The organism is Micromonospora sp. WMMA1923 (assembly GCF_049179195.1).
In the GTDB taxonomy this organism is placed as follows: Bacteria; Actinomycetota; Actinomycetes; order Mycobacteriales; family Micromonosporaceae; genus Micromonospora; species Micromonospora yangpuensis.
Map to the genome: position 1 here is coordinate 2969974 of NZ_JBMHLZ010000001.1, position 115343 is coordinate 3085316.

Annotated in this window: 97 protein-coding genes and 2 pseudogenes (1 of these 99 running past the window's edge); 44 read left to right on the forward strand and 55 right to left on the reverse strand. The window is 71.9% G+C overall.

What is annotated here, in order from left to right:
• Nucleotides 1–133: 133 nt before the first annotated feature.
• The 6 genes and pseudogenes from ACN28G_RS13380 to ACN28G_RS13405 all read right to left on the reverse strand — a co-directional run.
• Nucleotides 134–268, reverse strand: a pseudogene (locus ACN28G_RS13380) (TilS substrate-binding domain-containing protein); the annotation flags it as partial.
• A gap of 683 nt (nucleotides 269–951) precedes the next feature.
• A complete protein-coding gene (locus ACN28G_RS13385; protein ID WP_421479250.1) occupies nucleotides 952–2301 on the reverse strand; it encodes an endo-1,4-beta-xylanase in 1350 nt (449 codons plus the stop codon).
• Between the two features lie 423 nt (nucleotides 2302–2724).
• Complete coding sequence (locus ACN28G_RS13390; protein WP_421479251.1) at nucleotides 2725–3585, reverse strand: DedA family protein; 861 nt, start codon at nucleotides 3583–3585, stop codon at nucleotides 2725–2727.
• A 109-nt stretch (nucleotides 3586–3694) separates the two neighbouring features.
• The gene (locus ACN28G_RS13395) at nucleotides 3695–5155 is read right to left on the reverse strand and encodes a serine/threonine-protein kinase (RefSeq protein WP_091439456.1); all 1461 of its coding nucleotides are present in this window, start codon (nucleotides 5153–5155) and stop codon (nucleotides 3695–3697) included.
• A gap of 50 nt (nucleotides 5156–5205) precedes the next feature.
• Nucleotides 5206–6084: a helix-turn-helix domain-containing protein gene (locus ACN28G_RS13400; protein ID WP_373868413.1), complete on the reverse strand. Its 879-nt coding sequence runs from the start codon at nucleotides 6082–6084 to the stop codon at nucleotides 5206–5208.
• A gap of 132 nt (nucleotides 6085–6216) precedes the next feature.
• A complete protein-coding gene (locus ACN28G_RS13405; protein WP_091439461.1) occupies nucleotides 6217–6456 on the reverse strand; it encodes a DUF397 domain-containing protein in 240 nt (79 codons plus the stop codon).
• A gap of 263 nt (nucleotides 6457–6719) precedes the next feature.
• On the opposite strand from ACN28G_RS13405, the gene ACN28G_RS13410 reads away from it, so the two are divergent.
• The gene (locus ACN28G_RS13410; RefSeq protein ID WP_091439462.1) at nucleotides 6720–7352 is read left to right on the forward strand and encodes a GGDEF domain-containing protein; all 633 of its coding nucleotides are present in this window, start codon (nucleotides 6720–6722) and stop codon (nucleotides 7350–7352) included.
• A gap of 25 nt (nucleotides 7353–7377) precedes the next feature.
• Here the strand turns inward: ACN28G_RS13410 and ACN28G_RS13415 are convergent, their stop codons facing one another.
• From ACN28G_RS13415 to ACN28G_RS13430, 4 genes are read right to left on the reverse strand one after another with little or no spacing between them, the layout of a single operon-like run.
• On the reverse strand, nucleotides 7378–7869 hold the full coding sequence (locus ACN28G_RS13415) for a type II toxin-antitoxin system PemK/MazF family toxin (protein ID WP_091439465.1): 492 nt from the start codon (nucleotides 7867–7869) through the stop codon (nucleotides 7378–7380).
• An 11-nt stretch (nucleotides 7870–7880) separates the two neighbouring features.
• On the reverse strand, nucleotides 7881–9218 hold the full coding sequence (locus ACN28G_RS13420; protein WP_421480900.1) for an MGH1-like glycoside hydrolase domain-containing protein: 1338 nt from the start codon (nucleotides 9216–9218) through the stop codon (nucleotides 7881–7883).
• A gap of 14 nt (nucleotides 9219–9232) precedes the next feature.
• Nucleotides 9233–10051 (reverse strand): sugar phosphate isomerase/epimerase family protein, encoded by an 819-nt coding sequence (locus ACN28G_RS13425; protein ID WP_091439468.1) that lies wholly within the window; start codon nucleotides 10049–10051, stop codon nucleotides 9233–9235.
• Complete coding sequence (locus tag ACN28G_RS13430; protein ID WP_421479252.1) at nucleotides 10048–11091, reverse strand: zinc-dependent alcohol dehydrogenase; 1044 nt, start codon at nucleotides 11089–11091, stop codon at nucleotides 10048–10050. The genes ACN28G_RS13425 and ACN28G_RS13430 overlap by 4 nt, the downstream gene beginning before the upstream one ends.
• 117 nt (nucleotides 11092–11208) lie before the next feature.
• On the opposite strand from ACN28G_RS13430, the gene ACN28G_RS13435 reads away from it, so the two are divergent.
• Genes ACN28G_RS13435 through ACN28G_RS13445 form a run of 3 tightly spaced genes read left to right on the forward strand, consistent with a single transcriptional unit; the run spans nucleotide 11209 to nucleotide 14410 of the window.
• Nucleotides 11209–12603, forward strand: a complete 1395-nt coding sequence (locus ACN28G_RS13435) for an ABC transporter substrate-binding protein (RefSeq protein ID WP_091439481.1) — start codon at nucleotides 11209–11211, stop codon at nucleotides 12601–12603.
• A complete protein-coding gene (locus tag ACN28G_RS13440; protein WP_421479253.1) occupies nucleotides 12600–13544 on the forward strand; it encodes a carbohydrate ABC transporter permease in 945 nt (314 codons plus the stop codon). The genes ACN28G_RS13435 and ACN28G_RS13440 overlap by 4 nt, the downstream gene beginning before the upstream one ends.
• Nucleotides 13544–14410, forward strand: coding sequence for a carbohydrate ABC transporter permease (locus ACN28G_RS13445; protein ID WP_421479254.1), 867 nt, complete (start codon nucleotides 13544–13546; stop codon nucleotides 14408–14410). Before ACN28G_RS13440 ends, ACN28G_RS13445 begins: the two co-directional genes overlap by 1 nt.
• 52 nt (nucleotides 14411–14462) lie before the next feature.
• Here ACN28G_RS13445 and rfbB read toward each other — a convergent pair whose 3' ends face one another.
• Nucleotides 14463–15419, reverse strand: coding sequence for a dTDP-glucose 4,6-dehydratase (gene rfbB, locus ACN28G_RS13450; RefSeq protein ID WP_421479255.1), 957 nt, complete (start codon nucleotides 15417–15419; stop codon nucleotides 14463–14465).
• 689 nt (nucleotides 15420–16108) lie between these two features.
• On the opposite strand from rfbB, the gene ACN28G_RS13455 reads away from it, so the two are divergent.
• A complete protein-coding gene (locus ACN28G_RS13455; protein WP_421479256.1) occupies nucleotides 16109–16714 on the forward strand; it encodes a class I SAM-dependent methyltransferase in 606 nt (201 codons plus the stop codon).
• Nucleotides 16715–16930: 216 nt separating this feature from the next.
• On the opposite strand, the gene eccB is transcribed toward ACN28G_RS13455, so the two are convergent.
• Complete coding sequence (eccB, locus tag ACN28G_RS13460; RefSeq protein WP_421479257.1) at nucleotides 16931–18322, reverse strand: type VII secretion protein EccB; 1392 nt, start codon at nucleotides 18320–18322, stop codon at nucleotides 16931–16933.
• A 128-nt stretch (nucleotides 18323–18450) separates the two neighbouring features.
• Between eccB and ACN28G_RS13465 the strand changes: the two genes are divergently transcribed.
• Complete coding sequence (locus ACN28G_RS13465) at nucleotides 18451–19164, forward strand: spermidine synthase (protein WP_091439498.1); 714 nt, start codon at nucleotides 18451–18453, stop codon at nucleotides 19162–19164.
• 154 nt (nucleotides 19165–19318) lie between these two features.
• Nucleotides 19319–19471 (forward strand): hypothetical protein, encoded by a 153-nt coding sequence (locus ACN28G_RS13470; protein ID WP_175440381.1) that lies wholly within the window; start codon nucleotides 19319–19321, stop codon nucleotides 19469–19471.
• Between the two features lie 142 nt (nucleotides 19472–19613).
• Here ACN28G_RS13470 and ACN28G_RS13475 read toward each other — a convergent pair.
• Nucleotides 19614–19988, reverse strand: a pseudogene (locus ACN28G_RS13475) (fatty acid desaturase family protein); the annotation flags it as partial.
• A gap of 45 nt (nucleotides 19989–20033) precedes the next feature.
• Between ACN28G_RS13475 and ACN28G_RS13480 the strand changes: the two are divergent.
• From ACN28G_RS13480 to ACN28G_RS13495, 4 genes are all read left to right on the forward strand, one after another.
• Entirely contained in the window at nucleotides 20034–20330 is a 297-nt protein-coding gene (locus ACN28G_RS13480; protein WP_091446604.1) for a transposase, read from the forward strand.
• A gap of 163 nt (nucleotides 20331–20493) precedes the next feature.
• On the forward strand, nucleotides 20494–21705 hold the full coding sequence (locus ACN28G_RS13485; protein ID WP_421479258.1) for a hypothetical protein: 1212 nt from the start codon (nucleotides 20494–20496) through the stop codon (nucleotides 21703–21705).
• A gap of 55 nt (nucleotides 21706–21760) precedes the next feature.
• On the forward strand, nucleotides 21761–22702 hold the full coding sequence (locus ACN28G_RS13490; RefSeq protein WP_421479259.1) for a hypothetical protein: 942 nt from the start codon (nucleotides 21761–21763) through the stop codon (nucleotides 22700–22702).
• A gap of 213 nt (nucleotides 22703–22915) precedes the next feature.
• A complete protein-coding gene (locus tag ACN28G_RS13495) occupies nucleotides 22916–23080 on the forward strand; it encodes a hypothetical protein (protein WP_421481002.1) in 165 nt (54 codons plus the stop codon).
• A 170-nt stretch (nucleotides 23081–23250) separates the two neighbouring features.
• On the opposite strand, the gene ACN28G_RS13500 is transcribed toward ACN28G_RS13495, so the two are convergent.
• The gene (locus ACN28G_RS13500) at nucleotides 23251–24417 is read right to left on the reverse strand and encodes a fatty acid desaturase family protein (RefSeq protein WP_229688573.1); all 1167 of its coding nucleotides are present in this window, start codon (nucleotides 24415–24417) and stop codon (nucleotides 23251–23253) included.
• Between the two features lie 15 nt (nucleotides 24418–24432).
• Entirely contained in the window at nucleotides 24433–25524 is a 1092-nt protein-coding gene (locus ACN28G_RS13505; protein WP_421479260.1) for a ferredoxin reductase, read from the reverse strand.
• 99 nt (nucleotides 25525–25623) lie between these two features.
• On the opposite strand from ACN28G_RS13505, the gene ACN28G_RS13510 reads away from it, so the two are divergent.
• Nucleotides 25624–26874: a PucR family transcriptional regulator gene (locus ACN28G_RS13510; protein ID WP_091439505.1), complete on the forward strand. Its 1251-nt coding sequence runs from the start codon at nucleotides 25624–25626 to the stop codon at nucleotides 26872–26874.
• Between the two features lie 3 nt (nucleotides 26875–26877).
• On the opposite strand, the gene ACN28G_RS13515 is transcribed toward ACN28G_RS13510, so the two are convergent.
• The 13 genes from ACN28G_RS13515 to ACN28G_RS13575 form a co-directional block, all read right to left on the reverse strand.
• Complete coding sequence (locus tag ACN28G_RS13515; RefSeq protein WP_421479261.1) at nucleotides 26878–27726, reverse strand: DMT family transporter; 849 nt, start codon at nucleotides 27724–27726, stop codon at nucleotides 26878–26880.
• 9 nt (nucleotides 27727–27735) lie between these two features.
• The gene (locus ACN28G_RS13520; protein WP_421479262.1) at nucleotides 27736–28866 is read right to left on the reverse strand and encodes an MGDG synthase family glycosyltransferase; all 1131 of its coding nucleotides are present in this window, start codon (nucleotides 28864–28866) and stop codon (nucleotides 27736–27738) included.
• A gap of 32 nt (nucleotides 28867–28898) precedes the next feature.
• Nucleotides 28899–29669 carry a polysaccharide deacetylase family protein gene (locus tag ACN28G_RS13525; protein WP_421479263.1) on the reverse strand — a complete coding sequence of 257 codons (771 nt, stop codon included), beginning with the start codon at nucleotides 29667–29669 and terminating at the stop codon, nucleotides 28899–28901.
• 133 nt (nucleotides 29670–29802) lie between these two features.
• Nucleotides 29803–30756, reverse strand: a complete 954-nt coding sequence (locus tag ACN28G_RS13530) for an amidohydrolase family protein (protein ID WP_421479264.1) — start codon at nucleotides 30754–30756, stop codon at nucleotides 29803–29805.
• Nucleotides 30757–30824: 68 nt separating this feature from the next.
• Complete coding sequence (locus ACN28G_RS13535; protein WP_421479265.1) at nucleotides 30825–31703, reverse strand: fumarylacetoacetate hydrolase family protein; 879 nt, start codon at nucleotides 31701–31703, stop codon at nucleotides 30825–30827.
• Complete coding sequence (locus ACN28G_RS13540; protein ID WP_091439521.1) at nucleotides 31700–32107, reverse strand: RidA family protein; 408 nt, start codon at nucleotides 32105–32107, stop codon at nucleotides 31700–31702. The genes ACN28G_RS13535 and ACN28G_RS13540 overlap by 4 nt, the downstream gene beginning before the upstream one ends.
• A 10-nt stretch (nucleotides 32108–32117) precedes the next feature.
• Nucleotides 32118–32600, reverse strand: coding sequence for a cupin domain-containing protein (locus ACN28G_RS13545; protein WP_421479266.1), 483 nt, complete (start codon nucleotides 32598–32600; stop codon nucleotides 32118–32120).
• Nucleotides 32600–33712 (reverse strand): Ldh family oxidoreductase, encoded by a 1113-nt coding sequence (locus ACN28G_RS13550; RefSeq protein WP_217628835.1) that lies wholly within the window; start codon nucleotides 33710–33712, stop codon nucleotides 32600–32602. The genes ACN28G_RS13545 and ACN28G_RS13550 overlap by 1 nt, the downstream gene beginning before the upstream one ends.
• A gap of 308 nt (nucleotides 33713–34020) precedes the next feature.
• On the reverse strand, nucleotides 34021–34617 hold the full coding sequence (locus ACN28G_RS13555) for a DM13 domain-containing protein (protein ID WP_421479267.1): 597 nt from the start codon (nucleotides 34615–34617) through the stop codon (nucleotides 34021–34023).
• An 84-nt stretch (nucleotides 34618–34701) separates the two neighbouring features.
• A complete protein-coding gene (locus ACN28G_RS13560; RefSeq protein ID WP_421479268.1) occupies nucleotides 34702–35601 on the reverse strand; it encodes a siderophore-interacting protein in 900 nt (299 codons plus the stop codon).
• Between the two features lie 39 nt (nucleotides 35602–35640).
• Nucleotides 35641–37740 carry an iron ABC transporter permease gene (locus ACN28G_RS13565; protein WP_421480901.1) on the reverse strand — a complete coding sequence of 700 codons (2100 nt, stop codon included), beginning with the start codon at nucleotides 37738–37740 and terminating at the stop codon, nucleotides 35641–35643.
• Between the two features lie 5 nt (nucleotides 37741–37745).
• The gene (locus ACN28G_RS13570) at nucleotides 37746–38729 is read right to left on the reverse strand and encodes an ABC transporter substrate-binding protein (RefSeq protein WP_091439589.1); all 984 of its coding nucleotides are present in this window, start codon (nucleotides 38727–38729) and stop codon (nucleotides 37746–37748) included.
• 35 nt (nucleotides 38730–38764) lie between these two features.
• Nucleotides 38765–39598, reverse strand: coding sequence for an ABC transporter ATP-binding protein (locus ACN28G_RS13575; protein ID WP_091439593.1), 834 nt, complete (start codon nucleotides 39596–39598; stop codon nucleotides 38765–38767).
• A gap of 146 nt (nucleotides 39599–39744) precedes the next feature.
• Here ACN28G_RS13575 and sepF point away from each other — a divergent pair, with 146 nt between their 5' ends.
• The 5 genes from sepF (at nucleotide 39745) to ACN28G_RS13600 (ending at nucleotide 43595) form a co-directional block, all read left to right on the forward strand.
• Nucleotides 39745–40002 carry a cell division protein SepF gene (gene sepF, locus ACN28G_RS13580; RefSeq protein ID WP_091439596.1) on the forward strand — a complete coding sequence of 86 codons (258 nt, stop codon included), beginning with the start codon at nucleotides 39745–39747 and terminating at the stop codon, nucleotides 40000–40002.
• 418 nt (nucleotides 40003–40420) lie between these two features.
• The gene (locus ACN28G_RS13585) at nucleotides 40421–40927 is read left to right on the forward strand and encodes a hypothetical protein (protein ID WP_091439599.1); all 507 of its coding nucleotides are present in this window, start codon (nucleotides 40421–40423) and stop codon (nucleotides 40925–40927) included.
• Nucleotides 40928–40939: 12 nt separating this feature from the next.
• A complete protein-coding gene (locus ACN28G_RS13590) occupies nucleotides 40940–41512 on the forward strand; it encodes a hypothetical protein (protein ID WP_229688570.1) in 573 nt (190 codons plus the stop codon).
• 5 nt (nucleotides 41513–41517) lie between these two features.
• The gene (locus tag ACN28G_RS13595) at nucleotides 41518–42741 is read left to right on the forward strand and encodes an MAB_1171c family putative transporter (RefSeq protein WP_421480902.1); all 1224 of its coding nucleotides are present in this window, start codon (nucleotides 41518–41520) and stop codon (nucleotides 42739–42741) included.
• Nucleotides 42738–43595 carry an oxygenase MpaB family protein gene (locus ACN28G_RS13600; RefSeq protein ID WP_421479269.1) on the forward strand — a complete coding sequence of 286 codons (858 nt, stop codon included), beginning with the start codon at nucleotides 42738–42740 and terminating at the stop codon, nucleotides 43593–43595. Before ACN28G_RS13595 ends, ACN28G_RS13600 begins: the two co-directional genes overlap by 4 nt.
• 21 nt (nucleotides 43596–43616) lie before the next feature.
• On the opposite strand, the gene abc-f is transcribed toward ACN28G_RS13600, so the two are convergent.
• Entirely contained in the window at nucleotides 43617–45254 is a 1638-nt protein-coding gene (gene abc-f, locus ACN28G_RS13605) for a ribosomal protection-like ABC-F family protein (protein ID WP_421479270.1), read from the reverse strand.
• Nucleotides 45255–45614: 360 nt separating this feature from the next.
• On the opposite strand from abc-f, the gene ACN28G_RS13610 reads away from it, so the two are divergent.
• Nucleotides 45615–45944 carry a hypothetical protein gene (locus tag ACN28G_RS13610; RefSeq protein ID WP_139135703.1) on the forward strand — a complete coding sequence of 110 codons (330 nt, stop codon included), beginning with the start codon at nucleotides 45615–45617 and terminating at the stop codon, nucleotides 45942–45944.
• 47 nt (nucleotides 45945–45991) lie between these two features.
• Here the strand turns inward: ACN28G_RS13610 and ACN28G_RS13615 are convergent, their stop codons facing one another.
• The 4 genes from ACN28G_RS13615 to ACN28G_RS13630 all read right to left on the reverse strand — a co-directional run bounded on the left by ACN28G_RS13615 (nucleotide 45992) and on the right by ACN28G_RS13630 (nucleotide 50253).
• On the reverse strand, nucleotides 45992–46978 hold the full coding sequence (locus ACN28G_RS13615) for a LacI family DNA-binding transcriptional regulator (RefSeq protein WP_421480903.1): 987 nt from the start codon (nucleotides 46976–46978) through the stop codon (nucleotides 45992–45994).
• 98 nt (nucleotides 46979–47076) lie between these two features.
• Nucleotides 47077–47916, reverse strand: coding sequence for a carbohydrate ABC transporter permease (locus ACN28G_RS13620; RefSeq protein ID WP_421479271.1), 840 nt, complete (start codon nucleotides 47914–47916; stop codon nucleotides 47077–47079).
• On the reverse strand, nucleotides 47913–48902 hold the full coding sequence (locus ACN28G_RS13625) for a carbohydrate ABC transporter permease (protein WP_421479272.1): 990 nt from the start codon (nucleotides 48900–48902) through the stop codon (nucleotides 47913–47915). The genes ACN28G_RS13620 and ACN28G_RS13625 overlap by 4 nt, the downstream gene beginning before the upstream one ends.
• A 55-nt stretch (nucleotides 48903–48957) precedes the next feature.
• Entirely contained in the window at nucleotides 48958–50253 is a 1296-nt protein-coding gene (locus ACN28G_RS13630) for an extracellular solute-binding protein (protein ID WP_091446613.1), read from the reverse strand.
• 256 nt (nucleotides 50254–50509) lie between these two features.
• Here ACN28G_RS13630 and ACN28G_RS13635 point away from each other — a divergent pair, with 256 nt between their 5' ends.
• Together ACN28G_RS13635 and ACN28G_RS13640 are read left to right on the forward strand one after the other, a co-directional pair.
• Nucleotides 50510–52135: a glycoside hydrolase family 43 protein gene (locus ACN28G_RS13635; RefSeq protein ID WP_217628836.1), complete on the forward strand. Its 1626-nt coding sequence runs from the start codon at nucleotides 50510–50512 to the stop codon at nucleotides 52133–52135.
• Nucleotides 52136–52335: 200 nt separating this feature from the next.
• Nucleotides 52336–52989, forward strand: a complete 654-nt coding sequence (locus ACN28G_RS13640; RefSeq protein WP_091439624.1) for a hypothetical protein — start codon at nucleotides 52336–52338, stop codon at nucleotides 52987–52989.
• Nucleotides 52990–53014: 25 nt separating this feature from the next.
• Here ACN28G_RS13640 and ACN28G_RS13645 read toward each other — a convergent pair whose 3' ends face one another.
• From ACN28G_RS13645 to ACN28G_RS13675, 7 genes are all read right to left on the reverse strand, one after another.
• A complete protein-coding gene (locus ACN28G_RS13645; protein WP_091439627.1) occupies nucleotides 53015–53254 on the reverse strand; it encodes a hypothetical protein in 240 nt (79 codons plus the stop codon).
• Nucleotides 53254–54441: a helix-turn-helix domain-containing protein gene (locus tag ACN28G_RS13650; protein ID WP_421479273.1), complete on the reverse strand. Its 1188-nt coding sequence runs from the start codon at nucleotides 54439–54441 to the stop codon at nucleotides 53254–53256. Before ACN28G_RS13650 ends, ACN28G_RS13645 begins: the two co-directional genes overlap by 1 nt.
• Nucleotides 54434–54598: a hypothetical protein gene (locus ACN28G_RS13655; protein WP_421479274.1), complete on the reverse strand. Its 165-nt coding sequence runs from the start codon at nucleotides 54596–54598 to the stop codon at nucleotides 54434–54436. Before ACN28G_RS13655 ends, ACN28G_RS13650 begins: the two co-directional genes overlap by 8 nt.
• 166 nt (nucleotides 54599–54764) lie before the next feature.
• Entirely contained in the window at nucleotides 54765–55913 is a 1149-nt protein-coding gene (locus ACN28G_RS13660; RefSeq protein WP_421480904.1) for a helix-turn-helix domain-containing protein, read from the reverse strand.
• A 141-nt stretch (nucleotides 55914–56054) separates the two neighbouring features.
• Nucleotides 56055–56825 (reverse strand): rRNA methyltransferase, encoded by a 771-nt coding sequence (locus ACN28G_RS13665; RefSeq protein WP_421479275.1) that lies wholly within the window; start codon nucleotides 56823–56825, stop codon nucleotides 56055–56057.
• Nucleotides 56826–56971: 146 nt separating this feature from the next.
• The gene (locus ACN28G_RS13670) at nucleotides 56972–57616 is read right to left on the reverse strand and encodes an alpha/beta fold hydrolase (RefSeq protein WP_421479276.1); all 645 of its coding nucleotides are present in this window, start codon (nucleotides 57614–57616) and stop codon (nucleotides 56972–56974) included.
• A 144-nt stretch (nucleotides 57617–57760) separates the two neighbouring features.
• Nucleotides 57761–58483: a DUF4352 domain-containing protein gene (locus ACN28G_RS13675; RefSeq protein ID WP_421479277.1), complete on the reverse strand. Its 723-nt coding sequence runs from the start codon at nucleotides 58481–58483 to the stop codon at nucleotides 57761–57763.
• Between the two features lie 307 nt (nucleotides 58484–58790).
• Here ACN28G_RS13675 and ACN28G_RS13680 point away from each other — a divergent pair, with 307 nt between their 5' ends.
• The 9 genes from ACN28G_RS13680 to mmsB all read left to right on the forward strand — a co-directional run bounded on the left by ACN28G_RS13680 (nucleotide 58791) and on the right by mmsB (nucleotide 72193).
• Nucleotides 58791–59606 (forward strand): DUF72 domain-containing protein, encoded by an 816-nt coding sequence (locus ACN28G_RS13680; protein WP_421479278.1) that lies wholly within the window; start codon nucleotides 58791–58793, stop codon nucleotides 59604–59606.
• Nucleotides 59607–59654: 48 nt separating this feature from the next.
• Nucleotides 59655–61250 carry an LLM class flavin-dependent oxidoreductase gene (locus tag ACN28G_RS13685; RefSeq protein ID WP_421479279.1) on the forward strand — a complete coding sequence of 532 codons (1596 nt, stop codon included), beginning with the start codon at nucleotides 59655–59657 and terminating at the stop codon, nucleotides 61248–61250.
• Between the two features lie 186 nt (nucleotides 61251–61436).
• The gene (locus ACN28G_RS13690; protein WP_421479280.1) at nucleotides 61437–62660 is read left to right on the forward strand and encodes a S8 family peptidase; all 1224 of its coding nucleotides are present in this window, start codon (nucleotides 61437–61439) and stop codon (nucleotides 62658–62660) included.
• 52 nt (nucleotides 62661–62712) lie between these two features.
• Nucleotides 62713–64032 carry a LacI family DNA-binding transcriptional regulator gene (locus tag ACN28G_RS13695; RefSeq protein WP_421479281.1) on the forward strand — a complete coding sequence of 440 codons (1320 nt, stop codon included), beginning with the start codon at nucleotides 62713–62715 and terminating at the stop codon, nucleotides 64030–64032.
• Nucleotides 64033–64344: 312 nt separating this feature from the next.
• Nucleotides 64345–66330: a family 43 glycosylhydrolase gene (locus ACN28G_RS13700; RefSeq protein WP_421479282.1), complete on the forward strand. Its 1986-nt coding sequence runs from the start codon at nucleotides 64345–64347 to the stop codon at nucleotides 66328–66330.
• Between the two features lie 642 nt (nucleotides 66331–66972).
• Nucleotides 66973–67980, forward strand: a complete 1008-nt coding sequence (locus ACN28G_RS13705) for a LacI family DNA-binding transcriptional regulator (RefSeq protein WP_421479283.1) — start codon at nucleotides 66973–66975, stop codon at nucleotides 67978–67980.
• A gap of 187 nt (nucleotides 67981–68167) precedes the next feature.
• Nucleotides 68168–69310: a multiple monosaccharide ABC transporter substrate-binding protein gene (chvE, locus tag ACN28G_RS13710; RefSeq protein WP_421479284.1), complete on the forward strand. Its 1143-nt coding sequence runs from the start codon at nucleotides 68168–68170 to the stop codon at nucleotides 69308–69310.
• A 115-nt stretch (nucleotides 69311–69425) separates the two neighbouring features.
• Complete coding sequence (gene mmsA / locus ACN28G_RS13715) at nucleotides 69426–70961, forward strand: multiple monosaccharide ABC transporter ATP-binding protein (RefSeq protein WP_091439664.1); 1536 nt, start codon at nucleotides 69426–69428, stop codon at nucleotides 70959–70961.
• Nucleotides 70961–72193, forward strand: coding sequence for a multiple monosaccharide ABC transporter permease (mmsB, locus tag ACN28G_RS13720; protein ID WP_421479285.1), 1233 nt, complete (start codon nucleotides 70961–70963; stop codon nucleotides 72191–72193). Before mmsA ends, mmsB begins: the two co-directional genes overlap by 1 nt.
• Nucleotides 72194–72259: 66 nt before the next feature.
• Here the strand turns inward: mmsB and ACN28G_RS13725 are convergent, their stop codons facing one another.
• The 5 genes from ACN28G_RS13725 to ACN28G_RS13745 form a co-directional block, all read right to left on the reverse strand.
• Entirely contained in the window at nucleotides 72260–73564 is a 1305-nt protein-coding gene (locus ACN28G_RS13725) for a hypothetical protein (RefSeq protein ID WP_421479286.1), read from the reverse strand.
• 119 nt (nucleotides 73565–73683) lie between these two features.
• A complete protein-coding gene (locus ACN28G_RS13730) occupies nucleotides 73684–74838 on the reverse strand; it encodes a serine hydrolase domain-containing protein (protein ID WP_421479287.1) in 1155 nt (384 codons plus the stop codon).
• 3 nt (nucleotides 74839–74841) lie between these two features.
• Nucleotides 74842–75669 (reverse strand): carbohydrate ABC transporter permease, encoded by an 828-nt coding sequence (locus ACN28G_RS13735; protein WP_091439680.1) that lies wholly within the window; start codon nucleotides 75667–75669, stop codon nucleotides 74842–74844.
• Complete coding sequence (locus ACN28G_RS13740) at nucleotides 75666–76625, reverse strand: carbohydrate ABC transporter permease (RefSeq protein ID WP_229688605.1); 960 nt, start codon at nucleotides 76623–76625, stop codon at nucleotides 75666–75668. The genes ACN28G_RS13735 and ACN28G_RS13740 overlap by 4 nt, the downstream gene beginning before the upstream one ends.
• Nucleotides 76622–77977: an ABC transporter substrate-binding protein gene (locus tag ACN28G_RS13745; RefSeq protein ID WP_091439684.1), complete on the reverse strand. Its 1356-nt coding sequence runs from the start codon at nucleotides 77975–77977 to the stop codon at nucleotides 76622–76624. The genes ACN28G_RS13740 and ACN28G_RS13745 overlap by 4 nt, the downstream gene beginning before the upstream one ends.
• A 267-nt stretch (nucleotides 77978–78244) precedes the next feature.
• On the opposite strand from ACN28G_RS13745, the gene ACN28G_RS13750 reads away from it, so the two are divergent.
• Both ACN28G_RS13750 and ACN28G_RS13755 read left to right on the forward strand, forming a co-directional pair.
• Nucleotides 78245–79399 (forward strand): LacI family DNA-binding transcriptional regulator, encoded by a 1155-nt coding sequence (locus ACN28G_RS13750; protein ID WP_091439689.1) that lies wholly within the window; start codon nucleotides 78245–78247, stop codon nucleotides 79397–79399.
• 411 nt (nucleotides 79400–79810) lie between these two features.
• Nucleotides 79811–82144 carry a beta-L-arabinofuranosidase domain-containing protein gene (locus ACN28G_RS13755; protein WP_421479288.1) on the forward strand — a complete coding sequence of 778 codons (2334 nt, stop codon included), beginning with the start codon at nucleotides 79811–79813 and terminating at the stop codon, nucleotides 82142–82144.
• Nucleotides 82145–82270: 126 nt separating this feature from the next.
• Here ACN28G_RS13755 and ACN28G_RS13760 read toward each other — a convergent pair whose 3' ends face one another.
• Nucleotides 82271–83575 carry a PHB depolymerase family esterase gene (locus ACN28G_RS13760; protein WP_091439697.1) on the reverse strand — a complete coding sequence of 435 codons (1305 nt, stop codon included), beginning with the start codon at nucleotides 83573–83575 and terminating at the stop codon, nucleotides 82271–82273.
• Between the two features lie 83 nt (nucleotides 83576–83658).
• Nucleotides 83659–85047: an endo-1,4-beta-xylanase gene (locus ACN28G_RS13765; RefSeq protein ID WP_091446624.1), complete on the reverse strand. Its 1389-nt coding sequence runs from the start codon at nucleotides 85045–85047 to the stop codon at nucleotides 83659–83661.
• Between the two features lie 286 nt (nucleotides 85048–85333).
• On the opposite strand from ACN28G_RS13765, the gene ACN28G_RS13770 reads away from it, so the two are divergent.
• From ACN28G_RS13770 to ACN28G_RS13785, 4 genes are all read left to right on the forward strand, one after another.
• A complete protein-coding gene (locus ACN28G_RS13770) occupies nucleotides 85334–85948 on the forward strand; it encodes a phosphatase PAP2 family protein (protein ID WP_091439701.1) in 615 nt (204 codons plus the stop codon).
• Between the two features lie 195 nt (nucleotides 85949–86143).
• Entirely contained in the window at nucleotides 86144–87079 is a 936-nt protein-coding gene (locus ACN28G_RS13775; RefSeq protein WP_091439704.1) for a CDP-alcohol phosphatidyltransferase family protein, read from the forward strand.
• A 38-nt stretch (nucleotides 87080–87117) separates the two neighbouring features.
• A complete protein-coding gene (locus ACN28G_RS13780; RefSeq protein WP_421479289.1) occupies nucleotides 87118–88854 on the forward strand; it encodes a sulfatase in 1737 nt (578 codons plus the stop codon).
• 43 nt (nucleotides 88855–88897) lie between these two features.
• Complete coding sequence (locus tag ACN28G_RS13785) at nucleotides 88898–89692, forward strand: FkbM family methyltransferase (RefSeq protein WP_421479290.1); 795 nt, start codon at nucleotides 88898–88900, stop codon at nucleotides 89690–89692.
• 50 nt (nucleotides 89693–89742) lie between these two features.
• Here ACN28G_RS13785 and ACN28G_RS13790 read toward each other — a convergent pair whose 3' ends face one another.
• From ACN28G_RS13790 to modA, 3 genes are read right to left on the reverse strand one after another with little or no spacing between them, the layout of a single operon-like run.
• Complete coding sequence (locus ACN28G_RS13790) at nucleotides 89743–90864, reverse strand: ABC transporter ATP-binding protein (RefSeq protein ID WP_421479291.1); 1122 nt, start codon at nucleotides 90862–90864, stop codon at nucleotides 89743–89745.
• Complete coding sequence (locus ACN28G_RS13795) at nucleotides 90861–91706, reverse strand: ABC transporter permease (protein ID WP_421479292.1); 846 nt, start codon at nucleotides 91704–91706, stop codon at nucleotides 90861–90863. The genes ACN28G_RS13790 and ACN28G_RS13795 overlap by 4 nt, the downstream gene beginning before the upstream one ends.
• An 18-nt stretch (nucleotides 91707–91724) precedes the next feature.
• A complete protein-coding gene (gene modA / locus ACN28G_RS13800; RefSeq protein WP_421479293.1) occupies nucleotides 91725–92528 on the reverse strand; it encodes a molybdate ABC transporter substrate-binding protein in 804 nt (267 codons plus the stop codon).
• Nucleotides 92529–92771: 243 nt separating this feature from the next.
• Between modA and ACN28G_RS13805 the strand changes: the two genes are divergently transcribed.
• Nucleotides 92772–94361 (forward strand): cellulase family glycosylhydrolase, encoded by a 1590-nt coding sequence (locus ACN28G_RS13805; RefSeq protein WP_229688603.1) that lies wholly within the window; start codon nucleotides 92772–92774, stop codon nucleotides 94359–94361.
• 96 nt (nucleotides 94362–94457) lie between these two features.
• Here the strand turns inward: ACN28G_RS13805 and ACN28G_RS13810 are convergent, their stop codons facing one another.
• Nucleotides 94458–95966: a DUF1996 domain-containing protein gene (locus ACN28G_RS13810; RefSeq protein WP_421479294.1), complete on the reverse strand. Its 1509-nt coding sequence runs from the start codon at nucleotides 95964–95966 to the stop codon at nucleotides 94458–94460.
• A 454-nt stretch (nucleotides 95967–96420) separates the two neighbouring features.
• Between ACN28G_RS13810 and ACN28G_RS13815 the strand changes: the two genes are divergently transcribed.
• The 4 genes from ACN28G_RS13815 (at nucleotide 96421) to ACN28G_RS13830 (ending at nucleotide 99672) form a co-directional block, all read left to right on the forward strand.
• On the forward strand, nucleotides 96421–97179 hold the full coding sequence (locus ACN28G_RS13815) for a hypothetical protein (protein ID WP_139135705.1): 759 nt from the start codon (nucleotides 96421–96423) through the stop codon (nucleotides 97177–97179).
• A gap of 10 nt (nucleotides 97180–97189) precedes the next feature.
• The gene (locus ACN28G_RS13820) at nucleotides 97190–98401 is read left to right on the forward strand and encodes a sensor histidine kinase (RefSeq protein ID WP_091439729.1); all 1212 of its coding nucleotides are present in this window, start codon (nucleotides 97190–97192) and stop codon (nucleotides 98399–98401) included.
• The gene (locus ACN28G_RS13825; protein WP_217628838.1) at nucleotides 98398–99057 is read left to right on the forward strand and encodes a response regulator; all 660 of its coding nucleotides are present in this window, start codon (nucleotides 98398–98400) and stop codon (nucleotides 99055–99057) included. Before ACN28G_RS13820 ends, ACN28G_RS13825 begins: the two co-directional genes overlap by 4 nt.
• A 111-nt stretch (nucleotides 99058–99168) precedes the next feature.
• Nucleotides 99169–99672 (forward strand): hypothetical protein, encoded by a 504-nt coding sequence (locus ACN28G_RS13830; protein ID WP_421479295.1) that lies wholly within the window; start codon nucleotides 99169–99171, stop codon nucleotides 99670–99672.
• A gap of 32 nt (nucleotides 99673–99704) precedes the next feature.
• Here the strand turns inward: ACN28G_RS13830 and ACN28G_RS13835 are convergent, their stop codons facing one another.
• Nucleotides 99705–100265, reverse strand: coding sequence for a sigma-70 family RNA polymerase sigma factor (locus ACN28G_RS13835; protein WP_139135707.1), 561 nt, complete (start codon nucleotides 100263–100265; stop codon nucleotides 99705–99707).
• Nucleotides 100266–100426: 161 nt separating this feature from the next.
• Here ACN28G_RS13835 and ACN28G_RS13840 point away from each other — a divergent pair, with 161 nt between their 5' ends.
• On the forward strand, nucleotides 100427–101539 hold the full coding sequence (locus ACN28G_RS13840; RefSeq protein WP_421479296.1) for a glycosyl hydrolase: 1113 nt from the start codon (nucleotides 100427–100429) through the stop codon (nucleotides 101537–101539).
• 78 nt (nucleotides 101540–101617) lie between these two features.
• Here the strand turns inward: ACN28G_RS13840 and ACN28G_RS13845 are convergent, their stop codons facing one another.
• The 3 genes from ACN28G_RS13845 to ACN28G_RS13855 all read right to left on the reverse strand — a co-directional run bounded on the left by ACN28G_RS13845 (nucleotide 101618) and on the right by ACN28G_RS13855 (nucleotide 112865).
• On the reverse strand, nucleotides 101618–104395 hold the full coding sequence (locus ACN28G_RS13845; protein ID WP_421479297.1) for a discoidin domain-containing protein: 2778 nt from the start codon (nucleotides 104393–104395) through the stop codon (nucleotides 101618–101620).
• 131 nt (nucleotides 104396–104526) lie between these two features.
• Nucleotides 104527–111828 carry an SDR family NAD(P)-dependent oxidoreductase gene (locus ACN28G_RS13850; protein WP_421479298.1) on the reverse strand — a complete coding sequence of 2434 codons (7302 nt, stop codon included), beginning with the start codon at nucleotides 111826–111828 and terminating at the stop codon, nucleotides 104527–104529.
• Between the two features lie 134 nt (nucleotides 111829–111962).
• Nucleotides 111963–112865: a hypothetical protein gene (locus ACN28G_RS13855; RefSeq protein WP_091439746.1), complete on the reverse strand. Its 903-nt coding sequence runs from the start codon at nucleotides 112863–112865 to the stop codon at nucleotides 111963–111965.
• A 148-nt stretch (nucleotides 112866–113013) separates the two neighbouring features.
• Here ACN28G_RS13855 and ACN28G_RS13860 point away from each other — a divergent pair, with 148 nt between their 5' ends.
• The 3 genes from ACN28G_RS13860 to ACN28G_RS13870 all read left to right on the forward strand — a co-directional run.
• Entirely contained in the window at nucleotides 113014–113868 is an 855-nt protein-coding gene (locus tag ACN28G_RS13860; RefSeq protein WP_421479299.1) for a siderophore-interacting protein, read from the forward strand.
• A 120-nt stretch (nucleotides 113869–113988) separates the two neighbouring features.
• Entirely contained in the window at nucleotides 113989–114867 is an 879-nt protein-coding gene (locus tag ACN28G_RS13865) for an ABC transporter substrate-binding protein (RefSeq protein WP_217628839.1), read from the forward strand.
• A protein-coding gene (locus ACN28G_RS13870; RefSeq protein WP_091439756.1) for a FecCD family ABC transporter permease crosses the window boundary here: on the forward strand, nucleotides 114864–115343 show its 5' portion. The gene runs 570 nt beyond the window's last position; 480 of the gene's 1050 nt are visible here — the first part of the coding sequence; the start codon lies at nucleotides 114864–114866; its stop codon lies off the right edge, out of view. The genes ACN28G_RS13865 and ACN28G_RS13870 overlap by 4 nt, the downstream gene beginning before the upstream one ends.

Here is a 115343-nt window from a genome sequence, read left to right on the forward strand (position 1 = left end):
CTCGGTCGTACGCAGGGTGTAACGACCCCCGGCCCGCACCCATTCCGGCCCCACGAACCCGACATTCGGCCCTGAATCACCCGAAGACTCCCCGGAAAACCGGACGTCGAGGTCGCCGACCGACGACCCGGAATCACCGGTCTTCGACGACGAGCCGCCCGTCACGTCGGACCACCCGCAGACCACCCGGCAGATGGACCGCCCCCTGGCCCCGCCAGGCGGTCACCAACGCGTCGAGCGCGGCGACATGCCGGTGCGACAGAGCGGCGGCGAAGTCAGCCTGGCGCTCGGCCGCCTACGGGTGCGCCAAGCCGTCCGACCCCGCGCCCGACCGGCAGACGGCAACGTCCTTGTCGTAGTGGTCTCGGACGGGTTCGCGGACGACATCCGACACTTGCCGACATGCGTGACGACCGTTTTGTCCTTGATTTGGCCGGGTGTCACGACCACCGAAAGAGAGCGGGGCCCCGGACAGGTGCCGACGCGGAGCTCGTCCAGCCGCCGCCGACGTCCCGGTGGCAACGCGCACCCACCACGCGGTCGCAACCCGCCCCGCCCGTACCGAAGCGGTAGATCTTGGACACTTACCGTCCTATTTGAACGGTAAGTGTCCAAGATCTACGAACTGCCCACCCGCTGCGAAGCGCGGCTCCGGGGGCGAGGTCGCCTGGATCACCGTTGCGCCGACGGTCCGGATCGGCCCACCGACCGGCAGGACGGACGACAGCTCAGCAACCGGCGGAATCGGGACATCGGCCCGCCGGCCGGCGGGGCAGACGACGTCCCACCGACCGGCGGGACTGAGGTCGGCCCGCCAGCCTGCGGCACGGGCGCCGCCCACCGACCGGCGAAACGGACTCGGTTGCCACGCACGGGACCGTGCCGGGCAGCCGGGGCTGCTCGGCACGGTCCGACGGTGCGGTGTCTCAGGGCGGATCGTGGGCGACCCGGTCAGCCGGCGGTGCAGGACCTGATCGTCGGGCGGGCGCTGGAGTTGCCGTTCATCATCGTGGTGAACCCGAACGTGTCGCCGCTGCCGTTGGAGCGCATCGTCATCACGTTGCCGCTGCCGTCCCAGCTGGGGCTGCCGCTCCAGGTGGAGGAGATCCTCTGCGGTGAGGTGATGGCCACGACCACCGACCAGCTACTGGCGCCGCTGACCGTCACCGACGTGTTGTACCGGTCGCCCCAGACCTGGCCGGGGGTGATCGAGGCGGTGCAGCCACCTCCGCCCGGCGGGTTGGTCGGCGGGGTGGTCGGGTTGCCGGTGCCACTGTTCAGCGCGGTGAGCACCGCGTTGTAGGCGGCCTTCTTGTTGCCGGAACCGTCGAAGAGCAGCGGGCTCTCGTTGGAGCGCCACGAGTCGGAGTCACGGATGCCCCAGACGGTGACGCCCTTGCAGCGGGCGACCGCGAGGCAGTCGTTCACCACGTTGCGGTACGCCTCGGACGGGGCGTTGCGGATGTCCAGCTCGGTGATGTGCACGTCGACGCCGAGGGCGGCGAAGCTGGACAGCGTGGTGCGGTAGTTGCTCGGGTAGTTCGAGCCGCCGGTGAAGTGCGACTGCAGGCCGACGCAGTCGATCGGCACGCCCCGGCTCTTGAAGTCCTGAACCATCCGGTAGACGGCCTGCGTCTTGGCGTCGTTCCAGTTGTCGATGTTGTAGTCGTTGTAACAGAGCGAGGCGTTCGGGTCGGCCTGGCGGGCGGCCCGGAAGGCGGCCTCGATCCAGTCGTTGCCGGTGCGCTGCAGGTTGGAGTCGCGCCGGGCGCCGCTACCACCGTCGGCGAACGCCTCGTTGACCACGTCCCACCAGGCGATCTGGCCGCGGAAGCGGGTGGCGACCGTGGTCACGTGGTTGAGCATCGCGTTGCGCAGGGTGCTGCCGGACATGTTCTGCATCCAGCCGGGCTGCTGCGAGTGCCAGGCCAGGGTGTGTCCCCGTACCTGCATGCCCCGGCTGCGGGCGTGCTGGACGATCCGGTCGGCGTTGCCGTACGAGAACTGGCCCTGCTGCGGTTGCAGCGCGTCGATCTTCATTTCGTTCTCGGCGGTGACCTGGTTGAACTCGCGATTCAGGATGGTCGTGTACGTCGAGTCGCTCAGCCGGCTCGCGGCGACGGCGGTGCCGAAGTACCGGCCGCCCTGCTCGGCGGCGGACGCGCCGAGGGTGCTCGCAGCGCTGGCGGTGCCACCGGGCAGGACCACGGCACCCACCGCGGTCAGCAGGCCGACGGCCGAGACGACGAGCGCGTTACGCAGCCGGTGGGGCCGGCGGGATTCGGCAGACTTCTTGCTCATCTGATGCCCCTTCTGCCAGGTCCGGAGGACGCCCCGAGCGGATCGACGAAGCCGGTCTGGCGGGTGGTGGTGGGCAGGATCGCGTCATGTCCGACAAGGCGGATAACATCGACCTGAATGATTGGAAGTATTACAGCGGTGTTTCCACAGCGTCAACGACTTCCGGAAACTATCGACCGCTGCCCGGCAGCGTCCCAGCCCTGCCGTGCACGTGCGGCGTCACCGTCGCCGATGAACCCACCGCCGTCGGCGACACCGCCGACGGCCGGCCGGCAACAGCTACCGGAACTCTCCGGAAGTCCCACCGGCCCACGCAGCGACCGACCCGCGCACCCACCGACCCGCGCAGCGACCGACCACGCACCCACCGACCCGCGCACCCACCGGCCCACGCACCGACCGGCGGACCGAACTGCGGACGGGTCAGTGGCCGGGCCAGCCGCCGGGTGCGTCATCGCCGGAGGCCGCCCACTGGCTGCGGTACACCGTGCCGGCGGGTGGCTGACCAGAACCGCCCCGGCGGTCCTCGGCACCGGTGCCGAACACCGGTTCGACATCCGAGCCGAGGTCCAGGCCGAGGTCGTACCCGGTGGCGGGTTGGACCCCGGCGTCGACGGCGGCGTCGTCGCCCCGGCGGGCACGGCGGATCCGGGAGACCACGAACCACCCGGCGGCACCCACGCAGGTGACGATGACAATCTTCTGGAAGACACCGGCGTACGTCTCCACCAGGTGCCAGTTCTCACCGAGGAAGTAGCCGGCGAGCACGAAGAGGGTGTTCCAGATCAGGCTGCCGGCCGTGGTGTAGAGCAGGAAGGTGCCCACCGGCATCCGTTCCACCCCGGCCGGGATGGAGATGAGGCTACGGAAGATGGGGATCATCCGGCCGAAGAAGACGGCCTTCTTTCCGTGCTTGATGAACCACGCCTCGGTCCGGTCCACATCGGAGAGTTTGATCAGGGGCAGCTTCTCGGCGATGGCCCGCATCCGGTCCCGGCCGAGCAGCGCGCCGATGTAGTACAGCGCGAGCGCGCCCACCACCGCGCCCAGCGTCGTCCAGGCGATCGCCCCGAAGAGGCTCATCCTGCCCTGGCTTGCGGTGAACCCGGCCAGCGGCAGGATGATCTCGCTCGGGATCGGCGGGAAGAGGTTCTCCAGCGCCACGGCCAGGCCGGCGCCCGGCCCGCCCAGGGTCTCCATCAGACCGACGACGTACCCGGTGATCCCACCCGACGGCGGTGCACTGCCACCGTCGGCCGCCCACGACTGCCACCCACTGATCATGAGACAACCGTATGGCTTCGAGACCCAGCACAGAAATCCACCCGGCTACCGTACGGCCCCGCGCCGCCGCGTGCCGAGGGCGGAGCGGGCCGTCGTCGGCGGCGGGGCGCTAGTCGTCGTCCTCGTCGTCGCGCAGGTCACCGTAGGCGTCCGCCAGGTCACGCAACCGTTCGGCCGTGGCCGCACCGATCTGCTGACGCTCGGCGGCCCGATCGATGCGTTCGGTGAGGTCCTCGACGCGCTTCTCCACGTCCTTGGGCCGGCTGCCGATCAGCCGGCCGGCGCGGTCCCGCAACTCGTCGGCGGTGCGGCGGTCGATGTCGCCACTGAGCTGCGCGCGCAGCAGCACCGCGACGAACTCGGCGGCCACCCCGGCGGCGGTGCGCGGAATGCCGAACGCGTCGGCGGAGGGTGCCGACCTGGACGGTGCCGGAGCCGAGGTCGCCGGGCCTGCCGGGGTCGACGGACGGGACGCCGGAGCCGGCGCCGACGGGGCGGTGCTGGGGGTCCCGGCGACCGAACGGTCCCGCTCCCCGCCCAGCCCGAACGCCCCCACGAAACCGGCCAGCACCAGCAGGGCCACCGCCGCGAGCACACCTACCAGCCGTAGCCCCGACCGGGGACGACCCGGGACACCGGCCGGGGCGGGCCGGGCGGACGGACGGGCGACCCGCTCGACCAGGGTCGGCGGTTGGCTGGCCGCCGTCGCCGGAACGACCGCGGTGGGCGCGTCGGTCGGGCCGGCGGCACCGAGCCGGGCGGCCACCCGCGCGGCACTCGGCCGGCGGGCCGGCTCCTCGGCCAGGCAGGCCATCACCAGCGCCGCCAGCTCGGTGGGCAGACCGGGGACCGCCGGCGGTGGCACCGGCGTACGCCGGGCGTGCGCCTCGATCGCGTCGGTGAAGCTGCGCACCGGCAGCGGGGTGCGGCCGGTGAGGGTGCGGTAGAGCAGCGCGCCGAGGGCGTACACGTCGCTGGCCGGGTCGGCCGGCCCCGGGGTCAGCCGCTCCGGCGCGGTGTACGCGGGGGTGCCCATGAACAGCTCACCGGAGGCGCTGGCGAGCGGATGCGGCCCGGCGAGGGCGGCGATGCCGAAGTCGAGGACCTTCGCCCCGGTCTCGGTGAGCATCACGTTGCCGGGTTTGATGTCGCGGTGCACCACCCCGACCCGGTGCGCGACGGCCAGGGCGGCGGCCACCTGACCGGCCAGCCGGGCCGCCTGCGGCCAGGGCAGTGGCCCGGTGGCGAGCCGGTCGGCGAGGTTGACCCCCTCGACGAGCTCCATCACCAGGTACGGCACGACGACGCCGCCGGCCAGCGTCGCCTCGCCGTAGTCGTACACCTGGGTGATGTGGGGGTGGGTGAGCCGGGCGGCGGTGCGGGCCTCGCGCCCGATGGTGGCCCGCAGCTGGGGGTCGACGGCGAACTGCGCCACCAGGGCCTTGACCGCGACGGGCCGGTGCAGCACCTCGTCGTCGGCCCGCCACACCTCGGACATCCCGCCCAGGCCGATACGTTCGGCCAGGACGTACCGGCCGTGCAGGCGCAGCGCGGGGGTGAACGGCGACATGATGTTCCAGTCTGCCTGGTCCGGCCCATCGCCCACCAGTGACCGACAGGTCAGCGGTAGAGCTCGTCCCGGATCCGGGTGAGGATCTCCGGCGTACGCTCCGGCGGCTCGGCCTCGACGCAGAGCCGTTCCATGGCCACCGCGTAGTAGTCCAGGTCCTCGCGCTTGTCCAGGTAGAGCGCGCTGGTCAACTGCTCGATGTAGACGATGTCCGGCAGGTCCTGGTCGCCGAAGCGCAGGATGGTGAACGCCCCGCCGGCGGCGGCGTGTCCACCGGCGTCGAAGGGGATGACCTGCAGTCGGATGTGCGCCGCCCGGGTGGCCTCGATCAGCGCGGTCAGCTGACCCCGCATCACCTCCGGCCCGCCGATGGGCCGGCGCAGCACCGCCTCGTCCACCACCGCCCACAGCTGCGGCGGCCGGGGGCGGCGGAGCAGCTGCTGGCGTTCCATCCGCAGGTCGACCCGGCGGTCCAGCTCGTCGGTGGCGGCCCGGCGGTGGCCGAGCAGCACCACCGCGCGGGCGTACTCCCGGGTCTGCAGCAGGCCGGGGACGAACTGCACCTCGTAGCTGCGAATCAGCGCGGCGGCTGCCTCCAGCCCGAGGTAGGACTGGAACCAGGTGGGCAGCACGTCGCCGTAGCGGTGCCACCAGCCAGGGTTGTTGGCGTCGCGGGCGAGCTTCAGCAGCGCCTCACGCTCCTGCTGGTCGGTGACGCCGTAGAGGGTGAGCAGGTCGGCCACGTCGCGTTCCTTGAAGCCGACCCGCCCCAGCTCCATCCGACTGATTTTGGACTCCGACGCGCGGATCTCCCAGCCGGCACCCTCCCGGGTGACCCCCCGTCCCTCGCGCAGCCGACGCAACTGGGCACCGAGCAGCATGCGTAGCACGGTGGGGCCGGTCGCCGGACCGCCCTCGACTGGAACCATCGTCACGTGCCGCCCCTCCGCCTGCCACCGCCGGTCGGGCCTGGGCCCGACCGACGTGTAAGCATGCCATGGACCGACGGTGAGGAGAACTCCCTGGGTGCCCGTGTTCTGCACGCCGGGTGAGCCGGGCGCTCAGCCGATCAGGTGGTCGAAATCCCCGTCCCGGGCGCCCAACACGAACGCGGTGATCTCGTCCACGGTGTAGATCAACGCGGGTCCCTCGGGGTGTCGGGAGTTACGCAGCGCGATGCCGGTGCCGCCGGGCAGCTCGGCGAGTTCGACACAGTTGCCGCTCGGGTTGCTGCGCCGGCTCTTCTGCCAGCTCAACGGTGGGAGCTGACTGGTGGGAACGCCGTTCGGTGGTGGCTGCATGAGGCGTCTTTCTTTCCAGAGCCTGCCGGTGCCGTGGGGAGGAGCGGAGTCGGCGAGGAAGCGTTTGAACCCGGACTCAAATGCACGTGCATCTGCTATTGCATCTGCATTGGACAGGGAGCATGATAGCCGAACGTGGGTGTAGGTGTCCGTTCACTCAGAGTGACCCCTGGACCGGTATTGACCAGGGAAAACAAGGCCCGGCCCGGTGCGTCGACCGCCGCCCGCCGAGGCCTGAGGGAGCTGCGGCGAAGGGAGGTCCCGTGCCGGATCCGTTGACCGTCGCATCCGGCGTTTCCGCCGCCGGGGCCCTGCTCTCGGCCTGGCAACTGCGTCGCCGTGCGGTCCGCGCCGAGTCGGAGATCGCCCTCCTGCAGGCCGAACTTGCCGCCGAACGCCACGCGGCCAGCCACGACCCGCTCACCGGGCTGCCCAACCGGCGGGCGTTCTACCGGCTGGCCGCGACGCTGCTCACCGACGCCGCCGGCACACCGCTGATCGCGGTGGTCCTCGACCTCGACGACTTCAAGCAGGTGAACGACCGGTACGGACACGCCGCCGGTGACCACGTGCTGATCAACGTCGCGCAACGGCTGGCCGCCTTCGCCGGGGAGAACCTGGTGGCCCGGCTCGGTGGTGACGAGTTCGCCGGGCTGCTGGTCGGCCCCACGGTGGACCGGCGGTGGCTCGACCACGCCAGCCGACGGCTCTGCGAGGCGATGGCCGCGCCGATCCAGCTCGGCACGCTGAGCCTACGGGTCACCGCGTCGGTCGGCCTGGCCCCGGTGACCGGGGCGGCGCAGCTATCCGAGGCGCTCTGTCGCGCCGACGCCGAGATGTACCGGGCCAAGAGCCTCAGCGGCACCCGGTCGGCCCGGCAGCTCGCCGACTACTGACCGGTCCCGGCCACCACGGCGGTGGTCACTGCCAGCCGTACCCGGCGCGCAGCGCCTGACCCACCCGGTCGAACCGGGCCCGGTCGAGCACCGCGCCCTCCCGCCGGATGCCGTCCTCGCGCATGGTCAGGACCCGGTCGAGGCGTACCCAGCTCGGGCGGTTGTCGCGGTCCCACTCCCCCGGGCCCAGCGCGAGCCAGTGCCGCTGGCCGTCGCGGTCCTGGCTGGAGAGCATCAACCCGAAGAGGGTACGGCTCTGCCGGCCCACCACCAGCACCGGACGGTCCTTGCCCTGCCGGGGGTCGTCCTCGTACGCCACCCAGGTCCACACCACCTCGCCGGGGTCGGCGTGCCCGTCCAACTCCGGTGCGTAGGTGAGCTGCCGGCGTTGCAGGGCCGACACCTGCCGGGGCCGGGCCACCCGGGCCGGAGTCGGCACACCCCGCTGCGCCGGCACGGCCCCACCTCGGGCCACCCGGCTGATCGTCGCCGCCACGTTCCTCAACAGACCTGCCACGACCCGGCAGCCTAGCCGGTGGCCAGGACGTCCAGCAGGAGGGCCGCGGTCCAGCCGAACCGCGGCGAACCGAGACCGGCCCCGGTGTCCGGGTGGAAGTACTCGTGGCAGCCGGCGGTGGCCACCAGAGCGGTCATCGACGCGGCCAGCCCGGCGGCCAGCTCGGGCCGGCCGTGGGTGCGCAGCCCCTGCCAGAGCAGCCACCCGAGGTTGAGCCAGCTCGGCCCGCGCCAGTACCGCAGCGGTTCGAAGTCCGGCGCGGTCCGGTCGTGGCTGGGCAACGGCCGGTCCATCCGGGCGGCCAGCCCGAAGCGTGGTGAGCGGGCCTCGGTCAGGACCGCCTCGACCTGACCGGCGGGCAGGTCCGGCAGGAGCAGCGGGACCAGGCCGAGCGCGGTGCGCGCCGGGACCAGCCGGCCGGTGCGCAGGTCACGCGGGTGGAAGGTGCCGGTGACCGGGTCGTAGAGCCGCTCGACCAGGACGGCGGTGATCCGCCCGGCCCGCTCGCGGTGCCCACCCGGGTCGACGCCGACCACGGTGGCGATCTCGGCCAGAGCGTGCTCGGCGGCCCCCAGCGCCGTGTTGACCAGGGGACACTCGACCAGGAAGGGATGCCGTCCGACGAGGCCCTCGTCGCGGTAACGCCCGGCACGGTAGGACTCCACCAGGGCCACGTACCGCGCGTAGTCGAGGTCCGTCGGGCGGTGCGCGGCGTCGGCGTGCGCGGTGTCGTGCCGCCGGTACGCCCGCAGCACCGCGGCGTCGGCCGGTACCGCCGCCAGCGGCTCGTCCCAGGCCGGGCTGTTGTCCAGCCCGGACTCCCACGGGTGCACGATGGCGGCCAGCCCGGCACCGCCGACGTCGCGTGCCACGGTCAGGTAGCGCTGCTGGGCCACCAGCCGCGGGTAGAGCCACCGCAACGCCGACCGGGCGGTTGCCGACGGCGCCCGCCGGTAGGCCAGCCACGCGGCCAGCGCGTGCACCGGCGGCTGGACCAGGCCGGAGGTGGCCACCGCCGGAGCCCCGTCGGCCACCGCCGAGTCCCAGAAGTCCGGCCCGGGAAAGTACGACCCGACCCGGGCGGCGGGGTTGAACACGATGTGCGGCACCCGCCCGTCGGCCCACTGCGCGGCGAACAGAGTACGCAGCTCCCGCCAGGCGCGGTCGGGACGCAGGTGGGCCCAGCCCAGGGCGATGAACGCCGAGTCCCAGCTCCACTGGTGCGGGTAGAGGGTGCGCGAGGGCACGGTGTGGTCGTGTTCCCAGTTGCCCTCCAGGGTGGCCACGGCCAGCGCCCGCAGCTCGGCGGCACCCGTCGGCGGCGTACCGCCCGGATCGATCCCCGCCATGGTGGACGGCCCGGTCACGCGGCGGCCCGCCGGGGCTCGGCGTTGTGCAGCACGGTGGCCGCCTGGTGCAGGGCCCGGACCGGGTCGCCGCGCAGCCGGCACTCCAGCGCCAGCCAACCCGGGTAGCCGAGCTCGTCGAGGGTACGCAGCAGCGCCCGCCAGTCCAGGTGACCGGCGCCGGGCTGGTACCGGTTGGAGTCGCTGACCTGCACGTGGCCCAGGTACGGCGCGGCGGCCCGCAGCGCCGCCGGGACGTCGTCCTCCTCGATGTTCATGTGGAAGGTGTCCGCCACGACCCGTACCGAGGGCAACCCGACGGCCGCGCAGAGCGCCACCGCGTCCGCCAACCGGTTGACCATGTGGTCCTCGTACCGGTTGAGGGGTTCGAGAAAGAGGGTGACCCCCTCGGCGCGGGCGTGCTCGCCGAGCGCGCCCAGGGCGTCGACGAGCACCTGCCGGTCGCCGGCGGGTGAGCGGGGCGGCTCGAACGGCGGCAGCCGGCGGGAGAACATCCCCCAGGCCGCCGGGGTGCACACCCCGGCCCCGCCCAGCTCGGCGAGCACCGACAGCTGGGACCGGAGGTTGACCAGCGCGTCGTGGGAGCGCGCGGGGTCGAAGTCACCGATGAAGTGGTCCATCTCGACGCAGACGGTCGGCATGACCACCCCGTTGGCGGCCGCCCGGCGTAGCTCGGGTCGACGGCGGGCGAAGTGCAGGTCACCCCGTCCCCGCAACTCGATGCCCTGGTAGCCCAGGGCGGTGGCGAGGGCGAACTTGTGCTCCAGGGTGTCGCCGGGCAGCAGCTGCTCCTGGCAGGCGAGAGAGAGTGTCATCGGAACTCCAGCACGACTTGGCGGACGTCACCGGCACCGTGGTCGAGCAACGCCAGCGCGTCGGCCACGGCGCGGGCGTCGACGACGTGGCTCACCAGGGGCAGCGGGTCGACGCTGCCGGTGGCCACCAGGTCCATGAAGGTGTGTGCGATGCGGGCGCCGGTCCAGCGGCCGGCCAGCGCGGGCACCGGGGTCGGCCCGGAGACCTGGGCGGCCACCAGGTGGATCCGGTTGTGGTGGAACTCCTCACCGAGGCCGAGGCCGGCGGCCTGACCCTGGTAGAAACCGGCCGCCACCACCCGGCCCCCTTGGGTGGTGGACCGGATCGCCTCGTGCAACGCCGGGTACGCCCCGGACAGCTCCAGGCAGACGTCGGCGCCCCGGCCGTCGGTCACCCGGTGCAGCACGGTGGCGGCGGACTCGCTGTCGGCGGCCACCACCAGACCGGCGCCGTAGCCGGTGGCGACGTCGAGCCGGCTGGCGAACCGGTCGACGGCCACCACCCGGGCCCCGGAGAGCACCGCGAGCCGGGTGGCCAACAGCCCGATGACGCCCTGGCCGAACACCCCCACCCAGTCCCCCAGGTGCAGGTCACCGGAGAGCACCGCGGTCAGCGCGATGGCGCCGGGGCGGGCGAAGACCCCGGCCAGCGGGTCGAGCCCGGCGGCCAGCGGGGTGACCGCCTCGGCCGGCAGCACCGCCTCGGCGCGGTGCCCCCAGATGCCCCAGACGATCTGCCCCGGATGCCGGTCGGTGACCTCCGGGGCCACCTCGACCAGCTCGCCGACCTCCTCGTAGCCGAAGCCGACCAGCGGGTACGGCACGACATCACGGGGCCGGGGCACGAACATCCGGCTGACGTCGTCCCAGGCCTTGCTCAGCCGGGGGTTGCTGCCCCGGTAGAGGGTGAGTTCGGTGCCGGCGGAGATCCCGGAGTAGCGGGTGCGGACCCGGACCTGCCCGGGGCCGAGCGGTTCCGTCGGACAGGGCTCGAGGCTGACGCGTCGGGGCCCGGCCAGTGAAACGACGTAATTGCCCATGAGTCACATCCCGGAAGTACCGGACTCCATCGTAGAACAAAAAATCGCCATATGTCTTGTCATTGATCAATGCGGAGCGTTGAATCCGACATGTGCCCCTTGAGAGGAGTGCCGCCGATGTCATCCCCTCCGAAGCGGACGCTCACCGCCGCCCTGATCATGGCAGTGACCGCCGGCACTCTGCTGGCCTGCGGTGACGATGCGCCGAAAAGCGACAGTCACCAGATCACCGTCTGGAGCCTGGAGGACGTGGCCGACCGGGTCACCGCCACCAGGGCGATCATCGCCGACTTCACCGCCCGCACCGGGATCAAGGTCAACCTGGTGACCGTCAACGAGGACCGGTTCCCCGCCCTGATCGCCACCAGCGCCGCCGCCGGTGACCTGCCCGACGTGGTCGGCTCGGTCTCCCTCGCCGGGGTACGCACCCTGGCCAGCAACGAGCTGCTGCACCCCGAGGCCAACGGTCGGATAGTCGACACCCTGGGCCGGGCCACCTTCTCCCCCCGCGCGTTGGAGCTGACCAGCGACGACGGCCGGCAGCTCGCGGTGCCCAGCGACGGCTGGGGGCAGCTGCTGGTCTACCGCAAGGACCTCTTCGACGCCGCCGGACTGCCGGCCCCCGACACGTACGAGCGGATCGCCGCCGCCGCGGCCCGGCTGAACACCGGCGGCGTCGCCGGCATCACCGCGGCCACCGCACCCGGCGACACGTTCACCCAGCAGACCTTCGAGCACCTGGCACTTGCCAACAACTGCCAGCTCACCGACGACTCCGGGGCGGTCCGGCTGGACTCCCCCGAGTGCGTCGAGGCGTTCGGCTTCTACGGCCAGCTGATGCGCACCGCGTCGGTGCCCGGCGCCCAGGACGTCGACACCACCCGGGCCACCTACTTCGCCGGCCGGGCAGCCATGCTGCTCTGGTCACCGTTCGTCCTGGACGAGCTGGCCGGGTTGCGCGCCGACGCCCGGCCGACCTGCCCGCAGTGCCAGGCCGACCCGACCTGGCTGGCCCGCAACAGCGGCTTCGTCACCGCGATCAAGGGCCCCGCCGGCACCGCGCCGGCCCAGTACGGCGAGATCAGCTCCTGGGCGGTGCTCGACGGCGCGGTCACCGAACCGGCCCGGTCCTTCGTGGAGCACCTGCTCGGCGAGGCGTACCCGCGCTGGATCGGGATGTCGCCGGAGGGACGGGTGCCGGTGCGCACCGGCACCGCGCAGGAACCACAGAAGTTCCTCGACGCCTGGAACACCAGCCCCGCCGGGGTGGACACCCGCCGGCCGCTGGTCGACGTCTACGGCGAGCAGGTGCTGGCCGAGCTGCGCCGCAGCCCGGACACGTTCAGCCGGTGGGGGCTGACCCAGGGCCAGGGCGACCTGGTCGGGGCGATCCTCGGTGAGCTGCCGGTGCCGAAGGCGCTCGCCGAGGTGATCGGCGGACGCACCGATCCGGCGGCGGCGGCCCGTCGGGCCACCCGGGACGTCGAGGCGATCACGGCGGGCGTCAAGTGACCACCACCGCGCCGCCGGAGCCACGACAGCGGCCCCACGCCGGCCGCCGACCGCTGACCCTGCGTCGCCGGGAGTCGCGGGCCGGGCTGGCGCTGGTCGCGCCCACCCTGCTCGTCGTGGTCGCGGTGGTCGGCATCCCGATCGGCTGGACCGTGGTCCTGGCCTTCCAGCGGGTACGCCTGGCCACGCTGCGCAGGACCGGGCTCTTCGGCGAGTTCACCCTGGACAACTTCACCCGGGTGCTGAACACTCCGGGCTTCGCCGACACCCTCTGGACCACCCTGCTCTACAGCCTCGGCGCCACCGGCGGTTCGATCCTGATCGGGCTGGTGGCGGCGCTGGTGGTCCGTCGGCCGTTCCGGGGTCGTACCCTGGTCCGGGCCTCGATGCTGCTGCCGTACGTGGCCCCGGTGGTGGCGGTGGCCTTCGTCTGGCAGGTGCTGCTGGACCCGCAGCTCGGCCTGGTCAACGACTGGGGGCAGCGGTTCCTCGGCTGGGACGCCGCGATCCCGTTCCTCACCCAGGACTCCACCGCGCTGGCCACCGTGATCGCCTTCGAGGCCTGGCGCTACTTCCCGTTCGCGTTCCTGTTCCTGCTGGCCCGGCTCCAGGCGATCCCCGGTGAGTTGGAGGAGGCGGCCCGGGTCGACGGGGCCACCCCCACCCAGCGCTTCCGGCACATCCTGCTGCCCCAACTGCTGCCGGTGATCGCCCTGCTCGGCGTCCTGCGGTTCATCATGACCTTCAACAAGTTCGACGACGTCTACCTGCTCACCGGCGGGGCCGCCGGCACCGAGGTGGTCAGCATCCGGGTCTACGAGTTCCTCACCGCGCGTACCGACGTCGGCGCGGCGGCCGCCCAGGCGGTCGTCCTGGCCGTGGTGCTCTTCGTCTTCGTCGGCGTCTACCTGCGGTTCTTCGCCGGACGGAGGGAGTCGTGATGGACCGCGACCGGATCGAGACGGTCAGCCTGCGGTGGCTGCGCCGGCTGGTGATCGCCGGGTTCCTGCTGATCACCGTGCTGCCGTTCTGGTACATGCTGGTGCTCTCGGTGCGCCCCATCGAGCGGCTGCTGCTGGCGCCGGGCACCCTGCTGGTGCCGCTGCGGGAGCTGACCTTCGACACGTACACCGAGGTGTTGCGGTCGGTGGCCGGCGGCGGCCAGGGCTTCCTGACCTTCATGGGCAACAGCGCGGTGGTCGCGCTGGCCGCCACCGCGCTGACCCTGCTGGTGGCCATCCCCGGCGCGTACGCGGTCTCCCGGCTGCGGTTCTTCGGCCGGCGGCAGATCGACGTGCTGTTCCTGGCGGTCTACCTGTTCCCGTCGATCGTCATCGCCATCCCGCTCTTCGTGGTCTTCACCCGGGCCGGGCTGCGCGGCTCCCTGCTCGGCCTGGTGCTTGTCTACATCTCGCAGACCCTGCCGGTGTCGGTGTACATGCTGAAGAACTACTTCGAGACGATCCCGGTCAGCCTGGAGGAGTCGGCGGCGATCGACGGCGCGAGCCGGCTGGGCATCATCCGCCGGGTCAGCCTCCCACTGGCCGCCCCCTCGATCATGGCGGTCGCCCTCTACGACTTCATGATCGCCTGGAACGAGTACCTCTTCGCCCTGCTCTTCCTGGTGGACCGCCCGGACCGGTGGACGGTCTCGCTCGGGCTGTCGCTGCTCTCCGACGGTGTGGAGGTGCCCAAGACGGTGCTGATGGCCGGCTCGGTGGTGCTCACCCTGCCCATCGTGATCCTCTTCTTCGCCAGTGAACGGCTGCTCACCGAGGGCCTGACCAGCGGCGCGGAGAAGGGCTGACGGCCGGCACCGGCGCGTGGGCGGCCCCGACCAGCTTCCGGCACCGCGCCGGTCACCGCAGCGGCTCCCACCAGGTGCGGTTGTCCCGGTACCAGCGCACCGTCTCGGCCAGCCCGGCGGTGAAGTCGACCCGGGGCCGCCAACCCAGCTCGGTGCCGATCTTCGTGCTGTCCAGCGCGTACCGGCGGTCGTGGCCCTTGCGGTCGGGCACCGCCTCGACCCGGTCCCACCCGGCGTCGCAGGCGGCCAACAGCAGCCCGGTCAGCTCCCGGTTGGTCAACTCGGTACCGCCGCCGACGTGGTAGACCTCGCCGGGCCGACCGCCGGCCAGCACCGCCGCGACACCGGCACAGTGGTCGTCGACGTGCAGCCACTCCCGGACGTTGCCGCCGTCGCCGTAGAGCGGCACCGGCCGGCCGTCGAGCAGGTTCGTCACGAACCGTGGGATCAGCTTCTCCGGATGCTGGTACGGCCCGTAGTTGTTCGAACAGCGGGTCACCAGCACCGGCAGGTCGTGGGTACGGTGGTAGGCCAACGCCAGCAGGTCCGAGCCGGCCTTCGACGCCGAGTACGGCGACCGGGGATCGACCGGGGACCGCTCGTCCCAGGACCCGACGGCGATCGAGCCGTACACCTCGTCGGTGGAGACGTGCAGGAACCGGGTCACCTGGTGCCGGTACGCCGCGTCGAGCAGCACCTGGGTGCCGAGCACGTTGGTCCGGGTCACCACCGCGCTCTCCCGGATCGACCGGTCGACGTGGCTCTCCGCCGCGAAGTGCACCACCGCGTCGTGGCCCGCCAGCACCTGCTCCACCCGTGCCACGTCGGCGACGTCGCCGGTGACGAAGCGGACGTCCAGCCCGGCGAGGTTGGCCCGGTTGCCGGCGTAGGTGAGCTTGTCCAGCACCGTGACGTCGGAGACGGTCAGGCCCGGGTAGCCCCGGGTCAGCAGGGTACGCACGAAGTGCGACCCGATGAACCCGGCTCCCCCGGTGACCAGAACCCGCACCTTGCGGACTCTAGACGAGTCGCCCCGCCCCCGCGTCCACGCCAGCCGGACCGCGCTGGACCGGTCAGGCCGGGCCGGTCAGGCCGGGCCGGTCAGGCCGGGCCGGTCAGGCCGGGCCGGAGGGGCCCCTTCTTCCACATCACCCGAGTCTGGTGCAGACGCCTCACAGGCACGGAACCAGAACAAGTCACCTCAATCCTCTTATTTCCCCCACCCAGCCCACCACCTCACGCCCCCATCGCCGCCCAAAGCGGGCTCCGTAGTGAATCTTGGACACTTACCGTCCAAATAGAACGGTAAGTGTCCAAGATTCACCCGCCGATCGGATACGGAGAGAGCGAGGCGAGCCGCGGAGGAGAGCGGGAGCGTGGTGAACGGGAAACCGAACCGCCCTGCACCCACCTGTCCCGTCGGGCCTGCCGGGCGCCACCAACAGGCCGGCTGGACGGCGGCCCGGTCCAGCCGGTCCAGGTCCTCGTGTCTGCGGGGCGTCACCAGCAGGCCGGTTGGTGGGAGAACAGACCCTGGCATTTGATGCAAGATCTCTCTGTCGACTACACATGCCGCTCAGGCCTGGAAAGAGGGCAAGTCGGGTGCGAGGTGGTTCGGTTCTCCGGCCAGTTCATTCCTGCCCCGCCAGGTCGGCGGGGGCTGGCAGCGATCGGCGGGGGTCGGGCTAACGTGGCGGCATGGGTAACCCGACGCGTTGGAGCACCGACACCGGTCCGGAACACTCCCGGTGGTACGTCGACCGGTTCCGGCAGCTGGCCGCCGAGGGTGCCGACCTGGCTGGCGAGGCACGCCTGGTGGACGCGCTGGTCGCGCCGGGCGCGCGGATCCTCGACGCCGGCTGTGGCACCGGCCGGGTGGGTGCCGCGCTGGCCGCCCGGGGCCACACCGTCGTCGGCGTGGACGCCGACCCGGTGCTGGTCGACGCCGCCCGCGCCGACCATCCCGGGCCCCGTTGGCTGGTCGCCGACCTGGCCGAGTTGGACCTTGCCGCAGCCGGCGAGCCGGAGCCGTTCGACGCCGCCGTGGTCGCCGGCAACGTGCTGACCTTCGTCGCCCCCGGCACCGAAGCCGCCGTGCTGACCCGGATCGCCGCCCACCTGCGCCCCGACGCGCCGGTGGTGGTCGGCTTCGGCACCGACCGGGGGTACCCGCTGACGGCCTTCGACGTCGACACGGTCACCGCCGGCCTGCGCCGGGAACATCGCTTCGCCACCTGGGACCTGCGTCCCTGGCACGACGACGCCGACTTCGCCGTCACCGTCCTGCGCCGCCCGACCCCCTGACCCTCCGGCCGACCACCTGACCGACCGCCGGGCCGACCGCCTGACCGAACGACGGGCCGAACGACGGGCCGACCGACGGGCCGAACGACGGGCCGACCGCCTGACCGACCGACGGGCCGAACGACGGGCCGACCGCCTGACCGACCGGCGGGACGAACGACGGACCGACCGGCCGACTGCCCGACGGACCGGCGGACCGACCGACCGGCGGTGTTCCTACCGGTCGGTCGAGGGTGCGGCGACCGCGCGGGCCGCCGCCGGTTCGAGCGGGCTGCCGGCGGGGACCAGGCTGACCAGGCCGGCGGGCAACCGGAGCGGGCGTACGCCGCGGTAACCGAGCATGCCGAGCACCTCGCCGTCGGCGAGCACGTACCGTCGGCCCAGGTCGGTGATGACGGAGACCGCGCCGCCGGTGGCACCCGGGGCGGCCGAGGACTCCACGACGGCACCACGCCCCGGCTCGACCACCACGTGGTCGGCGCGTACGCCGCGACGGTCGTCGGTCCGCGGTGCGGTGCCGAGATCCGGCACGGTGACCCCGTGCCGCAGGTCGCGTACGCCGCTGTCGTCGGCCACCCGGGCACAGAGCCCGCCGCCGTCGGGGCTGACCAGCCGGGGTGGTGCCGGCGGCGGGGCGGACGGACCGGTCGGGGTCAGGTCGGGCAGCTTCGGCAGGTCGGCGAAGCGCCCGAGGGTCATCGACTCCGGCTCGCCCTGACCGGTGCGGGCCAGCAGGAGGCTGGCCTGCAGTTCGGTGATCCCGGCCAGGCCGTCGGTGTCGACGACCGCGTACTGCCGGCCGCCGCCGGAGTTGCGGACCAGGTAGACGTCGCCGACCGTCGCCCCGGAGACCCGGGCGGAGGCCCGGCCCAGCTCGGGTAACGCGGGCGGGACCAGGTCGGCACCGGCCGGGATGCTGTTGAGTAGGGCCGGTGCGACCGGCACCGCGCGGGCCCGGGTGGCGGCCAGCGCGGCCAGTACCCGGTCGGGATCCCGGACCAGGTACCGCCGGTGCCGCCAGAGCAGGTGCAGGCTGCCGTCGGGATGGCGCAACAGCAGCCCGTCGTCGCCGAGCTGCCGCCCGTCCGGAGGGTCCACCCCGATCAGCAGTGCCGAGCGCGGCCCGGACCGGTCGTCGCCGGCCGGGTCGACCGAGCAGACCGTCCAGGCGGCGGTGGAAAGCCGGTCGGGAGCGGGCAGCGAGTCCGGCGCGTCGGCGATGCCCAGCGGCAGCCCGCGGGTCACCCCGTCGATCGACCGGCGGGCGACCAGAATCGTCCTGGGCTGCTCCGCGCCGATGATCAGCAGTGCGGAGGCGTAGTTGAGCACCGGGTGGAGCTTCTGCTCGCGGTAGACGAACCGCGCCCCGGACTCCTTCTCCACGATCACCGCGCCCTCGTCCCGCCACTTCGTGCTGCCACCGGCGAAGAGCCCGTACAGCGCGAAGCCGCCCAGCCCGATCGCCGCGACCAGGACGCTGGCCAGGGCCGCGCCGGCCAGCCGCCGAAACGGCGACTGGGCTGGGTCGGTGTCCCGCATGACCAGGGCCGCGACCGCCCGCTGGATGGTGAACTGGTACGAGTGGAGCTGGTCCTGCCGCGACGGCATCGGATCCCTTCCGGCGAGTCGGTCGGGGCACAGGATAAGCGCTGCGTCGATATCCCACCGACCCTGCGTGCACCCGCTCCGGCGGGTCGGTACAGTCCCGGGCACGGGCTGGACGAGCGGGGGACGACGTGGGCGTACGGTTTCAGGAACTGGCCTGGCGGCAGACCCCGATCGGCGAGATCAGCCTGCGCCGCCGTCGGGACCCGGCGCTGGACACCGAGGTGTACGAGGTCAAGCTCGACGACGAGTACCTGATGTCCAGCCTCTTCCCGGTCGCCGAGATCGAGCTGGCCCGACTGGGGCTGGCCGAGCTGACCGGCGACGACCTCAACGTGGTGGTGGGCGGGTTGGGCCTCGGCTACACCGCCCGCACCGCGTTGGCCGATCCCCGGGTCGGCTCGCTGGTGGTGGTGGAGGCGATCGAGGACGTCATCGACTGGCACCGGCAGGGGTTGCTCCCCTTCGCCGCCGGGCTGGCCGACGACCGGCGTACCCGATTCGTGCGGGCGGACTTCTTCGCCGCCGCGGAGGCCGAGGCCGGTTTCGATCCGGACGAGCCGGGCCGGCGCTTCGACGCGGTGCTGCTGGACGTCGATCACTCCCCCCGCAACGTGCTGCACCCGGACCACGCCCGCTGCTACACCCCGGCGGGGCTGCGGCGGCTCGCCGCCCACCTGCGCGACGAGGGGGTCTTCGCCCTCTGGTCCGACGACCCGCCGGACGAGGAGTTCGGCGCGGCCCTGGCCGAGGTGTTCGCGACCTGGCAGGCACACGTCGTCAGCTTTCCCAACCCGCTCACCGGCGGCGAGTCGGCCAACACGGTCTACGTGGCCCGGCGCTGAGCCAGGGCCGCAGGCCCCGCCCGGCGCTGAAACCCCCCACCCCGGATTTTTCCGCAGCTACCAGGCATGACGGGCCGCGAGGCGGGAACCATGATCGGAAGCCGCCGGTCGGTACGCGGCGCGACTACGACCCCGGGAGGGGACCATGCGGGCCATGCTGTTGATCATCGGTGTCGTCGCCGTGGCGTTCATCGTGCTCGGGGTGCTCCTCGAAGCCGCCCGCTGGCTGGTCATCATCGGCGCGATCGCGTTCCTGGTGATGATCGTGCTGGCCTTCGTCAAGGGCCGCCAGGCAACCCGCCGCTGACCGGCGGGCCGCCCGCCGCGCCGTTGCGCCGCTGACCAGCGGGCCGATGCGGGCCGCCGGCCGGGGGCGCCCGCCGGGGCCGCCCGCCGGGGCCGCCCGCCGCGCCGCTGACCACCTGGCCGGCCGGCCCGCCGCCGGGTGGTCAGGCGGGCAGTGCCGTCGCCGGGCGGCTCTGGCCGCTGACCCGGGGCCGGCGGTTGGGCAGGGAGAGCCGGATGACCTTCCACCAGGCGGAGGCGACCTGCTTGGGCAGCGGCCCGGTGGTGTAGGTCAGGCCGTACCTGTCGAACAGGGCGCGCACCTCGGGGGCGATCTCCTGGTAGCGCTTGCTCGGCAGGTCGGGAAAGAGGTGGTGCTCGATCTGGAACGACAGGTTCCCGGTCATCAGGTGCATCAGCCGGCTGCCGCTGATGTTTGCCGAGCCGAGCATCTGCCGCAGGTACCACTCGCCCCGGGTCTCGCCCTCGATCGAGGTCTTCTCGAAGGTCTGCACCCCGCTCGGGAAGTGGCCACTGAGGTTCCCCCGATAGCGTGGAGGCCGGACCTAAGGGGATAGATGGTCATGGCTGAGACGAGGAGACGGTTCGACCGGGAGTTCCGTGAGGGCGCGGTGCGGATCGTGCGGGAGACGGGTAAGCCGATCGCGCAGGTCGCTCGGGATTTGGGGATCAACAGCGGCACTCTGGCGAACTGGGTGGCGCAGGATCGGCGGGATCGGGGTGAGGCCGCCGCCGGCGGGCTCGGTGAGGACGAACGTGCCGAGTTGGCCAGGCTGCGTAAGGAGAACGCCGAGCTGGCGATGGAGCGTGATGTCCTCAAGCGATCCGTGGTCCTGTGGGTCAAGGAGGCGACGAAGTGACCGTGGCCGGGTTCGTCGCCGCCCAGAGGACCGAGCACGCCGTGCCGCACCGGCCTTGACAAGTTCCGCCAGGCGCACGCGGTCGGTTGATTCCGTGAACCGACGGCGGTGCGACACGTCAACGTGATGGCGATAGAACCCCACTGTCAAGGAAGGGCACGACGTGGACACCGAACGGCGACGTACCAACTGGACCGACGAGCACTACGCCCAGGCCCTCAACACCCGCGAACCTGGCGACCTCCCCAAGCAAAGGGACACCGACCGGATCACCATCAACGGCCACGACGCCGACGTCCCCACCGGCAGACTCCTGAACGCCCTCCGGGCCGTTGGCCGGAGTGACAGGGGCACCGAGCAGGTGCTCCTCGACGCCCTCGCCCGACACGGACTCACCCCCATCCCACACCCCACCAAACCCGACCACTGGCGGCTGCCCCCCACCGGCGACCTGGTCATGTGGACCGACCGCATCTACGCCCAAGCCCTCGACACCCGCGAACCCGGCAACCTACCCAAGCGAGAGGAGACCGACCGCGTCACGATCAACGGCCACGACGCCGACGTCCCCACCGGCAGACTCCTGAACAAACTCCGGGCCGTTGGCCGGAGTGACAGGGGCACCGAGCAGGTGCTCCTCGACGCCCTCGCCCGACACGGACTCACCCCCATCCCACACCCCACCAAACCCGACCACTGGCGGCTGCCCCCCACCGGCGACCTGGTCATGTGGACCGACCGCATCTACGCCCAAGCCCTCGACACCCGCGAACCCGGCAACCTCCCCAAGTCCAGAGACACCGACCGGATCACCATCAACGGCCACGACGCCGACATCCCCACCGGCGCCCTCCTGAACAACCTCCGAAGCAAAGGCCGGAGTACCGCGGGCACCGAGCAGGTGCTCCTCGATGCCCTCGCCCGACACGGACTCACCCCCATTTCGCACCCCACAAAACCCGGCCACTGGCGACTACCACCCACCGGCGACAAGGTCATGCGGACCGACCGCATCTACGCCCAAGCCCTCAACACCCGCGAACCCGGCAACCTCCCCAAGTCCAGAGACACCGACCGGATCACCATCAACGGCCACGAGACCGACGTCCCCACCGGCAGACTCCTGAACAACCTCCAGAACGGTGGCCGGAGTGACGGGGGCACCGAACAGGTACTCCTCGACGCCCTCGCCCGCCACGGACTCACCCCCACCCCACACCCCGACAAGCCCGGCCACTGGCGGCTGCCACCCCCGGTCAGCAGCATCGCCGCCCTCACCAGCCCACACACCACCAACCCCAACCGGCCTGCCACCGAGACGACCCGACCCACCACCGACCCCACCACACCACCAACCAAACGCCCCAAACGCTGACGACACAATCACCACCCCAACCCGTCCGACCAGCTCCAACAGAAAAGAACACAACATGGACACCCAACCCCGACGCACCACCTGGACCGACAAGCACTACGCCCAAGCCCTCAACACCCGCACACCCGGCAACCTCCCCAAGTCCAGAGACACCGACCGCGTCACCATCAACGGCCACGACACCGACATCCCCACCGGCAAACTCCTGCACCACCTCCGAACCGCTGGCCGGATCACCGGGGGCACCGAGCAGGTACTCCTCGACGCCCTGACCCGCCACGGACTCACCCCCATCCCCCACCCCGAGAAACCCGACCACTGGCGACTACCACCCACCGGCAACCGGATCACGTGGACCGACCGCATCTACGCCCAAGCCCTCAACACCCGCCCACCCGGCAACCTCCCCAAGTCCAGAGACACCGACCGCGTCACCATCAACGACCACGACACCGACATCCCCACCGGCAAACTCCTGAACACCCTCCGAACCGCTGGCCGGCGTGACGGGGGCACCGAACAGGTACTCCTCGATGCCCTCGCCCGACACGGACTCACCCCCATTTCGCACCCCACGAAACCCGGCCACTGGCGACTGCCCCCCACCGGCGACAAGGTCATGTGGACCGACCGCATCTACGCCCAAGCCCTCAACACCCGCCCACCCGGCAACCTCCCCAAGTCCAGAGACACCGACCGCGTCACCATCAACGGCCACGACACCGACATCCCCACCGGCAGACTCCTGAGCAACCTCCGGACCCATGGTCGGAGTACCAGGGGCACCGAACAGGTACTCCTCGACGCCCTGACCCGCCACGGACTCACCCCCATCCCCCACCCCACCAAACCCGACCACTGGCGGCTACCACCTGCCGTCAGCAGCATCGCCGCCCTCACCAGCCCACACACCACCAACCCCAACCGGCCTGCCACCGAGACGACCCGACCCACCACCGACCCCACCACACCACCAACCAAACGCCCCAAACGCTGACGACACAATCACCATGGTGTACGAGGTCAAGCTCGGCGACGAGTACCTGGCGGCCCACGTGGTGACCTTCGCCAACCCCCTGACCGGTGGGGAGTCCGCCAACACCGTCTACCTGGCCCGCCCCTGAGCCTCCCTGCGCTGCCCTCGGCCCGGGCACGCCGGACCCACCGCTGACCGTCTCGGCGGGCATGACCGGGCGGGTACATGCGGGCCATGCTGCTGGTCATCGGCGTCGTCGCGGTGGCGCTCGTGCTGCTCGGACTGCTTCTGGAGGCGGCCCGGTGGCCCATCGTCATCGGGGCGATCGCCTTCGTGGTCCTCTTCGTGCTGGCCTTCGTGCGGGGCCGCCAGAGCACCCGACCGTCACACCGTCGCTGAGCGGACCGGTTGTCCGGGGTCGGCCCGCCGTCGAGTCGTACCCGGGAAAAGACCGGGCCCCGGCGGGTGACGCCGGGGCCGGGCGGGGTCGGCCGTGGGGCGGTGGCCCCCCGGCCGGGGTTACCGGCCCAGGTCGGGCCGGGGTCTCGTACCGGTGCGGAAGCGACCGGTCAGGCGGCCGTGAGGGCCGGGGTGGGTGCCTCCGCGCCGACCTCGGTGGTGGCCCTCGGGGGCGCGGTGGGGGTGGCCGGGCGACGGTTGGGCAGGGAGAGCCGGATGACCTTCCACCAGGCGGAGGCGACCTGCTTGGGCAGTGGCCCGGTGGTGTAGGTCAGGCCGTACCTGTCGAACAGGGCGCGCACCTCGGGGGCGATCTCCTGGTAGCGCTTGCTCGGCAGGTCGGGAAAGAGGTGGTGCTCGATCTGGAACGACAGGTTCCCGGTCATCAGGTGCATCAGCCGGCTGCCGCTGATGTTTGCCGAGCCGAGCATCTGCCGCAGGTACCACTCGCCCCGGGTCTCGCCCTCGATCGAGGTCTTCTCGAAGGTCTGCACCCCGCTCGGGAAGTGGCCACACATGATCACCGAGTGGCTCCACAGGTTGCGGATCAGGTTGGCGGTGAAGGTGGCGGCGAGGGTGGTCAGGAAGGACGGGCCGGACAGCAGCGGGTGGATGACGTAGTCCTTGAGCACCTGCCGGCGGATCTTGCGGCCGACGGCGCGTACCCGGGCCCGGAACTCGGGGGCCTTGTGCCGGCCCTTGCGCAGGTTGCGCCCCAGCTCCAGGTCGTACGCCGCGATGCCGTACTCGAAGAAGCAGGCGTTGAGGAAGTTCCACAGCGGCTGGCCGAGGTGCAGCGGGTACCACTTCTGGTCCTCGTCGACGCGCATGATGCCGTACCCGAGGTCGTTGTCCTTGCCGAGCACGTTGGTGTAGGTGTGGTGCAGCTCGTTGTGCGAGTGCTTCCACTGGTCGGCCGGGGAGACGTGGTCCCACTCCCAGGTGGTCGAGTGGATCTTCGGGTCGCGCATGAAGTCGTACTGGCCGTGCAGGATGTTGTGGCCGATCTCCATGTTCTCCAGGATCTTCGCCACCGCCAGGCCGGCGGTGCCGACCAGCCAGGCCGGCGGGAAGAGCGAGAAGAGCAGGACCGCCCGGCTGCCCAGCTCCAGCTTGCGCTGGGTGGCGATGACCTTGCGGATGTACGCCGCGTCGGCCTCGCCCCGCTCGGCGATGACGCGGTCGCGGATGGCGTCGAGTTCCTTACCGAGGACCTCGATGTCCGCCGCGCTGAGGTGGGCGATCGGGTTCTGGGACTTGTTCTGGATCGCGGTCACGTCCGCCAACTCCTGTCACAGGTCGATGTCGCAGGCGCCGGCCGCAGCCGACACACAGGTCTGGATGAGTACGCCGTCGCCGGGCACCGCCGTGGTGACGGTGCCGTTGCGCAGGTCCCGGACCGCGCCCTGCCGCAGCGGCAGCACGCAGCCGTAGCAGATGCCCATCCGGCAGCCGGAGGGCATCAGCACGCCGGCGGACTCCCCGGCGTCGAGGATCGGGGTGGCGCCGTCGGCCCGCAGGGTCACCGCCGCCCGGGTGAAGGTGACCTCGCCGCCGGCACCGGGGGTGACGACGGTGGGTCGGAAGCGTTCGGTGTGCAGCCGCTCGGCGCGCTGCCGGGCCGTCCAGTGCGCCTCGACGGCGTCCAGCAGGCCGACCGGGCCACACGCCCAGGTCTGCCGGTCCAGGTGGTCTCCGACCAGCTCGTCGAGCTGGTCGACGGTCAGCGGACCGGCGGTGTCGGTGTGCCGTTCGTGCAGCCGGATGGCTCCCCGCGCGGCGAGGTCCCGCAGCTCGGCGGCGAAGATCACGTCGTCGGGGTTGGGTGCGGAGTGGATCAGCACCACGTCGGCGGCCCGGTGGACCCCGGCACGCAGCATCGCCATCACCGGGGTGATGCCGCTGCCCGCGGTGACGAAGAGGACCCGCTCCGGGACGGGCCGGGGCAGCACGAAGTCACCCTGGGCCTGGTCGAGCTGGACGATCGTGCCCGGCTGGATCCGGCGTACCAGGTGGTTGCTGACCACGCCGTCGGGAATGGCCTTGACGGTGACCGAGATGGGCGCGCCCGGCCGTCCGGGCACCGAGGTGACCGAGTACGCCCGCCACTGGCGCACCCCGTCGACGTCGACACCGAGGCGGACGTACTGGCCGGGGGTGTGGCCCCGCCAGCCCCGGCCGGGCTGGATGGTCAGGGTGGCGGCGTCGCGGGTCTGGGGTTGCACGGCGAGGATCCGGCCGCGCAGCGCCGCGCCGGAGCGCAGCGGGTCGATCAGGTCGAGGTAGTCCTCCGGCAGCAGCGGCGTCGTCACCGTCTCGGCGAGCCGCATCAGCCGGTCCCGCAGCGAGGCCTTCCGGGGCGGGCGCGTCGCGATCGAGGTCATATCCCCAGAGTGACTACCCCGGCGGATAAAATCTTGACCTGACGGTGTGAATGAGTCCTGCGTTATTGTTCACTGGGAACAAAGCAGGGAGGCTCCCCCATGTCAGACGACTTCCCGGCCGGCCCGCTGCCCGCCCGGTTCGGCCTCGACGAACAGGCCAGCCGGGCCCTGCGTGACCAACTGCCCGCGCTCGCCGAACGCACGGTCACCCGGATCACCGCCGAGGTGCCGAGCTACTCGGGCACCCTCACCGGGCAGATGCGGGAGAAGATCGAGAACGCGGTGCAGATCGCCCTCGGCACCTTCCTCAACCTGATGGAACGGTCCCAGGGTATCGACCCGAGCACCCCGCTGACCCACGCCCTGGCAGCGGCGTACGCGCTGGGCAGTGGGGAGGCCCGCGCCGGTCGGAGCATGGACGCGCTGCTGGCGGCGTACCGGGTGGGCGCCCGGGTGGCCTGGCGGGAGATGTCCACCACCACCGTGCGGGGCGGGCTGCCCGCCGCCACCGTCGCCGAGTTCGCCGAGCTGATGTTCGCCTACATCGACGAGCTCTCCGCCGCCAGCGTGGCCGGGCACGCCGACGAGCTGGCCAGTGCCGGCCAGGCCCGCCGGCGCAACCTGGAACGCCTGACCCACCTGCTGCTGGCCGGCGAGGCCGAGGAGGCCCTGCGCGGCCGGGCCGACCGGGCCGACTGGCCGGTGCCACAGACCCTGACCGCGGTGCTGCTGCCCCGCAGCACCGTCCGGGGCGCCCTGGCCCGGCTGGACCCGCACACCCTGGACAGCGCCGAGGACCTGCCGGGCGTGGAGGCCACCGAGGAGCTGTCCGTGCTGCTCGTGCCGGACATGCACGCCGCCCGCCGGGCGCACCTGCTGCGGACCCTGCACGGCCTGCGGGCGGTGGTCGGCCCGGCCCGGCCCTGGCACCGGGCCGCCTTCTCCTACCGGCGGGCGCTGCGGGCGCGCCAGGTCGGCCTCGGCGAGGGAGGCGACGATCCGGTCGACACCGAACGGCACCTCGCCGAGCTGCTCCTCGGCGCGGACCCGGAGAGCCTGGCCGACCTGCGCGCCCAGGCGTTGGCTCCGCTGTCGGACCTGCCGCCGGCCACCGCGCACCGGCTCGCCGAGACGTTACGTTCCTGGCTGCTGCACCAGGGCCGCCGCGACCAGGTGGCCGCCGACCTGTTCGTGCACCCGCAGACCGTGCGGTACCGGATGGGCCGGCTGCGGGAGCGCTACGCCGACCGCCTCGACGACCCGGCCGCCGTCCTGGACCTGACCGTGGCGTTGGCCTTCCTCCCGCCGCCGCCCGGCCCGGACCGGCCCGACCCCGCCCCGCAGGACTGACCGTCACCGCCGGTCCTGCCGGCTGCCCGTACCGGCCAGCCAGATGCCGGCCAGGATCGCCACCGCGGACACCCCGAGCCCGACGAGCCGGATCCCACCCAGCGACACGGTCTCCTGGAAGGCGGTCACCCCGACCACGACGCTGACCACCGGATCGGTGAGGGTCAGCGCGGTCAGCGGCGCGGCGAGCCGGCCGCTCTGGAAGGCGTTCTGGTTGAGCAGCAGACCGAGCAGGGCCACCAGCGCCAGGGCCGCGAACCGCCAGTCCAGCAGCACCGGCACCAGATCGCCCTGGTACCGGCCGACGACCGCCTTGGCCAGGGCGGCCGCCACGCTGTAGGCGATCCCGCAGGCCACCCCGAGCACCGCGCCCCGCACCGCCCCCCGCAGCCGGACCGAGAGCAGCACACAACCCGCCACGGCCACGCCGGCACCCACCCCGACCCAGACCCAACTCGACAGGGACGGGTCGGTGACGCCGGCCCGCGCGTCGGAGACCACCAGGAAGGCGGCCAGTCCGGTCGCGCCGACCCCGATGGCCATCGCGTCCCGGCGCAGCACCCGCCGCCGGTCGAGCACCGCCTCGATCAGGATCGCCATGAACAGCCCGCTGGCCAGCACGGGTTGGACCAGCACCAGGGGGCCGAAGCGCAGCGCGGTGGCGTGCAGGGCCGCCCCGGCGGTGTCCGGCAGCCAACCGGAGAGCCACAACCGGTTGCGGAACAGCCGTACCAGCAGTCGGGGGTCCAGCGCGGCGTGCGGGCGTTCCCGCTTCGCCGCCCGCTGGTGCACGGCGGCGGAGACCCCGTAGCAGAAGGCGGTGGCGAAGGAGAGCAGGACGGCGAGCAGCATGGGCGGCCGTCAGGCCCACCGCGGCAGCGGCCGGGGGGCGGCCACCGGCGTCGTCGGTGCCAGCCCCTCGACCACGGCGGCCACGTCCACCCCGGCCGGCGGGACGGCGGCGGGTTCACCCGCCCCGGTGAGCAGGTCGGTCAGGGCCGGCCCCAACCGCGCGGTGGAGTCGACGTACGTGGTCAACCCGCAGCGGGTGAGGATCTCGGCGTTGGCCCGGCCGTGCCCCGGCAGCGGCCGGTAGGTGACCGTGGGCAGGCCGGAGGCGAGGGACTCCTGGCAGGTCAGCCCGCCGGCGTTCTCCACGATCACGTCGACCGCGCGCATCAGGGCGGGCATGTCCGCCACCCAACCGAGGACGTGCCCGGGAAAGTCCCGCAGCCGGCGGCGCAGCCGCTCGTTGTGACCGCAGACCACCACCGGCTGGACCCCGTCGGTGGCGAGCACCTCGCGGGCGGTCCGGACCACGTCCCCGGCGCCCCAGGCGCCCGCCACGATCAGGGCCAGCCGGGCCCGCTGCGGCAACCCGAACCGGTCCCGGGCGGCGGCCCGACTCAACCCGGCCGCGTCGGTGAACCGCCGGGAGATCAGCGGCCCCACCACCCGGACCGCCCGCGCCCCGTTGGCGTCCGCGGTGTCCCGGGCCGCGTCGTGGACCACGCAGTACAGGTCGACCCCCGGGCTGATCCAGGAGGGATGGACCGCGAAGTCCGTCACGTACGCGACGACCGGGACGGTGATCCGCCGGTCCTCGCGCAACGGTCCGAGCAGCTGGTTGGCGAACGGGAAGGTGGTGACCACGGCCCGGGTGTCCGGGGGCAGGTGCGCAAGCATCCGCCGGTACGCCGGACGCAGCGCGGCCCGGATCAGCGCCAGCGCCACCGGCGACCGTCTGGTGACCGTGAACAACGCCTGGTAGCTCCAGGGCAGCCAGCGCAGCATGCCCCAATAGGTCTGGCGGACCAGCCGGTCCAGCGGGCCGGGCAGGGTGGCCAGGAAGTTCACCCGGTCGACGGTGAACCCCCGCGCCCGCAGCCGCCGCGCCAACTCCCCGGCGGCGGCGTCGTGACCGGCACCGATGTCGGCCGACACCACCACGATCCGGTGGCCGACGTGCTCGTTCCCACCGCGCCCCCTCACCCGGCGCGCTTACCCCGCCGGATGGAGAACAGTCACCGGTTGTTCCGGGTTGGCCCGCGCCAGCCGTCCGGATCGTCCCCGCGGGGGGTGCCGAGTCCGTGTTCGGCCAGCGGACCGAGGGTGATCCCCCGTCGCCCGGCCCAGCGCGCCAGCAGGGGCAGCGTGCCCAACGCGCCCTGCCAGGCCCGAGGCGACGAGGCGCAGTCGGAGTCGTGCAGCAGGACGGTGCCGCCGTCGGCCAGGGTCCGGGTGAGATTGCGCTGGATCCACTCCGGCTCGGCCCCGGACACCCAGTCCCGGCCCCACGCCGTCCACAGCACCGGGGTCAGCTCCAGCCGTCGGCAGGCCAGCACGGCGGCGGTGGTCAGCACCCCGTACGGCGGCCGGTACCAGCGGGGTGTCGTCCCGGTCGCCGCCGCGATCCGGTCCCGGGCCCGGCCGATGTCGGCGTACGTCACCCGGGGCGGGCACCGCAGCAGGTTGCGGTGCCGCCAGCCGTGCACGGCGACCTCGTGCCCGGCGGCCACGATCTCCCGCCCCAGCCCGGGGTCCCGGTCCACCATCACGCCGAGCAGGAAGAAGGTGGCCCGGACCCGGGTGTCGGCCAGGGTCCGCAGGAACCAGGGGGTGGAGTCGCGGTCCGGCCCGTCGTCGAGGGTCAACGCCACGTGCCCGGGTCGGCCGACCCCCGCGAGACCCGGCAGGAAGCGGCGACGCAGCGGCAGGATGGCGCTGAGCGCCGGCCCGGCGTGCACGGCGAGCGCCCCGGCGAGCGCGGCGGCGCCGAGCCCGGCCCGGTTCACCACGCTTCCGCCCGACTCCGCCGTCCGTCCCGCACGACCCGCCGATACCCGGCCCGACCGGGCACAAACCCGGCCGGCGGGCCACCGCGACGCCGGCGCCGGCTGGGACCGGCGGTCGGTCACCGGTCTTCGGTCACCGGTCGTCGGGCAGGCCGGGTCTGCTGCCGAAGGCGGCGGCGGCGTTGGCGGTGGCGGCCTGCCGGGCCAGTGGGTCGTCCCGGTCGCCGAGGAACGCCGCCGGGTCGTCGGTGCCCATCGGGAACGGCCAGTCGCTGCCGAGCAGCAACCGGTCCGTACCGAACACCTCGGCGACCACGGCGGTCATCGACGGCTGGTGGGTCAGGCAGTCGGTCCAGATCCGGCGCAGCGCCCGCGCCGGGGACAGCGACAGCGGACCGACGCCGGGCCGGTCGGTGGCCACCCCCCGGTCCCAGCGGCCCACCAGCGCCGGCACGGCCCCGCCGCCGTGCACCAGCACCAGCCGCATCCCCGGGTACCGGCCGACGACGTCACCGAAGACCAACTGCCCCACCGCGACGGCCGTCTCCACCGGATTGCCGAGCAGGTTGCCGAGATAGAACTCGTCCAGCCGACGATCCGGTGACGCCGACGGGTGCAGCAGCAGCCCCCGCCGGTCGGCGTCCAGCGCCGCGAAGAGCGGCCCGAACGTGGCACCGGCCAGCGACGGAATCCGCCCACCCGCCCCGGCGGTCACCCCCCACCAGCGGTCGTCGGCGCGGATCCGCTGGTACTCGGCCAGCGCCACGGCGGGCTCGTGCAGCGGCAGGAACGCCAGCGGGCGCAGCCGGGGCTGCCCGGCGGTCCGGGCCAGCAGTCCGTCGTTGACCGCCGCCGCCCACCGCGCACTGTCCGCCGGCCCGAGATGCTGACCGTGGTACGGCGGCGGAACGGTCACCACCGCGGCGTCCAGCCCGGCCGCGTCCAGGTACGCCAGCAGCGCCTGCGGCCGGTGCAGGGCGGCCGGCCCGACCGGGTGTCCGGCCACCACGTGCCGCCCGTCGTCGGCGGTGGTGACCAGGTCGTCGATGCCCGCGTCGACAAGCGACGGCGCGAGATGGGTGTGCACGTCCACCCCACGCTGAGCAGGCTCGTTCGCGACTGCGGTACTCGCAACACCGGCGAGTTCCTCGCGCTTCACAGCTGGACCACGCGGTTGTGGAGGGTGCCGAGCCTGTCCACCTCGGTGGTGACCACGTCGCCGGGGGCCAGGAAGACCTGCGGGTCGCGGGCGTTGCCGATGCCGGCGGGGGTGCCGGTCAGCAGCACGTCGCCGGGGCGCAGTGTCATACCCCAGCTCAGCTCGGCGATGAGCTGCGCGACCGAGAAGGCCATCTGCCCGGTTACCGCGTCCTGGCGTACCTCGTCGTTGACCAGGCAGCGGATCCGCAGCGCCGCCGGGTCGCCGATCTCGTCGGCGGTGGTGACCCACGGGCCCAGCGGCATGGTGTCGTCGATGCTCTTGCCCTTGAGCCACTGGCCGCCGTGGGCGCGTTGCAGGTCCCGCTGGGAGACGTCGTTGGCCACCAGGTAGCCGAAGACGTGCTCCAGCGCCCGCTCCGCCGGGATCGACCGGCCCACCCGGCCGATCACCAGGGCCACCTCGGCCTCGTAGTCCCAGCGGTCAGAGACCCGCGCGTCGTAGCGGATGTCGTCGTACGGGCCGACGACGGTGTCCGGGCCCTTGGTGAAGAAGGTGGGGTGGCGGGGCCGCTCGGCCGGGTCCTGCCCCTCCCGACGTCCGGCGGACTCCTCGTAGTGGGCCCAGTAGTTCCAGCCGGTACAGAGGATGTCCCGGTTGAACCGGGTAAGCGGCGCGCCCAGCAGTGCCGGATCGAGCCGCCGCACGGGTGCCGTGGACTGGGCCGCCTGCGCCGCGGCGAGCGCCGGCGGGCCGCCCCGGACCAGGTCGTCGACGCTGCCCAGGTCGGCCGGGAGGACCACGACCTCCTGCTCGTCGGGGCGGACCGAGACGGTACGCCACTGACCGTCGAGGAGCATCCGCCCCAGCCTCACGCCGACTCCCCCGCGTCGAGCACCGCGATCGCGTTGATCTCGATCAGGTAGTCCGGGTGGACGAAGCGGGACACCTCCACCATGGTGGACGCCGGTGGCGGGCCGGTGAAGTACTGCCGGCGTACCCGGTGGATGGTGTCGAAGTGGCCGATGTCGCGGACGTAGACGTCGACCCGCGCGACGTCGTCGAGGGTGCCGCCGGCGGCCCGCACGGCGGCGTCCAGGTTCCGGCAGACCTGGTGGGTCTGCTCCTCGACGTCGCCGATGCCGGCGATGCCGCCGTCGGCGGTGCGGGCGGTCATCCCCGAGACGAAGACCAGCCGGCCGGGGCCGGCGACGGTGGCCTGGGCGAAGTGCCCGTTCGGCGGGGCCAGGTCGGGCGAGACAAGCAGTTCCTTCGGCATGGCGGTGTCCTCAGCGGGCGTCGTCGGTGCTGGTGTACCAGTCGGGTTGGGTCGGGTAGTGCGGGCCGTCGTAGACCTCCAGCAGCACCGACTCCTGCTCGGCCAGCGTCGGGCCGTGCACGCTGCCCTTGGGGTTCCAGTAGAACGAGCCGGGCACCAGGGTGATCCCGGTCGGCTGGTAGGTGTAGCGGCCGGCCAGGCAGTACATGAACTGGTTCGAGGCGTGCGCGTGCGCCGACGGGATGCCCGACCCGGCCTGGAACCGGACCAGGGCGATCGACGCGCCGGTCTCGTCGTCGCGCCAGAGCATCTTGTGCGACAGCCCGGCCAGCGTCTTGTCCACCCACGCCAGGTCACCGACGTTGACCATGATCTCCCGGAACCGGCGCAACGCCGGATCGCCGTCCACCGGGACGGCCGACCGGTCGGGCAACTCCCCCGAGTACGCCGCCGCGGCGGAGAGGTTGTCGACGGGCGGGATCTCAGCGGACATCAGTGAACTCCTTCGGGTGCCGGTGCCACGGTGCTCGGGGGTTGGTCGGGCAGGCCCAACTCCCCCGCCAGTTGGTGCAGTCGGTCCAGCAGCGCCCGGTCCAGGGGCGTCCCCCGGTACGCCGACTCGCGCAGCCGCCGCGCGGACCGCTCGCCGGGCAGGGTGACCCGGTCCACCCCGGGCGCGTACGGCGGCGCGGTCACCTGCCGGCCCAGGGCGGCCAGCCGGGCGGTGAACTCCGCCGGATCGCCGAAGGCCGCCGGATCCAACGCCAGGAAGAAGTGCGCACAGTCGTTGGGTACGGCGGTGTCGGCGTACAGGCCGCGCACCTGCTGGCCGAAGCCGCCCCCGGAGAGCACCCCGGTCAGCGCGTCGACCATCAGGGCCAGCCCGAAGCCCTTGTGCCCGGCGGCGGGCAGCAGCATGCCGGCGAGCGCCGCGGCGGGGTCGGTGGTGTCCCGGCCGAGGCTGTCGGTGGCCCAGCCGGTGGGGATCTGCCCGCCGGCGGACTCGGCCAGCCGGATCCGGCCCAACGCCACCTCGGACAGGGCGATGTCCAGCACCACCGGCTCACCGTCGACCCCGGCCGGCAGGCCGAGCGCGACCGGGTTGTTGCCGACCACCGGGTGCCCGCCACCGGGTGCCGGCATCAGCGGTCGGGTGTTCGACATGGCCACCCCGATCAGGCCGGCCTGGGCGGCCGCGCGGGCGTACCGGCCGGCGGCGCCGAAGTGGAAGGCCCGCCGTACGCTCACCGCCCCGATTCCGAACTCGCGTGCCTTGCCGACCGCCAGGGCCATGGCCTGGTCGGCGGTGAGCACGCCGAGGGCGTGGCCGGCGTCGAGGACGGCGATCGCGCCGAGGTCGACCACCGGCTCGGCCCGGGTGGCGGTGCTGACCGAGCCGCTGCGCAGCCGGTCGAGGTACATCGGGACCAGCATCACGCCGTGCGACGGCACCCCACGACGGTCGGCGTCGACAAGCGACTCGGCGACCGTGGCGGCGGCGGGACGGGGTAGGCCGGTGGCCGCGAGCAGCCCACCGACCAGGGTGGTCAGCCAGTCGCTGTCGACCCGTACCCGGCCGGTCGGCGCGGCCGGGTCGGCGCGCACCGCTGTCGGACTCCCGGACCCTCGTTGCATGGCGGCCGTTCCCCTGCCCCTGGTGCGGATCCCACCGGCCGCAGTGGATGGTCGGCGGCGCGGGTGGACCACGTCCGGTTCGGACGTTGGCCGAAGGGTAACCGCCCGACCGGTGTCCCCAGCAGGAAGGATGCAGATCCGTTCGCCCTGGCGGGCCGCCGTCAGCGCACCGTGACCGGGCTCTCGCGCAGCGGGGTCGGTCGGGCCCGACCACGGTCGGCCCCAGGCCGGGCGGTGACGGGTCCCCGGCGGCGGGCCGGACGGCGGCGGGTGCCCGCTCAGGCGGCGAGTCCGGCGGCGCCGAAGGAGACCGAGAAGCGCTTGCACCAGATGGAGACGCTGGTCAGCGCGGTCAGGTCGACGCTCGCGGGAATGTCGTAGGCCTGGGTGCCCCGGTTGCCCTTGAGTCGGCCCAGCTCCACCCACTCGCCGTCGTCGAAGACCCGCCAGCCGGCGACGCCGGGCAGCACCGGCTGGTCGGTCAGCCAGACCCGCAGATCCGGACCGTTGCTGGTGGCGAGGTCACGCAGGACGAGCTGACGGCGACCGTCGGGCAGCTCGACCACCTGGGCGACGCCACTGGTGTCGTGCTCGTGGGTGACGAACTCCCCGGCGGCCAGCAACCGGTTGCCCGTCCGGCTCGGCGAGGGCTCGACGGGGGTGGGCACGGCGGTCGGGGACGCGGCGGTCGCCGGTTCGGCGGGACCGGACGGCAGGGACGCGGGCGGGCCGTCGACCACCGGGACCGCCTCGTCGACCACCGTCTCGGTGACCAGTTTCCACGGTTGGAACCAGTAGAGCCCGAAGACCGCGCCGAGCACGACGGCGAGGGTGACGGTCCAGATCAACGGCTTGCTGCGCGGCGATTTCGACACGCCGGTCAGCGTACGGCCCCTTGGTGCCGTCCCTTGCGGACGTTCACCGTCGGTGCCCCCTGCGGGTACGGTCCGGCACCGGAGTCAGGCGGCCCGGCCGTGCCGCCAGTAGCCCATGAAGGCCACCGCGCTGCGGTCCATCCCGCAGTCGACCACCAGGTGCCGACGCAGGGTACGGATCACGCCGGCCTCCCCGGCCAGCCACGCGTACAGCGGCACCGCCGTCGGCGGGGTCGGGCACTCCCAGAGGATCTCGGTGTCCACGTCCACCTCGGCGATCAGCGACGCACCGACGGGCTGCCGGTCGGCCAGCAACCGGCCGGCGGCCTCCCGGACCGCCGGGACCAGGCGGCTGCCGTGCTCGGCGTCGCCCCGGGCCAGCCAGGTGATCTCGACCCCCGGTGGCGTCAGCAGCGGCAGGGCGTCGGTCGACTCGGGCACCTCCAGCAGCACCCGGCCCCGGGCGTCCAGCGGCAGCCGTTCCAGGATGGCGCTGATCGCCGGCACCGCCGTCTCGTCCCCGGCCAGCAGCAGCTCTCCGCTGGTCGGGGGCCGGAACTCGATGCCGCCGTGGTCGCCGTCGTAGCCGGCGTCCGGGCCGACGATGGCGACCTCGTCGCCCGGGCGTACCCGACGGGCCCAGCGGGTGGCCGGGCCGCCGTCGCCGTGCAGGACCAGGTCGACGTCGAGCTCACCGAGTTGCGCCCGGACCGCGCGCGCGGTGTACGTGCGGATCGGGTTGCGGCGGTGCTCGGGCAGGGCCCGCCACTGCGCGTACCAGTCGGGGCCCTGCGGCAGGTACACCCCACGCTGTCCGGGCAGCGGCAGGGCCAGCTTGATCCGCTGGTCGTAGCCGTTGTCGGCGAAGCGGTCCAGGTCGGCACCGGTGAAGGTGACCCGGACGAAGGAGGGGCTGAGCCGACGCACCGCGCGAACTTCCACGGTGAACAGGCGCCACGGCGTGATGGGCAGGGTCTGGGTCATGGGTTCTTCCTGTGCGGGATCCGGCGCACGGGCGCGCGCCTATCGGGGACCGGTCGCCACGGCGCGTGAACGCCACAGCAACCAGACGAAGTAGGGGGTGCCGATCATGGCGGTGACCAGGCCGGCGGGGATCTGGGCGGGGGCGATGACGGTCCGGCCGACGGTGTCGGCGAGGCTGACCAGGACGGCACCGAGCAGGGCGGCGACCGGCAGTACCCGGGTGTGCCGGGCACCGACCAGGGCGCGGGCGGCGTGCGGCGCGACCAGGCCGACGAAACCGATCACCCCGACGGCGGAGACCGCGGTGGAGGTCAGCAGGGCCGCGGCGGCCAACGCGACCAGCCGGGTGCGTTCCAGCCGGACGCCCAGCACCCGTGGGGTGTCGTCGTCGAGGGCGAGCAGGTCCAGCTCCCGGCGGGCCGCCAGCACCGCCGGGGTGAGCACCACCAGGGCGATCGCCACCGGCAGCACCTGGCCGGCGGTACGGCCGTAGGTGGAGCCGGAGAGCCAGGTCAACGCCTTGCCGGTGTTGTACGGGTCGAACGCGACGATCAGGAAGGTGATCACCGCCATGCCGCCCTGCCAGGCGCCGAAGCCGATCAGCACGAGCCGGTCGGAGCTGAGGCCGCCCCGCCAGGCGGTGGCGTAGACCAGGGTGAACGCCAGCATCGCGCCGATGCCGGCGACCCCGGAGACGGCCCACACCCCGGCGGCCGGCAGGAAGGTCAGCAACGCCACCGCGCCCACTCCGGCGCCGGCGGTGATGCCGAGGATGCCGGGTTCGGCCAGCGGGTTGCGGCAGACCGCCTGCACGGTGGTGCCGGCGACCGCCAGGGCCACCCCGGCCAGGGCCGCCGCCGCGACGCGTGGCCAGCGCTGGTCCAGTACGAAGGTGTAGCCGGGCCCGGTGCGGCCCTGCACCCAGTTGACGATGTCACCGAGCAGTACCCAGGTGTCGCCGAGCAGCATCCCGACGGCCAGCGCCGTGACGACGAGCGCGACGCCGCAGCCCACCACCAGGCGGTGGAACCGGGCGGACCGCACGGCGGCGTGGCCACCGGGGGGACGGCGGGTCGGGCCGGCGTCGCGGTGCCGGCGGGCCAGCCAGATCAGGATGGCCGCGCCGAGCAGCGTGGTGACCACGCCGGTGGGGATGTCCACCCCGGCCTGCCCGCCCATCACCGCGCGCAGCAGCACGTCCGAGCCGAGCACGATGATGACGCCGGCGATGCCGGAGAGCGGCAGCAGGATGCGGTGCCGGTGCACCCCGGGGAAGACGGGGGCGAGCAGCCGGACGATCACCGGGGCGCAGAGGCCGACGAAACCCACCGGCCCGGTAAGGGTCACCGCGACGGCGGAGAGCAGCACGGCCAGCAGGGTCACCAGCAGTCGGGTACGCCGCACGTCCAGCCCGAGCACGGTGGCGGTGTCGTCGCCGAGGGCGAGGATGTCCAGGCGGTGCCCGAGCAACAGCAACGCGCCGACCGCGACGGCGATCACCGGGGCGAGCTGGGTCAGGGCGTGCAGGTCACTCTGCACGAGCGAGCCGTTGCCCCAGGCGAACAGGCCGATGGTGCCCTGTTCGAACAGGAGCAGCAGAAGCATGGTCAGGCTGTTGAGCGCCAACGCGATGGCCGAGCCGGCCAGGATGAGGCGGGTGGTGCTGGCCTGGCCGCCGGCGGCGAGCGCCATCACCAGGGCGGCGGCCACCAGCCCACCGCCGAGGGCGAGGCCACCGGCGGGCAGCACCGGCAGGGTGATGCCGAAGGCCGCCACGCCCACGATGGCCAGGTGCGCTCCGGCGTTCACCGCGAGGGTGTCCGGGGAGGCCAGCGGGTTGCGGGCGATGGACTGCAGGGCGGCACCGGCGAAGCCCAGGGCGATGCCGATGGCCAGTCCGGTGAGCAGCCGGGGCAGCCGGGAGGCGACCAGGACCCGGGCCGTCTCGTCGTCGCCGCCGGTGGCGAGCCGGAGCAGGTCCAGCGCGCCGACCGAGGATGTCCCCTGGGTGAGGTGGACCGCGGCGACCACGATCAGGACGGCGGTGGCCAGCACGAAGGCGGCCACGATCCGGGTGGCGGGGGGCCTGCCGACCGGGGCCGGCCGGGTGGCCGGCTCCGGTGCGGCGGGTTTGAGCAGCTGGTTCACACCGTGTAGACCTTGACGAGCTCGTCAAGGTACTGCTTGCCGGAGAGCGGGCCACCGAAGGTCCAGATGCCGTCGGGCATCCGGTGCAGGTTGCCCTGCTTGACGAAGGCGAAGGAGGTCCAGATGGCGTTGCTGTTCAGGCCGTCGGCGAAGACGTCCCCGCCGTCGGAGGCGTTGTAGAAGAAGTGCAGGTCCTGGTCCTTGAGGTTGGTCAGCCCCTCGACGTCGGTCTGCCCGAGCCCCCACGCCTTGTCGACCTCACCGGTCCAGGCGTTCTTCAGGCCGAGCTGCAGCCCGATCTGGGAGACCAGCGCACCCTGACCGAACATCCGGATGGAGATGGTGCTGCCTTCCTTCCAGCCGTCGGCGATGGCGAAGGACTTTCCGGCGGCGCCGGCGTCGGCGATCTTCTTCTTGCCGTCGGCGATCGCCGCGTCGAAGTCGGTGAGCAGCTTCTCCGCCTCCGCCGTCTTGCCGACGGCGGTGGCGATCATGTTCAGGTCGGAGCGCATCCGGCCCAGGTTGTCGGTGGCGTCGCTGCCCTTGGTGACCACCACCGGCACGTACTTCTCCAGCTGGTCGATGAGGGTGGCGCCCCGGTCGGAGCCCAGCACCACCAGGTCAGGCTCCAGGGCGACGATCGAGTCGACGCTCGGCTCGGCCCGGGTGCCGACGTCCTTGACGCTGGCGTCGAGCTTGGCGGCGGTCACCCAGGTGGCGTACCCCTTGGGGTCGGCGACACCGACGGGCATCACGCCCAGGCTGACCAGCATCTCGGCCTCGCCCCACTCCAGGCCGACGACCTTGGTCGCCGGGGCGTCCAGGGTGACGGCCTTGCCCCGGCTGTCGGTGACGGTGACCGGACCGCCGGCGGCGGCGCTGGTCGGCGTCTCGGCCGGGGCGTTCTCGGTGGTGCCGCAGGCGCTGACCAGCAGTGCGGTCAGGGCGGCGACCAGGACGGTGGCACGGGTACGGTTCATCACTGTCTTTCTGCTTCTGCGTGGGATGGGGGTGTTCAGGCGGGGAGACGGACGCTGTGCCGCCCCACCGGTCGGGTCGACAGCAGTCCGGTCGACGGGTCGATGCTCACCTCGATGCGGATGCCGTACGTCTCGGTGAGGGCGGCCTCGGTGAAGACCTCGGCGGGGGTGCCGGTGGCCCGGACCCGCCCGCCGTGCAGCAGCACCACCTCGTCAGCCACGGCGGCGGCCTGGTTGAGGTCGTGCAGGACGACCCCGACGGCGACGGCGTGCTCGTCGGCCAGGTCACGCATCAGGTCGAGGATCTCCACCTGGTAGCGCAGGTCCAGGAAGGTGGTGGGCTCGTCGAGCAGCAGTACCGGGGTGTCCTGGGCCAGGCAGGTCGCCAGCCACACCCGCTGCAGCTCGCCGCCGGAGAGTTCGTCGACCGGCCGGTCGGCCATCGCGGTCACGCCGGTGACCGTCATCGCCCGGGCGACCATGGCGGGGCCGTCGGGGTCGGCGGCCCGCCACCGGCCCCGGTACGGATGCCGGCCGTAGCCGACCACGTCCCGGACGGTGATCCCGCTGGGCACGGGGCGGCTCTGCGCCAGCAGGGTGACCCGGCGGGCGAACTCCCGGGCCGGCAGCTCGCCGGCGGCGGTGCCGTCGCCGAGCAGCACCTCACCACCGGCCACCGGGTGCAGCCGGGCCAGCGCCCGCAGCAGGGTCGACTTGCCGCTGCCGTTCGGGCCGACCAGGGCCGTCACCGCGCTGGGGCGTAGCCTGATCGCGGCATCGTGGACCACGACGGTGCCGTGGTACCCCAGCCGCAGATCCACCCCGCGCAGGCCCACGGCAGGGTCGATCGGCTCTTCACCGTTGGACATGCGGTTAGGCTAGCCTAACCTTGCCGCCGGGTGTCAAGAAGGGGTCGACACCCCGGACGAACCCGCTCACGAGGCCCTCGGCCGGATCTCTGTGGGAAGCTGGAGCCGGCCTGCAGGCTGGCGCGACGCGGAGGGAGACGGGCCGGATGATCAAGACGCTGCGTCCCAGGGACTACGACGAGGCGATCTACATCGGCCACTACTTCTGCGAGGGCTTCACGGTGGTCATGGACCTGACCGGGTTGACCAGCGAGCAGGCCCGCTCCTTCGTCGACTTCGCCTCCGGCCTGGTGATCGGCCGCGACGGCGGGATGGAGCGGGTGGCACCCCGGGTCTTCGTGCTGCGACAGCCAGCCGGCCGGCCGGTGTCCGTCGTCAACCCACCCGCGACCACTCCGGCCTGACCCCCGCCACGCAGCGCCTGCGCGCCCCGGCCAGCGGACACCCAGCCTGGCCGGACGGCCGGACGGCCACGATGGACGGTCCCGTGACCCATCGTGGCCGCGCCGCGGCCGCCCCCGCCGACGTGCGGCGCGGGTCGACCGAGGGCGGGCACAGCTTCGCCGGACCTGCCGGAATGGATCCACCCCCGCTCCGACAGAACCGGCGACGCCGCCCGACCCGTCCCCCCGGGCGGGCCGGTCGTCGAACTGTTCGACTCCCCCCACTCGCGCAACAGGCGTTGAGCAAAAACCCGAACCGCTCAACGCTTGTTGCTCAAGTACGGCGAGCATACGCTCACGTTCGGTAGAGATGTCAACACCTGTTTATCCGGCAGCGGTACCTGCGACACTGTTGTTCACGCCGGGGAGGGACACAGTCATGGCCGAAGAACCACCCGAGGAACCACGCCTGCCCTCACTCGACACCCTCGCGGCCCGCCTGGAGTACCTCTTCACCACGATCCGGCCCACCGCCGAGGAGATCGGCGAATCCGAGGACCCGCTGCGCAGCTACACCAACCGGGAGATCGCCGACAAGATCAACCTTGCCGCCACCGACACCGGCGTCACGATCAGCGCGGCGTACGTCGGCGAGTTGCGCCGCGGCGTTGCCCAGGATCCCCGGATGTCCCACATCCGGGCGCTGGCCCGGGCCTTCGGGGTCAGCTCGGGATACTTCGTCGACGACGCGGCGGCCCGGCGGGTCGAGGAACAGATCACCCTGCTGGCCGAGCTACGCCGGATGGACGTCAAGCAGGTGGCCCTCCGCCAGGTGCTCACCGACGCGGGCCTCTCCCCCACCGACACCCAACTGGTGGAGCAGATGGTCGCCCGGTTGCGGGCGGTGGCCGCCGAGGTTGACCCCGACGAGCACCATCGGCTGTGACAGCGGGGCGTGGTGTTGGTCCTCCGATGGCACCGTGCCGACGAGCGGGAGTGGGCAGAGGTGAAGCTGCACCGGCTACGAAAGCACTGTGAGCGGGTCCTGGCCGACCTCGGGGTGCCCGAACCGTTCGACATCCACCAACTCTGTCGCCTACTGGGCGAACGCCGGGGTCGCCCGCTGCGGCTGGTGCCGATCAGCCTGCCGGTGCACACCGTCTGCGGCATGTGGGTGCCCACCGGCGGCTTCGACGCCATCTTCTACGAGCAGGACACCTCACCGCTGCACCAGTTGCTGATCATCGGCCACGAACTGGGGCACCTGCTCGCCGGGCACCGCGCCTCGGCGGTGCTCGACCCGGCCGCGTCCCGACTGCTCCTGCCCGACCTCGACCCGCAACTGGTACGCCGGTTCCTCGGCCGCAGCAACTACGACGCCGACGAGGAACGGGAGGCCGAGATGATCGGGTCGCTCCTGCTGCGCCGGGCCCGCGACGACCGCGGCGTACGCCCCGACGCACCGTTGGACGCCGACCAGAGCGAACTCTACGGCCGGCTCCGGCACTCCCTGGAACATCCGGACCGGTGACGGCGGTGGCCGTCGTCCTCTACACCCTCTGCGCCGCCACCGGCTGGCTCGCGTTCGGGTACCTGCTGCGGCTGCAACGACGCCGCCCCAGTCAGGCCCGCCGGGCGATCTGCGTCGCCTTCGGCGCCTTCGCCGCCGGCATCACCCTCGCCGTCCCTCCGGTGGCCACCGTGCTCGACCAGGGCTCGGGCCTACCCAACCTGGCCAAGGTGATCTCGCACGGCTGCGCGCTGACCATCGCGGCCAGCGCCGAGACCATGCTGCTGCACCTCGCCCTGCCCCCGGCCACGGCCGCCACCCGCAGCCGGTGGTGGATCCGGATCACCGGCGTCACCTTCGCCGTGATGGTCGCCCTCTTCGCCTGGACGCTGCGCTACCCCACCCCGGTACGGTTGACCGTGGAGTACGCCACCGACCCGGTGGTCACCGCCTATCTGCTGATCTTCATGGCGATGGGCTTCCTCGCGTACTGCTTCGACATCACCCGGCTCTGCTGGCGCTTCGCCCGGATCTGCGGACGTCCCTGGCTGCGACGAGGGTTGCGGGTCACCGCCGTCGGCGCGGTCTTCGCCCTGCTCTACAGCATCAACAAGATCTGCTACCTGGTCGCCTACCGCTCCGGTGCCCGCCCCGGCGGCGAGGAGGAGATCGCGGCGGTACTGGTCACCGCCGCCGCCCTGCTCATGATCACCGGCCTGACCATGCCCGCCTGGGGTCCCCTGCTCACGCTCACCCGCCGCTGTGCCGACCTGCGCGCGTACCGTCGGCTCGGTCCACTCTGGCACGACCTGGTCCGCGCCCTGCCCGGCATCGAACTCGACGACAGCCTGCGGCGACCGTTCACCGCGCTGCGCGACATCGACTACGCGCTCACCCGTCGGGTGGCCGAGATCCGCGACGGCCGGCTGGCACTGCGCCCGTACCTGGCGGTCGCCGTCGGCCGGACCGCCGAACGCCTCGCCGACGCCGCGGGCCTGACCGGCGCGGACCGGCGGGCCGCCGTCGAGGCCGCCCAGCTGGCCTGCGCGCTGCACGCCCACCGGGCCGGAACCCTGGCCGCCGAGCCGCAACCCGCCGACGACCTGCACCGGCCGGCCGGTGGATACGCTGGCGAGGTCGCGTGGCTGGGACAGGTCACCGACGCGTACGCCCGATCGTCGGTGGTGGCCCGGACGCTCGACGCGGTCCGCGGCGCCCCGCAGCATCCGGTGGGAGACAGCAGGCGTTGAGAGACCGTTACGCGAACCTGGCCCGCATCCGCACCCTCGATCCCGAACGCGACCATCTGGAGATCTACCAGATTATGCTGCGGCGGGAGTTCTGCTGGGACCTCAAGCTCGGGCTGAACCTCGCCTTCAACCGTTCCTTCTCCATCCCCCGGATCGCCGCCGTACACACCGGCACCGGCGAGCTGACCGAACGCACCCAGCGGCGCATCGACGACACCGGCCTGCTGATGTACGAGATGGTGCTCAACGGCTTCGACCAGCCGCGTGGCCGCGAGGCGTTGCGCCGGATCAACCAGATCCACCGCCGGTACGACATCGACGCCGACGACTACCGGTACGTGCTGGCCTGCCTGGTGGTCGTCCCGATCCGCTGGCTGGAGCGCTACGGTTGGCGCCGCCCCTGCTGTCACGAGCGCCAGGCCACCCACGCCTTCTACCGGGAGCTGGGCCGACGGATGGGCGTCACCGACGTCCCCGCCAGCTACGCGGAGTTCGCCGCCTGGTTCGACGCCTACGACGCCGCGCACCTGCACCCCAACGACGACGCGGCGACCATCGAACGGGCCACCCGGATGCTGATGCTGACCCGGCTCCCCAGGCTCCTCGCGCCACTGGGAAATTCCCTGGTCAGCGCCATGTACGACGCACCGCTGCGACGGGCCACCCTCCTCGCGCCGCCCGGCTGGCCGATCCGGGCCGGAGTGCACCTGACCCTGCGCGGCCGGGCCCGACTGCAACGCTGGTTCGGCCGGCCCCGCCGCACACCGCTGTTCGCCGACGGCATCCGCACCCGCACCTACCCCGACGGGTACGACATCAGCCGCCTCGGACCGCCCCCGCCCCCGGCCGGCTGACCGGGAGCGGGGTCTGGTCGATCAGCGTGGTTCCGGAGCGGGAACCTCCCGAAGGTCACCGGCGTCCAGCCGAAGCCAGCGCTGCACGCCGATGTCGGCCAGGAACCGTTCGTCGTGGCTGACCACCACGAACGCGCCCCGGTACGCCGCCAGCGCCCCCTCCAGCTGGGCCACACTGGTCAGGTCCAGGTTGTTGGTGGGCTCGTCCAACAGAAGCAGGTGCGGTGCCGGCTGGGCGTAGAGCACACAGGCCAGGGTCGCCCGCAACCGTTCACCGCCGGAGAGCACCCCCACCGGCAGTTGGGCACGGGCGCCCCGGAACATGAACCGGGCGAGCAGGTTCATCCGCTCGGCCGGCGGCCGGTCGGGGGCGTAGTCGGCCAGGTTCTGCGCGACCGTCCGCTCAGGATCGAGCAGGTCCAGCCGCTGCGACAGGTACGCGACCCGACCGTCCCCGCGCCGCACCGACCCGCCCTCGCTGGCCAGGTCGCCGTGCAACAGACGCAGCAGGGTGGACTTGCCCACCCCGTTGGGTCCGGTCAGCGCGATCCGTTCCGGGCCCCGAACCATCAGGTCGACGCCGTCGTCGGCGAACAGGGCCCGCCCGCCGTGGCGTACCTGCAGGTGTTCGGCGGCGACCACGGTCCGGCCGGCGGGTACCTGGGTGTCCGGCAGGTCCAGGGTCAGCGTCTGGTCCTCCCGCAACGCCCGGCTGGCCTCGTCCAGGCGGGCCTGCGCGCCGGTGACCCGGCTGGCGTGTGCCTGCTGGGCCCGCCCGGCGGACTCCTGCGCGCTGCGCTTGAGGCCACCGGCGACGATGCGGGGCAGGCCGGCGTTGCCGAGGTTGCGGGCGGCGGTCCCGGCCCGCCGGTCGGCTCGTTCGCGGGCCTGTTGCAGCTCCCGCTTCTCCCGCTTGACCTCCTGCTCGGCGCTGCGCACCGTCCGCTCGGCCGCCTCCCGGGCCAGCTGCGTGGCCTCCTGGTACGCGGTGAAGTTGCCGCCGAACAGCCGCAGCTCGCCCCGGTCCAGCTCGGCGACGCGGTCCATCCGGTCCAGCAGCGCCCGGTCGTGGCTGACCAGCAGCAGACACCCGGACCAGTCCGCCAACACCGCGTACAGGCGCTGCCGGGCGTCGATGTCGAGGTTGTTGGTGGGCTCGTCCAGCAACAGCACGTCCGGGTGTGCCAGCAGTTGCGCCGCCAGCCCGAGGGAGACCACCTGACCACCGCTGAGGGTGTGCAGGCGCCGGTCCAGGTCCACCGCGCCGAGGCCGAGCCGGTCGAGGGCGGCGTGGCTGCGTTCGGCCACGTTCCAGTCGTCGCCGATCGCCGTGAAGTGCTCCTCCGCCGCGTCGCCCGCCTCGATGGCGCGCAGGGCCGCGAGGGTGGCGTCGACGCCGAGCACCCGGGCGACCGTCAACTCGCCGGCCAGCGGCAGGTCCTGCGGCAGATAGCCGAGGTGACCCTCGACCGTCACGGAGCCGGTGGTCGGGGTGAGTTCACCGGCGATCAGCCGCAGCAGGGTCGTCTTCCCGGCACCATTCGGCGCGACCAGGGCGGTCCGGCCGGGTGGCACGGTGAAGGAGAGTTCCTGGAACACCGGAGTGTCATCCGGCCAGGAGAAGGAGAGGTTGGTGACGACGACACAGGATTCAGGCATCGGGGAACACCCTCGGGACGAGAGCCGGGGATGCGACCGGCATCCCCGGTCAGGCAGACAGGTCGACGGCAGGAACCGGCCGTACCGGCACTGGCCGGTACGGCTGCGGTGAGGTCACTCACCCGCCGATGTCGTCGTCCCCCGTCACCATGCTCTGTCTCCTCGCTGGGCGTCCGGTCCGCTCGCGCGGACCGGATCACGGTCGGTGCGCCGGGTCGGTCACGGGCACCGCACGGCGACCAGCTTAGTACGGCGAAGGCGGCCCGGCGACCGCATTGTCGGCCGGGTCGGAGGCTGTATCAGGCCGGCCGGTGTCCGCACGCCCCGACCGCGGGCTCCGATGCGATAGCGTGTGGCCGCATGGGAGCCGTGGAAGTGACCCTGGCCGTGATGGTGGCCGTGGGCAACCTCGCCATCGCCGCCGTGCTGCTCGTCAGGAGCCGCGGTGGCGCGGTGCCCCGGCTGTTCGGTCGCCCGCAACCCCTGCCGCGCCTGCGGGCCGTGATGCACGTCTGCCTCGGTCTGGGGCTGGGCGTCGGCTGGCTCGTGCAGGACGTCTTCCCGGCCCACTCCACCGGCGACACGGTGCTGTCCAGCCTGACGAGGTTCCTGCTGGTGGCCGGCATGATGACCGCCCTGCTGGTCGCCTTGCGGCATCCGCGCCCCGTCCCCGACGAGGCCACCCGCTAGCCACCCGGCACGACCCTCGGACCGGGAGGTGACCGTGGACGGCGACGTCAGGGCTGCTTGGGTGGGGCGGCGCTGTCGCGGATGACGAGTTCGGTGGCGAGTTCCACCCGTGGGCTCTCGATCTTCTCGCCGTTGGCCAGGCGCAGCACGGTACGGGCAGCCAGCATGCCCATCTCGGCAAGTGGCTGGCGGATCGTGGTCAGTGGCGGCGAGCACCACCGTACCTCCGGCAGGTCGTCGAAGCCGACCACGCTGATGTCGTCGGGCACCCGCAGCCCGCGTTTGCGCACCGCCTCGTAGACGCCGAGCGCCATCTGGTCGCTGGCGGCGAAGATGGCGGTGGGCGGGTCGGACAGCCCCAGCAGTTGGGTGCCGGCGGCGTACCCGGACTCGTGGTAGAAGTTGCCGGGGCGGATCAGGGCGTCGTCGACGGCGATGCCGGCGGCGTTGAGGGCGGCCCGGTAACCGTCCATCCGGGCCCGGCTGCACATCAGCTGCGGTGGGCCGGCGATGAAGCCGATCCGGCGGTGGCCGAGGCCGAGCAGGTACTGGCTGGCGCCCAGGCTGCCGGCCCAGTTGGTGGCGCCGATGGTCGGGTTCTCCTGCAGGCTCACCCCGGCGGGGTCGACCATCACCACGGGCAGGTTGAGCCGGTGCAGTTCGGCCTGCAGCGGGGGTGCCACCATCGAGGTCACGAAGATGACCCCCTCGGTGGACCGGTTGCGCATGTTGTCCAGCCACTGCTTGGCCGATGAGGTACGCCGGTGGATGGCCGAGACGACGGTGCCGGTGCCGCTGGCGTGCGCGACGTCCTCCACCCCCCGGATGATCTCCACCGCCCACGGGCTGTCCAGGTCGTTGAAGACCAGGTCGATCAGGGCCGAGCTGGGCCGTCGGCCCGGCGAGCGGCGGCGGTACCCGTGCGTGGTCAGCAGGTCCTCGACGCGCTCCCGGGTCCCGGGAGCGACGTCGGAGCGACCGTTGATCACCCGGGAGACCGTGGGCACGGAAACGCCGGCCAGGCGCGCGATCATCGCGATGGTGACGTTTCGGTTGTTGTCGGAACCCACGGTCCGCCCTTTCTTTCTGGCTGGGGCCTACGGTCGCGCAAGGCTACCGGACCGGCGGTACGTCACCCCTTGACGCTGCCGGCCAGACCGCCGATGAGCTGGCGTTCCGCGACAGCGTAGAAGGCCAGCGCGGGCACCATGGACAGCACGACGTAGGCGAGCACCCGGGCGGTGTCGTCGGCGTACTGACCTTGAAACGCCTGGACCCCCAGCGGCAGGGTCCACCAGCTCTGGTCGGTGAACACGACCAGCGGGAGCATGAAGTTGTTCCAGCTGGCCACGATGGCCAGCACCGAGACGGTGGCCAGCGCGGGGCGGGCCATCGGCAGCAGGATCCGCCAGAAGAAGCCGAACGGTCCACAGCCGTCGAGAGTGGCCGCCTCCTCGACCTCGCCGGGGATGGTCCGGAAGAACTGGCGCAGGATGATGATGGTGATCGGCAGCCCGAAGGCCGCCTGGGGCAGGATCACCCCGAGCGGGTTGTCCAGCAGGCCGGCGCTGCGCAGCAGGACGAACAGCGGCAGGATGGCCACCGCGAACGGGAACATCAACCCGATGGCGAAGAGCGTGACCAGCAGTTCCCTGCCCCGGAAGGCGTAGCGGGCGAAGACGAAGGCCGCCATCGCCGCCGTGGCGACCACGATGAAGGTGCTGCTGACCGCGACCAGCAGGCTGTTGAAGAGGTTGCGGTAGAACACCTGCGAGGTGAGGATGTCGGTGTAGTTGCCGGGCGTCCAGGGATCGGGCAGCCCGAGCGGGTTGGTGGAGAGCTGCCCGTTGTCCTTGAACCCGCCGATCACCCCGAACCACACCGGTACGACGATGAGCGCACCGACCGCGACGCAGACCAGGTGCAGCACCAGGCGGCGGGTACGCGCTGAGGAGTTCGTCGTGCCGGTCATCGTGGGCCTCCCTGGGTGGTGAGCGCGCCCTCGGTGTCCCGGCGCAGCACGAGGCGCTGGTAGAAGAGGGCGAAGACGAGGCTCAGCAGGAACATGATGATGCTGATCGCGCTGGCGTAACCGACCTCGAAGCGGCGGAAGCCGTACTGGAACATGGTGACCGCCATGGTCTCGGAGGCGTGGATCGGTCCGCCGCCGGTGAGCACCCACACCATGTCGAAGAGTTGGATGGTGCCGATCACCGACAGGAACACCGCGATCCGGATGGTCGGGCCGAGCAGCGGCAGGGTGACGTGCCGGAAGGCCTGCCAGGCGCCGGCGCCGTCGGTGCGGGCGGCCTCGTTGAGTTCCCTGGGGATGCCCTGCCGGGCGGCCAGGAAGAGAATCATGTAGAGGCCGAAGTACTTCCAGCTCACCACCAGGAAGACCCCGAACAGGACGGTGTCCGGGTCGGCGAAGATCGCCCCGGCCTCGGCGCCCAGCAACCGGGAGATCGCGTCCCCCATGCCCCGGTTCGGGCTGAACACCAGGTTGAACAGGACCGCGGTGGTCACCTCGGAGAGCACGTACGGGGCGAAGAAGATCACCCGGTAGATCGCCCGGCCGCGCAGCGGCTGGTTGAGCAGCATGGCCAGGGCCATCGCGAAGGGCAGCTGGACCACCAGGGAGAGCACGATCAGGATGGCGCCGTGGACCAGGTCGCCGCGGAAGACCGGGTCGGCGAAGGCTCGGGTGTAGTTGTCCAGCCCGACGAAGTTCTCCGGCAGGCCGAAGCCGTTCCACTTGAACAGGCTGGCGTAGCTGGCCACCACGATCGGGGCGACGACCAGCAGCAGGAACAGCAGCAGGGCCGGGGCCAGGAACACCGCGAGGGTGAGGCGACGGCCCGCCCGGGGCCGGCCGCCGCGCGTGGCCGGGCCCGACGCCGCGGGTGCGGCTTCCGGGCCGCCGGGCCGCGGACCCGACATGGTCGAGGATGTGGTCATTCCTGCTCCACTCGGGTCGCGCGGCCGGCTGGGGGTCGGTGGTGGCTGGGCATCGCTACTGGCTCTTCGCCACCTGGGTGATGTCCTTGACGATCTGCGCGGGCGTCTTGGAGCCGGCGACCAGTTCGGCGACGCTGTCGTTGACCTGCTGGCCGACGGCCGGCGGGTACGCCTGGTCGAGGTAGAGCTGGAAGCCGGTGGCGCTGGCCAGGGTCTCCGCGACGGTCTTGTTGTTGGCGTCGGTGACGGCGTCGACGGCCTCCTTCACCGTCGGCAGCACCGCCCCGGTCTTGGCGGACGTGCGCTGGTTGTCCGCGGTGAGCAGGAACTTGAGGAAGTCGATGGTGGCGGCGGGGGCGTCCTTGCCGACGGCGAAGCCGTTGCCGCCGCCGAAGGCGTCGGTGGCGTTGCCCTTGCCGCCCTCGACGGTGGGGAAGGTGAAGAAGCCGAGCTTGTCGCCGATCCCCTTCTTGCTGGTGGAGCTGGACGCCTGCATCGACGGGGCCCACTGGCCCATGAGTTCCATGGCCGCGCCGCCGTTGCCCATGATGGCGGCCTGGCCGTCCGGTGAGCCGTACTCGGCACCGAGGAAGCCCGGCTGGAAGGGCTGCAGGTCGGCCAGCTCCTTGAGGCGTTCACCGGCGGCGACGAAGTCGGGGGTGTCGAAGTTGCCGTCCTTGGCGGCCTGCTGCAGCGCGCCCAGCCCACCGATGCGCATGGCCAGGTACGCCCAGTAGTTGTGCACCGGCCACTTGTCCTTGCCGGCCAGGGCGATCGGCACGGTCCCGGCCGCCTTGAGCTTGCGGACGGTGTCCAGGACGCCGGCCCAGGTGGTGGGCGTCTCGGTGATCCCGGCCTGCGAGAAAAGATCCTTGTTGTACCAGAAACCGACCATTCCGACGTCGAACGGGATGCCGTAGATCCTGCCGTCGATGGTGTACGGCTGCAGGGAGGCCGGCAGGAGACCGTCGACCCAGGGCTTCACGTCGTCGGTGAGGTCCTTGACCAGGCCCGCGTCCAGCTGCTGCTTGAGCACTCCCCCGCCCCAGGACTGGAAGAGGTCGGGCGGGGAGCCGGCCTGGGTGGCGGTGGTCAGCTTGGCCTTGAAGGCCTCGTTCTCCAGCGGCTGGATCTCGATGGTGACGTTGGAGTGGGCGCCCCTGTACTCCTCGGCCATGGCCGCCCACACCGGCAGCATCGGCTCGGTGTTCTGGATGTGCCACCAGTTGATGGTCTGCGGGGCGTCCGGGTCGTCGCTGGAGTCGTCACCGCTACAACCGCCGAGCAGGTACGCGCCAGCACCGGCGCCGACGAGGCCGAGCAAGGATCTACGGGAGAGAGGGGCGGTCATGATCATCCCTTCGGGAACTGACGGGTACGGGCACGCCGACGGGTCGACGGTTATTCGAAGTTCTGGCTCCGGAACTTTCGGTGTCTGTGCGGAATTACCGATCGATGGCCGGCACGCTACGACGTCGTTTCAGTCCGGGTCAAGGGGTCTGTCCTATGCCGACACAACCGGCTAACGTGGTCGGTACTTCCGAATCTGCCGGCCCATGAGGCCGGAAGTTTGCCGAGAGCCGAGAGCCTTCCGCAGAGGAGCCGACGTGTCGACCGAGACCGCTGACGTGGCGACCACTACCCGGTCGATCCGCAACCCCGTCCTCGCCGGGTTCCATCCGGACCCGTCGATCCTGCGGGTCGACGACGACTACTACCTGGCCACCTCCACCTTCGAGTGGTATCCGGGCGTCCGGGTGCACCACTCCCGCGACCTGGTGCACTGGCGTGCCCTGGGCGGGATCATCACCGAACGCCGCCTGCTCGACCTGCGCGGCTGCGGTGACTCCAACGGCGTCTGGGCCCCGGACCTGACCTGGCACGACGGGGAGTTCTTCCTCGTCTACAGCGACGTGGCCAGCTTCGCCAGCGGCTACTGGGACCCGCAGAACTTCCTGGTCACCGCCCGGGACATCGCCGGGCCCTGGTCGGATCCGGTACGGCTGCACGGGCGTGGTTTCGACGCCTCGTTCTTCCACGACGACGACGGCACCACCTGGGTGCTGAGCATGAGCGCCGACTGGCGGCCCGGCCGCGACCGCTTCGGCGGCATCGAGATCCAGCAGTACGACCGGGCCTCGCGCAGGCTGGTCGGCCGGCCCCGGCTGCTGTTCACCGGCACCCCGGTCGGGCTCACCGAGGGCCCCCACCTGTACCGCCACGAGGGGTGGTACTGGCTGGTCACCGCCGAGGGGGGCACCAGCTGGGAGCACCAGGTGACGGTGGCGCGTTCCCGCGAGCTGTTCGGGCCGTACGAGGTGGACCCGGACGGGCCGCTGTTGACCTCGGCGGGGCGCCCGGAACTGCGGTTGCAGAAGGCCGGACACGGCAGCCTGGTCCAGACCCCGCGCGGCGAGTGGTACCTCGCGCACCTGGTCGGACGCCCCTACACGCCGCTGGGCAACTGCGTGCTGGGCCGGGAGACCGCGATCCAGCGGGTCGAGTGGCCGGCCGGTGACTGGCCCCGCATCCCCGGTGGCGTGCCGGCCGACGAGGTCACCGCACCGGACCTGCCGGCACACCCGTGGCCGGCCGAGCCCGCCACCGACCACTTCGACGACCCGCGGTTGGCACCGAGCTGGTCGACGCTGCGCCGGCCGGCCAGCGAGGACTGGCTCGACCTGCGCAGCCGCCCGTCGTACCTGCGGATCCACGGTGGGCAGTCACCGGTGGGTCGGCGGACCCCCAGCCTGGTCGCCCGGCGGGTCGGCGCGACGCACTGCTCACTGGAGACCGTTGTCGAGTTCGACCCGGTCGACCACCGCCAGCTGGCCGGGATCACCGCCTACTACAACACCCTGAACTGGCATCACCTCTACCTGACCCGGGACGACGACGGCCGGGTGGTGCTCAACCTGCTCAGCTGCGACAGCGGGCGGCGCACCGCGTACCCGGAGATGTCCGTGGACACCGACCGGGCCGACCGGGTCGGTCTGCGGGCGACCTTCGACGGCCCGGTGGTGCGCTTCGACTACGACCTCGGTGCCGGCTGGCGGCAGGTGCCGGTGGAGTTGGACGCCACCATCCTCTCCGACGAGCACGCCGCGCTGGTCATCGACGGCGAGCCGGCGGCGTGGGGGTTCACCGGGGCGTTCCTCGGCCTGTGGGTGCAGGACCTCGGCGGCGACGGCGGCTACGCCGACTTCGACCTGGCCACCTACCAAGAGCACTGACCCCCCGCCCCCGCCCACCCCCGCCCACCCCGTTGATCATGAAGTTATTGCCGCGACACGCCGGTGTGCACGGTCATAACTTCATGATCAACGCGGGCCGATGAGAGGGGGCGTCTGTTCGGTAGTCGACAGTGCGGTGCCCGCAGCGGCTGTGGTGCCACATCCTGAGGGCCGGCATCACCAGTCGACAGGAGACGCGCGTGCTCTGGATCATCGAGACCAGCGAGCAGATCAGCCCCGAGTTCCAGGCTGACCTCGATCACTTCAAGGTCAACAAGGCGGTCGCCGACAAACTCGGTGACCAGGTGCTCAACTCGTCGATCAAGCAGATGCAGACCCCGCTCGCCGCGCCGCTGGCCGCCAGCGAGCCGGTGTTCGTGCTGGCCCACTCCGGCTACGACACCGACCCGCGCAACAACCAGCGCGCGCCCTGGATCGGCGGGCGCTGGCTGGACGAGCTGGTGAGCGACATGATCGCCAAGTTCACCCCCGCCGGGCTGAGCGGCCGGGTGCTGTGGTTCCTCGTCTGCCACACCGGACACGACGTCGCCAACCTGGCCGGCCGGCTGGCTACCGCCGGCGTCGACAACGTGACCCTGTACATGCCGAAGGACTTCATGTACATCAGCACCAAGGGCATCCCGCACATCCTGCCCAACCAGCAGAACGTCAAGAGCGCCAACCGGACCGTCGCCCAGGCCGGCTGTGACTACTACCGGCTGCCCTCCTCACTGCTCACCGGCCGGGGCTGGGCCGGCAGCTCCATCAGCGGCCAGGTGGTCACCCCGGTGTCGGCAAAGGCCGTCGAGGACGCCGTCATCGAACTCTTCGACCCGGACGAGGACGAGGCCTGACCTGGTCAGGACACGCGGCCAGGTCTCACTCCTGCTGCTGCCGGTTGTCCGGGTCGCCTGTGGTCGGCGCGGTGCCGACGCGCCAGAGGCGGACCTGGCTGACCGTCCGGATGACGTCGCGGGCGGCGTCGGCGATCCGGCAACCGGTGCTACGGCAGGTGGGGCAGCGTCCGTCCGGCTCCGGCTCGTGTTGTCGGAGGATCTGGCGGGCGGTGAGGATCAGTCGGTTGTGGATCTGGGCCAGAGACAGGTTCGGGCCGGTCATCAGCCGATGCCGAGGCGGGTCGCGAGGTGGGTGATGGTGGCCGGCACGTCGGGTTCGTGGGCGATGCGGGCGAGCAGGTCGCGGCCGGCGGGTCGGTGGCGCACCTCGGCGGGTGCGGTCCGGTCCGCCTCGGCGAGGATGCGGCCGGCGGCATATGGGTCGTTGGTGTGCAGATGGGCGCGGGCGGTGTCGATCAGGTGCGCGGCGCGGTGTTCGGTGGGCAGCCACCGCCAGCCGTCGCGGCGGATACCGCTGTCGTGCCAGGCGATGGCCTGCCCGGCGTCGCCGAGGTCCACGGCTGCGGTGGTGCGGGCCAGCGCGACGGCGGTCGGCCCGAACCCGGTCCGGTGATGGTCGAGGCCGTCACCCACCTGCGCGGCCAGGGCGGCGGCCTCGTCCAGGAGGTCCGCTGTCGTGCTGTCGTCGCCGTCGGAGGCGGCGGCCAGGGCCGCCTGCACCAACAGGGTGCCGCAGAGAGACAGGTGCGGGCCGTCACCGTGCTCCGGCGGAGCAACACGGTACGCGGCGGCCAGCATCGCCGACTTCGCCACCCGCACCCGCCCGGCAGCGCGTAACACCTGCCCGAGCTGCACCGCGGCAGCCGCGACGAGGGTCCGGTCGCCGGTGGCGACCGTCATCGCCCGGTCGGCGGCCAACCAGGCCAGATCCGGCTCCCCGAGCTTGACCAGAACAGCGGCGGTGACCCGGTAGACCTGCACCAACGGGACCCGCCCACCAGCGGAATCGGCGGCGTGACAGTGATGGGCATCGGTCAACAGGCCGGGCAGCAGACCGAGCAGGTGCCGGTACCGGGCGTACTGGAACGTCGTCCAGGCGTGCGCGACCTGCCGGGCCATCCGATCGGCCGGCAGCACCGGCCGAGCCCCCGGCGGCCGACCGAGGGGGATCTCGTACCGGGACAGGGCCGACCGGACACCTTCCAACTCCTCGGCCCGAGTGGTCACCTCGACGGGGCGGGCATCGCAGCCGAGCAGCACTGCGGTGTCGATGCGCAACACGGCGGCGACGTCCTGGAGCGTGGAGACCCTGTCCAGGGCCCGGACCCCACGCTCGACCTTGTCCACCCAACTCTTCGACTTCCCGAGCCGATCGGCGAACACCTGCTGCGACAACCTGCGCCGAGCCCGCCAGTACGCCACCCGACGCCCCACCGGCAACTCACTCACGACCACGCCGCCTGCGCCGGTCCGGGACCACCCGGGTGGTCTCCTCGACCGGAATCCGCTCCGCCTCCGCCAGATCCAGAATCCGCTGGCGGGCCGCCTCGTGCTCAGCCGCCTGCACCCGCTCACCAAGACTCTGTTCCGATTTCTCGTCACCCATTGCCACTCCCGCTCGAAGGGGGCGCGGCGGCGTGCTTGTGGAAGGACCGTCACTGCCGCGCCAGCTCAGGGGCGCGACGGCAGCCACTCACACCGTCGCACCGTGATCGAGACGCTACGGAAGGCACAGGCAGTCAACGGAACACTTACGCACCATCATCAGACGACTACGGAGTGGCAAGACTCATGCGTTCGCAGAGACCCCGCAACTCCGGTGAGGTCGCGCCCCGGCGCAGCAACGAGCGCACCGTCTCCCGAGCCGACGTCGACGACCGGGCGTGCTGCGGGCCCACCCGTTCGGCCGCCAGCAGCATTCGCACCGCGTCCCGGTCCCGACCGAGGGCGTCGGCGGCCCTGCTCTGGTCGAGCCAGAAGTACACCTGCCGTACGGCCGGCAACCCGGCCACCGCGACACCGGTGGCCGTCCGCATCGCCAACTCCGGGCGACCGGTGTCGAGCTGGAACGCCATCCGCCACAACGCCACGTTCCGGGGACCCCAGGCGAGATCCCAACCATCGGTCTCGCCGGTATGGGCCGCGATCCGCGCCGCCTCGATGAGGTGATCCTCGGCTTCGACCTGGTTCCGCAGGCCGGCGAGATGATGCGCCCGTGCCAGATGCAGGAACCCGAGCACCGCCAGCGCGCCATCCGCCCCGCTGCCGGCCAGGTCAGCACCAGCCGCGTCACACCACGCCCGCGCCGGCCCGTACGCCCCGGAGTAGGCCGACACCCGGGCCCGGTTGGCCGCCGCCACCCCTGCCGCCACCGGATCGTCGAGCAGGGCCGCAGCCTCGGCACAACGCTCCGCCGCCAGCCAGGCATGGGCCGGATAGCTGACGTTCAGCAGGGAACCCATCGCCACCCCGTAGACCGGCACCATCTCCCGCAACGCAGTCCGCCGGTCGGCCAGAGCGTGCATCGCCGGCACCAGATCCACCAGCCGGCGCAGCGCGCCCGCGTAGTCGCACCGGCCGTACAGGTCGCGCACCAGCGCGGCCTCCCGGTGCACCTGGTCGACGGTGACCGGCACCGCGCGCCGAACGGTCAGCGGCGTGTCCATCATGATCCGCCACACCCGCTCCGCGTCGATCCGGGCGGCGTCGAGCTGCCGATCAGCCGGTGTGTACGGCTGCCCGGTCAGATCGACTACCGAACACTCCAGCGCAGCCGCGAGATCCACCACCATGTACCGGTCGGTGCGCTGCTGTCCCCGCTCGATCCGCAACCAGGACGTGTGCGAGATGCCGGCCCGACCGGCGGCATGCCGGACGCTCCACCCACGCAGCTCACGTCGAGCCCGGATGCGATCACCGATCGACGGGTCCACAGGTATCGGGCGACGAGGCATCAGCGAGGCTCCCTGGTAGTGGGCTGGCCAGCGTCGATACTGGCCTTCGAGCGACCAACCGCCACTGCGGACGGTACACCCGAACCTCACTCACAGCACGCATCGACGCTACGGTGCGGAGGCGCCGGCCACCGCTGGTTGCAGGGCCCTGGCCCGAACCAGCACCGTCGCCCGCGTTCCGATCTTGAACCGTGCCGTGGCACGGACACCCGCGGGGAGCCCGACGCGGCGTCCCCGTGTCGTCAACGCGACCATGGTGTCGGCGGGGAGCACCGACCCGAGCGTCCCCAGCAGGCCGGAAAGGCCCGCCTCCTGAGGTGCGCCCCGCCACGAGGTCTGCTCGCCGTACGGCAGGTCGGTCAACACGAGCCCCGGCGGTGGTGACGCGGTCAACAGAGCGGACACCTGCTGCTGGTCGAGGGCGTCGGCCGCTCCGACCACATGGGGAAGGTCGCCGCCCCCCTGGGCGAGCAGTGCCTGCAGGCGTCGAGAAGCCTCGGCGGATTCCCGGTAGGAGGGCCGGCCGAACCGGCGAGCCAGGTCCTCCAGCTCGGCGGTCCGCCTCCGCATTCCCTCGGCGGACAGGAGAGCCAGGTTCGCTCGGGCGAGCCGGAGCGGGCCATCGGCGATGTCCGAGGCGACAACTGCCGCGATCTTGTCCCGATGCAGCAGGCCCAGCACGGTGAGCAGATAGCCGCCACCACAGCAGGGATCCCACACGGTCAGCGGCCGGGACTGCCCCAGAGCGTGCCACGCGCGGAGGAACACCTCCGAGGCGAGGCGGACAGGAAAGGCCGGATGGCCCGGTGCCGAACGCAGCACCGCCCCGCTGGCCAGGTCGGAGTAGTCATGTCGCTCCGCCACGAACCGATAGGTCATCACACCTCCGAACAGCCACCACTGCCCACGCCACATATCTCAGGCATCGATGTACGTCTACTGTGCCACGCGACCCCGGTTTCGTGGTCAGCACGACCCAACCGTCAACCGGCGCGGCATCGCACGAGATCGAGCAGCCGGCGTCGTCAGCAGGATAGATAGGCGATCAGCCGGTCGGCGAGTTGTTTCGGGTGGCTGAGCGCCACCGCGTGGCAACCGTCCATCTCGTCCGGGACGATGCCGAGCCGATCGGCGGCCACTCGGCGCTGGAAGTCCACCGGGAAGAACCGGTCCTCGCGGGCGATCAGCACTCTGGTCGGCACGGCCGGCCAGGCCTCCAGCGGCCACGGCTCGTCCCACTCGGCACTGACCTGCTCCCGGTTGTGCGCCGCAGCCGCCGCGACGATCTCGGCCGGCACGCCCTGGTAGAACTGCTGCTCCTCGCTCAGTCCCTCCGGGCCACGGTGTCCGGTGTCGTCCCACCACTGGCCGGGACGCTCACCGGGCTTCGGGATCATCGGTGTCAGCAGGACGATCAGCCGCACCGGCAACCTCTCGGCGACCAGCGGCGCGGTGAGGGCACCGTACGAATGGCCCACCACCACGAGGTCTCTCCGGTCACCGACCGCGTCCACGACGGTCTGGCGGAACTCGGTGAAGCCGGCCGACCTGTCCCCGATCGGCAGCTCCGGCACCACCACGTCGTGACCTCGACCGGACAACTCCGGAACCACCAGATGCCAGTCCCAGGCGCTGCCCCCGCCGCCATGGATCAGAACGAACGTCGCCACACCCGCAGCCTCACACCCCGGTACGACACCGACGCGTAACCGGTGGCACGCTTTCAGGTGCGTGGCGAGTGAAAGCGTCTCGCTACCGAAGAAGGGTGCTGCTTGCTCCACGTGAAGCAGACAGCACCCTTCCATCGGCTCTGGTCAGAGTGTGACGACGGCGTCCTCGGCGAAGGTGAACAGGCCCGCGTCAAAGATGATCTTCTTCAGTTTGACGCCCTTCGGCACGTCGAAGAAGACGTTCGCGCGCACCGCGTTACCAGGGTTGATCTCGCTGAGGAAGCCCTGCGCGTCGTCGTTGCCGTACATGGCGGCCACGCCGTCCGGCTTGTACTCCCGCTTGTCGGCATCCTCGGCCCGCAGCACGTTGTCCGCGTGGAACATCTGCGCCTTCTTGGTCACGTTCTTCGCCGTGACGGCGACCCGACAGAAGGAGCCCTGGGCCTTCTTGTTGAGGAATTCGTTGCCGACCTGGGCGAGACCGCACTTCATGCCGTGCACGGTGAACTGGAAGTCGCCACCGCGTACCGGATCTCCGACGCCGTAGGTCTTTGGCTTGTCCTCCTCGACCGGCTTCTTCTCGACGGGTTCGTCCTTCTTGGGTTTCTCTTCCGGAGCCGCCGCGCGAGCATCGGCATTCTGCTTCGACGCTTCCGGAACGGGAGCGGCGGCATTGGTGGTGTCGGTGTCACTCCCGCCGGAGGCCACCATGGCGATTCCGCCACCGCAGCACAGGACCACGACGGCCGCCACCCCGACCAGGGTCGGCACGACCCAGCCCTTGCGTCGGGGGGCCGGCGGCACCGGTTGCGGCGTCCAGCCCTGGGCGGGCATCGGGGCGTGCGGGGGCTGGTCAGGCATGGACATTGCGGGGAACTCCCAGATTGGTCAGTCGCCCCTGAAGGTCGAGGCGGTCCGCACGACCGTGTCACGTCGCCCCGACCACTGACAGGACTGTTTGTTTCCTGTTCTGGGGCCTTCCGTTCCGCCACGTCGGGCCGTGTCGGGAAGCATCGATCCGGCCGGCGATCACGCTGGCAAAAGGACCGCTCGTCCCGCAGCCGATCCGCCGGTCAGGGCCGCCCGTTCGGTCGTACGTCGTGGCTCTGTCGTACCGTGACGGCCAACCGGTAGTGAGGGGTGGCGGCGGATGCGGCTTCGGGTGGGGTGCGCGATGTGGACGCACAAGGCCTGGCCGGGGCACGCGTTGCCGGCGCAGGAACGCCTGCGGGACTACGCCGGCTGGTGCACCGCCGTCGAGGGCAACACCACCTTCTACGCCACCCCGACCCGACAGACGGTCGAGTCGTGGGCGCACCAGACCGGGCCCGACTTCCGGTTCGTGCTCAAGCTGCCGAAGGTGGTCACGCACGAGCGTCGTCTCGGTGCCGTCGACGAGGAGTTGCGGATCTTCCTGGCCGCGATCGAGCCGCTCGGTGAGCGCACCGGGGCGCTCTGGATCCAGGTGCCGGGCTCGTTCGGCCCCGACGACGTGCCGGTGCTGGCCCGGTTCCTGCGGCGGGTGCCCCGCGACTACCGGTACGCCGTGGAGGTGCGCCATCCGGCCTTCTTCACCGACCCCGACGCGGCGCGGCTGCTGGAGGAGGCGCTCGCGGTCGCCGGCGCCGAGTGGGTTCCGTTCGACACCACCGCCTTCTTCGCCTCCCCGCCGACCAGCGACGCCGAACGTGACGCCTGGACGAAGAAGCCCCGGATGCCACGCCGGTCGGTGGCGTTGACCGACCGGCCGATCGTGCGGTACCTGGGGCGCGACGACACCGCGCGGACGGTCGAGGGCTGGCAGCACTGGGTCGGGGTGGCGGCCGGGTGGCTGCGCGAGGGCCGCAGCCCCACCGTGTTCGTGCACACCCCGGACAACGCGGACGCGCCGGTACTGGCCCGCCGCTTCCACGACGAGGTACGCGCCCGGGTGCCCGAGCTGGCCGCCCTGCCCGACCCGGTGCCGGTCGAGCCGCCGACCCTCTTCTGACCGACCGGCTATGGTTGATTCGTCAACCAAGTCTCGGAGGTACCCCCCGTGACCGACTACGGGCATGAGCTGCAGTTCGGAACGTTCCTCACCCCGCGCGCCGACCGCGCCGACGAGGTCGTCGCCCTCGCCCAGCTCACCGAGCAGGTCGGACTGGACCTGGTCACCGTACAGGACCACCCCTACCAGCCGGCGTTCCTGGACGCCTGGACGCTGCTGTCGGTGGTCGCGACGAGCACCGAGCGGGTCCGGGTCTCGCCCAACGTGGCCAACCTGCCGCTGCGCCCGCCGGCCGTGCTCGCCCGCGCGGCGGCCAGCCTCGACCTGCTCAGCGGGGGCCGGGTCGAGCTGGGCCTGGGCGCCGGGGCCTTCTGGGAGGCGATCGTGGCCAACGGCGGCCCGCAGCGCACCCCCGCCGAGGCGGTGCAGGCGCTGGAGGAGGCGATCCGGGTCATCCACGGGATCTGGGGGCGCTCCGGGCGCAGCGTGAAGGTCGAGGGCAGCCACTACCGGGTCACCGGGGCCAAGGTCGGCCCGGCCGCCGCCCACGACATCGGCCTCTGGGTCGGGGCGTACAAGCCGAGGATGCTCCGGCTGGTCGGCCGGCTCGCCGACGGTTGGCTGCCCAGCCTCGGCTACCTCAGGGTCGAGCAGCTGCCCGAGCTGAACGGGATCATCGACGAGTCGGCCGAGCGCGCCGGCCGCCGCCCCGCCGACGTGCGTCGCCTGCTCAACATCAACGGCAGCTTCGGCCACGACGGGAACGACAACGGCGGTCAGGCCATCACCGGCAGCCCCGGGGACTGGGCCGAGCAGCTGGCCGAGCTGACCCTGACCCACGGGATCGGCACCTTCATCCTGGGCAGCGACGACCCGACCGACATCCAACGGTTCGGGCTGGAGGTCGTACCCCAGGTCCGGGAACTGGTCGACGCGGGCCGGACCGGGACCGTCGCGGCCGGGCCCGGGACGGACGGGCCGGGCGAGCAGGACCGCGGCACGGCCGTGACCGCAGGTCAGCCGGCGGCGGTGGCGCGGGAGATCCCCGGCCTCGGGGTGACGCCGACGCCCGACGACGGCCGGCGGCACAGCGACACGACCGTCTGGGACGAGAGCACCCGCCCGAGCGGGCCGCCGCCACCGGCGGGTCACGTGTACTCCGCCCGCGAGCAGGCCCAGGGCCAGCACCTGGTCGACGTGCACGACCACCTCCGGCGGGAGCTCGACCAGGTGCGCGACCTCGTCGACCAGGTCGAGGCGGGCACCGTCGGGGTGGCGGCGGCCCGCTCGCACATCAACCAGATGACGATGCGGCAGAACAACTGGACCCTCGGCACCTACTGCGAGTCGTACTGCCGGGTCGTCACCACCCACCACACCCTCGAAGACGCCACCATGCTGCCGCACCTGCGTCGCGCCGATCCGCGGCTGGAGCCGGTCACCCGACGGCTGGAGGAGGAGCACCACGCCATCCACGGCGTCATCGAGGGCCTCGACCGGGCCCTGGTGGCGCTGGTCAGCGGCGACGGCGACCTGAAGGGCCTGCGCGCGGCGGTCGACCTGCTGACCGACACCCTGCTCTCCCACCTGTCGTACGAGGAACGCGAACTGGTCGAACCCCTGGCCCGACTGAGCTTCCAGTAAAACGGACATCTATCTGGGTCACTGCCGTTGAGTACACTGTGGGCGGTCGGCGCGGCCACAACCGGGCCGACCGCCAGCCGGAACGGCCCCGCCACGCCCGCTGGCCCCTCCTGGAGATCGGCACCGTCGTCCCACCGACCCCGAGGCGGTCCCGCCCGGGGCCACCCCCCCCGGTGAGGAGAAACGATGACCAGTTCACCTCTGCGGGTCCGGCTGCTCGCGCTCGCCCTGGCCGGCACGCTCGGCGGCGCACTGCTGCCGGCCGCCGCCGCGAGCGCCGCCGAGGGCACCATCGGCCACGCCGACACCGCCGACGCCGTCGCCGGCAGCTACCTCGTCCGGCTGCGCGACACCCCGGCGAGCGCGTCGGCCGGTGCGGCCGACACCGAGGTCACCCGGGTCGCCGACCGGCTGCGGGCCCGCTACGGGGGCACCGTCGGCCACGTCTGGCGCAACGCCCTGAAAGGCTTCGAGGTACGCCTGCCGGAGCGGGCCGCCCGTCGGCTGGCCGCCGACCCGGCGGTGGCCGCGGTCGAGCAGAACCAGCGTACGGCCCTGCTCGCCCCGGGCGTGCAGCCCAACCCGCCGTCCTGGGGGCTGGACCGCATCGACCAGCGGTACCTGCCCCTGGACGGCCAGTACGCGTACCCGAACACCGCGCCCAACGTGCACGTGTACCTCGTCGACACCGGGGTCCGGGCCACCCACGTCGACTTCGGCGGCAACCAGGTAAGCGGCGGCATCGACCTGGTCGACGGGGCGCTGCCGGCGGCCGACTGCAACGGTCACGGCACCCACCTCGCCGGCACCATCGGCGGCACCGCCCACGGGGTGGCCAAGGACGTGCGGATCCATCCGGTACGGGTGCTCAACTGCACCGGCAGCGGCACCACCGCCACGGTGATCGCCGGCATCGACTGGATCACCGCCAACGCCGTCCGACCCGCCGTGGTGGAGTTGGCCATCGGCGGACCGGCCAGTACGGCGCTGGACGCGGCGGTGACCAACTCGCTCAACCGGGGGATCACCTACGTCACCACCGGCGGCAGTTCCGGCGGCAACGCCTGCAACTTCTCACCGGGGCGGGTGCCCGGCGCGCTGACCGTGGTGGGCACCTCGGCCACCGACGCCCGGCTGTCCAGTGGCAACTACGGCAGCTGCATCGACCTGTTCGCCCCCGGCGCGAACATCGTCTCCACCTGGCACACCGGCGACACCGCGGTCGCCACGATCAGCGGCGGCTCGACGGCCTCGGCCCACGTGGCGGGCTGTGCCGCGCTGGCCCTGTCGGACAATCCGACCTGGACCCCGGCGCAGGTGGCCAGCTACCTGACCGGCCGGGCGACCACCAATGTGGTCTCCGGCGTGCCCGGCGGCACCCCGAACAGGTTGCTCTACTGCGGCCCGTGAGGCCGGGCGCCACCCGGCGCAAAGAAACTGCGATTGTCGATACGATGACTCCATGCCAACTGGCTCCAGGCCCGGCCGGCGGGCCCGTGGCGAGATCGAAGAGCTGCCCAGCGGTTCGCTGCGGGTACGGGTGTACGCCGGGATCGACCCGTCGAGCAGGCGGCGGCGCTACCTGACCGAGACGGTGCCGGCGGGTCCACACGCGCGCGAACGGGCCGAGACGGTGCGCGCCCGACTGCTCGACGCGGCGAGCCGGCAGCCACGGACCCGGGTCCGGACGCAGCCCGATCGGGTGCCGACGCCCAGGGTGGGGCCCGAACCGTTCGTCCGGCCGGCGCCGGAGGCGCAGCCGCGCGGGTGGCGGCGGGGAGAGATGACGCTGACCATGATCGGCCGGCTGGCGGACGTCTCCCCGCCGACGGTGTCGAAGGTGCTCAACGGGCGCTCCGGGGTGGCCGCACAGACCCGCGCCCGGGTCGAGGCGGTGCTGCGGGAACACGGGTACCGCCGGCCCGGCACGGTCACGCCGAGTGCCACCGTGGAGGTGGTCTTCTACGGCATGCAGAGCAACCTCGCGGTGGCGATCATGCACGGGGTGGAGCGGGTCGTGGGTGGGCACCGGCTCACCGTCGGCTTCACCGACGCCCGCCGGCAGGTCTCCGAGGGCAGGTACTGGGCACACGACCTGTTGGTCCGACGCCCGACCGGGGTGATCGTGGTCCACCTCGGCTTCACCTCCGAGCAGCACGCCCTGCTCGCCGCGAGCGGGATCCCGCTGGTGGCGTTGGATCCGACGGGTGAACCGCCGCTGCACACCGTGCCCTCGGTGGCAGCGACCAACTGGAGCGGCGCCTTCGACGCCGCCCGGCACGTGCACGCACTCGGGCACCGACGGGTCGCCGTACTCACCGGGCCGACGGAGCGGTTGTGTGCCAAGGCCCGCCTGGACGGTGCCCGGGCCGCCCTGGACGCCGCCGGCTGCGGGCTGGATCCACGGCTGGTGCGTACCGGGCCGTACTTCTCCTTCGACGACGGGCTGCACCTCGGCCGGGAGTTGCTCCGCCTGCCCGAGCCACCGACGGCGATCCTGTGCGGCAACGACCTGCAGGCGCTCGGTGTCTACGAGACGGCCCGGCAGGCCGGTATCCGGATCCCGCAGGACCTCAGCGTGGTCGGCTTCGACGACATCCCGGCCACGAGCTGGTGCGGACCGCCGATGACGACCGTGCGGCAGCCGTTGCGGGAGATGGGGGAAACCGCTGCCACCATGGTTCTGGCCCTGGCTGCCGACGAGCGGCTCGCCACCACCCGCATCGAGTTGTCCACCACCCTCGTCGCCCGGGACAGCACCGCCGCCCCGCCCGCCCGTTGACCGAAAAACGCCTGGCCAAGACGCCGACACGAGATGATCACACTTGATGATTGTCTATGTTAACGATAACAGATATGCTCGGCGCCAAGGAGCCCCGGGCAGGCTCCGGTCCGCAGGCGCCGCTATCCCTCGGGTTTCGGCCGTCCTGACTCAGACGGCATCGACCACGGTGAGAACGTCCGGGTTCACCCGTCGACGCCGCCGAGCACCCCCTCGGCAACGCGGTCACCGGTCACCAGCTGACGGCCCAGCCTCCCGGCACGCCGTCACGACCGGGCACCGGGCCGGCTTTCCGCTAGTGGAAGGAATCCGATGAGAAGACGTTCGCGACTGCGGCTCTGGCTCGCGTCGAGCCTGGCGCTCGCCGTCAGTGCCGCCGGCGCCGTCACCGCTGTCTCCGCCCAGGCGGCGGTCGCCTGCCGGGTCACCTACACCGTCACCAACCAGTGGCAGGGTGGCTTCGGCGCCAACGTCATCGTGGACAATCTCGGCGACCCGGTCAACGGTTGGCGACTGACCTGGTCCTTCGCGGCCGGGCAGACGGTCGGTCAACTGTGGAACGGCACCGCGACGCAGTCCGGGACCCAGGTCACCGTCACCGGTGCCGACTGGAACCGCGACCTGGCCAGCGGAGGCAGCGCCAACTTCGGCTTCAACGGCACCTGGACCTCGTCGAACCCGGTACCCACCAGCTTCGCCCTCAACGGCGTCACCTGCACCGGCACGACCAACCCGACGACTCCCCCGCCCAACCCCACCACCCCGCCACCGACCACCCCACCGCCCACGACCCCGCCGCCGTCGGGGAGTTTCACGAATCCGGTGGTGTGGCAGGACTTCGCGGATGTGGACATCATCCGGGTCGGGGACGTGTACTACATGTCGGCCTCCACCATGCACTACTCCCCGGGTGCGCCCGTCCTGCGTTCCTACGATCTGGTGAACTGGGAGTTCGCCGGGCACTCGGTGCCCCGGCTGGACTTCGGCACCAAATACGATCTACCCGGCAACGCGCAGGCCTACGTCGACGGGATCTGGGCCTCGACCCTGAACTACCGGCCGTCGAATCGGACGTTCTACTGGGCCGGGTGTATCGACTTCGCCCAGACCCACATCTACACCGCCACCGCCGTGGACGGCACCTGGAACAAACACACCACCATCCCGAACTGCTACTACGACGCCGGGATGCTCATCGACGACGACGACACCATGTACGTCGCCTACGGCAACGGCCGCATCAGCGTCGCCCAACTCTCCGCCGACGGCCGCACCCAGGTCCGCAACCAGCAGGTCTACCAAACCCCCACGAACATCGGCACCCTGGAAGGCGCCCGCTTCTACAAACGAAACGGCGCCTACTACATCTGGCTCACCCGACCCGCCAACGGCCAGTACGTCCTCAAATCCACCAACGGACCCTTCGGCCCCTACGAACAACGCCAGGTCCTACTCGACCTACCCGGCCCCATCACCGGCGGCGGCGTCCCCCACCAAGGCGGCCTCGTCCAAACCCAGACCGGCGCCTGGTACTACATGGCCTTCACCGACGCCTACCCCGGCGGACGCATGCCCACCCTCGCCCCCATCACCTGGACCGCAGACGGCTGGCCCCAAGTACAAACCGTCAACGGACGCTGGGCCACCACCTACCCCAACCCCCTACCACTACGCCCCGTCAAACCCCTCACCGGCACCGACACCTTCACCGGCACCACCCTCGGCCCCCAATACGAATGGAACCACAACCCCGACAACACCCGCTGGAGGGTCAACAACGGCCTCCACCTCACCACCGCCACCGTCACCAGCGACCTCTACAAAGCCCGCAACACCCTCACCCACCGCATCCAAGGCCCCACCTCCACCGCCACCATCGAACTCGACCACACCGGCATGCGCGACGGCGACCGGACCGGCCTCGCCGTCCTACGCGACACCTCCGCCCACATCGGCCTCAAACGCGACAACGGCACCACCAGAATCGTCATGACCAACGGCCTGACCATGAACACCAACTGGGACACCACCAACACCGGCACCGAACAAGCCAGCGCCCCCATCACCGGCACCCGCATCTGGCTACGCGCCACCGCCGACATCCGACCCGGCACCGGCCGACAAGCCCGCTTCTCCTACAGCACCAACGGCACCACCTACACCCCCCTCGGCAACGCCCTCACCCTCAACAACAACTGGCAATTCTTCATGGGCTACCGCTACGCCATCTACCACCACACCACCGGCCAACTCGGCGGCCAAGTCACCATCCGACAATTCACCCAAACCACCCCCTGATCAGCGGAGGCGTCACAGCCGAGGCTCCCGGTGGTGCCACGTCGCGACGAACGGCGCGACACCACCGGGAGATCACGGCGATGGAGCCATTCCTGGAGCAATTCCGGGCTGTTGGCTCCACGAACCTTGGGTTCCCCACGCCTGGTCGACGCGTGCGGAGCCGCGCCCGCAGCGGGCCACCTGCCTCGGTCGAGCGCCTTCACCGGGCCCGGAAACCAGCCCTTGTCGCTTCCGACATATTTCGGTAACATCCGGCTCGATCGATAGCTCGGCTACTCCGCCCCACTCCCCGACCACTCCGGCTCCGCCCGGAATCCGGCAGGCCGCCCGCCGGAAACGAGGCCAGGGGGCGTACCCGACCGGTCGCGCCGGTCCGTCGAGAAAGGAAGGTGCCGCCCACCACCACCCGCGTCGCCCCACCCGAGCCGCACCGCCCACCGATGATGACGAACGTCACGGGACGCGAGCGGCAATCGGTCGTGCCGTGCGGTCCCCGGACAGCGCTACGCCGCGTACACTTTCGCTGATCTAGCGTTGTCCACGGTGGTGTGCCCGGACCCGCCGTCGGCTTGCCGTCACGGCGGCCGGACCAGGCACCTCCGTCGTCGACAGCTCGCGGCGGCGGACGGAGAGTGGGCTGCGATGACCGTACGCGTTCCCGCGATGCGGGACGTCGCCCGCCTGGCTGGTGTCTCCCACCAGACCGTGTCGCGCGTGCTCAACGGGCATCCCCACGTCCGCGAGCAGACCCGGGTACGGGTGCAGGCCGCCATCGCCGAGTTGCACTACCGCCCGAACCGCGCAGCCCGCGCGCTGGTCACCGGCCGGTCGCAGGTCATGGGCGTGGTCGCGCAGAACACCACCCTCTACGGCCCGGCGTCCCTGCTCTCCGCCTTCGAGCTCGTCGCCGCCGAGGCGGGTTTCGCCGTCAGCGTGGGCAGCGTCCGCAACCTGGACCGGACCTCCATCGCCGAGGTCGTCGAGCGGCACCTGGCCCACCGGGTGGCCGGCATCGTGGTGATCGCGCCGGTGGAGTCCGCCGGTGAGGCGCTCGAGGTGCTGCCCACCGGCATCCCGCTGGTCACCGTGGACGGTGATCCCCGACGGCCGGTGCCGCTGGTCACCGTCGACCAGGTGGAGGGTGCCCGGCTGGCCACCCAGCACCTGCTCGACGCCGGTCACCAGACCGTCTGGCACGTGTCGGGCCCGGCGGACTGGTTCGACAGCGCCGGCCGGATCGCCGGCTGGCGGCAGGCACTCCGGGCGGCCGGGGCCGAGGTGCCGCCGCTGATCCAGGCGGACTGGTCGGCGGAGTCGGGCTACCGCTGCGGTCAGTTGCTGGCCAGGATGCCCGCGGTGACCGCGATCTTCACCGCCAACGACCATCTCGCGCTGGGTGTGCTGCGCGCGCTGCACGAGCACGGCCGGCGGGTGCCGGACGACGTCAGCGTGGTCGGCTTCGACGACGTCCCCGAGGCGGCGTACTTCATTCCGCCGCTGACCACCGTGCGGCCGGACTTCGACGCGGTGGCGGCGGCCAGTCTGGACCTGCTGATGGAGCAGATCGAGTCCGGCAGCAACCGGGCGCTGCGGCACACCATCGCCCCGACGCTGATCACCAGGGACAGCGTCGCCGCACCACCGAGCTGAGGCGAACGGGCCGCCGTTCAGACTGCCCGGCCGCACGGTGGATAAATCCACAAACCTCGACCTTTGTTACGGGAATGTGACCCACAGATTGCGAGGGCACTATTGACCTTCAATTATGTGAGCGCTAACACTGGCCCAGATACGGCGTCGGTGCGGCCGGCGGCGAAGTCCTGGGGAGGAGAAGCCCGTGCGCAGAAAGTTCTTGGCAGCTCTCGGCGGCGTCGTCCTGGCGTTCAGCATGGCGGCCTGCAGTGGTGACGGTGCCGGCAGCGGAGGTGACACCGGCGACAAGGCCCCCGGGGACCTGACCATCGGCGTCTCGATGCCGACGCAGACCTCGGAGCGATGGATCGCCGACGGCAACTCGGTCAAGGAGAAGCTGACCGCCAAGGGATACAAGGTCGATCTCCAGTACGCCGGGGACGACATCCCCACCCAGTCACAACAGATCGACCAGATGATCACACAGGGTGCGGACGTGCTGATCGTCGCGGCGATCGACGGCACCGCGCTCAGCGGCCAGCTCCAGGCGGCGGCGGAGGCGAAGATCCCGGTCATCTCCTACGACCGGCTGATCCTGCAGAGCCCCAACGTCGACTTCTACGTCAGCTTCGACAACTACAAGGTCGGCGTCGCCCAGGCCACCGCGCTCCTGGCCGGACTCGGCCTGCAGAACAAGGACGGCTCGAAGGGCACCGCCACCGGGCCGTTCAACATCGAGATCTTCGCCGGCTCCCTCGACGACAACAACGCGCAGTACTTCTTCAACGGCGCGATGGAGACGCTCAAGCCCTTCCTCGACAACAAGTCACTGGTGGTCAAGTCGGGCCAGACCAGGATCGAGCAGGCGGCAATCCTGCGCTGGCAGCAGGAGACCGCGCAGCAGCGGATGGAGAACCTGCTGACCTCGACCTACAACGACGGCACGACGGTCGACGGGGTGCTGTCGCCGTACGACGGGATCTCCCGGGGCATCATCACCGCCCTGCAGAACGCCGGCTACGGCGCCTCGGGCAAGAAGATCCCGGTCATCACCGGCCAGGACGCCGAGATCGCCTCGGTCAAGCTGATCAACGACGGCGTGCAGAACTCGACCATCTTCAAGGACACCCGGCTCCTGGCCGAGCAGGCAGTCGTCGCGGCGGAGGCGTTCCTGCAGGAAAAGCAGCCGGAGGCCAACGACACCACGACCTACAACAACAAGGTCAAGGTCGTGCCGTCGTACCTGCTGCCGGTGGTGACCGTCTACAAGGAGGACATCACGAAGGCGCTTGTCGACTCCGGTTACTGGACGGCCGAAGAGGTCGCCTCCGGTCAGGCCAAGGGCTGACGGCGCTGCCGGGTGCGACGCCGGCGGGAGCGACAACACCCGCCCGGCGTCGCACCCGGCACCACCCGACCGTGCCAGCGACCCCGATCCGACCAGCAACGACCAGGAGGATGACGTGGCAGACCACATCCTCGAGATGCGGCGCATCACCAAGACCTTTCCCGGAGTGGCGGCACTCCAGGACGTCTCCCTCGCCGTCCGGCGGGGCGAGATCCACGCCATCTGCGGGGAGAACGGCGCGGGCAAGTCCACCCTGATGAAGGTGCTCTCCGGCGTCCATCCGGCCGGCAGCTACGACGGCGAGATCGTCTTCGCCGGCGAGCCGGTGCGGTTCCAGGGCATCCGCGACAGCGAGGCCCACGGCATCGTCATCATCCACCAGGAGTTGGCCCTGGTGCCGCACCTGTCGATCGCGGAGAACATCTTCCTCGGCAACGAGCGGCGGGGCCCCGGCGGCCTCATCGACTGGAACCGGGCCAACGCCGACGCCGCGAAGCTGCTGGCCTCCGTCGGCCTGCAGGAGAACCCGGTCACCCCGATCATCTCGCTCGGTGTAGGCAAGCAGCAGCTCGTGGAGATCGCCAAGGCACTGTCCAAGAAGGTGCGGCTGCTCATCCTCGACGAGCCCACCGCCGCCCTCAACGACGTCGACTCGGCGCACCTGCTCGATCTGCTGCGTCGGCTCCGCGACGAGGGCATCACCTGCATCATGATCTCGCACAAGCTCAACGAGATCACCGCCGTCGCCGACTCGATCACGGTGATCCGCGACGGCCAGACCGTCGAACGGCTCGACGTGACCGCCGGCGAGGTGACCCAGGAACAGATCATCCGCGGCATGGTGGGTCGCGACCTGCACAGCTTCTACCCCGAGCGGGTGTCCTCGCCGGGTGAGGAGGTGCTACGCGTCGAGGACTGGACGGTGCACCACCCCACCCAGGACCGCCGGGTGGTCGACGGGGCCAACCTGACCGTGCGGGCCGGCGAGATCGTCGGCATCGCCGGGCTGATGGGCGCCGGGCGTACCGAGCTGGCGATGAGCATCTTCGGCCGCTCGTACGGGCGTGACATCTCCGGTCGGCTCTTCCTGCGCGGCAGACCGATCAGGGCCCGCAGCGTCGCGGAGGCGATCCGCAACGGCATCGCCTACGCCACCGAGGACCGCAAACGGTACGGGCTCAACCTGATCGAGGACATCCGCCGCAACGTCTCGGCGGCGGCCCTGGGCAAGCTCGCCCGCCTCGGTTGGGTCAACGACAACGAGGAGATCCGGGTAGCCGAGTCCAGTCGCCGTGACCTGAACATCAAGGCACCCAGTGTGATGGCCGTGGTCGGCAAGCTCTCCGGCGGCAACCAGCAGAAGGTCGTCCTGTCGAAGTGGCTGTTCACCGACCCGGAGGTGCTGATCCTGGACGAGCCGACCCGGGGCATCGACGTCGGGGCGAAGTTCGAGATCTACACGATCATCAACCGGCTCGTCGCCGACGGCAGAGCGGTCATCATGATCTCCTCCGAACTGCCCGAGCTGCTCGGCATGTGCGACCGGATCTACACCCTGGCGGCCGGTCGGATCAACGGTGAGCTGCCGGTGGGCGAGGCCACCCAGGAGAAACTCATGCAGCTCATGGCAAAGGACAGGGACCTGGTCTGATGAAGCGCACCAACAACGAGGCGGCCGAGAGTTCCCCCTCCATCGCCCTGCACACCGGCATCGCCGATCCGCGTACGCTGATCATGCGCAACCTGCGGCAGAGCGGCATCTACGTCGCCCTGGCCGTCATCGTCGCCCTCTTCGCGGTGCTGACCGGGGGCACGCTGCTGAGCCCCGGCAACATCACCAACATCGTCCTGCAGTACTCCTACATCCTCGTGCTCGCGATCGGCATGGTCATCGTGATCATCGGCGGGCACATCGACCTGTCGGTGGGCTCGGTGGTGGCGCTGACCGGCGCGGTCTCGGCCGTCCTGGTCATCCGGCAGGGGCAACCCTGGTGGGTCGGGGTGTTGGCCGCCCTAGCCGTCGGCCTGGCGGTCGGCGCCTGGCACGGCTTCTGGGTGGCCTATGCCGGCATCCCGGCCTTCATCGTGACCCTGGCCGGCATGCTGCTGTTCCGGGGTCTCACCCTGCAGGTGCTGGACAACATCTCGCTGTCGCCGTTCCCGGCCGAGTACCAGCGCATCGCGGCGGGTTTCCTCAACGGACTGGTCGGTGGCGACGGCTACGACGCCTTCACCCTGCTCATCGGCGCCCTGGCGGTGGCCGGGTACGCGGTCAGCGGATTCCGTACCCGGGTGGCCCGGATCCGGTACCAGCAGCCGGTGGAGTCGTTCCCGCTCTTCGTCGCCCGGGTGCTGCTGGTCGGCGCGGTCATCATGTACTTCGCCTGGCAGCTGGCCCACGCCCGGGGCCTGCCGATCGTCCTGATCATCCTCGCCTTCCTGGTGCTGGTCTACGGGCTGCTCACCCGGCGGACCATCTTCGGCCGCCAGGTCTACGCGATCGGCGGCAACCTGTCGGCGGCGATGTTGTCCGGCGTGAAGGTGCGTACGGTCAACTTCTGGATCTTCGTCAACATGGGGTTCCTGTCGGCGGTGGCCGGGGTGATCTACTCCTCCCGGTCCAACGGCGCGCAGCCCGCCGCCGGCAACATGTTCGAGCTGGACGCGATCGCCGCGGCGTTCATCGGCGGGGCAGCCGTCACCGGCGGGGTCGGCACCGTCGTCGGGGCCATGGTCGGTGGTCTGATCATGGCGGTGATGAGCAACGGCATGCAGCTGATGGGCGTGGACCAGTCCATCCAGTCCGCGGTCAAGGGGCTGGTGCTGCTGGTCGCGGTGGCCTTCGACGTCTACAACAAGCGTCGGGCCGGCACGTCGCGCTGACCTGCCCCCACGAACGACGAACCGCCGCCGGCCAGGACAGCCGGCGGCGGTTCGTCGTGCTCCGTACTATCCGCGCTGGGCCAGCAGCCACCGCAGGATGCCGCGGTCGGCGTACGTCGGCCCGTAGGCGGCGTGGTAGTCCGGCAGGGTGAACGCCTCGTTGCCGTACTCGGTGTAGCGCAGCAGCGTGTCGATCTGCGCCGGCGTCCGGCCCTCGGCCGCGTGTGCCTCGCGCAGGGCCGTACGGGAGTTGCGGGCCAGCGAGATGTTCAGCAGGTGGTCGTTGACGCCGTGGGTGATCCAGATCGGGATGCCGGCGGCGGCGATGGCCGTGGCCTGCGTGGGGCTGACCTGGAATCCACCGGTGACCAGGCCGCCGGCGAAGAGGTCCGGGCGCTTGGCGAACGCCTCCCAGAGCAGCTGCGAGCCGTAGGAGACGGTGGTCGCGTAGACGCGCCTGGTGTCGACCCGGTGCTCGGTGACGAACTGGTCGATCAGCTTGACCAGCAGGTCGGCCTCGGCGGGCGCGCCGACCCGCTGGTGCTGCGGGGCCAGCACGATGACGTCCTCGTCGCTGCCGGTCCAGCTGCGCTGCAGCCACGCGGTGGCGGGGATGTCCGCCGCGAGCTGCACGCCGGTGTTCTCACCGTCGAAGCCCATGCCGTGTCCGGGCAGGACGACCATGAGCGGGTACGTCCGGCCGGGCTGGTAGTTCTTCGGCAGGTGGTAGTGGTAGGGCAGCACCATCCCGCCGCTGAGGAACGAGGCGTACCGGAAGTCGTCGACCAGCCGGTCGACCGGTTCCTCGGTCATCGCCCGGACCCGGTTGGGCGTCCCGGGCGCCAGCACCGGCCGGTTGCCGCCGTCGGTGGCCAGCCCGTGCACCGGCTTGCGCTGCACCAGGGTGGTCGGCTGGTCCGGGTTGACCTTGACGGTGCAGAGGAAGGTCGGGCACTTGGAGACCTGTACGGTCCAGCCACCGGTGTCGGCCGGATCGAGCTCGACGATGACGTACCGGCCGGTGACCGACCGCTGGTCGGCCCGGGGGTGCGGCCGGTTGTTGGTGTAGACGTGGGTGATGGTCCGGTCGGCCATCTTGGACAGGTCCTCGACGGGATCGAACCGGAAGTTGTAGGTGGTGTCGGCGACGGTGAACGTGCGCGCGTCCAGGCCGACGGGGTCGACGGTGCCGGCGTACTCGACGGCCACCGCGGACACCTTCTGCCCGTAGGTGTAGACGGTGGTGATGGGGGTGATGCTCTGGATCCCGGTGGCGGTGCCGCTGCCACCGTTGTTGGCGTACGCGGCACCGGCGGTGGTGAGCACCACCGCCGCGGCGAGCAGCGCGACCAACTTCTTCCGAAGAGCCATGCGCCCTTCCTTCCTGGCTGGCAAGTAGACGCTAAATTGATTTAGCCGAGATTCACTAGGCCGGAGCATGCGGGCCGCGGTCACGGAAGTCAAGAAACCTGCCGGAAACACCGGCCGGGTCAGCGGTCCAGGCAGGAGCGCAGGGCCGCGGTGAGCCGGTTGGCCCGGTCGTCGGCGGCCCCACCCATCTGGTTCAGCACGTACCCGAACCCGACCTGGTACGTGTCGTCGCCGAAGGCCAGGTGTCCCCCGGCGCCGTCGTGGCCGAAACTGCGGTCACCCAGCAACGGGCGCGCCGGCGGGGAGTCCAGCAGGAACCCGGTCCCCCAGCGCTGCCCGGTGTCGGGCGGGCCGTACCGCTGCTGTCCCCGGACCCGCACCATGGTGGCGTCGGTGACGGAGGCGGGGTCGAGCAGCCGGGGACCGGCCACCTCGGAGACACAGCCGGCGTAGAGCCGGGCCAGCCCGTCGGCCGTACTGAGCGCACCGGCGCCCGGGATGCCGGCCGCCTGGATCGTCGGGTCGTTGAAGCTGACCAGGCCGGCGTCGTCGGCGGGGAAGGCGAAGGCGCCACCCATGGTCAGCGCCCGTCGGGCGACCGGGTCGGGGTCGGCGGCCGGTTCCGCCGGCGGCGGCAGAGTCCAGGCGACCGGATCGGCCCGCGCCCCGGCCGACCCGAGCCAGGTACGCAGGCCGAGCGGGCCGGCGACGGCGTCGCGGAAGAACTCCCCCGGCAGCTGACCGGTGACCCGGTGGACGACCTCACCGACCAACCACCCGTACGTCATCGGGTGGTAGCTGTGCGCGGTACCCGGTGGCCACAGCGGTGCCTGCTCCTCGATCGCCCGTACCACCGTCGGGAAGTCGAGCACCTCGTCGAGGCTCAGGTCCCGGTCGAGGGCGGGCAGCCCCACCTGGTGGGTGAGCAGCCACCGCACCGGGACGCCGTCCTTGCCGCGCTGGCCGAACTCGGGCCAGTAGCGGGTCACCGGCGCGTCGAGGTCCAGCTGTCCCCGCTGCACCAGCAGGTAGGCGCAGACCGCGAGGATGCCCTTGGTGCAGGAGAAGACCACCGCCGGGGTGTGCGCGGTCCAGGGGCGCCGCGACCGGGGGTCGGCCAGCCCGCCGTACAGGTCGACGACCTTGCGACCCCGCAGGTAGACGCAGACCGCGGCACCGACCTCCCCCCGGCTGGCGAAGTTGTCGCGGAACACGTCGGCGACCGGGCCGAACCGTTCGTCGGCGACCCCGTGGATCGCTGGCTGGGTGGGCACGCACTATCCCTTCACTGACCCCTGGATCAGGGCCTTGATGAACTGACGCTGGAAGATCAGGAAGACGATGAGGGTGGGGGTGAGGATGAGCAGCGAGCCGGCGCAGAGCAGCACCAGGTCGGTGCCCCACTGCCCCTGGAACGCACCGAGCGCGCCGGCCATGGTGCGCTTGGTCGGGTCGTCGACCAGCACGATGGCGATCAGGAACTGGTTCCAGGTCCAGAGGAACAGCAGGATGGTCAGCGAGGCGATGGCCGGCCGGGCCAGCGGCACCTGGACGCGCCAGAACACCTGCCAGGTGTTGCCGCCGTCGACCCGGGCCGCCTCGGACAGCTCCTTGGGCACGTTGATGAAGTGGGCCCGCATCCAGTAGACGGCGAACGGCATGTAGAGGCCGATCAGCGGCAGGATGATCGCCCACCGGGTGTTGAGCAGGCCGAGGTCGCGCATCTGGTAGTACAGCGGGGTGACCACCGCCTCGAAGGGCAGGGTCAGGCCGAGCAGCAGCAACGCGAAGGCGATCCGGCCGCCGGGCACCCCGAGCTGACCGAGGCCGAAGCCGGCCATCGTGGCGATGAGCACCCCGACCGGCACCACCCCGGCCACGATCAGCAGGCTGGAACGGAGCAGGGCGCCCATGTTGGCGGCGGTGAACGCGTCGACGAAGTTGCCCCACTGCGGGTCGGACGGCCAGGCGAGTCCGGTGGGGACGGTGCCCCGGGGTTGCAGCGCGGCCGAGAGCATGCTGAGGAACGGCAGCAGCGTGACGACGACCAGCGCGATCAGGAAGATCCGACCGGTCAGCCGTTCACCACGGGTGGTGAGGTTCATGCCTTGTCCTCCCGAGTCAGCCGCTGGATCGGCAGCACGCAGAGCAGCACCAACGCCATCAGGACCACGGCGAGGGCCGAGGCGAGCCCGACCTGACGCTGGGAGAAGGCGAGCCGGTAGATCTCCAGGCCGGGCACGGTGGTCTGCAGGCCGGGGCCACCGCTGGTGGCGATGTAGACGATGTCGAAGCTGGCCAGGGCGGCGATGATGGTGACGGTGAGGCAGACCCCGATCTCCTGGCGCAGGCTGGGCAGGGTCACCGCGAAGAACTCGCGGACCGGTCCGGCGCCGTCGATGCGAGCCGCCTCGTACAGCGAGGGGTCGATCTTGCTCATGCCGGTCACCAGCAGGATCGTGCAGAGGCCGAGGCTGACCCAGGCGCCGATCACGCCCACCGCCGGCAACGCCGTACCGAACTCGCCGAGCCAGGCCCGGGTGACCGAGTCCAGGCCGACCGCCCGCAGCACCTGGTTGACCAGACCGTTCGTGGAGAACAGCCAGCTCCACGCGATGCCGGCGGCGACCAGCGGGATCACCTGCGGCAGGAAGAGCACGGTCCGTACCCCGGTGCCGAACGCGCCGGTGGTGATCCGGCGGACCAGGCTGGCCACCAGCAGGCCGAGCGTGACCGGGATCAGGCTGAAGAAGATGATCAGGATGAACGCGTTCGAAATGATCTTCAGCAGGTCGCGGTCGGTGAAGACGGTGAGGTAGTTGTCCAGGCCGGCCCAGCGGGCCGCGCCGATGCCGTTCCAGTGGTACAGCGAGTACTGCATGGTCAGCAGCAACGGGCGCAGGACGAACAACCCGTACATGAACAGGGCGGGCAGCACCCACAGCCAGCCGGCCCACCGCATCGGGCGACGCCGTCGGGCCGGGGTGACCCGCCGGGCGCCCCCGGCGGACCGGGGCGGGGTGCCCGGTCCGGCGGGGGCGCTGCCGACGGCAGAGGTCACCGGGACAGTTCCTTCTCGTACTCGGCCTGGACCGCCTTGACGTACCCCTCGGGGTTCTGCTGGCCGGCGATCAGCTTCTGCATCTCCGGGGTGATGGCCGCGGCGAAGATCCCGCCGGTGGCGTTGGCGGTGAAGTCCACCGCGCCGTTCTCGGCGCCGAGCTGCTGCGAGGCCTTGAGGGTCTCGGCCAGCACGGTGCCCTCCTCGACGGCGGGCAGGGGCAGGTCGCTGGGGCCGCCCGGGTGCGAGCCGCCGACCTTGACCGAGATCTCCCGGGCCTTGTCGTTGGTGTGCAGCCAGTTGAGGAAGAACGCGGCGGCGTCCGGGTTCTTGGCCTTGGCGCCGATGCCGAAGGTGTTCGGCGCGGACATCGCCACGTGCTTACCGCCGGCGCTCTCGGCGGGGAAGAGGAAGAAGCCCACGTTGCCGGTCATGCTCTGGTCGAGGTTGCCCGACTCCCAGTCGCCGTTGAACATGAACAGCCCGTTGCCCTTCTGGAACTCGCCGACCATGGTGGCGTAGTCCAGGGCGTTGGCGTCCTTGGTGAAGTACCCGGCCTGCGCCCACTTCTGGATGCTCTGGGTCGCCTTCAGCGCGGCGGGGGTGTCGAAGGTGGCACCCGGCTTCTGGAAGATCCAGTCCGCCACCTGCGCCGGGTCGCCGAACTGGTTCTGCAGCGCCTGGTGCGGGAAGTTGATGCCGGCGGTGTTCTTGTTGAACTGCACGATCGGCTGGACCCCCGCCGACTTGGCCTTGGCCAGCAGGTCCTCGAACTCGGCGATGGTGGCCGGCGGCTGGGTCATGCCCACCTGCTCGGCCAGTTTCCTGTTGTAGAAGACGCCGGTCACGCTGTAGCCCAGGCCCATCCCGTACAGCGAACCGGAGCCGCGCAGCGCACCGCCGTCGGCCAGCCGCGACTGCACCAGCTGCGAGGCCGGGAAACGGTCCCAGTCGTACGCCTCGAAGTACGGGTCGAGGTTCTTCAGCAGCCCGTCCTTGACCAGGTCGACCATGGTGGGCAGCCGGATGATGTCGGGCGAGTTGTCCGAGGCGAGCACCCGTGGCGCGTTCTCGGTGATCACCGTGAACTGGTCCTCGCGGATGTTGAACGTGACGTTCGGATGCTGCTTGGTGAACTCGTCGGCCAGCGCCTTGGCCAGCGGGAACCCGGTCTCGGCGTACAGCTCGAGGGTGATCGGGTCGCTGCCCAGCTCGGTGCTGACCGGCTGGTTGGTGTCGGTCGTCGGCTGCTCCTCGCCGGGTGCGCCGCAGCCCGCCGCGACCAGGCCGACCGTCAGCAACGGGACGAGCAGCGCGCTGCGCCGGGAGAACTTCCGCGATGTTTCGGACACTTCGACCACTCCTTGACTCCTGCACGCGTCCACCGGGTGTTCTGGCGCGGGCCACCGCGTGGCGCAGAACCTCGTGGCTAAATTGATTTAGCAGAGCATGCTCAGTGACCTCCGGCACTGTCAAGGGCGACGTTGGCAACGAGTTCGCAACGACCGCTTAACACCGGGCGCACCAACCCCCGCCGGTACGCCCGCCCCGCGGGGCCGCATGATGATGGGCAGGCAGCATCCTGGTGTCGGGCAGACCGGCCACCGATCGGAGGAGTGATGGGCCGCAGCAGAGTGACCCTGGCCGACGTGGCCCGGCGGGCCGGCCTGTCCAAGACCGCCGCGTCGATGGTGCTCAACGGCCGGGAGGGCACCCGACTCTCCGCCGAGGCCCACCAACGCGTCTTCGCCGCCGCCGAGGAGCTCGGCTACCGGCCCAACATCGCCGCCCGCAGCCTGCGTACCCGCAAGACCGCCACCATCGCCTTCGTCTCCGACATCGTCGCCACCACCCGGTTCGCCGGTGAGCTGATCCGGGGCGCGGTGGACGCCGCCCGGGAACGGGACCACGTCCTGCTCATCACCGAGACCCAGGGTGACGCCACGTTCGAGCGGTACGCGATCGAGGCGATGCTCGACCGCCAGGTCGACGGGGTCATCTACGCCGCCATGGCCACCCGCCGGCTGAGCGTGCCACCGGCCATCCTGAACGGACCGGTGGTGCTGCTCAACGCCACCAGCACCGACGACCTGCCCCGTGTCCTGCCCGACGACGAGCAGGCCGGCCGGACCGCCGCCGGCACCCTGCTCGCCCACGGTCACCACGACCGGATCGCCATCATCGGGCGCCACCAGCTCAAGGAGGAGGACCCGGAGGTCTCGCTGGCCGCGACCGCCCGGCTCACCGGCATCCGGGACGCGCTCGGCGCCGCCGGGGTCCGACCCCTGACCGAGGTGGCCAGCGCCGAGTGGCAGCCCGAGCACGGTTACGCCGCCATGCGCACCCTGTTGCGCCGCTCCGTCCGACCGAGTGCGGTGATCTGCATGAACGACCGGCTCGCGTTCGGCGTCTACCAGGCGCTCGGCGAGGCGGGCCTGACGGTCCCCCACGACATCTCGGTCATCTCGTTCGACGACGACCCGATCGCCGCCTGGCTGCGCCCCGGGCTGTCCACGGTGGCCCTCCCGCACGAGCAGATGGGGCGTCGGGCGGTGGAACTCCTGCTCGACGGCGCCGACAACCGGCCGGTCATGGTGCCCATGCGGTTGCGGCGGCGGATGTCGGTCGCCCGCCTGGCACCCGGTCCCGAGGCGCCCCGGCCGAGACCCGGTGCCGAGCCCGCCGGACCACCGGCCACCGCGGACGACCCGACGGCGGTGGTCACGCCCGATCCACCGGGACCCGCTGGCCGTACCGCGGATCCGGTGGCCTGAGGCGGACCGGCCGCGACACCGCGGTCGGTCTGGTGCCGGACCTCCACGGCTCTCGGCATCGCGGTCGGTTTCGGGCGGTCGGTTTCGGCGTGACCCGGACAGCGCCCGGGTCACGCCGAAACGCGCGCCCCCGCGGATCGCACAGTCGTGACCCCGGACCTCACGACTCGACGGCATCCAGCCCCAAGTATGTTACCGATAACACGAACAGTGTCAATGCCCCGATCGGAACGATGCGGCCACCAGTCGGCCGAAAAGATCATTCGGTGGCACACCGTCCAAGTTTGATCTCCTCCCGCCCACCGCGGCCATTGCGGAATATTTGCATCCTTGGATTCAATGACATGCTGCCGTAACGTGACCGACACGATTGTTATCGCTCACAGTTGTGCCTTTCTCGTCGGAGGTGCCATGTCATCCCTACCTCTCAGCCGACGTCGCGTGCTGCAGGCCACCGGTGCGACCGTGCTGTTCTCGGCGACCGGGGCCACCCTGGTCGACCCGCGGTCGGCCAGCGCGGCGGTGCTGCCGCCGGCCCGGCCGGACCTGGGCGTCTCGGCGTACCCGTTCGACCTCGGGCAGGTACGGCTGACCGCCGGCCGCTGGCTGGACAACCAGAACCGGACCCTCAACTACCTGCGGTTCGTCGACGTCAACCGGCTGCTCTACGTCTTCCGCACCAACCACCGCCTCAGCACCAACGGCGCCCAGGCCACCGGCGGCTGGGAAGCACCCGGGCACTTCCTGCGCGGGCAGAGCCAGGGACACTTCCTCACCGCCTGGGCCCAGGCCTACGCCGTGCTCGGCGACACCACCTGCCGGGACAAGGCCAACCAGATGGTCACCGAACTGGCCAGGTGCCAGGCGAACAACGCCGCCGCCGGCTTCAACACCGGGTACCTGTCGGCCGCCCCCGAGTCCGACATCACCACCATCGAGAACGGCGGCAGCGCGGGCGTGCCGTACTACTGCCTGCACAAGACCCTGGCCGGGCTCCTGGACGTCTGGCGGTACATCGGCAACACCGAGGCCCGTGACGTGCTGCTGCGCTTCGCCGGCTGGGTCGACTGGCGTACCGGCCGGCTCAGCGCCAGCCAGATGCAGACCGTCCTGCGTACCGAGTTCGGCGGCATGAACGCGGTGCTGACCGACCTGTACCAGCAGACCGGTGACGCCCGCTGGCTGACCGTGGCCCAACGCTTCGACCACGCCGCCGTCTTCGACCCGCTGGCGGCCAACCGCGACCAGCTCAACGGGTTGCACGCCAACACCCAGGTCCCCAAGTGGGTGGGCGCGGCCCGCGAGTACAAGGCCACCGGGACCACCCGCTACCGGGACATCGCCACCAACGCCTGGAACATCACCACCGGCGCGCACACGTACGTCATCGGCGGCAACAGCCAGGCCGAGCACTTCCGCCCACCGAACGCCATCGCCGGGTACCTGGTGGCGGACACCTGCGAGTTCTGCAACACCTACAACATGCTCAAGCTGACCCGGGAGCTGTGGCTGATCGACCCGAGCCGGGCCGCCTACTTCGACTTCTACGAGCGCGCCCTGACCAACCACCTGATCGGGGCGCAGAACCCGGCCGACAACCACGGGCACATCTGCTACTTCACGCCGATGCGCCCCGGCGGCCGACGCGGCGAGGTCGGTCCGCTGGCCGGCGGCGGCAGCTTCAGCACCGACTACAACTCGTTCTGGTGCTGCCAGGGCACCGGCCTGGAGACCAACACGAAGCTGATGGACTCCATCTACTTCCACAACGGCACCACCCTGACGGTGAACCTCTTCGTGCCGTCGGTGCTGACCTGGGCCAGCCGTGGGATCACGGTCACCCAGACCACCAGCTACCCGGTCGGCGACACCACCACGCTCACCCTGGCCGGGACGATGAGCGGCTCGTGGAGCATCCGGGTCCGGATTCCGGGCTGGACCAGCGGCGCGAGCATCGCGGTCAACGGCACCACCCAGAACGTCGCCACCACCCCGGGCAGCTACGCCACCGTCACCCGCACCTGGGCGGCGGGTGACACCGTCACCGTACGCCTGCCGATGCGGGTCGTCATGCAGGCCGCGAACGACAACCCCGGCGTCGCCGCGGTCACCTACGGCCCGACGGTACTCAGCGGCAACTACGGCAACACCGCCCTGAACGCCCTGCCGGCGCTCTCGGTCGCCTCGATCACCCGGTCCAGCACCAACTCGTTGGCGTTCACCGCGACCGCGAACGGCGCCCAGGTCAACCTCGGCCCGTTCTCCGACGCCCACGGCCACAACTACACCGTCTACTGGAACACCGGCGGCAGCGACCCCGGTGGCACCACCCACCGGCTGGTCAACGCGGGCACCGGGCTGGTCCTCGGGATCCAGGACATGTCCACCGCCGACGGTGGCCTCGCCGTGCAGTGGGGCGACACCGGCACCGCCGACCACAACTGGGTGGTGGTGACCGACGGCAACGCGGTCCGGTTCCGCAACGTCAACAGCGGCAAGGTCCTGGGGGTGGAGAACATGTCCACCGCCGACAACGCCCGGGTGCTGCAGTGGGCGGACAACGGCACCGCCGACCACCGGTGGACCCTGCTGGACAACGGCGACGGCACCTACCGGATCCGCAACGTCAACAGCGGCAAGCTGCTCGGCATCCTCAACGGCTCCACCGCCTGGGGCGCGCAGGCCGTGCAGGACGCGGACAACGGCAGCGCGGACAACCGCTGGCGGCTGGTCCGCAACGGCTGACCGCAGCGGCCGGGCACCGCCCTCGGGTGGCGGTGCCCGACCGCGACGGGTACCACGCGCCGCGCTCCGGCGCCCGGGGCCGACAGTGGTCGGCCGGGTGCCGGAGCGCGGTCGTCGCGGTCCCGGTCAGCTGGCGGTGCAGGTCGGGGTCACCCCGGTGACGCTGCCGTTGCCCTGGAAACCGAACTCCGTCGACTGGCCGGCCCCGAGCCGACCGTTGTAGTCGACGTTGGTGAACCGCACCGTGCCCGAACTGCCACCGGCCACGGCGCTCCAGGTGTTGGTCACGCTGGTCCCGGCGGGCAGTGCGACGGTCACCGTCCAGCCGGTGGTGCCGGCCGCGCCGGCCGTCACCCGCACCGTGGCCACGAACCCACCGGTCCACGAGTTGACCGACATCGATGCCGAACAACCACCCGTACCGGGCGGCGGCGTGGTGGTCGGGCTCGGCGGTGGGGTGGTCGGGTTCGTCGGCGGTGGGGTGGTCGGGCTCGGTGGCGGGGTGGGGCTCGTGGTGTCCAGGCCGACGAACCGGATGGCCTGGGCGGCGTCGAAGGGGATGGAGTGGCCGTACCCCTGGAAGCTGATTGCCTCGACCGGCGCGGTGCCGCCGGTACCGCCGTATCGGGTCCGGGTGGCACTGGCCTGCGGGTAGTCGGTGTAGCTGGGGGTCTGGGACAGGCCGTGGACGTTGGTCCACTGCTTGATCTGCTCACCGAAGTTCACATAGCTCAGCGTGGTGTCCGTGGTGCCGTGCCAGATCTGGATCCGCGGGCGCCGGCCGGTGTAGCCCGGGTAGGCGTTGCGCACCAGGTCACCCCATTGCTGGGGGGTCTTCACGATACGTCCACCGGAGCACTCACTGTTCCACTCTGAGCCGTTGGTGGTGGCGAAGCAGCCCAGCGGCACACCGGAGGAGCTCACCCCGGCGGTGAAGACGTCCGGGTAGAGGCCGAGCATCACGTTGGCCATCATGGCCCCGGATGAGAAGCCCGCGAGGGTGATCCGTTCCGTGTCGACGGGGTAACGCTGCCGGACGTGGTCGACCATCGACTTCAGACCGACGGGGTCGCTGCCGCCACCCCGCCGCAGCGCCTGTGCCGAGGAGACGTCCCAGCACTTGCTGCTCCGGGTCACCGACGGGTAGACCACGATGAAGCCGTACCGGTCGGCCAGGGCGCTGAGGCCGAAGCCGGTGTGCACCGCCGGGCCGCTGCCGGTGCAGTAGTGCAGGGCGAGCAGCAGTCCCGGTCGGGCGGCGAGCCGGTCCGGCACGTAGAGGTGCATCTGCAGATTGGTGGGGTTGGTACCGAAGTTCGTCACCTGGGTCAGCGTCGCGGCCGAGGCCGGAGCGGGTGCGGTGACCACGGCCGTCGTCGTCGCCAGGACGGTCGCCAGGGCGACGGCCAGCAGGGTGATCCTCGTCCTCATCGTGCGGTTCCTCTCCTCAGCGGTACGGCCGACAGCGGTCCGGTCCCGGCCACTCGACAGTCCGGGGCCGGACCGCTGACCGGTCAGCTGGCGGTGCAGGTCGGGGTCACCCCGGTGGCGCTGCCGTTGCCCTGGAAACCGAACTCCGTCGACTGGCCGGCCCCGAGCTGGCCGTTGTACTCGACGTTGGTAAACCGCACCGTGCCCGAACTGCCACTGGCCGAGGCGCTCCAGGTGTTGGTGACGCTGGCGCCACCCGGCAGGGTGAGGCTCACCGTCCAGCCCCGGGTACCGCCCGAGCCGGCCGTCACCCGTACCGTCGCCACGAACCCACCGGTCCACGAGTTCAGCGACACCGTGGCCGAGCAACCACCGGTGCCGGGCGGCGGGGTCGTCGGGTTCGGTGGTGGGGTGGTCGGATTCGGCGGGGTCGTCGTCGGGTTCGGCGGCGGCGTGGTCGGGTTACCCTGGCCGGCGTTGAGCGCGTTCAGCACGGCGTCGTACGCGGGCTTCTTGTTGCCGTTGCAGTCGAACAACAGGGCGTTGTCGCTGCCGCGCCAGGAGTCGCAGTCCCGCACGCCCCACACGGTGATGCCGGTGCAGCGGGTGACCGCCATGCAGGCCCGGGTGACGGCGCCGAAGATGTTGGCCTGGTTGCCGCCCTGCATCACGTCCAGCTCGGTGATCTGCACGTCCACGCCGAGGTCGGCGAAGCGCTGCAGGTTGGCCTGGTAGTCGCTGGCCAGGCCCGTGCCCAGGTGGGACTGGAAGCCGACGCAGTCGATCGGCACGCCCCGGGCCTTGAAGTCACGCACCATGTTGTAGATGCCGGTGGACTTCGCGTTGATCCCGTCGGTGTTGTAGTCGTTGTAGCAGAGCTTCGCGCCCGGGTCGGCGGCCCGCGCGGCGCGGAACGCCGCCTCGATCCAGTCGTTGCCGGTGCGCTGCAGGTTCGAGTCACGCCGGCCACCGCTGCCGCCGTCGGCGAACGCCTCGTTCACCACGTCCCAGGAGTGGATCTGGCCCCGGAAGTGGGTGGCGACCTGGGTGACGTGGTTGATCGCGGCGTTGCGCAGGGCGCTGCCGGACATGCCCTGTGCCCAGCCGGGCTGCTGGGCGTGCCAGAGCAGGGCGTGGCCGCGGACGGTCATGCCGTTGGCGCGGGCGTGACTGACGATCCGGTCACCGCCGGTGTAGTTGAAGCGCCCCTGCTGGGGCTCGGTGGCGTCCCACTTCATCTCGTTCTCGGCCACCAGGCTGTTGAACTCGCGGTTGAGCACGTTCATGTAGGTGGTGTTGGAGAACTTGCCCGTCCCGACCGCGGCGCCGAAGTACCGACCCTTCTCGGCCGCCGCCGCTCGCAGGGTCGTCCCGGCGCTGGCGGACGGGGCCAGGGTCAGCGTCATGCCGACAGCCAGGACGCCGGCGGCGGCGAGGGTCACCGCCGTTCTCAGGCTTCTCGTTCGTGTCATGGTGGGTCCTTCTCGGTGTGGGGTGCCCAGCACGGAGCGGCCGGGTGACGCGGTGGTGGGGGTGCTGCCCGTGCGGAGTGGCAAGGTGCGGGTACGGGTGGAGCCGGGACCGGAAACGAGGCCGGACGCGTCGTCCCGCATGCCCTGGGGGGACGTCGTGATCCGAGGTGCGACCTGCAGGGCTCGCCCGGTGAGCCGTAGGCACTGTCGCCTCGTCCATCGACTGTGAACGATAACATCGTGTTCGTCAAGTCGTAACGAAGTCGTGCCGGTAAGATCCCAACGCATGCCCTCCGCGCCTGGTCACAGCGTCACGCCCCCTGCTCAGCGGCTCGCCCGGGCGGTCACCGAGGTCTTCGCCCCGGCGGTCCTCGCCGCGATCGTGCCGCTGGTCATCGCGGTGCACAGCGCGCCGACGTTCGCCGGTGGCGTCGGCTGGGGTCTGCTGGCCATGCTCTTCTGCTCCCTCGTCCCGTACGGCGTGATCTGGCTCGGGGTCCGACGCGGGCACCTCACCGACCACCACATCGGCCGGCGTGAGCAACGCCGCCGCCCGCTGGCGTACGGCCTCACCTCGGTGCTCGTCGGACTCGCCGTCCTGGTCCTGCTCGGCGCGCCCCGACCACTGGTCGCGATGGTGGTGGTGATGCTCGCCGTACTCCTGGTGGTCACCGCGATCAACCTGGTCTGGAAACTCAGCGCCCACGCGGCGGTGAGTGCCGCGTCGGCGACCGTCCTGGTCGTCGTGTTCGGCTGGGTGCTGCTGCCGGCCCTGGCCCCGGTGGTGGCCCTGGTCGGCTGGTCCCGGGTCAGGCTGCGCGACCACACGACCGGCCAGGTCGTGGCGGGCACGGTGGCGGGCGTGCTGGTCGCCGTACCCACGTTTCTCGCGCTCGCCTGAGTGCATCAAAGGCGCACCGCCCGGGTAGGGCACCCCCCTACGGAGCTGAGAAGACTCCCCTGTCCAGGGGTGCTGGTGGTCGGTCCCGGCGGAGTTTGCCGGGATTTTCCCGTTGACCCGCATCCAGAACGAACCGATCGGCCGTATTTCCCGTGTTGAGGGTGAGGGGTCGCAACGAAGAGTCACGGAGGCACGATGCACACGGTTCGTCAAGGTCCCGCGATCGGACTGGTCGTGCAGATTGCCCTGTTGGCACTGCTCACCGTGACCGTCGGCCTGAGCACCTGGGGATGGCTGGCGGGGCTGGCCTACGGGGTCGTCCTCTGTGCCCTGCTCAACCGGGGTATGGCCGGTGCGCGCGTGCGGGTGCTCAGTCCCGCCGACCGGGTGACGTTGGGCCGGGCGATCCTGGTCGGCGGAGTGACCGCCCTGGCGGTGCACTCCCTCGACCGGCCGGCACCGATCGTGCCGATGGTCGCCCTGACCGCCGTGGCGCTGGCGCTCGACGCGGTGGACGGGTACACCGCCCGACGGACCGGGACCAGCAGCGCGCTGGGTGCCCGGTTCGACATGGAGGTCGACTCCTTCCTGGTACTGGTGCTCTGCCTCGTGGTCGCGCCGTCGGCGGGTCCCTGGGTTCTCGTGATCGGCGCGATGCGCTACCTCTTCGTCGCGGCGAGCTGGGTACTGCCCTGGATGCGGGGTTCGTTGCCGCCGCGCTACTGGCGTAAGGTCGTCGCGGCGGCCCAGGGGGTGCTGTTGACGGTGGCCATGGCGCAGGTGCTGGGTTCGGTGTTGACGCTCGTGGTGCTGCTGGTGTCGCTGGGGCTGCTCGTCGAGTCGTTCGGCCGGGACGTCCGGTGGTTGTGGACGACCCGCCGGGTCCACCCCGCCGCCATCGGGGTCCAATCCGGGCCTGCCGAGCGCGCGGTGCGTCCGGGGCTGCCCGAGCGTGCGGAACTTCCCGCACACACCGCACGGCCCGAGCGCACCGGACGGCTCGAGCGGCCCGGGTACACCGGGCGTCCTGCCGCGGGGCGGGGCACCCTGGTGGCCGGCCCCAGGGGCGCGCGGGCAGCGCACGAACGTCCGGCCGGGGCCGCGGCCCGGGACCGGGTCGTGCGGGTCTGACGCGGCGCCACCACGATTCTCCGAAAGGGCGGGGCAGGTTGTCACTCTCGACGCGGGTACGTCGGCTGCCGGGCGACGGCGGGCGGGCGGCACCCGACGACGCGCGCCCGGACGAGGCAGCCGAGCCGACGGCGGCCCCGGCCGACGAGCACGACGCCGGGACCGCGGGCCGGCGCTCCCTGCCGGCGGCGGTGCTGACCGCCCTGGCCGGGTTGCTGGTGGTGCTCGTGCTCACCGCGCCGCACGACTACAGCCGGCTCACCCCGGCGGCCTTCGTCCGGCTGCCCCTGGAGGCGCTGCTGGTCGTCGCCGTGCTGCTCGCCCTGCCGCCGCGCCCGCGCCGGCTGGTCGCCGTGCTCGTCGGGGTGGCACTGGGGCTGCTGGGCATCCTGAAGCTGCTCGACCTGGGCTTCTCCGCGTCATGGAGCCGCGCGTTCAACCTGGCGTTGGACTGGACGCTCTTCGGCCCGGCCTTCGGTTACCTCACCGAGTCCTACGGCCGCCCCGCCGCGATCGGCATCGCGGTCGCGTTGGCGCTGCTGGCGATCGCGCTGCCGGTCCTGCTCGCGCTGGCGATGCTGCGGTTGACCCGCCTGGTGGTCCGGCACCACACCGGCACCACCCGGGCCGTCGCGACGCTGGTGGTGGTCTGGGTGGCGTGCGCCGCGTTCGGCGTGCAGGTGGCCCCGGGCGTGCCGGTCGCGGACACCTCCGCGACCACCCTGGCCAACGGCCACGCCTTTCAGATCCGGCAGAGCGCCGACGACCGGGAGAGCTTCTCCGCCGCGCTGGATGCCGACCCGTTCCGGGACACCCCCGGCGACCAGCTCCTGACCGCGTTGCGCGGCAAGGACGTGGTCTTCGCCTTCGTGGAGAGCTACGGCCGGGACGCGGTCGAGGACCCCGAGTTCGCCCCGCAGGTCGGCGCGCTCCTGGACACCGGCACCCGGGAGCTGGGCGCGGCCGGTTTCACCGCACGCAGCGGCTTCCTCACCTCGCCGACGATCGGCGGCGGCAGCTGGTTGGCCCACGCCACCCTGCTCTCCGGGCTCTGGATCGACAACCAGCAGCGGCACAGCACCCTGTTGACCACCGACCGGATGACCCTCGGGGACGCCTTCCGGCGGTCCGGCTGGCAGACCGTGGGGGTGATGCCCGCGGTCACCAAGGCGTGGCCGGAGGGGGCCTTCTACGGCTACGAGCGGTTCTACGACGCCAACAAGCTGGCCTACCGGGGCCCGAAGTTCAGCTTCGGCACGATGCCCGACCAGTACACGCTTGCCAGTTGGCGGCGGCTGGAGCAGGCCCGACCGGCTGGGCCGCCGGTGATGACGGAGCTGTCGCTGGTGTCCAGCCACTCCCCCTGGACGCCGGTGCCGCCGCTTGTCGACTGGGCCCACATCGACGCCGGCGGCGCGGTGTTCAAGGGCACCGCCGGGGACGGCAAGGGCGACGAGCGGCGTGGACTGGCCCGGATCCGGGCGGACTACCGGGAGTCCGTCGAGTACACGCTTGGCGCGCTCATCTCCTACGTCAAGACCTACGGCGACGACGACCTCGTCCTGGTCATCCTCGGTGACCACCAGCCCGCCCCGGTGGTCACCGGCGACAACCCCAGTCACGACGTACCGATCACGATCGTCGCCCGGGACCGGGCCGTCATGGACCGGATCTCCGGGTGGGATTGGCAGGATGGACTCAAGCCCGGCCCGCAGGCCCCGGTCTGGCGGATGGACGCCTTCCGGGACCGCTTCCTGACCGCCTTCGGCCCGTAGCCCGACCACCGACCACCCACCGCACGGATCGGAACACAGCAAGTTGACCGACACCTTCGCCGGCAGGATCGCGGCACTGAAGAACGATCCCGCCACGGCGCTGCTGAGCCGGTCGCTGGAGGTCTACTACGGCGACCGCGCGCGGGACGCCCGGATGGACGCCTTCTACTCCCGGTTCGTCGCCACCGGTGATCTCGTCTTCGACATCGGCTCACACGTGGGCGACCACATCGCCTGCTTCCGTCGCCTCGGTGCCCGGGTCGTGGCCCTGGAACCGCAGCCGTCCTGCCTGCGGGTGCTACGGACGCTCTACGCCGACGACGACCAGGTGACGCTTGTCGACGCCGCGTGCGGGGCGGCACCCGGCACCGCGCGGTTGCACGTCAACTCCGCCAACCCCACCGTGTCGACCGTCTCGGCCGGTTTCGTCCGGGCCGCCGAGGGCGCGGGCGGGTGGGCCGACGAGGTGTGGGACACCGAGATCGAGGTACCGGTCGTCACCGTCGACACCCTGATCGACCGGTACGGTGTGCCGACCTTCGCCAAGATCGACGTGGAGGGTTTCGAGGACCAGGTACTGGCCGGCCTGAGCCGTACGCTGCCCGCCCTCTCCTTCGAGTTCACCACGATCGCCCGCCCGGTCGCCCACCGGTGTCTGGACCGGTTGACGGAGCTGGGTGTGGACGGTTTCGACGTCGCGACGGGTGACGACAAGTCGTTGGTCCTCCAGCGTTGGGCGACGGCGCGGGAGATGGCCGCGTACCTGGACGCGTTGCCGCACGAGGCCAACTCCGGCGACGTGTACTGCGTGTCCCAGGGCGCATCCGGCCCCGCCTGACCCGGCCCCGCCGGCCGGTCGTAGCGGTCGGACGGTGGTGGCGGTCCCGGTCAGGTGCCCGGTGGCGCGGTGGCCGGATAGGCGTACGTGTCGGTCGCCTTGACCGCCGCCCACACCTGCTGGCCCGGGGCCAGGCGTAGGTGCGCGGCGGCTGCCGGGGTCAGGTCGGCGACGGCGGCGATCGGTCCGTCGAGCTGGACCCGCAGGTTGTCGCCGTGACGTTGGATCCCGACGACCGTGGCCGACCAGGTGTTACGCGGGCTGCCGTCGGGCCGGTGCGGGTGCAACGCGACCGCGGCGGGTCGGAACACCACGAACGCGTCGCCGTCGAGCCGGTCGACCGCGCTGAGCGCGAACGTCTCCCGCCCGGCGTCGCCGAGCTGGACGGTGTGGCCGTGGGCGTGGCCCCGGTAGAGGTTGAGTCCGACCAGGCGGGCGACGTAGTCGGTGCGGGGCCGGGCGGTGACGGTCGCGGCGTCGCCGGTCTGCACCACCTGGCCGTCTTCGACGATGACCAGCCGGTCGGCCAGCACGAGCGCGTCGAGCGGATCGTGGGTGACCAGCAGGGTGGCACCGGTGTGCGCGTGGAGATGCCTGTGCAGTTCGGCCCGGGTGTCGAGCCGGGTGCGGGCGTCGAGGGCGGCCAGCGGCTCGTCGAGCAGCAGCAACGTCGGTCGTACGGCCAGGGCGCGGGCCAACGCGACCCGCTGCGCCTGACCACCGGAGAGCTGGCGGGGTCGACGGTGGGCCTGCTCGGCCAGCCCGACCCGGGCGAGCCAACCGGCCGCCTGCTCGCGGGCGGTACGCCGGTCGGCACCGTGCCGGCGGGGACCGAAGGCGACGTTGTCCAGCGCGCTCAGGTGCGGAAAGAGCAGGTAGTCCTGGAACACCACGCCGATCGGGCGACGCTCCGGTGGGACGAACCGGCGCCGGTCGGGCCGGTCGAGGTCGACCCCGTCGAGGGTGACGTGTCCGCCGGCCAGCGGTTGCAGACCGGCCAGGGCCCGCAGTGCGGTGGTCTTGCCGGCGCCGTTGGGGCCGAGCAGCGCGACCACCTGCCCCGCGGCGATGCGCAGTCGTACGTCCAGGCGGAAGGTGCCCCGGTCCACCACGAGGTGCCCGTCCAGCAGGGCCGGACCGGTGCCGGTGCGGTCGGTGTCGAGGCCGGTCATCGGGTGGTGATCCAGCGGTCGCGCAGGCCGGCGAGGATGACGACGGAGACGGTCAACAGGATCAGGCTCAGCACGATCGCGGCGTCCAGGTCGGTCTCCAGCGCGAGGTACACCGCCAGGGGCATGGTCTGGGTGGTGCCGGGATAGTTGCCGGCGAAGGTGATCGTGGCGCCGAACTCGCCCAGGGCACGGGCCCAGCAGAGCAGCGCCCCGGCGGCGACACCCGGCGCCACCAACGGCAGGGTCACGTGGGTGAAGGTGGTCCAGCGGCCCGCGCCCAGGGTGGCGGCGGCCTCCTCGTAGCGGCTGTCGGCACCGCGCAGGGCACCCTCCACGGCGATGATCAGGAACGGCATCGCCACGAACGCCTCGGCGACGACCACACCGGCGGTGGTGAACGGCAGGGTGACCCCGAACGTGCTGTCCAGCCAGCCGCCGACCAGCCCCTGCCGGCCGAAGACGAGCAGCAACGCCACCCCGCCGACCACCGGCGGCAGCACGAGCGGGACGGTGACCAGGGCCCGGACCAGTCGCCGACCGCGAAACTCGACCCGGGCCAGCAACCAGGCAAGCGGGACCCCGAGGACCAGGCAGACCACCGTGGCGAGGGTGGCCGACTGCAACGACAGCCGCAACGCGGCCAGCACCTCCGGCTCGGCCAGCCGGCGCGGCAGCGTCGTCCACGGGGTCCGCAGCAGCAACCCCAGCAGCGGCAGCGTCAGGAACAGCAACCCCAGGCAGGCGGGGAGCAGCAACGCGACCGGCACCCGCTGGCGGCTGGCACGACGGCGCGACCTGGCACCCCCAGCGGGGACCGTCCCGGTGCCGTTCCCCATCGACATCACTGGCGGTACGACTGCCTACGGGGCCTGGAAACCGGCGTCGGTGAGCACCCTCAGCGCCTCGTCCGACCGCACGTGTTCGACGAACGCCCGCGCGCCGGCGGGGTTCGGGGCGTGCCGGAGCACGACGATCGGGTAGTCGTTGACGGCTTCGGCGGACTCGGGGAACTCCACCGCATCGACCTTGGCCGCCGCCGACCTGGCGTCGGTGCGGTACACCAGCGCCGCGTCCACCTCACCGAGCGTCACCTTTGCCAGCGCGCCCTTGACGTCCCGCTCCAGGGTCACCGGGGTCAACGCCACCCGTGCCACGTCCAGGGCCGTCCTCGCGGCGGCGCCACAGGGCACCTGCTCGGCGCAGAGCGCCACCTTCACCCCCGTCCGGGCCAGGTCGGCCAGGCCCCGCACGCCGGCCGGGTTGCCCTTCGGCACCGCGATCACCAGCTGGTTGCGCACGAAGACCGTCGCGGCACCCGCACCGTTGCCGGCCTCGGTCACCGTACGCATGTTGGCCGGCGCCGCGGAGGCGAACACGTCGGCCGGCGCACCCTGGTTGATCTGGGTGGCCAGGGCGGCACTGCCGGCGAAGTTGAGCACGACCCGGGTGCCGGGGTGGGCGGCCTCGAAGTCCCGGCCGAGCCTGGTGAACGTCTCGGTCAGCGAGGCGGCGGCGAGGACCGTCACCGTGCCGGTGACCGCCGCCCCGCCGCCGTCACCGGTCACCGGCGGCGTGCTGCCGGTGACCGACCGGTCACCACAACCGGTGAGCACCACGGCGACCAGGGCGGTGAGCGCGGCCAGGGCGATCCGCCGGACCGTCACGAGCAGCCCCTCCCCCGGGCGTCCGCGCTCGTGCCCCGCGATTCGACCGGCACATACCTCACCCGGTCAGCCTAGCCGCTTGGCCGCACCGGCCGGTGCTGCCCCCTGCCGGCAACCTTGCCCCGTCGATACATGTCCATCTATCCTTTGGCTGCCCATCGACTGTCCGTACGGGCAATCGAACATCGTTGAATCGCTTCGACAACCCAGCGTGACGGTTTGGCTCGAAGACGGGAGATACCGGTGAAATCCACCCTCAGAAAGATCCAGCTCGGCTTACTTTCCGGCGTGCTGGCGCTGGCCGGATCCGCCGTCGTGATGACGAGCTCCGCGTCGGCCGACAGCATGACCCAGGTGAACGCCACCCAACTCGTCGCCGACATGGGGGCGGGCTGGAATCTGGGGAACACCCTGGAGGCCAACATCAACGGGATCCCCAGCGAAACGGCATGGGGTAACCCGGTCGTGACGCAGGCCTTCATCGACCGGGTGCGGGCGGCGGGGTTCAAGACGATCCGCATCCCGGTCTCCTACCTGGGACACATCGGGTCCGCCCCGAACTACACGATCAACTCCGCCTGGCTGAACCGGATCCAGCAAGTCGTCGACTACGCCCACGGTCGCGGCCTGTATGTGCTGATCAACATGCACGGTGACGGCTTCAAGACCGTCACCGGCTCGTGGTTGATCTGCGACTCGTCGAACCAGACGACGATCCGGGACAAGTACCAGAAGGTCTGGCAGCAGATCGCGACCAGGTTCCAGAACTACAGCGAGCGCCTCATCTTCGAGGCCATGAACGAGGAGTTCGACGGACAGTACGGCAACCCCACCCAGCCGTGCTACTCGAACATCAACGCCTACAACCAGATCTTCGTGGACACGGTCCGCCGGTCCGGCGGGAACAACGCCTCGCGCTGGCTGCTCATCGCCGGCTGGAACACCAACATCGACTACACCGCGGGCAACTACGGCTTCGTGCTGCCGACCGACCAGTACCGGTCGCCGTCCATTCCCGCCAACGAGCAGCGGCTCATGATCTCCGTGCACTACTACGACCCCTGGGACTTCGCCGGCGAGGAGAACGGCACCATCACGCAGTGGGGACCGGCCGCCACCAATCCGGCCCGGAAGTCGACCTGGGGACAGCAGGACCACATGGACGCGCAACTGAAGAAGATGCGCGACACCTTCGTCTCGCGTGGATACCCGGTGTTCGTCGGTGAGTACGGCTCGGTCGACAAGACCTCGGCCGACTCGACGAACAACAGGTACCGCGCCGACTACGCACGCACCCTGGTGTCCACCGCCAAGAAGTACGGCGCGGCCACCGCCTACTGGGACAACGGCTGGAACGGGGCGTACGGGTTCGGGCTGTTCAACCGCAGCAGCGTCACGGTCACCCAGCAGGGCATCATCGACGCCATCATCAGCGCCGTCGGCGGTACCACCCCGACCACCCCGCCGACCACCACGCCACCGACCACCACCCCGCCGACCACCCGGCCGCCGACGACCCCGCCGCCGAACGGGCGGTCCTGTTCGGCGTCCTACACGGCTACCGGCCAGTGGCAGGGCGGCTTCCAGGCCGAGGTGCGGGTGACCGCCGGCAACTCGGCGATCAGCGGTTGGACGGTGACCTGGACGCTCGCGAACGGACAGCAGGTGACGCAGGCGTGGAACGCCACGGTGACCACCAGCGGATCGACGGTCACCGCCCGCAACGTCGGTTACAACGGTTCGATAGGTGCCGGCGGTAGCACGACCTTCGGCCTCCTGGGATCGTCGAGCGGCGCCACCGGCGTACCGTCGTTGTCCTGCACGGCGAGCTGAGCAGGCGGATACCGGAGCCGGCGGGGACGGACGCCCGGCACCGGTCCGTCGCAAGCGACGAGACCGGTGCCGGGCGTCCGCCCTGGTCGGGTGTGGTCAGCGGGTGAAGGCGACGAACTCGGCGACCGACCACCAGTTGCTGGCCGAACCGGTCTGGACCACCCGGATGTAACGGGCGTTGCGTGGCGCGAAGTCCGCGGCGATCGTCTCCGCGCCCGGCCCGCTGGCCACCGGCGATCCCCAGTTGGAGCCGTCGTTGGACAGGTACACCTGGTAGCGGCGGGCGTAGTCGGAGCCGTTGGACAGCAGTGAGATGCCGCTGACCGACCGGGCGGAACGCATGTCCACGGTGACGGACTGGCCGTCGACCATCGGGGTGCCGCTGGTGAAGCGGGAACGCGGGTCGCCGTCGAGCATCTTCGCCGGCTCGCTGCCCCGGCTCACGCCGGAGGCGGTGGCGGTCCACCCGCCGCGGTCCAGCACCTTACGGCTGCCCGGGACCTGGTAGTGCTCGTCCAGGGCGGCCCCGGCCTCGGGCTCGAACTGCGAGTAGCCCCGGGCGTCACACTGCCGGCCGGCGTTGATGCAGTGGGTGACCAACGCGTTCAGGGTCGGCGCGTCCCAGGCGTTGTAGAAGTCGTAGTGGAAGGTGAAGCCCCGCCCGCTGGCCAGTCTGACCTTCGACGTGTCGCCGCTGACCGGGAAGGCCATCTTGAACTCGAGCATCGGCACCGCGACCGGGTGCGTCTTCGGGCACACGCCGTCGACCGGGTACACGATGTGGCTGATGTGGTCGGGGGTGTCCAGGTGCTTGCCGTCCCAGCAGCTCGGCGCCTGCATCCGGATGTTCAGCTGGCTGCCGGAGCGGCAGGTGGCGGGGAAGTCGACGTTGTCGTAGCTGTCGCCGCACTCCCAGCCCTTCTGGTAACCGGGGGCCTTGGCGAACTGCTCGGCGGTGGTCGTCGGGCTGCCCACCAGGTAGCGCAGGCCCACCGGGAACGGCCGTACGCTTGTGTAGTCGCGTACCCCGCTCTTGTAGTAGATGACCTGCGGGCCGGTCGGCTCGATGGCCCGGTCGCCGTCGAACACCGTGGGCATCCAGTAACCGGAGCGGTCACCGGGGACCCGGCACAGCGTCGAGCCGGCCAGCAGCGACTCGGTGGTGCTGTTCGCCTTCGTCGTGGTGTTGCCCATGAAGGTGTGGTTGTGCGAGGCGCCCGGCTTGTTGAAGAAGACGATCGGGTCGTCGTCCCGGCGGTGGCTGACCGAGCAGTTCGCCTGGAACTCGCGGTGCGCCTTGCGCGGCGGGGTCTTGGTGGAGGGGGTCACCCCGGTGACCGGGTTCTCGGCCAGCACGTAGTCGCCGGGCACGGGCTTCGGGTGGTTGCCCTGGTGGGAGCTGCTGCTCGGGCTGGCCGACCGGGTCGGCGACTTCTTCGCGGCGGACTGCGTCGGCTCGGGTCCGGCCGGGGCGGCGGGCGCCGAGGAGTGCTCGTGTGCCGGTTCGGTCACGGCTGCCGGCGCGTCCTGCGACGACGCGGCCTGCTGACTGCCGGTGAGCCGCAACGGGCCGACCGCGGTCCAGGAGGCCACTCCCACGGTCACGGCGAGAGCGGCCCCCACCAGGGCGTATCGCAGGCGTACGCGGCGCGGCGGGCCGGACGATGGTGAGATCCGGGTTCCCATGGAGCCTCCGAGAGAGCGGTTGTCGGTTCTGGACGCCGGCGAACGCTAACCACGCCCGACCGCGCGGCGAATGAGGCGAAGGACCCAGGGCGACGCGGTCGACGGCCCAGGTCCACCGTGGCGGAACCGGGTGCGAACCGGGCAGGTTCCGGTCATCCGGGCAACGTTCGACGCCCACTTCGACACGCTCTGCGTGTGCCGCGTTGCAGCACGTCAGAGCCCTGGGTGGAGGTCGGTGACAGCGGTGATTCGGTGTACCGTGAGATGAATCGTCCTACCGGTTCGTCGCGCTAGACCCACGGGAAATCGAGTGGCTCATACCACGGGGAGTCGAGTGGTGCCCAGCAGAACGGTGTTCGATACCGCCGACCCCGTGCCACGCATGCTCGCCGGTCCGCCGGATCCCATCCGGTCGCTCCGGCTACCGCACTGGGTGGGCATCAGCGCCCTGGCCGGTGGGATCGTGCTGGCTGCCATCGTGATCCCGCCGCAGCTCTCCCCGGCCGTCGAGCAACCGCCGGAGCGACCGCTGGGTCAGACCGCGCCCGCCGGGACGGAGTCTCCGACGACCGGGTACGTCCCCGACGGCGCCCCGGGTGTCGTCCCGGAAACCGGGGCACCGGCACCGGAGTCCACCGGCTCGGCCCGCCCGGACCCGCGCCCGACCGCGCCGACGGCCACGCCGGGCCGGCCGGCGGCGCCGGATGAGGGTCGGTCCGAGGCTCCCCGTCCCACGCCGACCCGCACGTCCGGGCCGACCCCGTCGTCGCGGTCGATCACCGTGCAGGCCGAGGACCCCGGCAACGTGCTCGGCGGCGGCGCCAAGGTGGCCAGCTGCCCCAGCTGCGACGGCGGGGCCCGGGTCCGCTACCTCGGCACGCTGACGGTGAACTTCACCAACCCCACCGCCGGGGGGCGGACCATCGCCGTCACCTACCAGACCGACGGTGACCGCCAGCTGAAGATCTCCGTGAACGACGCCGCGCCCACCACCCACGCCGTCTCCGGTGCCGGTTGGGACGTCCCCCGCACCTTCCGGTACGATGCCGAGCTGCCGGCCGGACGGACCAGCCTGACCTTCTTCAACGACACCGGGCCACCGCCCGACATCGACAAGATCACCATCAGCTGACCTGGCCCCGATGAGTCGATTCGTCGCCTACGCCGCGCTGTGCCGGGCCATGTTGCTCGGCCGACTCGTGCTCACCTACGCCGCCGTCGGCATCGGCTTCCGGCTGGTCGACGATCCCTGGTGGACCGTGGTCACCCTCGCGGTGGTCACCGTCATCACGGTCGCCCAGGTCACCGTGCTGGGGCGATGGCCGGCCGTGATCCGCTGGCGGCTGTGCGTGCTGGCCGTCGACGCCGTCCTGATGATCGGTGTCCTGGTGCTCACCGATGGCGGCCTCGCGTACTTCTGCTACGCCGCCGGCTACGCCGCACTCAGTGGGGCGTTGCTGGGCAACCACGGGTTACTGCTGTGGATCGTCAACGCGGGGCTCGGCCTGGCCGTGGCGACGAGGTTGCTGCAGGCCGCCGGCACCGGAGCGGCCACCTCCACCGTCGCGCCGTTCGTGCTGGCCTTCCCGATGATCTTCGTGGTCTGCGGCATCGGGGCCGCCGTCGTGACCGCCACCCTGGCCCGTTACATCGACGTGTCCGTGGCGGTGGTGACCAGCGCCCAGCAGTCGGCGGCGGCCTCCGAACGGGCCCGGCTGGCCCGGGAGCTGCACGACTCGGTGGCCAAGACGTTGCGCGGGGTGTCGTTCGCCGCGGTGGCCCTGCCCAGCCTGCTGCGCCGCCAGCCCGACCTGGCCGAACAGCTCGCCAGCACGGTCTCCGTGGGCGCCGACACCGCGATCCGGGAGGCCCGCGACCTGCTGGCCGGGCTGCGCCGGGACGCCTTGGACCGGCCGTTCGCCGAGCACGTCCGGCAGATGTGCCGGGACTGGTCGCAACGGACCCGGGTGCCGGTCCGGGCCGAGGTCGCGCCCGTCGAGCCACCGGTGGCCGTCCGGTACGAGCTGGCGCAGATCCTGCACGAGGCGCTGGAGAACGTGGCCCGGCACGCCCACGCCCGCGAGGTGTGGGTCCGCCTGGAACGGCGCGACGGGCACGCGGTGCTGACCGTACGCGACGACGGCCGCGGTTTCGTGGTGCCCGACGAGCTGACCACACTTTCCACGGCAGGCAGTTTCGGCGTGGTCGGCATGACCGAACGGGCCCACGCGGTCGGCGGTACGCTGCGCGTCGAATCCAGCCCCGGTCGGGGCAGTGCGGTGGTGGCGCGGGTTCGGCTGCCCGACCCCGCGCAGGTCGGAGACGTTTCGTCCGGGATGGTGGTGCACCGGTGATCGACGTCATGATCGTCGACGACAACCCGATCGTCCGGATGGCCCTGCAGGGCTATCTGGCCAGTGCCGAGGACGTCCGGGTCGTCGGGGAGGCAGCCGACGGCCGGACGGCGGTGACCACCGCCCAACGGTTGCAGCCGGACGTGATCCTGCTGGACTACCGGATGCCCATCGCCGACGGGCTCAGCGTCGTCGGTACGCTCGCCGAACGCGCCGCCGTACTGGTGCTGACCAGCGACTCCGCCGACGAGGTGATCGCCGCCATGCTGCGCGGCGGGGCCCGTGGCTACCTGGTGCACGGCGAGTTCGACCCGGCGGAACTGCTGCGCGCGATCCGGTCGGTCGCCGCCGGCCAGGGCTGGTTGTCGCCACGCAGCGCCTCGGTCACCATCGCGCTGCTGCGCGAGCAGGCCGACCGGGACCGGGCCGGGGTCCACCGCCAGGAGCAGCAACGCCGTACCCAGCAGGGTTTCGGTCTGACCCCGCGCGAGCAGGACGTCATGACGCTGCTCTGCGCCGGGCACTCCAATGCCGCGATCGCCCGTCGGCTGCTGCTGACCGAGAAGACGGTCAAGAACCACCTCAACCACATCTTCACCAAACTCCAGGCCAGTAACCGCACCGAGGCGGTCGTCCGGTGGACCGGTCGGCAGTAGGCCGGGCAGTCGGCAGAGAAATCGGGCCGCCGGTTGAACGCGGTGGCGCTCGGCATCGTTGTATGGGCGGCGGGCACCGCCCGCCCGAGACGCCGAGTGGATGGCACCTGGATGAGCGACACAGCGACGGCCGCAGCGACGGGAGACATCGACGGCCGCACCACCGGCCGGCCCCGCACGATCAGCGCGCTGATCGTGCACCCCGGCGGGTCCGAGCAGACCGCCCTGCGCACCGTGCTCGACGCCGGTGAGCGGGTACGGGTCCTCGGCCTGGCCCGCGACGGCCGGGAGGCGGTACGGCTGGCACACCGGCTGCACCCCACGGTGACCCTGCTCGACGACCGGGTGACCACCCCGGAGGGCACCGACCTGGTGCGGGCCCTGGCCCGGCGGTCCCGGGTGATCGTGCTGACCGGGTCGACCGACCGGCCCACCATCACGGCGATGCTGTGCCGGCCCATCCGCGGCTGTCTGGTGTACGGCCAGTTCGAGCCCGCCGACGTACTGGGCGCGGTCCGCGCGGTGGCCAGCGGGCTGGGCTGGCTCTCGCCGGTGGCGGTGGCCGCCGCGAGCTGGTCGCTGCGTAACCCGTCCAACGCCGGTGCCGCGCGGTGAACCACCCGGCCGACCTCGGGTCGGGGCTCGGGTCAGCAGGCCAGGGCCTCGACGTCGCCCAGGATGTTGCGGGCGGCCCGCAGGGCGTAGAACGAGCGCGAGCGTACGGTGCCGGCCGGGATGCCGATCCGGGCGGCCGCCTCGGCCGTCGAGGCGTCACCGTAGTACAGCTCGACCAGGACTGTGCGGTGTTCGGGGCTGAGCTTGCGCAGCGCGTCGGCCAGGGTGAACCGGTCGAGCAGCTCGTCGAACTCGCCGGCGGGGGCGGGGGCGCACCTGACGTCCATCCCGTACACCTCCGCCGGCCGCACGGAACGGGCCCGGGCCACGTCGATGGCCACGTAGCGGGCCGCGACGAACAACCACCGGCGGATCAGCTCCGGATCCTCGGGCAGCTCCGGCAGCCGACGCCAGGCCCGCAGCATCGTCTCCTGCACCAGGTCCTCGGCCAGTTCACGCTGGCCGTGGGTCAACTTCAGAAGGAAGTAGTACAGCGGCCGGGCGTTGGCCGAGAAGACCGCCCGCATCCGGCGTTCCCGCTGCGCGTCGGTGTCGCTTGCCGCCCGGACATCCGGGCATCCCTCGCTGTCCACCGCAGCCGTCCTCTCCTGGATGATCCACCTGCGTTCGGGACGGACGCTAGCCAACCGGTGTCCGGGCGGGCGTGAGTCCAACGGCCCAGGGGGGCCCAGGCCCGGACCCGGCCGGCGGGAAAGACCTTGAACGGTTCCCCCGTCCCGTCCGTCATGCAGGCATGGAGAACAGCCTCATCAACCGACCCTGGGCTCGACTGGCCCTGACCGCCGCGGCGGTCACGTCGGTCCTGCTGGGCGGTGGCCTGCTGGGCGGCGGCCTGCTGGCCGCCGCCCGGCCCACCGAACCGGCCCCGGCCGCCACGACGCTCGGCGCGGCCCCGCCGTTCGAGGTCCGGGAGGTTCCGGGTCCGGTGTCGACCACCGACCCGACCACCGACCCGACCGACGCCCCGGCCGAAACCCCGGTCGCCACCGCCTCGCCCACCACCTCGGCCAGTCCGTCCCGACTGCCCACCACCGCCGCACCGGTACCGCGTACCGTCGCGCCACCACCGTCGGTACGCCGCTCCGACCCGCCGCCCGCGCCCCGGTTCACCAGCGCCAAGAAGGGGGTGGCCGCCTGGCGTTTCGACGGGGCCGAGAAGGCCCTCGCGGCGTCGGGGGCGAAGTGGTACTACACCTGGAGCAGCGGTCACGAGGGCATCGCCCCACCCGCCGGTGTCGAGTTCGTGCCGATGATCTGGGGGCCCGGCAGCGTGACCGACAAGGCGCTGGCCGAGGCCCGCCGGTCCGGGCCGTACCTGCTCGGTTTCAACGAACCGGACCTGGCCGAACAGTCCAACATGAGCGTGGAACAGGCGCTGGACCTGTGGCCCCGGCTGATGGCCACCGGTAGTCGGCTGGGCAGCCCGGCCGTCGCCTGGGGTGGGGCCGACCCGGGCGGCTGGCTGGACCGCTTCATGTCCGGCGCGAAGGCGCGCGGCCACCGGGTCGACTTCATCGCCCTGCACTGGTACGGCGGCGACTTCGTCACCGAGCGGGCGGTCGGACAGCTGCAGCGGTACCTGGCCGACGTGTACGCCCGGTACCGACTGCCGATCTGGCTGACCGAGTTCGCGCTCATCGACTTCGCCGGCGGGCAGGCCCGGTTCCCCACCCAGGCACAGCAGGCCGCGTTCCTCACCGGTGCGACCAAGATGCTGGGCGACACCTCCTATGTGCACCGGTACGCCTGGTTCGGGCTGCCGGCCACCGACCGGGACCGCACCGGGCTGTTCCGCAGCGCCACCGACCCGACCGTGGTGGGCCGCGCCTTCCAGGCCGCCGGCTGACCGGCGACACCCGTCGACACGCCCGGCCGTCGTCGCCCGGAGCGGGGCCCGTGCCCCGCTCCGGGCGACGACCACCGGTCAGCGGACCTCGAACTCGTGCAGTGAGTACCCGTAGCCCTGCATGACCCGGGCGGTGCCGACCATCCGCACGTAGCGGGCCGGGGTGCGGGGCACGTCGATCCGGACCGTGCCGCCGGAGCCGCTGCCGGTCTGGTAGACGACCTGCCAGTTGCGTCCGTCGGTGGAGACCTCGACCCGGTACGCCGTGGCGTACGCCCGCTCCCACAGCAGCCGGACCTCGGTCACCTGCCAGAGCTCGCCGAGGTCGACGGCGAGCCACTGCGGGTCCGACCCGAAGGAGCTGCTCCACCGGCTGTCGGTGTTGCCGTCGATGGCGTAGCGGGCGTCCCAGACGGCGTTGACCTCGACGCTGGAGGCGCTGGCGCTGCCGCTCAGGGCCAGGTTACGGCCGGCGGAGTTGACCCGTCCGGGCATCGTGGACGGCTGGGCCGGTGCCGGCTTCGGACTGGCCTTGCCGGTGGGGGCGGTGGGGGCGGTGGGTGCGCCGGGGGGTAGAACCCCGCCGCCGGCTGCGGGGGGCCGTTCGCCCCCGTCCGGGGCCGGTGCCGGGGCCGGGGCGGACCCGGCCGCGCTGGTGCTGGGCTCCGGGCTGGCGCCGGCCCCGGGGGTGGCGCCGGCACTGAGGGTGGCGGCGGCCGGGACGGGTGCCCCGCTGCTCGGCACGACACCGTCGGGCCCGGGTACGCCCGGCAGCGCCGGCGGCAGCATCGGGTCGACCGGCGCATCCTGGGAGGCCCCGACCCCGACCGACGGGGCGTCCCCGCCCGGGCCCGGCGAGGTCAGGTTCAGCGCGTACCCGCTGGCGGTGGCGACCGCCAGCACGGCGGTGGCCGCCAGGACCGGGGTGACCCGGCGGCGGGACCGCCGCCGGTGTCCGATGATCGGTCGGCCCGGGGTCTCGTCGGAGCCCATGGTGATCGACCCGATCGGGGTCCCGGTGGGCACCACCTGCGCGCCCGTCGTGGGCTTGTCCGGCGTGGACGACGCCGCCGTGGTGCGGACCAGCGCGGTCTCGGCCTGCGGGTCGGTGCCGGTCACCGACTGCGCGTCCGGGCGGGGGTCCGCGCCGGTGACCGGCCGTGACGGGCTCGTCGGGCCTGGAGCAGCGGGCCGCACGAGCGGGTCGTCTTCCACCGGAGAGCCGGCAGCCCGGTGCGGCTCGACGGCCGCGGGCGCCGGTCTGCCCGTCGCGACCGGGGTGGGTGGTTGCCGGCGGGCCGGCGGGCCGGCGGGCGTGCCGGTGCCCCCGGAGGCCGGGGTCGGGTTCGCCGCCGGCCCGGTGGGCCCGGCCACCGGCACCGGCGGCCGGGCCGGCCCGGCCGGCATACCGGTCCGGGCGGCCGGCGGCGTCGACCCGGCGGCGGGCAGCGTCGCGGGTCGCTGCGGCGCGGACCCGGTGCCGGCGGGCGTCTGGTGCAGCACCGTCGCGCCCTGGACCGCCGGTGCCTCGGCGGTGGTCGGGTCCGACGACAGGTCGTCACCGGCACCGGCGGCGACGGCGAACTGGGCGGGCAGCAGTTCGACCCGGCGGCGGGTCGGGGTCGGCATCCGGGCCAGCAGCGCCCCGAGCACCGGCAACACCTCGTGCCCGGGAGGCTGGCCGGGCGCCCCGACGAAGATCCGCAGCCGGCCGAACATCCAGCGGTGTGCCCGGACCACCTGTGCCCCGGTCTCGTCCCCCGGCGGCCGCACCCAGAGGCCGGACTGCGTCACCTCGGCCACCCAGTGCTCGGTGAGCCGGAACACGTGCTCGGCGACCATCGGGTACCCGTCGAGGCCGCGCACCGCTCCGGTGGGCCGGGCCGGGCCGGTCGGTGCGAGCGTGAGGGCGGTGCCCAGGGACGCCCAGACGGCACCCGAGTGGTCGATGACCAGGCTGCTCTGCAGCCCGTCGGGGGTGAGCGCGGGCAGGCCGGTGCGGATCTGCACCGGGTGCCCGGCCTCGCGGGCCAGGGCCGTGCCCGCGACGAGGGTGGCGGTGGCCGACCCGTACGGCGCCAGCACCAGGTGCGGGCGCAGTCCCGGCGGGAGCCGGCGCAGCAGCGCGCCGATCGCCTGCACCGTCGGCTCCGGGTGACCGGGTCGGCCGATCACCAGCACCGGCCGTGTGAGGTCCATCGGGATGCTGTACGCCGGGTCGTCGTGCTGCGGGGTCGGCGCGCCGGCCCGGTGCGGGAAGGCCCACAGCCCCGCCGGTACGGGCAGCAGCACCAGTTCGTCCGCTCCGGCGCCCTCGACGCAGAGCCCGTCCAGGTCGCTCTCCCAGTCCGGTTGCGGCGAGCGGCGGCCGGCCTCGCTGGTCACCCCGTCCGGGGTGTGCCGCAGCCAGCCGTCGGGGGCGAACAGCGAGCCCCCGGGCACCAGTACCAGGTCCGCCCGGGGGGCGTCGATGGTGGCGGTCAGCTCGCGGGCGAGCCGGGCGATCAGGTCCTTCTCGGCCGCGCCCGCTACCGCGACCCGGGCCCGGCTGCCCGGCGGGACCGCGATCGGCAGCACCGTCTCCACCACGGACCAGTCGTCGTGGTCGACGAGTCGACTGAGCACCGTCACGACCCCGGGCTCGGCCGGGAGGCCGGCCGCCACGGCGGCGACCACGCCTGCCGGGTCCGCGCCGACCACAGCGATGCGGTCCCCCACCCAGTTGAGGGCGGAGCCGAGCCGGCGGTACCGGCCGGTGTCGGCGTGCCAGGCCGGGGAGGCGGGCGCCCCCGACGGTACCGGCTCGCTCGCCTGGGCCTCGTCGTCACGGGCCGGGCGTCGGTGCTCACGAGTCATACCCCGTACAACGGGCCGGTTCCGATCGCTGTTCACCGTTAGCTACCCCAACAATAGTTGACTTTGGAACGTAACATATCGGATTTCCCCTGGTGACCGGCCCGGCACGCACCGCCACCCTGATCCGTCGGTCAGCTCACGGTTCCACCGTCGGCGATGTCGTCGTCGACCGTGAGGTAGGCCCCCGACCGGTCGTCGGCGGCCCCCTCGACCAGGCGACGGAACACCGTCGCCGCCCGCTGCACCGAGGTCATCTGCCCGTCGGCCAACTGCTGCTCCCCCCACTGCGCGGTGAGCCGCTCCCAGCGGTCCCCACCGCCGCGGCGCACCCGGTCCAGGCCCGCCCGGGTGATCCCGAGGTCGACCAGCCCCGGGTGGTAGCTGAGCACCACGACGCCGCTGGTGCGCAGCTCGTCGGCGAGGTTCTCGGTCAACTTGATGACCGCGGCCTTGGACACCGAGTAGGCACTCAGGTACGGCCACCGGAACCGACCGGCGTGGCTGACCACATTGATGACCCGCCCGACGCCGCGTGGGACCATCACGGCCAACGCGGCCCGACACCCCAGCATGGTGCCCCGCAGGTTCACCTCGATGGTGTCGGACCACTCGTCCTCGTCGACCTCCCACATCGGACCGATCGGGCCGGACACCCCGGCGTTGTTCACCATCACGTCGAGCCCACCGTGGGTCTCGACCACGGACCGCACCACCCCGGCGGTGGCACCGCGCTGGGCGACGTCGGCCACGAACGCGTCGACGGTGGACCCCTCGGCCCGCATCTGGTCCCGCGCGCGGTCGAGCGCGTCGGCGTCCCGACCGGTGATCACCACATGGGCACCGGCCCGGCCCACCTCCTCGGCGAACGCCCGGCCCAGTCCCCGGGACCCGCCGGTGATCAGGACCGTCCGGCCCGCCAGGGTCTGCCCGGTGGCCCCGGTCAGGGAGCCGGCGAGCGGCCGATCCGCCACCGCCGTGGTCGTACGGGCGACGGGTCCGGCGGTCCGGACCGCAGTGGGCACCTCCGCCGACCGGATGCCGGACGGCGGCCCGGGGTCGCCGGAGACCGCAGGCCCGGCCGCGGAGGCGTCGGCGGGACGCCCGGTCGGCGCGGGTGAGGGGTCGGCGGGCCGGCCGACCGCCGCCGGGACGGCGTCGGCGGGACGCCCGGTCGGCGGCGGGACATCCGCCCACTCGCCGGCGAGCAGACCGACCAGACCCGCCACCGTGAGGTTGCGCTGCAACCGCACCGCCGGCACCGACACGCCGAGCGAGTTCTGCAGCAGGACCCGCAGCTCCACACCGGCCAGCGAGTCGATGTCGACGGCGTGCTCGTCGCCGAGCTGCTCCTCGGACAGGCCGGTGATCCGGCCCAGCAGCGGCGCGACGAGGGCTGGCAACATCGCCCGGCGCTCCTCGTCGGTGGCCGCGCGCAGCCGCTCGGGCACCGACAGTTGGCCCGGGTCGTCGGCGACGTCGACGGGCACCAGCGCGGCGTACCGGGGCAACCCGGCCAGCTGCGGGTTGGCCCGCGCCCAACCGGCCCAGTCCACACCGGCCACGCAGGCCTCGACCGGCCGGGTCCGCAACAGGACGCCCAACGCCTCGACGAGCTGCCCGGGGGTCATGCCGAGCTGACCGTTGCGCCGCAGCACCCGGCCCACCGCGCCGTCGTTGTCGACCGCCACACCTACCTGGTCGACCATTCCCCACCCGACGCTCAGCGCCGGCAGGCCCCGGGCCCGCCGGTAGCGGGCCAGTCCGTTGAGGAACTCGTTGGCGCTCACGTAGGCGCCCCCGGCCGCCGGCCCGATCTGCGCCGCGAACGAGGAGAACAGCACGAAGAAGTCGAGCTGGTCGGTCTCGGTCGCCAGGTGCAGGTTCCAGGCCCCGTCGGCCTTGGGCCGGGTCGCCGCCACCAGCCGCGCCGCGTCCGTCTCGGCCAGCACCGCGTCGTCGAAGCCCGCCGCGGCGTGCACGACACCGCGCACCGGGGGCAGCTGCGTACGGACCCGGTCCAGCAGGTCCCGCACCGCCGTCCGGTCGGCCACGTCCACCTGCTCCACCCGGACCTGCACGCCCGCGCCGGTCAACCGGTCCACCACCCCGGCGGCCTCGGCCGTGGCGATGCCGCGCCTACCGACCAGGACCAGGTGCCGGGCGCCCTGGTCGGCGAGCCACCGCGCCACGGTGAGGCCCAGCCCGCCCAGGCCACCGGTGACCAGGTAGCTGGCGTCCGGCCGTACCGGTGCGTCGGTGATCGACGCGGCCGGCACGGTCACCGGCTCGTCGGCCATCCGCACCACGATCTTGCCGAGGTGTTCCCGGCGGGTCATCGCCCGGAACGCCGCCCCCACCTGTCCGGCCGGCATCTCGGTGACCGGCAGGCGGACGACCTCGGCCTTGTCGTACAGGGCGGCCACCTCGGCCATGGCGGCACGGACCACCTCCGGGGCCAGCCGCATCATCTGGTCGTAGTCGAAGGCGTGGAAGGACAACGCACGGTGGAACGGCGCGAGCCGCAACGAATGGTTGGCGGCGATGTCGGCCTTGCCCACCTCGACGAACCGGCCGAAGGGACGCAACAGGCCGAGACTCTGGTGCAGGATCTCGCCGGGCAGCGAGTTGACCACGACGTCGACGCCCTCACCGCCGGTGGCGGAGCGGATGTCGTCGACGAAGGCGATGCTGCGGGAGTCGGAGATCCCCGCCACGCCCTCACCGCGCAGGAACTCCCGACGCTGCTCACTTCCGGCGGTGGCGTAGACCTGCGCGCCGAGCCACCGGGCCAGCCGCACCGCGGCCAGACCGACGCCACCGGCGGCGGAGTGCACGAGCACCCGTTCCGTCGGCTGCACCCGGGCCAGCCGGACCAGCGCCTGGTGCGCGGTGACCACCGGCAGCAGCGAGGCGGCCTCGGCCAGCGACAACCCCGCCGGTTTGCGTACCACCCGGACCTGGTCCAGCGTCACGTGGGAGGTGAACAGGTCCCGGCCGTGCGCGAGCACCTCGTCGCCGGGGCGCAGGTCGGTCACGGCCCGGCCGACCCGCACGATCGTGCCCGAGCACTCCAGTCCGAGCGTCGACTCCGAGTAGCTGCCCGTCATCGCCTCGGCGGAGAGCAGGCCGGTGGCCTTGAGGACGTCCTTGAAGTTCAACCCGACGTAGGCGACCTCGATCTCGACCTCGGTCGGCCCCGGTTCCGGACGGTCGACCGCGACGAAACGCAGCCGGTCCAGATCCCGGTCGGCGGTACGCAGCGTCACCGGTGTCCGGTCCGTGGCGGTACGCAGATGGTGCAGCGGCGACCGGTCGTCGGCGGGTTCGAGCCGCCGCACGTACCGCCGGCCGGCCCGCAGCACCACCTCGTCCAGGCTTTCCCGGGCGAGTTCGTCGAGCAGCGCCGCCATGCCCTGCTCGGTGTGGTCGGTGTCGACCAGCCGGCACCGCAGCTCTGGCCGCTCGGCGTTGACGACCCGGCCGAGCCCCCACACCGACGCGGCGAACGGATCAGTGGTGGGATCGTCCTCGTCGACGCTCTGCGCGCCGACGGTGACCAGCACCAGCGGTACGGTGTCGGCCGGCAGGGCCTGCACCAGCCGCAGCGGCACGGCGACCGGTTCGCAGGCCGGCGCGTCGGCCGCCGGGGTGCCGTCGAGGTGCACGACGCCCCGGCAGGCCGGCTCGTCGGCGAGCACCGCCCGGACCTCGTCGGGCCAGTCGGGTCGGCCGGTTGCCACCTGCCGCACCGTCGCGCCCCGGCCGGTCAGGCCCCGTACCAGGGCCTGGGTTTCGGCTCCGCCGACGACGAGCCAGGTGCCCGCCAGGGTCCCGACGCCCTCGGCCGGCTCAAGATGCCAGACGGGCCGGTAGTAGCGGCTCTCCGGCGGGTCCGGCCGGTCGGACTCCGGTCGCGCGGTGCGCTGGGCGCGCAGGCCGACCACCTCCGCGACCACGTCACCGTCGTCGGTGAGGATGGTCAGGTCACACTCCAGCCAACCGTCGACGGCGCTGCGGCGGTCCCGTCCGTGCACCCAGAGCCCGCCGGTGCCCGGGGTGCGGTAGAGCCGAAGCTCGGCGATGCGGGCCGGCACGTAGCCGCCCTCGTCGGTGTGCCACACGGCACCGCCGATGGTGGCGTGCAGCGCCGCGTCGAGCAGGGCCGGGTGCAGCCGGTAGCCGTCGGTGTCGACCGGTCCCGGTTCCAGGGCGGCGAAGATCTCCCCCGTCTCCTCGCGGTGCCACACCCGTCGGACCGCGCGGAACGCCGGACCGTAGTGCAGGTTGCGGTCGGCGAGCCGGGCGTACAGGTCGTCACGGGTGAGTTCCGGCAGGTCGCGGGTCAGCTCCGCCAGGGTCTCGCCACGTGGCGGCGGGGATCCCGGCGGTACCAGGTCGGGCCGGCGCAGCTCGGCGTGCAGGGTCCAGAGGTTGTCGTCACCCGGCTCCCGGCTGTGCATGGTCACGGTCCGCTGGACCGGGTCGTGGTTCGTGCGCAGCGTCGCGACCGTCGCCGGGCGCACCGGCAGCGGCCGGTGGAACACCACGTCGGCCAGGAAACACGGCGTGTCGTCCGGGAACATGGCCAGCGCCGCCTCCAGGTAGCCGGCACCGGGGAAGACGGCGTCGTCACCGATGCGGTGGTCGACCAGGTACGGGAACTCCGCCGCGGAGAGTTCCACGTCGCGGGTCGGCGTCGCCGCCGGCACCTCCCGACCGGCCAGTCGCAGCCCGCCACCGCCCAACCGGGCCGACCGGGAGACCGCCGACTCGATCCAGTGCGCGTCGCGCTGCCACGGGTAGCGGGGCAGGTCGAGGTGTTCCCGCGGACCCGGGTGGACCCCCTTCCAGTCGACCTCGACACCGGCGGCGTAGAGCGTGCCGAGTGCCTGGCGCAGGTGCTCACGCTGGGGCCGGTCCCGGCGCAACGAGGCCACCTGCACCGGGTCGCCGTCCTGTTCGGCCAGCGCCTCGTTGATGGCCGAGGCGAGGACCGGGTGGGGGCCGACCTCCAGCACCGCGCCGGGGCCGGCGGCGAGCAGCTCGCGCACCGCGTCGGCGAAGCGCACCGGCTGGCGTACGTTGCGCCACCAGTAACCGGCGTCGAACCCGGTGCCGTCGACCCGGCCGCCGGTCACCGTCGAGTACAGCGGGATCCCGGCCGCCGCCGGCCGGATGTCGGCAAGCGCCGCCAGCAACGGTTGGTGGATCTCGTCCATCTGGGCACTGTGGTAGGCCACCTCGACCCGTAGCGCCTTGACGGCCACGCCGGCGGCGCGCAGCCGTTCGCTCACCGTCTCCAGTGCCTCGGCGTCACCGGCCAGGGTGGTCGCGGTGGCGCTGTTGATCGCGGCCACGTCCACCCCGTCGACCAGGTACGGACCCACCGCACCGGCGGGCAGGTCAACCGCCGCCATCGCGCCCCGGCCGGCGAGCCGGGACTGCAGGTTCGCCCGGTGGAAGCTGACCGTGAGCGCGTCGGGCAGCGAGTAGACCCCGGCGGCGTACGCCGCGGCCACCTCCCCCACACTGTGCCCCACGATCATCGCCGGCTCGACGCCCCAGCTGCGCCAGAGGGCGGTCAGCCCGGCCTGCACCACGAAGTTGCCGACCTGCGCGTACAACGTGCTGGTGAGTCGGGACTCGGCCTCGTCGCGCAGCAGCTCGTCGGCGATCGACAGGCCGAAGCGGGCCAGGAACCGGTCGCACTCGGCGACCGTCTCGGCGAACAGCGGTTCGTGCCGCAGCAGTTCCCGACCCATCCCCCACCACTGCGGGCCCATGCCGGTGTAGACGAAGGCCACCGGTCGGGGCGTGGCCCGGCGCGGGGCGACCGTCAGCTGCCGGAGCTGCCGCGCCGCCCCGGCCGGGTCGCCGGCCACGACGAAGGCCCGCAGCGGATGGTGCTCGCGCTGGCGGGACACCGCCCGGCAGACCCGCCGCAACGTCGGGGCGTCCGGCTTGTCGAGCAGGTCGGCGTACGCGTCGACGAGTGCCCGCAGCGCCTGCGGGCTGCGCGCCGACAACGGCAGCAGCTGGGGTTGACCGTCGGCGTCGGCCGTCGGGTCCCGTCGTGGCAGCGGGGGTGCCTGCTCCAGCAGGGCGTGTGCGTTGGTGCCGCCGAAGCCGAAGGAGTTGACCCCGGCCCGACGTGGGCCGCCGTACTCGCCGAACGGGGTCATCTCGACAGGTACCCGGATCGGCAACCTGTCGAAGGGGATCGCCGGGTTCGGGCGCTCGAAGTGGATGTTCGGCGGGATCAGGCCCCGGTCCAGGCAGAGGATGGCCTTGATCACCCCGGCCATTCCGGCGGCGGCCTCGGTGTGGCCGAGGTTGGACTTGACCGAGCCGATCCAGTGTGTCGCGGCCGACCCGGCGAGCATCTCGCCGATGGAGCTGGCCTCGATCGGGTCGCCGACCGCCGTGCCGGTGCCGTGCGCCTCGAAGTAGCCGATCGAGCGCGGGTCCACCCCGGCGGCCCGGCAGGTCTGCCCGATCACCGCCCGTTGGGCCGCCGCGCTGGGCACGGTGATGCCGGGGGTCCGGCCGTCCTGGTTGACCGCCGAGCCCCGGATCACGGCGTGGATCCGGTCGCCGTCGCGTTCGGCGGCGGCCAGCGGCTTCAGGACCACGATCCCCGCACCCTCGGCCCGGGCGTAGCCGTTGGCCCGGTGGTCGAAGGACCGGCACCGGGCGTCCGGGGAGAGGAACCCGCCCTTGGACAGCATGATCGTCATGGCCGGGCCGACCATCACGTTCGCCCCACCGGCCACCGCCACGTCGCAGTCGCCGGAGGCCAGGGCCGCACACGCGTGGTGCAGCGCCACCAGCGAGGACGAGCACGCGGTGTCGATGGTCAGGCACGGGCCGCGCCAGTCGAAGGCGTGCGACAACCGGGCCGACAGCATGGTCATCGCCATTCCGGTCGGGGTGGCGGTGCTGACCAGGTGCCGGTTGGCCTCCGACAGCTGCACCAGCGCGGCGTCGAAGGTGAACGCTCCGATGTAGGTACCCACCCGCGCACCGGCCGTCGAGACCGGCGGGATGCCGGCGTCCTCGAAGGCCTCCCAGGTGACCTCCAGCAGCAGTCGTTGCTGCGGGTCGAGAGCGGCGGCGTCGCGGGGGGTCATCCCGAAGAAGCCGGCGTCGAAGCGGTCGACCGGCGAGCGCAGGAAGCCACCCTGGCGCACGTGTGTCCGTCCCGGTGTCGCCGGATCGGGATCGAAGTACGCCTCGTTGCGCCAGCGGTCGGCGGGGATGTCACCGATCGCGTCCGTGCCGGTGGCGAGCACGTCCCAGAAGCTGTCGCGGTCCTCGATGCCGCCGGGGAACCGGCAGCCGATGCCGACGACCGCGACCGGACCGTACCCACCCTGGACGGAGTCGCCCGGTGCGGGCACCACGCCGGGGTACGGATCTGTGTGCACTCTCACCGGAAACCTCCATGTTCGGATCAGCGATCTTGCCGATCCAATCAGGAGAATCGGACGGTGCGGGTAACAGGTTCACTACGGCTTTGAACAGGCGTTTCAGTAAAGGTTACTGACTGGTCACACAGGTGACGGGGTCAGCTTCCGGTGCTGGCCCGGTACACCGCCTCCTCCAACGCGCCAATCGCGGCCCGCAGGTCCCGCACCGCCGCCAGCACGGTCGCCCGCTCGACCTCGGCGGCCTCGCCAAGCTCGCCGCACCGCTGTCGGCACGCTCGCCACCGGTCGACCTGCGCCGCCACGGGCAGCAGCTCCGTGAGGTGCCGCAACTGCGTTCCGGTGTCCTCGGGCGCCGGCGACGAGCAGACGAAGGCGTACCAGGCTCCGAGGTGGCGGTCGCTGGCCTCGCCGACCGCCACCAGCGCCGCGCGCCGCTGCCGGCCGGTGAGGCGAAGCTCGACGGCGGGCAGGTCCACCGGCGGCGGAACGGCCCGGTAGTGGGTAGCCACCAGGTCCGTGATGGCCCGGGCGGCGTGCCGGAGTTCCTCGGTGACCGCCACGGCCGCCGGCTGGTGGACCCGGTCACCCAGCCGGTCCATCCGGTCGCGCGCCTGACCCATCCGGCGCACCGGGTCGGCGAAGTCCGCGCTCACGGCGATCAGGCCCGCCTCGACGTCCGGGTCCCACCGGCCGCGGTCGAGGCAGTAGCGGGCCACCTCGTCCAGGAACCGCCCGGCGGCGACCCTCGGCCGGCTGATGCTCCACCGCGGGCCCTGCTGCTGGCGGGCCCGTTCCCGCCGTCGACCGCCGATCAGCCGACCGGCCTGCTTCGCCATGACGACGGCGGGGTGCAGTCCGCCGCGCAGGTCGGCCTGGAACTCCCGCTGGGCGGTCAGCGCGTCGCCGGCCGCCGAGCCCGGTGGGCGGGTGTCGACCGGCGAGAAGTCGTACGACCGGTGGTCGGGTGCCCGTCGTCGGCGGGCCCGCCAGCCGCCCCAGGTGCCGCTCGCGACCTGCCTGCCGTGGGGTACCGGCGTCATCGGAACTCCTTCCCGTCGGATGCGTCCACAGTGGTCCGTCGGGCATCGCCGTGACATCAGCCAGCCGACAGGTACGGGTCAACCGAACGGTCCGTCCGGGGGCCAGCGGCGTCGTCGGCCCGAACACGCTCCGCTAACCTCTGTCGGCGTGTCTGCCTTCCGCAACTCGCCAAACGTGCTGTTCGAGACCACCGTGACGGCGACCCGGCGACTGTCGCCCGGGTTCGTCCGCGTCACGCTCGGCGACGAACGGTTGCGGGAACTGGCGCCGTACCAGCTCGACCAACGCATCAAGATCATGTTGCCGGTCGCCGGCGACTACCCGGCCGGGTTGCGGGCGGGGCTCGTCGAACAGGACTGGCGACGCGCCTGGCGGTCCGTGCCCGACCGGGAGCGTCCGCAGTTGCGCAGCTACACCGCCCACCGGACCCGACCGGCGGCGGGCGAGCTGGACCTGGACTTCTACCTGCACCAGCCGCACGGCCCGGCCAGCGGCTGGGCGGCGGCGGCCCAGCCCGGGGAACGGCTGCTCCTGTCGGGTCCGCACGTCGGGGCCGGCCAACCCCGCTACGGCGTGCAGTGGGAGCCGGGACCGGCGGTGCGGGTGCTGGTCGCGGCCGACGAGACGGCCTACCCGGCGGTGCGGGGCATCCTGTCCGGCCTCGGCCCGCAGGTGCGGGCGACGGTCCTGTTGGAGGCCGGCACCGCGGCGGACGCGGCCAGCCTCGACGACGTGACCGCCGGCCACGAGGTCGAGGTCCGGTTGCGGGGCGGGGCCCGGGGCGGGACGGTCCTGACCGCGGCGGTGGGTGACTGGCTGGCCGAGCACGGTCGGTCGGCGGCCGGAGCGGGGAACGGTTTCTACGCCTGGACAGCTACGGAAAGTAGCAGAATCGCGCGGGTACGCGGACTCTTCGCCGAGGCGGGCGTCGATTCCACCCGGGTCCACACGCAGGGCTACTGGCACGACCGACCCACCCGCGACGAGGTCCAGATTAGGTAATGCTAACCTAACCCGCACCACATGATCGTCACTGTATGTCGCCAGACGGGAAGCTGCCCCATGCGCTCGCCAACCCCTCGAACATCCCGCCGCCAGTTCCTCGCCCGCACCGCCGCCGTCATGACGACCGCGCTCGTCCTGGCCGGCTGCGGCGCCGCCGAGACCGACCCGGTGAGCAGCGGCGACACCAGAAGCGTCGAGCACGCCCGGGGCACGACCGAGGTACCGACCGCGCCGACCCGGGTCGTCGTGCTCGAACCGGTGCAGCTCGACACCGCCATCGCCCTGGAGGTCACCCCGGTCGGCGCGGCCGTGCTCAACGAGACCGCCGGGGTGCCCGCGTACCTCGGTGAGAAGGCCGCCGGCATCAGCACCGTCGGCACCGTGCAGGAACCCAACGTGCAGAAGATCGCGGCGCTGCGGCCCGACCTGATCATCGGTACCGAGTCCCGGCACTCCGCCCTCTACGACCAGCTCACCGACGTCGCCCCGACCGTGTTCATGGCCTCGCAGGCCGATCCGTGGCAGGACAACGTCCGCTTCACCGCGACCGCGCTCGGCGGTGCCGACTCCGCCACCCGGCTCCTCACCGGCTACCAGCAGCGGTGCGCCGAGATCGCCGGGAAGTTCGGCACCGCCGGTAAGACCGCCCAGCTGATCCGCCCCCGCGACGGCGTGCTCACCCTGTACGGCCCCACCTCCTTCGCCGGCAGCGCACTGGAGTGCGTCGGTTTCACCACCCCGCCCCGCGACTGGGAGAACTCCATCTCGGTGGACGTCTCCCCCGAACGGGTGCTGGAGGCCAAGGCCGACCACGTCTTCGTCACGACCGTCGACGTCAACGACCGCGGCACCATCCCCGCCTCGGTCAGCGCCAACGCCCCCGCCTTCCCCCGCCTGCACCTGGTCGACCAGTCCTTCTGGATCACCGGGGTCGGCACGGTCGGCGGGCAGCGGGTCCTCGACGACCTCGAACGCATCCTCACCGCGTCGAGTTGACCACCACCACACCCCCGCGCGCGGCACCGTCGACCACCGGCCGTGCCGCGCGCCGCCGTACCATCCGGCGCTGGTGGGGCGGGGCGGTCGCCGTACTCCTGGGGTCGCTGGTGTTGTCGGTCTTCGTGGGCGCGAACCCGGTGCCACCGTCGGACGTCTGGGCGGCGCTGCGGGGCGCCGGCAGCGAGACCGCGCAGTACGTGGTCTGGGGACAACGACTGCCCCGCACCCTGGCCGGGCTGCTGGTCGGCGCCGGGCTCGGGGTCGCGGGCGCCCTGATGCAGGCGTTCACCCGCAACGCGCTCGCCGAGCCGGGCATCCTCGGCGTCAACGCCGGAGCCGCCGCGTTCGTCGCCGCCGGCATCGCCTTCCTCGGGGTCACCTCGCCGGCCGCCTACATGTGGCTCGCCCTGCTCGGCGCGCTCCTGGTCGCCCTCCTCGTGTACGCCGTCGGCGGCGCCGCCGACCTGCGGGCC

Excerpts from the sequence above, each read along its gene's own strand:
- ACN28G_RS13385 (WP_421479250.1), bottom strand. The coding sequence starts at position 2,301 with ATGAGCAAGAAGTCTGCCGAATCCCGCCGGCCCCACCGGCTGCGTAAC.
- ACN28G_RS13390 (WP_421479251.1), bottom strand. The coding sequence starts at position 3,585 with ATGATCAGTGGGTGGCAGTCGTGGGCGGCCGACGGTGGCAGTGCACCG.
- ACN28G_RS13395 (WP_091439456.1), bottom strand. The coding sequence starts at position 5,155 with ATGTCGCCGTTCACCCCCGCGCTGCGCCTGCACGGCCGGTACGTCCTG.
- ACN28G_RS13400 (WP_373868413.1), bottom strand. The coding sequence starts at position 6,084 with ATGGTTCCAGTCGAGGGCGGTCCGGCGACCGGCCCCACCGTGCTACGC.
- ACN28G_RS13405 (WP_091439461.1), bottom strand. The coding sequence starts at position 6,456 with ATGCAGCCACCACCGAACGGCGTTCCCACCAGTCAGCTCCCACCGTTG.
- ACN28G_RS13420 (WP_421480900.1), bottom strand. The coding sequence starts at position 9,218 with ATGGCGGGGATCGATCCGGGCGGTACGCCGCCGACGGGTGCCGCCGAG.
- ACN28G_RS13425 (WP_091439468.1), bottom strand. The coding sequence starts at position 10,051 with ATGACACTCTCTCTCGCCTGCCAGGAGCAGCTGCTGCCCGGCGACACC.
- ACN28G_RS13430 (WP_421479252.1), bottom strand. The coding sequence starts at position 11,091 with ATGGGCAATTACGTCGTTTCACTGGCCGGGCCCCGACGCGTCAGCCTC.
- ACN28G_RS13435 (WP_091439481.1), top strand. The coding sequence starts at position 11,209 with ATGTCATCCCCTCCGAAGCGGACGCTCACCGCCGCCCTGATCATGGCA.
- ACN28G_RS13445 (WP_421479254.1), top strand. The coding sequence starts at position 13,544 with ATGGACCGCGACCGGATCGAGACGGTCAGCCTGCGGTGGCTGCGCCGG.
- ACN28G_RS13455 (WP_421479256.1), top strand. The coding sequence starts at position 16,109 with ATGGGTAACCCGACGCGTTGGAGCACCGACACCGGTCCGGAACACTCC.
- eccB (WP_421479257.1), bottom strand. The coding sequence starts at position 18,322 with ATGCCGTCGCGGCAGGACCAGCTCCACTCGTACCAGTTCACCATCCAG.
- ACN28G_RS13470 (WP_175440381.1), top strand. The coding sequence starts at position 19,319 with ATGCTGTTGATCATCGGTGTCGTCGCCGTGGCGTTCATCGTGCTCGGG.
- ACN28G_RS13480 (WP_091446604.1), top strand. The coding sequence starts at position 20,034 with ATGGCTGAGACGAGGAGACGGTTCGACCGGGAGTTCCGTGAGGGCGCG.
- ACN28G_RS13490 (WP_421479259.1), top strand. The coding sequence starts at position 21,761 with ATGGACACCCAACCCCGACGCACCACCTGGACCGACAAGCACTACGCC.
- ACN28G_RS13495 (WP_421481002.1), top strand. The coding sequence starts at position 22,916 with ATGCTGCTGGTCATCGGCGTCGTCGCGGTGGCGCTCGTGCTGCTCGGA.
- ACN28G_RS13505 (WP_421479260.1), bottom strand. The coding sequence starts at position 25,524 with ATGACCTCGATCGCGACGCGCCCGCCCCGGAAGGCCTCGCTGCGGGAC.
- ACN28G_RS13510 (WP_091439505.1), top strand. The coding sequence starts at position 25,624 with ATGTCAGACGACTTCCCGGCCGGCCCGCTGCCCGCCCGGTTCGGCCTC.
- ACN28G_RS13515 (WP_421479261.1), bottom strand. The coding sequence starts at position 27,726 with ATGCTGCTCGCCGTCCTGCTCTCCTTCGCCACCGCCTTCTGCTACGGG.
- ACN28G_RS13540 (WP_091439521.1), bottom strand. The coding sequence starts at position 32,107 with ATGCCGAAGGAACTGCTTGTCTCGCCCGACCTGGCCCCGCCGAACGGG.
- ACN28G_RS13545 (WP_421479266.1), bottom strand. The coding sequence starts at position 32,600 with ATGTCCGCTGAGATCCCGCCCGTCGACAACCTCTCCGCCGCGGCGGCG.
- ACN28G_RS13560 (WP_421479268.1), bottom strand. The coding sequence starts at position 35,601 with ATGACCCAGACCCTGCCCATCACGCCGTGGCGCCTGTTCACCGTGGAA.
- ACN28G_RS13570 (WP_091439589.1), bottom strand. The coding sequence starts at position 38,729 with ATGAACCGTACCCGTGCCACCGTCCTGGTCGCCGCCCTGACCGCACTG.
- ACN28G_RS13575 (WP_091439593.1), bottom strand. The coding sequence starts at position 39,598 with ATGTCCAACGGTGAAGAGCCGATCGACCCTGCCGTGGGCCTGCGCGGG.
- sepF (WP_091439596.1), top strand. The coding sequence starts at position 39,745 with ATGATCAAGACGCTGCGTCCCAGGGACTACGACGAGGCGATCTACATC.
- ACN28G_RS13585 (WP_091439599.1), top strand. The coding sequence starts at position 40,421 with ATGGCCGAAGAACCACCCGAGGAACCACGCCTGCCCTCACTCGACACC.
- abc-f (WP_421479270.1), bottom strand. The coding sequence starts at position 45,254 with ATGCCTGAATCCTGTGTCGTCGTCACCAACCTCTCCTTCTCCTGGCCG.
- ACN28G_RS13610 (WP_139135703.1), top strand. The coding sequence starts at position 45,615 with ATGGGAGCCGTGGAAGTGACCCTGGCCGTGATGGTGGCCGTGGGCAAC.
- ACN28G_RS13615 (WP_421480903.1), bottom strand. The coding sequence starts at position 46,978 with ATGATCGCGCGCCTGGCCGGCGTTTCCGTGCCCACGGTCTCCCGGGTG.
- ACN28G_RS13620 (WP_421479271.1), bottom strand. The coding sequence starts at position 47,916 with ATGACCGGCACGACGAACTCCTCAGCGCGTACCCGCCGCCTGGTGCTG.
- ACN28G_RS13625 (WP_421479272.1), bottom strand. The coding sequence starts at position 48,902 with ATGACCACATCCTCGACCATGTCGGGTCCGCGGCCCGGCGGCCCGGAA.
- ACN28G_RS13630 (WP_091446613.1), bottom strand. The coding sequence starts at position 50,253 with ATGACCGCCCCTCTCTCCCGTAGATCCTTGCTCGGCCTCGTCGGCGCC.
- ACN28G_RS13645 (WP_091439627.1), bottom strand. The coding sequence starts at position 53,254 with ATGACCGGCCCGAACCTGTCTCTGGCCCAGATCCACAACCGACTGATC.
- ACN28G_RS13655 (WP_421479274.1), bottom strand. The coding sequence starts at position 54,598 with ATGGGTGACGAGAAATCGGAACAGAGTCTTGGTGAGCGGGTGCAGGCG.
- ACN28G_RS13665 (WP_421479275.1), bottom strand. The coding sequence starts at position 56,825 with ATGACCTATCGGTTCGTGGCGGAGCGACATGACTACTCCGACCTGGCC.
- ACN28G_RS13675 (WP_421479277.1), bottom strand. The coding sequence starts at position 58,483 with ATGTCCATGCCTGACCAGCCCCCGCACGCCCCGATGCCCGCCCAGGGC.
- ACN28G_RS13680 (WP_421479278.1), top strand. The coding sequence starts at position 58,791 with ATGTGGACGCACAAGGCCTGGCCGGGGCACGCGTTGCCGGCGCAGGAA.
- ACN28G_RS13690 (WP_421479280.1), top strand. The coding sequence starts at position 61,437 with ATGACCAGTTCACCTCTGCGGGTCCGGCTGCTCGCGCTCGCCCTGGCC.
- ACN28G_RS13695 (WP_421479281.1), top strand. The coding sequence starts at position 62,713 with ATGCCAACTGGCTCCAGGCCCGGCCGGCGGGCCCGTGGCGAGATCGAA.
- ACN28G_RS13700 (WP_421479282.1), top strand. The coding sequence starts at position 64,345 with ATGAGAAGACGTTCGCGACTGCGGCTCTGGCTCGCGTCGAGCCTGGCG.
- ACN28G_RS13705 (WP_421479283.1), top strand. The coding sequence starts at position 66,973 with ATGACCGTACGCGTTCCCGCGATGCGGGACGTCGCCCGCCTGGCTGGT.
- mmsB (WP_421479285.1), top strand. The coding sequence starts at position 70,961 with ATGAAGCGCACCAACAACGAGGCGGCCGAGAGTTCCCCCTCCATCGCC.
- ACN28G_RS13725 (WP_421479286.1), bottom strand. The coding sequence starts at position 73,564 with ATGGCTCTTCGGAAGAAGTTGGTCGCGCTGCTCGCCGCGGCGGTGGTG.
- ACN28G_RS13735 (WP_091439680.1), bottom strand. The coding sequence starts at position 75,669 with ATGAACCTCACCACCCGTGGTGAACGGCTGACCGGTCGGATCTTCCTG.
- ACN28G_RS13750 (WP_091439689.1), top strand. The coding sequence starts at position 78,245 with ATGGGCCGCAGCAGAGTGACCCTGGCCGACGTGGCCCGGCGGGCCGGC.
- ACN28G_RS13755 (WP_421479288.1), top strand. The coding sequence starts at position 79,811 with ATGTCATCCCTACCTCTCAGCCGACGTCGCGTGCTGCAGGCCACCGGT.
- ACN28G_RS13760 (WP_091439697.1), bottom strand. The coding sequence starts at position 83,575 with ATGAGGACGAGGATCACCCTGCTGGCCGTCGCCCTGGCGACCGTCCTG.
- ACN28G_RS13765 (WP_091446624.1), bottom strand. The coding sequence starts at position 85,047 with ATGACACGAACGAGAAGCCTGAGAACGGCGGTGACCCTCGCCGCCGCC.
- ACN28G_RS13770 (WP_091439701.1), top strand. The coding sequence starts at position 85,334 with ATGCCCTCCGCGCCTGGTCACAGCGTCACGCCCCCTGCTCAGCGGCTC.
- ACN28G_RS13775 (WP_091439704.1), top strand. The coding sequence starts at position 86,144 with ATGCACACGGTTCGTCAAGGTCCCGCGATCGGACTGGTCGTGCAGATT.
- ACN28G_RS13790 (WP_421479291.1), bottom strand. The coding sequence starts at position 90,864 with ATGACCGGCCTCGACACCGACCGCACCGGCACCGGTCCGGCCCTGCTG.
- ACN28G_RS13795 (WP_421479292.1), bottom strand. The coding sequence starts at position 91,706 with ATGTCGATGGGGAACGGCACCGGGACGGTCCCCGCTGGGGGTGCCAGG.
- ACN28G_RS13820 (WP_091439729.1), top strand. The coding sequence starts at position 97,190 with ATGAGTCGATTCGTCGCCTACGCCGCGCTGTGCCGGGCCATGTTGCTC.
- ACN28G_RS13830 (WP_421479295.1), top strand. The coding sequence starts at position 99,169 with ATGAGCGACACAGCGACGGCCGCAGCGACGGGAGACATCGACGGCCGC.
- ACN28G_RS13840 (WP_421479296.1), top strand. The coding sequence starts at position 100,427 with ATGGAGAACAGCCTCATCAACCGACCCTGGGCTCGACTGGCCCTGACC.
- ACN28G_RS13845 (WP_421479297.1), bottom strand. The coding sequence starts at position 104,395 with ATGACTCGTGAGCACCGACGCCCGGCCCGTGACGACGAGGCCCAGGCG.
- ACN28G_RS13855 (WP_091439746.1), bottom strand. The coding sequence starts at position 112,865 with ATGACGCCGGTACCCCACGGCAGGCAGGTCGCGAGCGGCACCTGGGGC.
- ACN28G_RS13865 (WP_217628839.1), top strand. The coding sequence starts at position 113,989 with ATGACGACCGCGCTCGTCCTGGCCGGCTGCGGCGCCGCCGAGACCGAC.